Origin of the sequence: Arthrobacter sp. BB-1, from assembly GCF_006151685.1 — a bacterium.
Lineage (GTDB): Bacteria > Actinomycetota > Actinomycetes > Actinomycetales > Micrococcaceae > Arthrobacter.
On sequence record NZ_VDEV01000010.1, the window covers coordinates 57,672 to 153,653 of the forward strand.

Annotated in this window: 91 protein-coding genes and 1 pseudogene (1 of these 92 cut by a window edge); 47 read left to right on the forward strand and 45 right to left on the reverse strand. The window is 66.6% G+C overall.

From position 1 onward, the window contains the following. On the forward strand, positions 1–465 hold the end of the coding sequence (locus tag FHJ30_RS05050; RefSeq protein WP_139028212.1) for an alkene reductase. 606 nt of this gene lie to the left of the window's left edge; 465 of the gene's 1,071 nt are visible here — the last part of the coding sequence; the start codon falls outside the window, past its left edge; its stop codon occupies positions 463–465. Between the two features lie 219 nt (positions 466–684). On the opposite strand, the gene FHJ30_RS05055 is transcribed toward FHJ30_RS05050, so the two are convergent. Then, on the reverse strand, positions 685–981 hold the full coding sequence (locus FHJ30_RS05055) for a hypothetical protein (protein WP_139028213.1): 297 nt from the start codon (positions 979–981) through the stop codon (positions 685–687). A gap of 153 nt (positions 982–1,134) precedes the next feature. Between FHJ30_RS05055 and FHJ30_RS05060 the strand changes: the two genes are divergently transcribed. Then, positions 1,135–3,624 carry a Tex family protein gene (locus FHJ30_RS05060; protein ID WP_139028214.1) on the forward strand — a complete coding sequence of 830 codons (2,490 nt, stop codon included), beginning with the start codon at positions 1,135–1,137 and terminating at the stop codon, positions 3,622–3,624. Between the two features lie 15 nt (positions 3,625–3,639). Here the strand turns inward: FHJ30_RS05060 and FHJ30_RS05065 are convergent, their stop codons facing one another. After that, entirely contained in the window at positions 3,640–4,437 is a 798-nt protein-coding gene (locus FHJ30_RS05065; protein WP_139028215.1) for a ZIP family metal transporter, read from the reverse strand. 102 nt (positions 4,438–4,539) lie between these two features. Between FHJ30_RS05065 and FHJ30_RS05070 the strand changes: the two genes are divergently transcribed. Beyond that, on the forward strand, positions 4,540–4,860 hold the full coding sequence (locus FHJ30_RS05070) for a hypothetical protein (protein WP_139028216.1): 321 nt from the start codon (positions 4,540–4,542) through the stop codon (positions 4,858–4,860). Here FHJ30_RS05070 and FHJ30_RS05075 read toward each other — a convergent pair. From FHJ30_RS05075 to FHJ30_RS05090, 4 genes are all read right to left on the reverse strand, one after another. After that, complete coding sequence (locus FHJ30_RS05075) at positions 4,857–5,561, reverse strand: YqjF family protein (protein ID WP_139028304.1); 705 nt, start codon at positions 5,559–5,561, stop codon at positions 4,857–4,859. The two genes, FHJ30_RS05070 and FHJ30_RS05075, sit on opposite strands and share 4 nt — an antisense overlap. Positions 5,562–5,669: 108 nt before the next feature. After that, entirely contained in the window at positions 5,670–6,065 is a 396-nt protein-coding gene (locus tag FHJ30_RS05080) for a DUF1622 domain-containing protein (RefSeq protein ID WP_139028217.1), read from the reverse strand. Positions 6,066–6,137: 72 nt separating this feature from the next. Further along, positions 6,138–6,998 carry an SDR family oxidoreductase gene (locus FHJ30_RS05085; RefSeq protein WP_139028218.1) on the reverse strand — a complete coding sequence of 287 codons (861 nt, stop codon included), beginning with the start codon at positions 6,996–6,998 and terminating at the stop codon, positions 6,138–6,140. A 3-nt stretch (positions 6,999–7,001) separates the two neighbouring features. Beyond that, the gene (locus FHJ30_RS05090; RefSeq protein ID WP_139028219.1) at positions 7,002–7,916 is read right to left on the reverse strand and encodes an MSMEG_6728 family protein; all 915 of its coding nucleotides are present in this window, start codon (positions 7,914–7,916) and stop codon (positions 7,002–7,004) included. Positions 7,917–8,072: 156 nt separating this feature from the next. On the opposite strand from FHJ30_RS05090, the gene FHJ30_RS05095 reads away from it, so the two are divergent. Beyond that, positions 8,073–8,663: a hypothetical protein gene (locus FHJ30_RS05095; RefSeq protein WP_139028220.1), complete on the forward strand. Its 591-nt coding sequence runs from the start codon at positions 8,073–8,075 to the stop codon at positions 8,661–8,663. Positions 8,664–8,843: 180 nt separating this feature from the next. Here FHJ30_RS05095 and FHJ30_RS05100 read toward each other — a convergent pair whose 3' ends face one another. Both FHJ30_RS05100 and FHJ30_RS05105 read right to left on the reverse strand, forming a co-directional pair. Next, positions 8,844–9,494 (reverse strand): transglycosylase family protein, encoded by a 651-nt coding sequence (locus tag FHJ30_RS05100; protein ID WP_139028221.1) that lies wholly within the window; start codon positions 9,492–9,494, stop codon positions 8,844–8,846. Positions 9,495–9,709: 215 nt separating this feature from the next. Beyond that, on the reverse strand, positions 9,710–12,241 hold the full coding sequence (locus tag FHJ30_RS05105; RefSeq protein WP_139028222.1) for an excinuclease ABC subunit UvrA: 2,532 nt from the start codon (positions 12,239–12,241) through the stop codon (positions 9,710–9,712). A 48-nt stretch (positions 12,242–12,289) separates the two neighbouring features. On the opposite strand from FHJ30_RS05105, the gene FHJ30_RS05110 reads away from it, so the two are divergent. The 3 genes and pseudogenes from FHJ30_RS05110 to FHJ30_RS21615 all read left to right on the forward strand — a co-directional run. Next, positions 12,290–13,354, forward strand: coding sequence for an adenosine deaminase (locus tag FHJ30_RS05110; protein ID WP_171058926.1), 1,065 nt, complete (start codon positions 12,290–12,292; stop codon positions 13,352–13,354). Between the two features lie 254 nt (positions 13,355–13,608). Then, entirely contained in the window at positions 13,609–14,544 is a 936-nt protein-coding gene (locus FHJ30_RS05115; RefSeq protein ID WP_139028223.1) for a glycosidase, read from the forward strand. Positions 14,545–14,781: 237 nt separating this feature from the next. After that, a pseudogene (locus FHJ30_RS21615) lies at positions 14,782–15,087 on the forward strand (acylphosphatase); the annotation flags it as partial. Between the two features lie 12 nt (positions 15,088–15,099). Here the strand turns inward: FHJ30_RS21615 and FHJ30_RS05125 are convergent. The 3 genes from FHJ30_RS05125 to FHJ30_RS05135 all read right to left on the reverse strand — a co-directional run bounded on the left by FHJ30_RS05125 (position 15,100) and on the right by FHJ30_RS05135 (position 21,847). After that, complete coding sequence (locus FHJ30_RS05125) at positions 15,100–18,753, reverse strand: TM0106 family RecB-like putative nuclease (protein WP_139028225.1); 3,654 nt, start codon at positions 18,751–18,753, stop codon at positions 15,100–15,102. A 170-nt stretch (positions 18,754–18,923) separates the two neighbouring features. Then, positions 18,924–20,123 carry a TerC family protein gene (locus tag FHJ30_RS05130; RefSeq protein WP_139028226.1) on the reverse strand — a complete coding sequence of 400 codons (1,200 nt, stop codon included), beginning with the start codon at positions 20,121–20,123 and terminating at the stop codon, positions 18,924–18,926. A gap of 41 nt (positions 20,124–20,164) precedes the next feature. Further along, positions 20,165–21,847, reverse strand: a complete 1,683-nt coding sequence (locus FHJ30_RS05135) for an ATP-dependent DNA helicase RecQ (RefSeq protein WP_139028227.1) — start codon at positions 21,845–21,847, stop codon at positions 20,165–20,167. Positions 21,848–22,080: 233 nt separating this feature from the next. Here FHJ30_RS05135 and FHJ30_RS05140 point away from each other — a divergent pair, with 233 nt between their 5' ends. Next, positions 22,081–24,408, forward strand: a complete 2,328-nt coding sequence (locus FHJ30_RS05140) for an FdhF/YdeP family oxidoreductase (RefSeq protein WP_139028228.1) — start codon at positions 22,081–22,083, stop codon at positions 24,406–24,408. A gap of 12 nt (positions 24,409–24,420) precedes the next feature. On the opposite strand, the gene FHJ30_RS05145 is transcribed toward FHJ30_RS05140, so the two are convergent. Then, positions 24,421–24,750: a DUF6457 domain-containing protein gene (locus tag FHJ30_RS05145; RefSeq protein ID WP_139028229.1), complete on the reverse strand. Its 330-nt coding sequence runs from the start codon at positions 24,748–24,750 to the stop codon at positions 24,421–24,423. 324 nt (positions 24,751–25,074) lie between these two features. Here FHJ30_RS05145 and fdhA point away from each other — a divergent pair, with 324 nt between their 5' ends. The 5 genes from fdhA to FHJ30_RS05170 all read left to right on the forward strand — a co-directional run bounded on the left by fdhA (position 25,075) and on the right by FHJ30_RS05170 (position 29,500). Then, positions 25,075–26,292 carry a formaldehyde dehydrogenase, glutathione-independent gene (gene fdhA / locus FHJ30_RS05150; protein ID WP_139028230.1) on the forward strand — a complete coding sequence of 406 codons (1,218 nt, stop codon included), beginning with the start codon at positions 25,075–25,077 and terminating at the stop codon, positions 26,290–26,292. Positions 26,293–26,398: 106 nt separating this feature from the next. After that, positions 26,399–26,749, forward strand: a complete 351-nt coding sequence (locus FHJ30_RS05155; RefSeq protein WP_139028231.1) for a GNAT family N-acetyltransferase — start codon at positions 26,399–26,401, stop codon at positions 26,747–26,749. Between the two features lie 170 nt (positions 26,750–26,919). After that, positions 26,920–27,855: a serine hydrolase gene (locus FHJ30_RS05160; protein ID WP_139028232.1), complete on the forward strand. Its 936-nt coding sequence runs from the start codon at positions 26,920–26,922 to the stop codon at positions 27,853–27,855. A 45-nt stretch (positions 27,856–27,900) separates the two neighbouring features. Beyond that, positions 27,901–29,262 (forward strand): MFS transporter, encoded by a 1,362-nt coding sequence (locus tag FHJ30_RS05165; protein WP_139028233.1) that lies wholly within the window; start codon positions 27,901–27,903, stop codon positions 29,260–29,262. 31 nt (positions 29,263–29,293) lie between these two features. Beyond that, positions 29,294–29,500, forward strand: a complete 207-nt coding sequence (locus FHJ30_RS05170) for a hypothetical protein (RefSeq protein WP_139028234.1) — start codon at positions 29,294–29,296, stop codon at positions 29,498–29,500. A 237-nt stretch (positions 29,501–29,737) separates the two neighbouring features. Here FHJ30_RS05170 and FHJ30_RS05180 read toward each other — a convergent pair whose 3' ends face one another. The 6 genes from FHJ30_RS05180 to FHJ30_RS05205 are packed head-to-tail and all read right to left on the reverse strand — an operon-like array spanning position 29,738 to position 35,094. Then, a complete protein-coding gene (locus tag FHJ30_RS05180) occupies positions 29,738–30,493 on the reverse strand; it encodes an SDR family NAD(P)-dependent oxidoreductase (RefSeq protein WP_139028235.1) in 756 nt (251 codons plus the stop codon). Positions 30,494–30,520: 27 nt separating this feature from the next. After that, positions 30,521–31,366 carry a fumarylacetoacetate hydrolase family protein gene (locus tag FHJ30_RS05185; RefSeq protein ID WP_139028236.1) on the reverse strand — a complete coding sequence of 282 codons (846 nt, stop codon included), beginning with the start codon at positions 31,364–31,366 and terminating at the stop codon, positions 30,521–30,523. A gap of 42 nt (positions 31,367–31,408) precedes the next feature. Then, positions 31,409–32,380, reverse strand: coding sequence for an aldo/keto reductase (locus tag FHJ30_RS05190; RefSeq protein ID WP_139028237.1), 972 nt, complete (start codon positions 32,378–32,380; stop codon positions 31,409–31,411). A 2-nt stretch (positions 32,381–32,382) separates the two neighbouring features. Continuing rightward, positions 32,383–33,270, reverse strand: coding sequence for an amidohydrolase (locus tag FHJ30_RS05195; protein ID WP_139028238.1), 888 nt, complete (start codon positions 33,268–33,270; stop codon positions 32,383–32,385). Between the two features lie 13 nt (positions 33,271–33,283). After that, a complete protein-coding gene (locus FHJ30_RS05200; protein WP_139028239.1) occupies positions 33,284–33,712 on the reverse strand; it encodes an RbsD/FucU domain-containing protein in 429 nt (142 codons plus the stop codon). After that, positions 33,709–35,094, reverse strand: a complete 1,386-nt coding sequence (locus FHJ30_RS05205) for an L-fuconate dehydratase (RefSeq protein ID WP_139028240.1) — start codon at positions 35,092–35,094, stop codon at positions 33,709–33,711. Before FHJ30_RS05205 ends, FHJ30_RS05200 begins: the two co-directional genes overlap by 4 nt. 183 nt (positions 35,095–35,277) lie before the next feature. Here FHJ30_RS05205 and FHJ30_RS05210 point away from each other — a divergent pair, with 183 nt between their 5' ends. The 5 genes from FHJ30_RS05210 (at position 35,278) to FHJ30_RS05230 (ending at position 40,814) form a co-directional block, all read left to right on the forward strand. Then, positions 35,278–36,057 carry a FadR/GntR family transcriptional regulator gene (locus FHJ30_RS05210; protein ID WP_139028241.1) on the forward strand — a complete coding sequence of 260 codons (780 nt, stop codon included), beginning with the start codon at positions 35,278–35,280 and terminating at the stop codon, positions 36,055–36,057. Positions 36,058–36,277: 220 nt separating this feature from the next. Then, positions 36,278–37,531 carry a sugar ABC transporter substrate-binding protein gene (locus tag FHJ30_RS05215; RefSeq protein ID WP_240793594.1) on the forward strand — a complete coding sequence of 418 codons (1,254 nt, stop codon included), beginning with the start codon at positions 36,278–36,280 and terminating at the stop codon, positions 37,529–37,531. 58 nt (positions 37,532–37,589) lie between these two features. Next, complete coding sequence (locus FHJ30_RS05220) at positions 37,590–38,510, forward strand: carbohydrate ABC transporter permease (protein ID WP_240793595.1); 921 nt, start codon at positions 37,590–37,592, stop codon at positions 38,508–38,510. After that, the gene (locus FHJ30_RS05225) at positions 38,500–39,399 is read left to right on the forward strand and encodes a carbohydrate ABC transporter permease (protein ID WP_139028242.1); all 900 of its coding nucleotides are present in this window, start codon (positions 38,500–38,502) and stop codon (positions 39,397–39,399) included. The genes FHJ30_RS05220 and FHJ30_RS05225 overlap by 11 nt, the downstream gene beginning before the upstream one ends. Before the next feature lie 65 nt (positions 39,400–39,464). Then, positions 39,465–40,814, forward strand: coding sequence for an alpha-L-fucosidase (locus FHJ30_RS05230; protein WP_139028243.1), 1,350 nt, complete (start codon positions 39,465–39,467; stop codon positions 40,812–40,814). Positions 40,815–40,884: 70 nt separating this feature from the next. On the opposite strand, the gene FHJ30_RS05235 is transcribed toward FHJ30_RS05230, so the two are convergent. From FHJ30_RS05235 to FHJ30_RS05295, 13 genes are all read right to left on the reverse strand, one after another. After that, on the reverse strand, positions 40,885–41,637 hold the full coding sequence (locus FHJ30_RS05235; RefSeq protein WP_139028244.1) for a metalloregulator ArsR/SmtB family transcription factor: 753 nt from the start codon (positions 41,635–41,637) through the stop codon (positions 40,885–40,887). A gap of 41 nt (positions 41,638–41,678) precedes the next feature. Further along, positions 41,679–42,914 carry a mechanosensitive ion channel family protein gene (locus tag FHJ30_RS05240; protein ID WP_240793596.1) on the reverse strand — a complete coding sequence of 412 codons (1,236 nt, stop codon included), beginning with the start codon at positions 42,912–42,914 and terminating at the stop codon, positions 41,679–41,681. A gap of 133 nt (positions 42,915–43,047) precedes the next feature. Further along, a complete protein-coding gene (locus tag FHJ30_RS05245) occupies positions 43,048–44,124 on the reverse strand; it encodes a glycerophosphodiester phosphodiesterase family protein (RefSeq protein WP_139028245.1) in 1,077 nt (358 codons plus the stop codon). A gap of 122 nt (positions 44,125–44,246) precedes the next feature. Further along, on the reverse strand, positions 44,247–45,512 hold the full coding sequence (locus tag FHJ30_RS05250) for an MFS transporter (RefSeq protein ID WP_139028246.1): 1,266 nt from the start codon (positions 45,510–45,512) through the stop codon (positions 44,247–44,249). Between the two features lie 172 nt (positions 45,513–45,684). Then, positions 45,685–45,873 (reverse strand): hypothetical protein, encoded by a 189-nt coding sequence (locus FHJ30_RS05255; protein WP_139028247.1) that lies wholly within the window; start codon positions 45,871–45,873, stop codon positions 45,685–45,687. Positions 45,874–45,964: 91 nt separating this feature from the next. Further along, positions 45,965–47,230 (reverse strand): AGE family epimerase/isomerase, encoded by a 1,266-nt coding sequence (locus tag FHJ30_RS05260; protein WP_139028248.1) that lies wholly within the window; start codon positions 47,228–47,230, stop codon positions 45,965–45,967. A 44-nt stretch (positions 47,231–47,274) separates the two neighbouring features. Next, on the reverse strand, positions 47,275–48,018 hold the full coding sequence (locus tag FHJ30_RS05265) for a sulfite exporter TauE/SafE family protein (RefSeq protein WP_139028249.1): 744 nt from the start codon (positions 48,016–48,018) through the stop codon (positions 47,275–47,277). Beyond that, positions 48,019–49,458, reverse strand: coding sequence for an NAD-dependent succinate-semialdehyde dehydrogenase (locus FHJ30_RS05270; protein ID WP_139028250.1), 1,440 nt, complete (start codon positions 49,456–49,458; stop codon positions 48,019–48,021). A 73-nt stretch (positions 49,459–49,531) separates the two neighbouring features. After that, the gene (locus FHJ30_RS05275; protein ID WP_139028251.1) at positions 49,532–50,347 is read right to left on the reverse strand and encodes a carbohydrate ABC transporter permease; all 816 of its coding nucleotides are present in this window, start codon (positions 50,345–50,347) and stop codon (positions 49,532–49,534) included. 4 nt (positions 50,348–50,351) lie between these two features. Continuing rightward, positions 50,352–51,248, reverse strand: coding sequence for a carbohydrate ABC transporter permease (locus tag FHJ30_RS05280; protein ID WP_240793597.1), 897 nt, complete (start codon positions 51,246–51,248; stop codon positions 50,352–50,354). A gap of 62 nt (positions 51,249–51,310) precedes the next feature. Further along, a complete protein-coding gene (locus FHJ30_RS05285; RefSeq protein WP_139028253.1) occupies positions 51,311–52,597 on the reverse strand; it encodes an ABC transporter substrate-binding protein in 1,287 nt (428 codons plus the stop codon). A gap of 90 nt (positions 52,598–52,687) precedes the next feature. Then, positions 52,688–53,572, reverse strand: coding sequence for an aldolase (locus tag FHJ30_RS05290; protein WP_139028254.1), 885 nt, complete (start codon positions 53,570–53,572; stop codon positions 52,688–52,690). Between the two features lie 41 nt (positions 53,573–53,613). After that, the gene (locus FHJ30_RS05295; protein WP_139028255.1) at positions 53,614–54,513 is read right to left on the reverse strand and encodes a carbohydrate kinase family protein; all 900 of its coding nucleotides are present in this window, start codon (positions 54,511–54,513) and stop codon (positions 53,614–53,616) included. Between the two features lie 142 nt (positions 54,514–54,655). Here FHJ30_RS05295 and FHJ30_RS05300 point away from each other — a divergent pair, with 142 nt between their 5' ends. The 3 genes from FHJ30_RS05300 to FHJ30_RS05310 all read left to right on the forward strand — a co-directional run bounded on the left by FHJ30_RS05300 (position 54,656) and on the right by FHJ30_RS05310 (position 57,577). Beyond that, positions 54,656–55,798 carry a Gfo/Idh/MocA family protein gene (locus FHJ30_RS05300; RefSeq protein WP_139028256.1) on the forward strand — a complete coding sequence of 381 codons (1,143 nt, stop codon included), beginning with the start codon at positions 54,656–54,658 and terminating at the stop codon, positions 55,796–55,798. A 70-nt stretch (positions 55,799–55,868) separates the two neighbouring features. Further along, the gene (locus tag FHJ30_RS05305; protein ID WP_139028257.1) at positions 55,869–56,651 is read left to right on the forward strand and encodes a DeoR/GlpR family DNA-binding transcription regulator; all 783 of its coding nucleotides are present in this window, start codon (positions 55,869–55,871) and stop codon (positions 56,649–56,651) included. Then, positions 56,648–57,577: a 2-hydroxyacid dehydrogenase gene (locus tag FHJ30_RS05310; RefSeq protein WP_139028258.1), complete on the forward strand. Its 930-nt coding sequence runs from the start codon at positions 56,648–56,650 to the stop codon at positions 57,575–57,577. Before FHJ30_RS05305 ends, FHJ30_RS05310 begins: the two co-directional genes overlap by 4 nt. 6 nt (positions 57,578–57,583) lie before the next feature. Here FHJ30_RS05310 and FHJ30_RS05315 read toward each other — a convergent pair whose 3' ends face one another. From FHJ30_RS05315 to FHJ30_RS05335, 4 genes are all read right to left on the reverse strand, one after another. Beyond that, positions 57,584–58,453, reverse strand: a complete 870-nt coding sequence (locus FHJ30_RS05315) for a hypothetical protein (protein ID WP_139028259.1) — start codon at positions 58,451–58,453, stop codon at positions 57,584–57,586. A 13-nt stretch (positions 58,454–58,466) separates the two neighbouring features. After that, a complete protein-coding gene (locus FHJ30_RS05320; protein ID WP_171058927.1) occupies positions 58,467–59,069 on the reverse strand; it encodes a hypothetical protein in 603 nt (200 codons plus the stop codon). A 698-nt stretch (positions 59,070–59,767) separates the two neighbouring features. Beyond that, on the reverse strand, positions 59,768–61,027 hold the full coding sequence (locus FHJ30_RS05330; protein WP_139028261.1) for an MFS transporter: 1,260 nt from the start codon (positions 61,025–61,027) through the stop codon (positions 59,768–59,770). Beyond that, complete coding sequence (locus FHJ30_RS05335; protein WP_139028262.1) at positions 61,024–61,482, reverse strand: MarR family winged helix-turn-helix transcriptional regulator; 459 nt, start codon at positions 61,480–61,482, stop codon at positions 61,024–61,026. Before FHJ30_RS05335 ends, FHJ30_RS05330 begins: the two co-directional genes overlap by 4 nt. A gap of 302 nt (positions 61,483–61,784) precedes the next feature. On the opposite strand from FHJ30_RS05335, the gene FHJ30_RS05340 reads away from it, so the two are divergent. After that, positions 61,785–62,801, forward strand: a complete 1,017-nt coding sequence (locus FHJ30_RS05340) for a serine hydrolase (protein ID WP_171058928.1) — start codon at positions 61,785–61,787, stop codon at positions 62,799–62,801. A gap of 24 nt (positions 62,802–62,825) precedes the next feature. Beyond that, the gene (locus tag FHJ30_RS05345) at positions 62,826–63,341 is read left to right on the forward strand and encodes a GNAT family N-acetyltransferase (protein WP_139028264.1); all 516 of its coding nucleotides are present in this window, start codon (positions 62,826–62,828) and stop codon (positions 63,339–63,341) included. Between the two features lie 31 nt (positions 63,342–63,372). Here the strand turns inward: FHJ30_RS05345 and FHJ30_RS05350 are convergent, their stop codons facing one another. Then, positions 63,373–63,768, reverse strand: coding sequence for a DUF1801 domain-containing protein (locus FHJ30_RS05350; protein WP_139028265.1), 396 nt, complete (start codon positions 63,766–63,768; stop codon positions 63,373–63,375). 56 nt (positions 63,769–63,824) lie between these two features. Here FHJ30_RS05350 and FHJ30_RS05355 point away from each other — a divergent pair, with 56 nt between their 5' ends. Beyond that, entirely contained in the window at positions 63,825–64,151 is a 327-nt protein-coding gene (locus tag FHJ30_RS05355) for a hypothetical protein (RefSeq protein ID WP_139028266.1), read from the forward strand. Positions 64,152–64,237: 86 nt separating this feature from the next. After that, positions 64,238–64,582 (forward strand): iron chaperone, encoded by a 345-nt coding sequence (locus FHJ30_RS05360; RefSeq protein ID WP_139028267.1) that lies wholly within the window; start codon positions 64,238–64,240, stop codon positions 64,580–64,582. A 3-nt stretch (positions 64,583–64,585) separates the two neighbouring features. On the opposite strand, the gene FHJ30_RS05365 is transcribed toward FHJ30_RS05360, so the two are convergent. Beyond that, positions 64,586–65,770, reverse strand: a complete 1,185-nt coding sequence (locus FHJ30_RS05365) for a metallophosphoesterase family protein (protein WP_139028268.1) — start codon at positions 65,768–65,770, stop codon at positions 64,586–64,588. 295 nt (positions 65,771–66,065) lie between these two features. On the opposite strand from FHJ30_RS05365, the gene FHJ30_RS05370 reads away from it, so the two are divergent. From FHJ30_RS05370 to FHJ30_RS05400, 7 genes are all read left to right on the forward strand, one after another. Then, positions 66,066–66,962, forward strand: coding sequence for an SDR family oxidoreductase (locus FHJ30_RS05370; protein ID WP_139028269.1), 897 nt, complete (start codon positions 66,066–66,068; stop codon positions 66,960–66,962). A gap of 91 nt (positions 66,963–67,053) precedes the next feature. After that, on the forward strand, positions 67,054–67,578 hold the full coding sequence (locus FHJ30_RS05375) for a mycothiol transferase (RefSeq protein ID WP_139028270.1): 525 nt from the start codon (positions 67,054–67,056) through the stop codon (positions 67,576–67,578). A 218-nt stretch (positions 67,579–67,796) separates the two neighbouring features. Further along, positions 67,797–68,177: a VOC family protein gene (locus tag FHJ30_RS05380; RefSeq protein ID WP_139028271.1), complete on the forward strand. Its 381-nt coding sequence runs from the start codon at positions 67,797–67,799 to the stop codon at positions 68,175–68,177. A 65-nt stretch (positions 68,178–68,242) separates the two neighbouring features. Then, positions 68,243–68,554, forward strand: a complete 312-nt coding sequence (locus tag FHJ30_RS05385; protein ID WP_139028272.1) for an SRPBCC family protein — start codon at positions 68,243–68,245, stop codon at positions 68,552–68,554. 248 nt (positions 68,555–68,802) lie between these two features. Beyond that, positions 68,803–69,945, forward strand: a complete 1,143-nt coding sequence (locus FHJ30_RS05390; protein ID WP_240793598.1) for a DUF1524 domain-containing protein — start codon at positions 68,803–68,805, stop codon at positions 69,943–69,945. Between the two features lie 65 nt (positions 69,946–70,010). Continuing rightward, entirely contained in the window at positions 70,011–70,910 is a 900-nt protein-coding gene (locus FHJ30_RS05395) for an excalibur calcium-binding domain-containing protein (RefSeq protein ID WP_240793599.1), read from the forward strand. 306 nt (positions 70,911–71,216) lie between these two features. Beyond that, on the forward strand, positions 71,217–73,091 hold the full coding sequence (locus tag FHJ30_RS05400; protein ID WP_139028274.1) for an LVIVD repeat-containing protein: 1,875 nt from the start codon (positions 71,217–71,219) through the stop codon (positions 73,089–73,091). Positions 73,092–73,156: 65 nt separating this feature from the next. Here FHJ30_RS05400 and FHJ30_RS05405 read toward each other — a convergent pair whose 3' ends face one another. Next, positions 73,157–73,591 (reverse strand): ester cyclase, encoded by a 435-nt coding sequence (locus FHJ30_RS05405; RefSeq protein ID WP_139028275.1) that lies wholly within the window; start codon positions 73,589–73,591, stop codon positions 73,157–73,159. 131 nt (positions 73,592–73,722) lie between these two features. Next, positions 73,723–74,121 carry a DUF1304 domain-containing protein gene (locus FHJ30_RS05410; RefSeq protein ID WP_139028276.1) on the reverse strand — a complete coding sequence of 133 codons (399 nt, stop codon included), beginning with the start codon at positions 74,119–74,121 and terminating at the stop codon, positions 73,723–73,725. 120 nt (positions 74,122–74,241) lie between these two features. Here FHJ30_RS05410 and FHJ30_RS05415 point away from each other — a divergent pair, with 120 nt between their 5' ends. Together FHJ30_RS05415 and FHJ30_RS05420 are read left to right on the forward strand one after the other, a co-directional pair. Beyond that, entirely contained in the window at positions 74,242–75,291 is a 1,050-nt protein-coding gene (locus FHJ30_RS05415; RefSeq protein WP_139028277.1) for a helix-turn-helix transcriptional regulator, read from the forward strand. Between the two features lie 50 nt (positions 75,292–75,341). Beyond that, on the forward strand, positions 75,342–76,061 hold the full coding sequence (locus tag FHJ30_RS05420) for a hypothetical protein (RefSeq protein WP_139028278.1): 720 nt from the start codon (positions 75,342–75,344) through the stop codon (positions 76,059–76,061). 297 nt (positions 76,062–76,358) lie between these two features. Here the strand turns inward: FHJ30_RS05420 and FHJ30_RS05430 are convergent, their stop codons facing one another. Continuing rightward, complete coding sequence (locus tag FHJ30_RS05430) at positions 76,359–77,090, reverse strand: hypothetical protein (protein ID WP_139028280.1); 732 nt, start codon at positions 77,088–77,090, stop codon at positions 76,359–76,361. A 200-nt stretch (positions 77,091–77,290) separates the two neighbouring features. Between FHJ30_RS05430 and FHJ30_RS05435 the strand changes: the two genes are divergently transcribed. The 3 genes from FHJ30_RS05435 to FHJ30_RS05445 are packed head-to-tail and all read left to right on the forward strand — an operon-like array spanning position 77,291 to position 81,106. After that, entirely contained in the window at positions 77,291–78,253 is a 963-nt protein-coding gene (locus tag FHJ30_RS05435; RefSeq protein ID WP_139028281.1) for an ABC transporter ATP-binding protein, read from the forward strand. After that, a complete protein-coding gene (locus FHJ30_RS05440; protein WP_139028282.1) occupies positions 78,253–79,872 on the forward strand; it encodes an ABC transporter permease in 1,620 nt (539 codons plus the stop codon). Before FHJ30_RS05435 ends, FHJ30_RS05440 begins: the two co-directional genes overlap by 1 nt. Positions 79,873–79,906: 34 nt before the next feature. After that, positions 79,907–81,106, forward strand: coding sequence for a glycosyltransferase (locus FHJ30_RS05445; RefSeq protein ID WP_240793600.1), 1,200 nt, complete (start codon positions 79,907–79,909; stop codon positions 81,104–81,106). 21 nt (positions 81,107–81,127) lie between these two features. On the opposite strand, the gene FHJ30_RS05450 is transcribed toward FHJ30_RS05445, so the two are convergent. After that, entirely contained in the window at positions 81,128–82,414 is a 1,287-nt protein-coding gene (locus tag FHJ30_RS05450; protein WP_139028283.1) for a hemolysin family protein, read from the reverse strand. A gap of 248 nt (positions 82,415–82,662) precedes the next feature. Here FHJ30_RS05450 and FHJ30_RS05455 point away from each other — a divergent pair, with 248 nt between their 5' ends. From FHJ30_RS05455 to FHJ30_RS05485, 8 genes are all read left to right on the forward strand, one after another. Further along, positions 82,663–83,895, forward strand: a complete 1,233-nt coding sequence (locus FHJ30_RS05455; RefSeq protein WP_139028284.1) for a hypothetical protein — start codon at positions 82,663–82,665, stop codon at positions 83,893–83,895. A gap of 84 nt (positions 83,896–83,979) precedes the next feature. After that, positions 83,980–84,315, forward strand: a complete 336-nt coding sequence (locus tag FHJ30_RS05460; RefSeq protein WP_139028285.1) for a cupin domain-containing protein — start codon at positions 83,980–83,982, stop codon at positions 84,313–84,315. Positions 84,316–84,741: 426 nt separating this feature from the next. Continuing rightward, on the forward strand, positions 84,742–85,584 hold the full coding sequence (locus tag FHJ30_RS05465) for a class I SAM-dependent methyltransferase (protein ID WP_139028286.1): 843 nt from the start codon (positions 84,742–84,744) through the stop codon (positions 85,582–85,584). Then, positions 85,581–86,159 (forward strand): heme-binding protein, encoded by a 579-nt coding sequence (locus FHJ30_RS05470; RefSeq protein ID WP_139028287.1) that lies wholly within the window; start codon positions 85,581–85,583, stop codon positions 86,157–86,159. The genes FHJ30_RS05465 and FHJ30_RS05470 overlap by 4 nt, the downstream gene beginning before the upstream one ends. A gap of 138 nt (positions 86,160–86,297) precedes the next feature. Beyond that, positions 86,298–87,167, forward strand: coding sequence for a DUF1295 domain-containing protein (locus FHJ30_RS05475; protein WP_139028288.1), 870 nt, complete (start codon positions 86,298–86,300; stop codon positions 87,165–87,167). 239 nt (positions 87,168–87,406) lie between these two features. Next, the gene (locus tag FHJ30_RS05480; RefSeq protein ID WP_139028289.1) at positions 87,407–88,801 is read left to right on the forward strand and encodes an OFA family MFS transporter; all 1,395 of its coding nucleotides are present in this window, start codon (positions 87,407–87,409) and stop codon (positions 88,799–88,801) included. 1 nt (position 88,802) lies between these two features. Beyond that, the gene (locus FHJ30_RS21305) at positions 88,803–88,946 is read left to right on the forward strand and encodes a hypothetical protein (protein ID WP_171058930.1); all 144 of its coding nucleotides are present in this window, start codon (positions 88,803–88,805) and stop codon (positions 88,944–88,946) included. Between the two features lie 218 nt (positions 88,947–89,164). Further along, positions 89,165–90,010 carry a DUF1524 domain-containing protein gene (locus FHJ30_RS05485; RefSeq protein WP_306669370.1) on the forward strand — a complete coding sequence of 282 codons (846 nt, stop codon included), beginning with the start codon at positions 89,165–89,167 and terminating at the stop codon, positions 90,008–90,010. A 60-nt stretch (positions 90,011–90,070) separates the two neighbouring features. On the opposite strand, the gene FHJ30_RS05490 is transcribed toward FHJ30_RS05485, so the two are convergent. Beyond that, positions 90,071–90,967, reverse strand: a complete 897-nt coding sequence (locus FHJ30_RS05490) for a F510_1955 family glycosylhydrolase (RefSeq protein WP_240793601.1) — start codon at positions 90,965–90,967, stop codon at positions 90,071–90,073. A gap of 143 nt (positions 90,968–91,110) precedes the next feature. Between FHJ30_RS05490 and FHJ30_RS05495 the strand changes: the two genes are divergently transcribed. Next, entirely contained in the window at positions 91,111–91,548 is a 438-nt protein-coding gene (locus FHJ30_RS05495; RefSeq protein WP_139028290.1) for a hypothetical protein, read from the forward strand. A gap of 67 nt (positions 91,549–91,615) precedes the next feature. On the opposite strand, the gene FHJ30_RS05500 is transcribed toward FHJ30_RS05495, so the two are convergent. Further along, entirely contained in the window at positions 91,616–92,083 is a 468-nt protein-coding gene (locus FHJ30_RS05500) for a hypothetical protein (RefSeq protein WP_139028291.1), read from the reverse strand. Between the two features lie 106 nt (positions 92,084–92,189). Here FHJ30_RS05500 and FHJ30_RS05505 point away from each other — a divergent pair, with 106 nt between their 5' ends. Further along, positions 92,190–92,456, forward strand: coding sequence for a hypothetical protein (locus FHJ30_RS05505; protein WP_139028292.1), 267 nt, complete (start codon positions 92,190–92,192; stop codon positions 92,454–92,456). A gap of 5 nt (positions 92,457–92,461) precedes the next feature. Here the strand turns inward: FHJ30_RS05505 and FHJ30_RS05510 are convergent, their stop codons facing one another. Both FHJ30_RS05510 and FHJ30_RS05515 read right to left on the reverse strand, forming a co-directional pair. Next, complete coding sequence (locus FHJ30_RS05510) at positions 92,462–95,134, reverse strand: PEP/pyruvate-binding domain-containing protein (protein ID WP_139028293.1); 2,673 nt, start codon at positions 95,132–95,134, stop codon at positions 92,462–92,464. After that, positions 95,131–95,826 carry a DUF998 domain-containing protein gene (locus FHJ30_RS05515; protein WP_139028294.1) on the reverse strand — a complete coding sequence of 232 codons (696 nt, stop codon included), beginning with the start codon at positions 95,824–95,826 and terminating at the stop codon, positions 95,131–95,133. The genes FHJ30_RS05510 and FHJ30_RS05515 overlap by 4 nt, the downstream gene beginning before the upstream one ends. Between the last annotated feature and the right edge of the window lie 156 nt (positions 95,827–95,982).

A 95,982-nucleotide genomic window follows, 5' to 3' on the forward strand; every position in this document is an offset into this window, starting at 1 on the left:
TTCGTCATCGAAACCGTGAACGCAGTGGTGGCCGCCATTGGCGCCAACCGCGTCGGCATCCGCATCTCCCCGGAGCACAACGTGCAGGGAATCGCTGAAACTGATGCCGCCGACGTCCGTGCGACGTACGAGGTGCTCGTGGACAGCATCGCCCCGCTCAACCTTGCATACCTGAGCATCCTGCACCACGAGCCGGCAGGGGAACTGGTCCAGGATCTCCGTGCCCGCTTCGGCGGAACCTTCCTGGTGAACACCGGATTCGGCGTGGTCACCACCCGTGATGAGGCCGCGTCCCTGGTGGCGGACGGCCATGCCGACGCTGTGGTGGTGGGCCGTCCTGCCATTGCCAACCCGGACCTTGCCCGCCGCTGGAAGGAAAGCCTCCCGCTGAACGAGCCGGACCCGTCTACGTTCTACGCCGCCGGCGCGGAGGGTTACACGGACTACCCCGCCTACCAGAACTAGGACGGGGTTTAACGACGACGGCGGCACCCGGCTCTGGGTGCCGCCGTCGCTGGCTGCGCGGTGTGCTGTCCCGGCAGCTGGCGCCAGGGGCCATCCGACGACCTCCGGCTCACACTGTTAATCTGGCCCGCCGGACTCCTCAGGGATGCCGGCGGTGATCAGATGCTACTCCAGCGAATGGACTTTCGCTAGGGCCGATTTCCCGGCAAGCGCGTGCCGTTAAAGCACGGCCTCCCGGCCGGTTCCTTCCTTCATCACCAGCTTGCCGTCCTCGATCCAAACCAGCACGCTTTTAGGCTTGCCGCTCACCTTCGTGATCGCCTTCAGCCCCCGATTGGTCACCTCCACGCCCACCTGCGCTCCCTTTGCAGGCAGCTCCACGGACACCTCGTTTGCAATGCCCAGGAGCGGGTTGGTGGACACCCCTAGGTCCCGCCGCGCCTGTTTGCCGTTGACCGTCACAGTGATGTTGGCTTCGTCGAACCCCTCCTGAAAAACGATAAGCAGTTCCCGCATGGTGGCCTCTTCCTCGAGCGTTGGGCGCCTGTGACGGCATTTCCACTACAGCACTTTGCGGGCGGGAGCGGAATACCTCTGCCCGGGGGGTGCCGGTGGCCGGCTGCCGCACGGGCAGTGGAGCCGGGCAAGCCGGTAGGGCAAGATGTTCTGGTGACTCAACTGCCGCAAGCCCCGTCCGCCCCGTCCCAGTCCATGACACCGGACGATGCCATCTACTCGCAGATAGCCGCAGAGCTCGGCGTCAAGGCCTGGCAGGTGAAGGCAGCTGTTGAACTGCTCGACGGCGGATCCACCGTGCCGTTCATCGCCCGGTACCGCAAGGAGGCCACCGGGACGCTGGACGACACCCAGCTCCGCGAACTCGACGAACGGCTCCGTTACCTCCGCGAGCTTGCCGACCGCCGTCGTTCGGTGCTCGACGCGATCGAAGCGCAGGGCCAGTTGACTCCTGAGCTGGCCAAGGCCATCCTCGCCGCGGACACGAAATCCCGGCTCGAGGACATCTACCTGCCGTTCAAGTCCAAGCGGCGGACCAAGGCGCAGATCGCGCGGGAAGCCGGCCTTGAGCCCCTTGCCGATGCCCTGCTGAAGCGGCCTGACCTTGACCCGGAACGCGAGGCCGCCAAGTACCTCAACGCGGAGCATGCCATCGCCGACGCCGCTGCGGCGCTGGCCGGGGCACGCGCCATCCTGGTTGAGCGGGTAGCGCAGGACCCCGACCTGGCCGCCACCCTGCGTGAGCGGCTGTGGACGCAGGGCCGCATGGTGTCGCGCGTAAAGAAGGGGAAGGAAAGCGACGGGCAGAAATTCGCGGACTACTTCAAGTTCGCCCAGGCGCCCGCCGGGATGCCTTCCCACCGCGTCCTGGCATTGCTGCGCGGCGAGAAGGACGGCGTCCTCGAGCTGGACCTTGCCGAGGCAGATCCAGCGGATGACGACGCTTTGGCGGCCGCGCGCTCGCGGTACGAATCGGCAGTGGCCAGGTGCCTCGGGGTCGCCGACCGCGGCCGTCCCGCCGACGCGTGGCTGGTCCAGACCGCGCAGGTGGCCTGGCGGTCCCGCCTGCTGTCGCGGCTGACTGCGGATCTCCGCGGCAAGATGTTCGCTGCCGCGGAGGACGAGGCCGTCCGGGTGTTCGCGGCCAACCTGCGCGACGTACTGCTGGCCGCCCCGGCCGGGAACCGGGCCACCCTCGGGCTGGACCCGGGGCTCCGCACCGGCGTCAAAGTGGCCGTGGTGGACGGCACCGGCAAGGTGGTGGCCACCGACACCGTCTACCCGCATGCACCCGCCCGGAAGTGGGACGAAGCACTGGCAACCCTGGTGCGGCTGGCGCGGCAGCACGCCGTCGAACTTATCGCCATTGGAAACGGCACGGCGTCGCGGGAGACGGACAAACTCGCGGCCGAGCTGATCAAGCTGCTGCCGGAGGTGGACCGGAAGCCGCAGAAGCTGGTGGTGTCCGAAGCCGGTGCGTCCGTCTATTCTGCGTCGGCCCTTGCTGCCGCTGAGCTGCCCGGGATGGACGTCTCCCTCCGCGGTGCGGTGTCCATTGCCCGCCGTCTCCAGGACCCGCTTGCGGAGCTGGTGAAAATCGATCCGAAGTCCATCGGCGTGGGCCAGTACCAGCATGACGTGACGGCCTCGAAGCTGGACCGCAGCCTGGACGCCGTGGTGGAGGACTGCGTGAACGCCGTGGGCGTGGACGTGAACACGGCCTCGCCCGCACTGCTCAGCCGCGTGGCCGGCGTCGGACCCCTGCTGAGCGAAAACATTGTGGCCTACCGGAACGAGCACGGCCCCTTCGCCAAGCGCACCGACCTGAAAAAGGTGCCGCGGCTGGGCGCCAAGGCCTTTGAGCAGTGCGCAGGCTTCCTCCGGATCACCGGGGGAGCGGAGCCGCTGGACGCCTCCAGTGTGCACCCGGAATCCTATGTGGTGGCCCGGAAGATCCTGGTTGCTGCCGGTTCCGCGCCGGCCTCCTCCCTGGACCCGCGCGACTTCGTGGACGATACGTTCGGCCTGCCCACAGTGCAGGACATTCTCTCCGAGCTGGACAAGCCGGGACGGGACCCGCGCCCTGCGTTTGCGGCCGCGACATTCTCGGAGGGAATCGAGAAGATCTCCGACCTCAGGCCCGGGATGGTGCTGGAGGGAACGGTGACGAACGTCGCTGCCTTCGGCGCCTTTGTTGACGTTGGCGTCCACCAGGACGGCCTGGTCCACGTCTCGGCGATGGCGAACCGCTTTGTTTCCGATCCCCGCGAAGTGGTGAAGTCCGGCCAGGTGGTCCGCGTGAAGGTGCTGGAGGCGGATCCTGAGCGGAAGAGGATTTCCCTGACGTTGAGGCTCGACGACGAACCCTCCGTTGGCGGGGCCGGTTCCGGCAGGCCGGGGGCCGGCAGGTCCGGGGGAGGTCAGTCCGGCTCGCCAAAGGCCGGCCCGCAGAAGCCCGGTTCGCAGAAGTCCGGCTCCCAGAAGGCAGGCGCCCAGAAGCCTGGCGCCCAGCAGCCCGGCGCCCGGCCGGAGCCGAAGCGCTCGGGAGCGCAGCCCGCCGTCGGCCGTGCTTCTTCGCCGAAGCCCGCCCCCGTCAACACAGCCATGGCCGAGGCCCTGCGGAAAGCTGGCCTTGGCAAGTAGTCCTGTTGCGGTTGTTCAGGCCAGCGACAGCACGAACGCAAGGACAAACCCGGCCGCGGTGCTCAGCGCGACGGCCGGTCCGCCGTGCTCATAGGCTTCCGGCATTAGGGTGTCTGCGAGGGACGCGATCACCGCGCCTGCAGCGAATGCGAGCGGTACGGAGATGGCCTCGGGGTCGGTGCCGGACAGCGGCCCAGCCCCGACGACGACGGCGATGACCAGCAGGACGGCACAGGCAACCCACAATCCGATGATGCTGCCGGTGGACCGCCCCCGGCTCCGCATGGAGGCTGAACCAACCAGCGCTTCGGGGAAGTTGGAGACAAAGATTGCTGCCAGCAAAGCCAGACCTCCTGTTCCCTCGCCCAAGGAGATTCCCAAGGCAACGTTTTCCGGGACGCCGTCCAGAGTGACCGCGGCCAGCAAGGCCAAACCGGCGGCTCCGCTCGTGGATGCCTTAGTGGCACGTTTGTCGCTCGCCGCGGCATCGGTGTCCAGCTTCGCACTTCCCTGGAACTCATCCGCGGCCTTGGCATGCTTCTGGTCTCCCGCCTGTGCCCAGCGGTCCAGTACAGCGCTCAAAACCGTGAAGACCACTGCACCCAGCAGCAGCCCGATCGCCGCGCGTACTATGCCCCCGCGTTGGTAAGCGTCCTCGAAGAGTTCAAAAGCCAAAGCCGTGATGAGCGAACCGGCGGCGAAAGCCAGGAGCATGGCCAGAAGCCGTTTGGGAAGTTCGAACCGGACACCGATGAATGCACCCAGTACCAGGGCGCTGGATGCTATGGCGCCAAACCACAGCGACATCATCATCCGGCAAGTATAGGAGCCTGCTGGTTGACGTGGGAATACGTGCTTTGGCTCCGCAGCGCGGGCCGACTTTCGGCAGTGCGGTGTTTCTGCAAAGGTGGGCTTATGACCTATTTCCTGGAGTACACGATTCCTGCCGCGACCGGCGATGCCGAGTTTGAGTTCCCCTACGATGAGATCAACACCGGCACCACCATTCCGCTCTCCGAGACCAACGCGGAGGTGGTGCACACCCCGGAACTTCCGGCCAGGACAGGGATCGTCGGGGCAACCGTGCCGGAGGCAAAGCTTGAAGCGGAGCAGCTCATAACCCACAGCCGTGCCTCCGAAGCTTCCCTTTACTTTGACCCGTCCAACTCCCTGCAGGCTGGCGTGGGCACGCTTGTGGCCACGTTCAGCGAAGGCCGGGGCTGGCAGGACGCCTAAGCCACCGGCGGTTGGCCGAGGCTACCTACCAGCCTCGGCCGCCCGAACTGGGTCCGCACCCCTGGTGAAAACAGGACCGATTCGGGCGGACCGCCCACGCTGATCCCCGCAGACCCAATCAGTTCGTCCTGTAGATGGTCCAGCCTGGCAGAGTACAGCGGCCATGGTTGATGGGTGTTGGGAATGTAGATGCTCCGTCCCCGGAATGCGCCGTGCATGCCAAACCTCGCCGTGAGGAAGACCGATAACGGGTCCTCGACGGCGGGCCCGGACTGGGGTACCACGGCAAAGCTGCTCCGGGCTCCTTGCCTGAAACGCCTGACGGAATAGCCGAGCGTTTCATTGCCCGGCGCCGGCCAGGGCTGGGAAGAGCGGATTCGCGACCACACGTAGGGGATGCCGGCCGCCCGCGCCGCCAGGACCACCGGCAGCCGGTCAGCGTCCAGGCTCAGGAAGACCACGCCCCGGGTGCCGTCGGGTTCCCTCGAATAGAGGCGCACGTTGACCTCATTGAAGCTGCCCAAGTACGGGATCCCGGGACCGCGTCCGACTCCGGCGTTCCTCATCCGGAAAGCGATAAGACCAACCCACGTACTGCCGTCGAAGAGGTCCGGCTGCACTCCGGGCGGCATGAAACGGGCAGCCTCGTTTTCAGGGATGCGCCAGTGCAGGAATATGGCGTCTCTCCACTGCTGGTCCATGATGCAGGGCGGCGGCAGTTCGGGCGGGGAGGGCCAGAGGTCCGCGGCGTTCGAGCGGTGATCCACGTGCGAAGCCTACCGGAGGCCACTGGACGGGACTCTGCCTTTCTAGCTTGCGGGGGCCCCGGCAGGATCGGCGGACTCCCGGGACTCTTTCTGCCACGGCCAGCGGCCGGTGATTTCCAGCTCCAGCGAGAAACTGAGGAATGTCCGGATCAGCACAATGACGGCCAGGACCCCGACGCTTTCGAAGGTCGGGGTGACAGCGACGGTGCGGATGATGTCGGCGGCCACCAGCAGCTCGAGGCCCAGAAGGATGGACCTGCCCAGCAGCTGCCGGTAGGAACGGTACAAGGTCAGCTTCTCCGCGCCGGCGGGCAGTTTGCGGGGCTGGTGGCCGCGCAACGCGAGGGGGATGGAAACAAGCGCCCCGATCACCATCACGGCCACCCCGGCAAAGTCGACAAACTCGCCAACCGTTTCAATGATGTGCCGAAAATCCATGGTCCACGCCTTCCTCTTCGTCCTGGGCCCAAGCAGCCAGCCTAAGCGCAGACGGCGGTGCGCGGCCCCAGGCTAGGGGTGGCGTACCCCGTTGCCGGCGAGGATGTCCCGGTAGCCCTCACGGAACGAGGGAAACGCGAATTCAAATCCCGTGCTGCGCAGCAGTTTGTTCCGGCAGCGCTTATTGCCGCCCCGTGCGGGCCCGGCATCGCCCACTGGCGGCTCCGCCAGCCCCAGCTCCGCGGCCAGGAAGCGCAGCACTGTGCCCAGATCGGCGGGGTCGTTGTCCACGCCCACGTAAACGGGGGCCGGTTCGTGAGGCATGGTGGCCAGGTGCACGATGGCGGCAGCAGCGTCGTCGCGGTGGATGCGGTTGGTGTACCTGGCATCGTCCGGTACCACCGCGGTACCGCCGCGGACCTGGTCGATCAGGCGCGTGCGGCCGGGTCCGTAGATGCCGCCCAGCCGGAGGGACGTGGCAGTGGTTGCCGTTCCGCTGAACCTGGATTCCAGCAGCTGCTCCGCCTCCAGCAGGATGCGCCCCGAGAATCCAGCGGGGCGGGGAGGCGTGCTTTCATCCACCCAGCCGCCGCCGGCATCGCCGTACACCGCCGTCGAGGAAACGAAAAGCACCCGCTGGGGCCTCACGCCGTCGCGCTCCAAGGCGTCCAGCACATGGCTGAGGCCGCCAACATAGGCGGACCGGTAGGCCTCTTCCGTCGGCGAGTCGGCAGCCACGGCAATGACGACGGCGGTGGTGTCCGCCGGGACGCGCGGCAGGTCGGGTGCGCCCAGGTCCGCCGCTGCACCTTCGATCGCGGCCGGCAGTTTGGCGGGGGAACGCCGCCAGCCCACCACGTGGTGGCCAAGGGCATGGAACCGCAGCCCGGCCTCGGTCCCCAGGTCACCGCAGCCGGCTAACAGGATGGTCATGGGTTACGGCGCCTCCACCGGGAAGAACACCCTGGGGTCCTGGAGCAGGGCGGGGTAGGCAAAAGCGGAGCGGTCGATGATCTCGGTGACGGTGAAGTTCCTGCCGAACCTGCCGTCCTCCAGCGTGATGGGCCGGCCCACCACCTGTCCCACCGCGAACTTGTGGCCGTGCTCGAACGGAACGGCCAACGGCGTTTTGCCCGGCAGTGTGGAGAATGCTTCCTCCTGCGCCAGGCGCTTGCGGGTTGGTTTCTTGACCAGCTGCTTGGGCGGTGCCTTCCGGGACTGCCGGGAAGGGCGGCGGGACCCGTCGTCGAGGAAGACAGGGGAGTAGCCGTCGTCGCCAGGAGCCGCCTCCGCAGCGGAGCTCCGGTTCACCGGCGGAAGCGCCACGGTGGTCAATGTCTGGGGATCGACGTCGTGGTGCGGGGAACGGAGGATCCACAGAATGTCGCCTTCCGGCTCCTGCGGGAGGAACTCATGCCTGGGCTCCGGCCAGATGTAGTCCATTTCGGGGATCGCATCCGTGAATACCGGGCTGTAGAACTTCGGCTCCTTGCGCACCAGCTTGGAGCGGTGGCTGAGGTGGAAATCTGCATCCCCAAGCCAAGGCGGAAGCGGAATCTTCGCCGCATAGTCCGGGTGGGCGGCTTGTGGTGCAAACTCGGTGATGTTCGCCCGGGTGTTGTCCGGGTGGCCGCGCTTGGTCCATTCGTCCACCATTGCCAGGCCGTACATGGTCAGGGCCGGCACATAGCCCATCCACATCCGGATCGCCGGGTGGGTCTGCCAGCCGTATCCCGGCAGCACCAGGGAACGGAGTGCCTGCAGCGCCTCGACGCGCTGCTTGCCCAGCCTGGCGGTGTCCAGGGCGGCGGCGCTCTGCTGGAAATCGGGGTACGGGAGGAAGGTTTGCATCCCTTCAGTCTGACGGCACCTGGCGGATGTGCCAATTGCAGTGCCCCGGACCACACACGCAGGCCGGTGGTGTTCACATCGTGGACGCATGCATACGCCGGGGGCCTCCACGCACTAAGATCACCGCAACCACCCCAGCCTTTTGGAAGCCCTCTCATGACATCAACTGTTGAAAAAACCACCGGAAACACCCCAGCCTCCATGCCCCGCTACGGGCAGATGCTCAGCCCGGAAGCAAAGGGCATCCTGGTCCTTGACGAGTTCACCATCGATCCTGCTGCAGCGCGCAAAGAGCAGCACCGCTTCCGCGACGGCGTGGCTGCAGTCGCCCGGACGATGCGCCGGATCGCCGCTCTCCGCATTGTGATCGCGATCGTAGCCATCGGAAACCTGCCGCTGTTCCTGCTCTCCAGCGGCTGGTGGATCTACGCCGTATCGCTCACCCTCGTGGTGGCCGTGCACGCGGCTGTTTCGTGGCTGAACCGCCACGAGCCGCGGCTGAAGCAGCGCTCGGCCCTGGAGTTGCACATGCACCGGGAACGCAGCGTCAACTACCGCAAGGTGCGCGACGCCGTGAAGTACATGATCGACACCCCCGCACGCATGAACGAGCACCTGTACCTGGAACTGCTCGCCGCGAAGCGCGTCGCCCTCAACCTGGCCCATGGCACCGTCGCCCTGCTGGACACCAGCGATGACAAGGCGTGGAAGGTACGGATCGTGCGGGAAATTCCCGCCGCCGGCTGACCGCCCGGCAGTCCCTTCAAGGATTAAGGAACGACGCCGGCACGCCCCTTTTGGGGGCGTGCCGGCGTCGTTTTTGGTCAACGGAATTTGTCTATCGCCGACCTGTCTGTGGTGCCCTTCGGCTGCCGCCTCGCGGTGGCTGGCCCGGCGGCGACAACAGCCGCCAGGCCTGCGCAATCACTATGCGGGGAGCTGGATGACCTGTCCCTCGAATACGAGGTTGGGATCGGCGATGGTGTCCAGGTTGGCATCGGCAAGGTGCTGCCAGCCGCCCTGGACGCCAAGCTTCTCGGCCACAATGCTCAGGGTGTCCCCTGCCTGCAGCGTGTAGGTTTCGCCGCTCAGGGCCACTGCGGTCACGTGCTTGGCTGCCGGCGCCTGGGCAACCGGCGCGCTTTGCGCGGCCTGGACGGGAGCGGCCTGGACAGGCGCCGCCTGCCCGGGAGCGCTCTGGACGGGCGCCGCCTGGACTGCGCCGGTTGCGCCGCCGCTGAGGCCCAGCTGCGCAGCGCAGGACGGCCAGGCACCCCAGCCCTGCGAGGCCTGGACCTGCTCCGCCACGGCGATCTGCTGCTCGCGGCTGGCATCGGCCGCTGAACCCGTGCCCCCATAGGCGGCCCAGGTGGTGGGGCTGAACTGCAGGCCGCCGGAGTAGCCGTTTCCGGTGTTGATGGCCCAGTTGCCGCCGCTCTCACACTGCGCCAGGGCATCCCAGGTGGAGGTGCTGGTGGTGGCATTAGCCGCCGTGGCTGAGAGTGCCAGGCCTGCCGCGGAGATGGCGGCTACAGTGGCTCCGCGGCGCGCGGCAGTACGGAATTTGGTGTTTTTCATGATGGTGATGCTCCTGAAGGCCACCTGCGCTGGTTCCGTCCCCGGAGATCATCGCGCCACTGCCCGCCCCTGACGAATAGAGGTCAATTTCGGTGGCTGCCTGCTGGGCAGTTGTGGTGGAGGCAGCACCGGGCATTCCTGGCCCGCCGGCAGCGGGCATGCTTTTCACGCTAGGACATCACCGGGGCGTTATCAAATCGAAATTTTTCTGGGTGTTAGCTGGTGGTTGCCTGACCGAGCGCAGCGGCCAGGTAGGGAGCGGTGCGGCTGCGGGTGGAGCGGGCGACGGCGGCAGGCGTCCCGGCCGCCATGATCTGCCCGCCCTTGTCCCCTCCTGACGGCCCGAGGTCGATGACCCAGTCGGCTCCGGCAACCACGGCCATGTCGTGCTCAACCACCACCACCGAATTTCCGGCGTCCACCAGGCCGTGGAGCTGGGCCATCAGGAGTTGCACGTCGGCGGGGTGCAGTCCGGTGGTCGGCTCATCCAGGAGGTAGACGCTGTGGCCGCGCTGTGCCCGTTGCAGCTCAGTAGCCAGTTTGATGCGCTGCGCCTCGCCGCCGGAGAGTTCGGTGGCCGGCTGCCCCAGCCGCAAGTAGCCAAGACCCACGTCCTTCAGGCTTGTGAGGCTCCGCGCCGCAGCGGGGATGCCGGCCAGGAATTCGGAGGCGGCGTCCACCGTCAGCGCCAGGACCTCGGCCACATTCAGGCCCCGGTACAGCACCTCAAGCGTTTCCGGGTTGTACCGGGAGCCCGCGCACTCAGGGCACGGGCCGTAGCTGCCGGGAAGGAAGAGGAGTTCGACGGCCACAAATCCCTCTCCCTGGCACGTTTCACAGCGCCCGCCAGCCACGTTGAAGGAGAACCTTCCGGCACCGAAGCCGCGGTCCCTGGCGTGGTCCGTTGCGGCGAACTCCTTTCGGACGGCGTCGAAAAGCCCGGTGTAGGTGGCCAGGTTGGACCGCGGGGTCCGGCCGATGGGCTTCTGGTCCACGGTGACCAGCCGGTCGATGCCGTGGTTGCCCATGACGCTTCCCAGCTCCAGTGGTTCCGCAGGTTCGTCCTGCTCCACCGGGGTTTTGAGACCGGCGGCCACCACCTCGCCCAGGACTTTGCCCACCAGAGTGGACTTGCCGGAGCCGGAAACACCTGTGACTGCCGTGAGCACGCCCAACGGGAACTCTGCGTCCAGTCCCCGCAGGTTGTGCCGGCGGATGTCCGTCAGTTCCAGCCACTCCTTCGGCTCCCTGGCCCGGCTGGTACCGGCACCGCCCGCGGGGACGTGCCCGCCGTCGTCGAACAGGAAAGGCCTGGTGACTGACGCCTCAATCCCGGCGAGGCCGCCGACGGGTCCGCTGTACAGCACTTCGCCGCCGCCCTCGCCGGCGCGCGGGCCCACGTCCACCAACCAGTCGGCCCTGCGCACCACGTCCATGTTGTGTTCCACCACAAATACGGAGTTGCCGGACGATTTCAGCTGCTCCAGCACCTCCAGCAGCGGCTCTGCGTCGGCGGGATGAAGCCCCGCGGAGGGCTCATCAAGCACGTAGATCACGCCGAACAGGCCGGACCGCAGCTGCGTGGCGATCCTGAGCCGCTGCATCTCGCCCGGCGACAGGGTGGGGGTGGCGCGGCCGAGCGCCAGGTAGCCGAGTCCGAGGTCCAGCAGGACAGTGATCCGCTGGAGCAGGTCCCGGGTGATGGCCACCGCTACCTCGTTGGACTCCCCGGAAAGCTGCCTCCGGGAGGCCGTGCCGGCGTCGTCCAATCCAGCGGTGGGACGGACGGCCTCCGCGAGCTCCACCATGGGAAGCCGGTTGAGTTCGGCGATGGTCCTGCCCCCGAAGGTCACAGCCAGGGCCTCCGGCACCAGCCCCGTCCCCGAACAGCGCGGGCACGGCCCGGACTCCATGTAGGCCAGCACTCGCTCGCGCATTGAGGCACTCTGCGAATCGGCCAGCGTGTGGAGGACATAGCTCCTGGCGCTCCAGAACCGCCCCTTGTACGGTTTGGCCACGCGGTCACGCTGCGGAGTCACCTCCACCACCGGCTGCTCCTCCGTGAACAGGATCCAGTCGCGGTGTTTCCTGGGCAGCTTGCGCCAGGGGACGTCGACGTCGTAGCCCAGGTGGGTGAGGATGTCCCGGAGGTTCTTACCCTGCCAGGCGCCGGGCCAGGCCGCGATGGCGCCGTCGCGGATGCTGAGGGACGGGTCCGGGACCAGGGAGGATTCGCTGACGGTGTGCGCAATGCCCAGCCCATGGCATTCCCGGCAGGCGCCGGCAGCCGTATTGGGGGAGAAGGCGTCTGAATCCAGCTGGGTGGAGCCTGCCGGGTATGTTCCGGCTCTTGAGAACAGCATGCGCAACGAGTTAGAGAGCGTGGTGACAGTGCCTACGGTTGACCTGCTGCTGGGCGCGCCGCGGCGCTGTTGAAGCGCGACGGCGGGTGGCAGCCCGCTGATCAGTTCCACCTTCGGATTGTGCCCCTGCTGGATGAGGCGGCGCGCGTACGGGGCCACGGATTCGAAGTACCGCCGCTGCGCCTCGGCATAGATGGTGCCGAACGCCAGTGAGGACTTGCCGGAGCCGGAGACGCCGGTGAACGCCACGATTGCGTCGCGCGGCACATCCACATCCACGTTTCTTAGGTTGTTTTCGCGGGCCCCCCGGACCCGGACGAAACCGTCGGCGGAAGCGGCAGGAGCCGGGTACTGCAGGTCATCAGCGTGCTGGGCGTTCTGCATTGGTCCGACTCTAGTGTCGATTCGGGCCCCGGGCATTATCCTGACCCGATGGATAACTTTGCGGGCGGCACCGCCGTGCCTGAAACAGAACCGGACGCAGCTGGCCTGGAGGTTCCGGCCCGGATCCTTCCGGTGGCCGAGCTGCACCTTCACATCGAGGGGACCCTCCAGCCCGAACTGATCTTTGAGCTGGCCGGGCGGAACGGCATCGCCCTCCCGTATTCAGGCCTGGACGAGCTCCGGGAAAAGTACGAATTCACCGACCTGCAGTCATTCCTGGATCTGTACTACGCGAACATGGCCGTCCTGCAGACCGAACAGGACTTCGCCGACATGACCCGGGCCTACCTTGAGCGCGCGGCCGCTGCCGGGGTCCGGCACGCCGAGATCATGATGGACCCGCAAGCCCACCTCTCCCGCGGGATTTCCCTGCAGGCCTGCGTCAACGGGGTTGCGTCCGTCCTGGCGACATCGCAGGAGGAGTTTGGGATTTCCACCCTGCTGATCGCCGCCTTCCTGCGGGATCTTTCCGAGGAGTCCGCCCTTGAGGTGCTGGACGGCCTGCTGGCCATGAACGCACCCATCGCCGCCGTCGGCCTGGACTCCGCCGAGGTGGGCAATCCGCCGTCGAAGTTCGAGCGGCTCTATGACAAGGCGCGCGAGGCAGGCCTGCGGCTGACGGCGCACGCGGGCGAGGAGGGACCGCCGTCGTACATCATCGAGGCCCTGGACATCCTGGGCGTGGAGCGCATCGACCACGGCATCCGCTGCATGGAGGATCCGGATCTGGTGGAGCGCCTGGTGGATGCGCGGATCCCGCTTACCGTCTGCCCGCTGTCCAACGTCCGGCTGCGGGCCGTGGACACCCTCGCGGACCATCCGTTGCCGGCCATGCTCGCGGCGGGGCTGAACGTGTCCGTCAACTCGGACGATCCTGCATATTTTGGCGGCTATGTGGACGACAACTTCGCCCAGTTGGCGGCGGTGTTCGAGCTCTCGGATTTCGACAAGGCGCGGCTTGCAGCGAACTCGATCCATTCGTCCTTCGCCTCCGAGGAACGGAAGGCGGAACTGCTGGAGGAGCTGAACAGCGGGGAAGTGGCGGGTCCTTAACGTGTCCCAGCCAACAGCAGCTGATTAATCCCGCTAATATGGAGGCCGCAGGCGTGTCTGGGAAGTGCAATGTCGCACCCATGTCAGCGCTCAAGGGTTGTGCAGTCAGCCCGTTTCCCGAGACCTCAGCCTCACTTGTTGGGACGTCCGCTTAATAGTCGGTCACGACACGCAGTGTTAACCATTTCAAGTCGCGCGATTTAACCGGCAGTTGGCAAGATGCCTAAGACCGATCGCTTTTATAAAGGGGAATCATGGCCAAGTCCACCGCAGAAAACACCTTCCTTCGCCTCAAGACCGTGCTGGATGTCCTGACCGAAGGCGTGTGGTCAGGCGATGCACTGAACGCGGGGCAGGTCCTCGCGGAGGCTACGGCACGCGTGCCGTTCAACGAGCACGAAGCCGAACTGCTCAGCGGCGGGATTCCCCGCGGGCACAAGACGCTCACCTCAGCTACGGCGAAGCTGGTCAAGGCCGGCTGGCTGGTCAAGGGCCGCTCCGGCTGGACCATCACTGACGAAGGCATGCGCGCCACGGTTGCCTTCCCGGACGCCGTTTCCTTCGCCACCGCGCTCGACGCCGGCACTCCGGTGCCTGCCGACGTCCAGGTGCCCACCGCTCCCGAGGGCTTTGTCCGCAGGACCACGGCGGTCCCCGAGGCGGCAGCGCCTGCAGCCGCGGCCGCCGCAGCTGGCGAAACCAAGAAGCCCGCCAAGAAGACCCCCGCGAAGAAGGCCGCTGCCGCCGTGGGCAAGGCAGCCAAGGTGCTCGAGGACGCCGTCGAGCCCGTTGTGAAGGCAGTGCGCAAGGGCAAGGCCCCTGCCAAGGCCACGGACACCGCTGCTCCCGCGGCAGCCGGGCTGTTCGAGGACGCGGATGTCGAGACCCACCCGCAGCCCGAAGCTGTGGCTGTTGCGGGCGACTTCAACACCATCCTGGGCGCTCCGGAGAACTGGGCTCCGCAGTACGACGAAGCGCAGATGGAGTTCGACTTCCTGGACCAGCTCTGGAAGAAGAGTGCGGAACTGCCGGCCGGTTTCTACACCTTCAAGATCGCCCTCAACCGGTCCTGGGACGAGAACTACGGTGCGTTCGGCGCCTTCGACGGCCCCAACCACGAGCTGCACCACGCCGGCGGTCCGGTCACCATCCGGTACAACCACAGCACCCGCGATATCACCATCAACTAACGGGTCGCCCTCCCGCCCAACTAGGTAGCGCCAAGTGTCGTTCTGAACGCTCAAAACGACACTTACTGCTACCTAGTTGGGCGGGGACGGCGCTGACGGAGGGGAGGCACGTTGGCCAGGCACGCAGGTCCGTCATCCGGGGCGCCCGATCCTTCCCGCGGCGCGGCTTCTCCTGGCGGGGCGGCTTCTCCTGGCGGGGCGGCTTCTCCTGGTGGTGCGGCTTCTCCTGGTGGTGCGGCTTCTCCCGGCGCAACGGGTCCATCTGACGCGGAAGCGGTGCGGTTGACCGCCCGGGTCTTTGGCGTGGTGCAGGGCGTGGGGTTCCGCTACTGGACCAAGGGCAAAGCGGAGGAGCTTGGCCTGACCGGCGAGGTGGAGAACCTCGCTGACGGCTCGGTCGCCTTGGTTGCCGAGGGGCCTCAGTGGAAGATCAACGAGCTCCGGACCTGGCTGAACTCAGAGCGCACCCCGGGGCGGGTGGAGCGCGTGGAGGACTCCATTTCCGCCGCTGAGGGCAACTTCCGCGGCTTCCGGGCGCGCTGACCTGTTCCCGGCTTACTCCCGCGGGCTGAGGCCGATAAAGGCACCCAGCTCTTCCAGTGCTGCGGGCTTGTGCGGCATGTAACTGGTGAGCTCGGGGGAGCGGATAATCACTGCCCTCCATTGCCCGCGTGATACGGCCACATTGATCCGGTTCCTGTTGAGCAGGAATTCTGCTCCCCGCGGTGCCTCGGCCACGGCTGAGCAGGCCATGGACACGAGAACAACGGGTGCTTCCTGGCCCTGGAACTTGTCCACGGTTCCCACCCGGACGTCCGGCAGCCCGGCTTCTTCCAGGGATTTCCGGATGAGGTGGACCTGGGCGTTGTAGGCGGCCACCACCAGCAGGTCTTGCTGGTCCAGCGGCCGTGCCTCGCTCTCAGCCCCCGGCTTCCATTTCAGGCCAAGGTGCCGCCGTGCCTGCCGGACCACCTCCGCCGCCTCTTCCTGGGACGCCGTGGTGTTGCCGGTGTGCTCCACAAAAACAGTTTCGACGCCGGGCGGCAGCTCCTCCAGCTTCCGTTGCGATGCCGCTGGGGCGGACTGCAGCTTTCCTTCGTAGCTGAGTGTGGAGACTGCGCGGCACAGGTCCGGATGCATGCGCCAGGTGTCGGCAAGGAAGTAGCCGAGTGCGGCGGGCAGGGTGGCGTGACCGGCGGCCAGCCATCCCAGCGCCGACTCGTCCACGGGTTCCGGGTGCGCACCCTGGGTCACCTGCGGAAGCTGCTGCGGATCGCCGAGCAGGAGCAGCCGCTTGGCTGCCCGGGAAACAGCCAGGGTGTTGGCCAGCGAGAACTGGCCGGCTTCATCGATCACCAGCAGATCCAGGGAACCGGCGGAGACTTCCTTCCCGGTCATGGTCCACGCCGTGCCGCCCACCAGGCAGCCGCCGGAGGCCGCGAGCAGCCGGGCGACGTCGCCTTCCCCGCACGACTTCCAGGGAACGTCGTGCGGGGATGCCAGCTTCTTGGCCACCACCGCGGGGTTGACGCCGCCGGTGGCGATGGCGCAGCAGAGCAGGTTCTCCACCACGTTGTGCGACTGGCCCACCACGCCGATCTTCCAGCCCTCCTTCACCAGCCGGCCGATGACGTGGGCACCGACATAGGTCTTTCCCGTGCCCGGCGGGCCCTGCACGGCGAGGTAGGAATGGTCGAGGTCCCGGAGTGAGGCAGTGATGGCGGTGGCGTAGTCCGCGGCGCCCTCGGTGTCATGGGGTACGTCCACCGGCCCTTCCAGGGTGCGGAAGCGCGGCGCCCGCTTGCGCAGGATGTCCAGCCCGGATTGGGCGGGCATGGACGGCAGGGACGCTCCCACGGCAGCGGCGATCTCGGCGATTGCAGCCTCGATGCTCGCGGTGGCCAGCGGCTGGTCCTCTGTCAGTGCCACAGGCAGGTGCGGGTAGGCGGCAACCTTCCCCGACTCGCGCTCAGCGATGGTGATGATGGTGTGTTCCGGGTTGTCAGGGGCCGGGGCAAGCTCGCTGATCCTGGTCCCAAAGGAGTAGGCCCGTGCGCCGGGGGCGGCATCCGGGGCGGCCATGCCGTCCGGCGGCGGTGCATCGTAGAGCCGGCACCAGGTGGAGTCCGCGCGGAAATCGGATCCCTCGGTCATGGTGCCCCGGAGTCGGAGTACCCGGGTGCGCATACGTTCACGGGGTTTGGCCAGGGCCCAGTCGGAGGTGACCTCGGCGGAGGACACCACGAACACGTTCCGTTGGTCAGCCCAGTTCTCGAGCGGAGCTTCCACCCGGTCGAAGTGCTGCCACCAGAACTGCTTGCGCTCCCGGCGGTGGTATCCGGTGGCGGCCGCCACCATCGCGATGGCGCGTTCGTCGTCGGTCCAGGGGCGGTTGTCCGGGAGGCTGGCCAGGTACTCCCGCAGCCTGGCCTCCGCTGGAGTTTCCTCGGGGGCTGCCCGCTGTTCCGGCGCCGGCTGGCCTCCGGTTTCACCCTGGCGCACCGGGGATGCCGCGGGCGCAGCGGCCTGCCCGCCGGGTGTTTCCTGGGCGTCCGCGGCGGCGGCCTGGGCACCGACCTCCAGCAGCCAGTCCCGGAGCCGCAGCGTGGACAGGCAGTCGTACTGGTTGTAGTCCGAAATGGAGGCCAGGACCTTGTCCGCCTCGTCCAGACGGCCCGAATCCCGGGCCGCGCAGTAGGCGGCGTAGGCCACCACGGAGGCCCCGGCGTCTTTCACGTCCCCCGAGCGCAGGTTGCCGCCCATGTAGAGCGGTTCGAGTTTCTTGATGGAGTAGGAGGGCTCGGAAATGCGCAGCGAATGCCGGACGGTGGCGTAAAGGTCCACCAGCAGGCCTTCCCGGAGCCAGCTGTCCACTGTCTCTTCCCCGGCCTGGTGCGCCAGGGAAAGGTTGCGGAGCGCCGTCTTTTCATAGGCCGCGTAGTGGTACACGTGCATGTCCGGATGGCGTGCCCGGCGTTCCTCCACATACGCGAGGAAATCCAGGAAGGCGCGGCGCTCCCCGGACCGGGAGTGCGCCCAGAACGGACGGAACACAGGCTCCCCGTGATGGTCCGGAGCGGGTGCCTCGACCACGCCGAACAGGTACTCGATGCCCCAGGCTCCGGTTGCAGGATCTTGCCAGAGGGGGTCTCCCTCGAAGTCGAAGAAGATGTCCCCGGGGCTGGGTGGCGGGAGTGCGCCGATGGTGTTCCCGGGCAGGACAATGAACGAGACGGTGTGTGGCTGGCCGTCCTTGGTGAACGTCCGGGAGCCCGCGGCAGCGTCCAGCCCCAGCTGCATGCGCGCCTGCGAGCGGAGCCGTGCGACGGAATTCCGGGCGTCTCCGGCAGGCATGGCGGCTAGTTCCTCGATGGTGGTGATGCCGGCGGCGTGCAGTTTCTTCCGCTGCACCACGGACATCCCCGCCACCATCAGCAGGTCCCGGTGCAGCTGCACCTGCTCGGCGCAGTAATCACACCGGCCGCAGTGGACAATCCCTGGCTGCTGCCACTGGACCGGGCCGTCTGCTTCCCGGTGCTGCCCTGTCAGCTGGCGGAAGCGCCGCCGTCGTTCCCGGAACACCGGCAACAGGTCCGGAAGGGAATGGCTGCTGCGGAGCCAGTCCTCACCTATGCGCGTGCCCAGCACCAGGGTGACCACCGGCGAGGGCTTGAGGCCCATCCCCAGCAGCTGGTCCCCGTAAGCCGCAAGCTGCAGCAGGGCGCCGACTTTCGCGTGCCGGGCAAGCTTCGTGTCCCAGACCTCGTACCGGCCGGGAGTTCCGGTGCCTGCGGCCTCGTTGACCAGGAAATCCGCGTAGCCCAGGAACTCACCGTCAAAGAAGGTGGCCTGGAAGACCACGTCCGCCCCGGACCGCAGGGCGAGCTCCGTTTCGGCATGCTTGGCCTGCAGTTCCCCGCGCACGTTCTGGCCGCGGTCAAGGGAGTACACGCCGGCACCCCTGCTGGCATCCCATTCGCCGTACTTGGCAACCAGGCTGGCCAGGACGGTCTGCTCGTGCCGGTCGCCCAGCCTGCCGGCGCGGACCTGCATCTCGTCTGCAGGGAACACCGCCTTCGGGGAACGGCCCAGCTTTTCGTCGAGGATCCGGAGCGTGCGGTATTCACACTCGCTGGCAGCCACAAGGTCACTGGCGGAAAAGACCAGGTCCGGCGGCGCGCCAGCGGCAGCAGCTTCGAGCAAGAACACGGGGCCTCCCCATCGACAGCCGGGCCGTCAATCGCCGGGCCGGAGGAGGATTTCCCTGGCCCTGAACCAAAGCTAGCAAGAGGCACCGACAAACAGCCGGGCCCCAAATGTAGGTAGCGCCAAGTGTCGTTCTGAGCCCCCAAAACGACACTTGGCGCTACCCAGTTGGGTCAGCCCTCCGCGGCCGCCCGCACCTGGGCTTTGTCATGCTCGGCGTGCGCGGAGCGCAGCAGGTCCATGAACTCGGTTTCGTTCCGGATGAGCCGCTTGTACTTCTCCGGCAGCTTGCGGATCTGGTCCTCCTCGCGGCACATCGCGGCGAAAATCTTGTCCCGCTCGTTCATGTCCGTCTCGTAGTTGAGGTCCAGGTACTCAACAGCATGCCGCCGGGCCCCGGAAACGGCGTTCTTGGCCTTGCCCTTGGGGCTGAAGATGGACGCCAGGACCGTGACCACCAGGACGCCCAGGATCACGCTCAGGGACACCCCCGTGCTGACCTCCACCACGTTCACGTGCTCGCCGTCGTTGATGAACGGCAGGGTGTTCTCATGCAGCGCGTGCAGGATGAGCTTCACGCCGATGAACCCCAGGATGACGGCCAGGCCGTAGGAGAGGAAGATCAGTCGGTCCAGCAGGCCGTCGATCAGGAAGAACAGCTGCCGCAGGCCCATCAGGGAGAACGCCGTGGCCGTGAACACGATGAACACGTTCTGGGTCAGGCCGAAGATCGCCGGGATGGAGTCCAGCGCAAACAGGATGTCCGTGCCGCCGATCGCCACCATCACCAGGAGCATCGGGGTGAGGACGCGCTTGCCGTCCTGCATGGTGAAGAGCTTGTCGCCGTCGTAGTGTTCCGACGCCGGCAGGAACTTCTTGGCGAGCCGGACCACCAGGCCCTCGGTGTCGTCGTCGTGGCTGTCCGGCTTGAGGAGGTTGCCGGCGGTTATGAGCAGGATCAGCCCGAAGATGTAGAACACCCACGCGAAGCTGTTGATCAGGGCCGCACCCAGGAAAATGAACGCGGTACGGGCGATCAGCGAAAAGACGATGCCGAACAGCAGCACCTTCTGCTGGTCCGCGCGGGGCACCCGGAAGCTCGCCATGATGATGAGGAAGACGAAGAGGTTGTCCACGGACAGTGCCTTCTCCGTGATGTATCCGGCAAAGTATTCGGTGCCCATGGTGGGCCCGCCGAACAGCAGCACGCCGAGCCCAAACAGCAGTGCGATCCCCACATACAGGGCAGACCACACAGCCGCTTCCTTAAGCGAGGGCGTGTGCGCCTTGCGGACGTGGAAAAAGAAATCGAAGACCAGCAGGCCCACGATCCCAATGACGGTCAGCGTCCAGACATAAGAAGGTACTTCCACGCGGCGGGCCTTTCGTTGGAGTCTCTTCCCAGCCTACCCACCTATGCCGGCTTGAGGAGTTCGTGTTCCACCACAGCGGTCCGCGAGAGGGTCTTGTAGCCCTCCTGTTCAAACAGCACGGTCATCACGTCATCCTCGTGCCGCATCACCAGCCCCGGCCCCCACTCCTTGTGGACCACGGCGGACTGGAGCGGGAACCGTTCCTCCGCCTGGCCGCCGGAAGCCGTGCCGCCGTCGTCGTCGTCCCTTGAGTGGAGCGCCGGCCCCTTCGCGGCAGCGTCCGCGCACGCGTCGCAGTTTCCGCACGGTTCAGGCAGGTCCTCGCCGAAGTAGCCCAGCAGGAACTGCCGCCGGCAGCCGTCCGTCTCGGCGTAGCCGCGCATCATGGTGAGCCTGGACTGGTCCACGCGCTGCCGGGCCTCGGCGAGTTCGACGGCGTCCTCCACCAGCGCGGACGGCTTCGCCTTCGAAACCAGACGGACACCGCGCCTGCCGGAGGTGACGGCGCCGGTCTCCTCCAGCTGGTTCACCAGGGAGGTGATGCGCCGGGCGGGAAAGCCGGTGAGCTCCGCCAGGGACGATTTCGGCGCCGGCGCTCCCGCGGCCTTCAGCACCTTCAAAACGGCCAGGAGCGATTCAGGATCGGGGGAGTGCGTTGCGAAGAACTTCCGCAGGCCCAGATCCTCCGACCGGTAGTGCAGCACGGCCGAAGCCGGCTCGCCGTCACGCCCGGCCCGGCCGATCTCCTGGTAGTAGGAATCCAGCGACTCGGGAATGTCCGCGTGGACCACGAAGCGCACATTGGGCTTGTCGATTCCCATGCCGAACGCGGTGGTGGCCACCACGACGTCGAGCTGGTCGTCCAGGAACTGCTCGTGGATGCGCTCGCGGTCCCCGGCGGAGCGGCCGGCGTGGTAAGCCTCCGCGCGCAGCCCAGCCTTGGCCAGCTTGGCGGCGTACTTTTCGGTGTCCTTCCGGGTGGCGGCGTAGAGGAGCCCTTGCCCGTCCCGGGCCATCGCCGCCACCTGTTCCACCACGGCCTGGCGCTTACCCTTGTCCTCATGGTGGCGGACCACGTCCAGGTTGATGTTGGGCCGGTCGAAGCCGTGCACCAGGACCAGCGGGTCCTTCATGCCCAGCCGCTGCACGATCTCGTCCCGGACCGGGGGCGAGGCCGTGGCGGTCAGGGCCGCAACGGGAGGATTGCCCAGCCGTTCGCGGACGTTTCCCAGGCTGAGGTAGTCGGGGCGGAAATCATGGCCCCAGGAGGAGACGCAGTGGGCCTCGTCCACCACGAACAGGGAAATGCCCAGGGCGGCGATGCGGTCCACCGTCTTCTGCTTGGCCAGCTGCTCCGGGGCGAGGAACAGGAACGTTGCCTCGCCGGTTTCCACGGCCTGCCAGGCGGACTCCACCTCCGCGTCGCTGCGGGAGGAGTTGACGGCGACGGCGGCACCCGCCCCCAAGTCCGAGGCCAGTCCGTCGAGCTGGTCCTCCTGCAGGGCGATGAGCGGGGAAACCACGACGGCGGGGCGCCCGGTCTTGTTGTGGAGGAACTGTGCCGCGACCTGGTAGATCGCAGATTTTCCATAGCCGGTGGGCATCACCGCCAGGACGTCCCGGCCGCCGGCGAGCGCGGCCATGCCGGCCAGCTGGCCGTCCCGCAGCTCGGGGAGGGAAAAGGAGGACGCCGCGAGGGCGGCGAGGGCAAGGTCGTCGGACATCAAAGGCGCTCCGCAGAGTGGTTCCCGCGGCCGCTTGCTTCAGCCGAGGTGACCAGCCTATCGCGGCCGGGACCCGGCGTCGTCCGTTGCCCGCGGCGGCCGCCCGCTCAGCGAGCGGTCGGGGAGCCGTTTTCCTTGACTTCCCGGTTTCCCTGAACAAGTGTGGAAAGTGCCCGGACCTCCCGAACATCCGGAGGGTTGCCGGTACCGGCTGAACGCGAGGAGAACCAGCAGTGACGCGCAAAAACCCCGAAGTCGAAGAGGCTGACGAGTCCGAGATCGAAGTCAGCGGCCATCCGAAGACCTGGGCCGCCGGCGTGCCTGGCGTCTACCATTCCATGCAGCCGGCGCTCAAGCACATGGGCCTGGACCGGTCGCGGAAGACCCTGCTGGCGCTGAACCAGAAGGACGGGTTCGACTGCATGAGCTGCGCCTGGCCTGACCCGGGGCACCGCAAGACGTTCGAATTCTGCGAGAACGGTGCCAAGGCAGTGACCTGGGAGGCCACGCCGGTGGTCATAGGGTCCGAGTTCTGGGCCGAACACCCGGTCAGCGAGCTGCGGGAGCGGTCCGAGTACTGGCTTGGCATGCAGGGGCGCCTGACGGAACCCGTGTACAAGCCCGCCGGCGAGGACCACTACCGGCCCGTGGGCTGGGACGAAGCCTTCGGGATCATCGCGGACAAGCTGAAGTCCCTGCCCAGCCCGGACCAGGCAGCCTTCTACACCAGCGGCCGGACCTCCAACGAGGCCGCCTTCCTGTACCAGCTGTTCATCCGCGGCTACGGCACCAACAACCTGCCGGACTGCTCCAATATGTGCCACGAGTCCTCCGGCTGGGCTATGGGCCAGACCATCGGCGTCGGCAAGGCCACGGTCTCCTACGACGACTTTGCCAAGGCCGACCTGATCATCATCATGGGACAGAACCCGGGCACCAACCACCCCCGCATGCTCACCGCCCTCGAAGAGGCAAAGGAGGCCGGCGCCCGGATCGTGGCGATCAACCCGCTGCCTGAGGCCGGGTTGATGCGCTACAAGAACCCGCAAAAGGTGAAGGGGATCATCGGCCACGGCACGGATCTGGCGGACCAGTTCCTGCAGGTGCGGATCGGCGGCGACATGGCGCTGCTGCAGGCCGTGTCCAAGCGCGTCCTGGATGCCGAGGCCGCCCATCCGGGGACGGTGCTGGACCACCAGTTCCTTGAGGAACACTGCGAGGGGCTTGAGGAGCTCCGGGCGCACCTTGCGGAACTGGACGAGGCCGCAGTCCTAGAGGCCACGGGCCTGCGGACCGAGGAAATCGACGAGCTCGCCGCCCGTTACCTCGCCGCGGAGACGGTGATCATCACCTGGGCCATGGGCATCACGCAGCACAAGAAGGCCGTGGCCACCATCAAGGAGATCATCAACCTCCTGCTGCTGCGCGGCAACATCGGCAAGCCCGGCGCCGGAGCTTCGCCCATCCGCGGGCACAGCAATGTCCAGGGCGACCGGACCATGGGCATCTGGGAACAGATGCCGCCGGCCTTCCTGGACGCCCTGGGCAAGGAATTCAGCTTCGAACCGCCGCGGACGCATGGCGCGGACGCGGTGGAGACCATCCGGCAGATGCGCGACGGCGGGATCAAGGTTTTTATCGCCATGGGCGGCAACTTCGTGGGCGCCATGTCCGACACCAGGGCTGCCGAGGCTGCTATGGAAGGCACCGAGCTGTCCGTGCAGATCTCCACCAAGCTCAACCACTCCCACGCGGTCACAGGCACTGAGGCGTTGATCCTGCCCACGCTCGGACGGACCGAGATCGACCGGCAGGAGTCCGGCCCGCAGTTCGTGTCCGTGGAGGACACTGTCTGCGCCGTCCACGCCTCCCACGGCACGGTTGAACCCGTGGCTCCCGGCCTGCTCTCGGAGGTGGCCATCGTCTGCCAGCTGGCGGAGCGGGTGCTGGGGGACCGGATCGCAGCGGACTGGGCGGGCTTCCAGAAGGACTACGACCTGATCCGCGAGCATATCTCCCACGTGGTGGTGGGCTGCGAGGACTACAACCGGAAGATCAGGCAGGAGGGCGGCTTTGTCCTGCCGAACGGTCCGCGCGACTCCCGCACGTTCCACACGCCCACTGGCAAGGCAATTCTGACCGTTAACGAGCTCGAGCATGTGGAGCGCCCGGCGGGCACCCTGATCCTGCAGAGCATGCGCTCGCACGACCAGTTCAACACGACCATCTACGGCCACAACGACCGCTACCGCGGCATCAAGAAGGGCCGCGAGGTGGTGTTCGTGAATCCGGCGGACCTGGCCGAACTGGGGATAGAAGACGGGCAGCACGTGGACGTGCGGGGTGTCTACGAGGACAACGCGGAGCGGGTCCTACGCAACTACCGGGTGGTGTCCTACCCCTCGGCCCGCGGATGCGCTGCCGCCTACTATCCGGAAGCCAACGTGCTGGTGCCGCTGGAAAGTGTGGCGGAGGGCAGCCAGACGCCCGTCTCCAAGGCCGTGATCGTCAGGCTTGAGCCCGTGGCCGCATTCCGTGAGGAGCCCACGGCCGCGGGATAAGAAGCGGCGCGGCTATTGCGCGGTGTCCGCCCAGCCCTTGCTGGCGGGCCCGCCGTCGTGCCCGTCCTCGCACAGCTGGAAGGCCGTGTCCGCGGCTTTGGCCACCGCGGCAGCTGCGTTATCGCGGTTGCCGGCGCTGCCGGTCCCGGCTTCCAGCCCTGCCGCGTAACCCACCATGAAGGTGGTCACCGGGGCGGCGGCGTGGATGACAGAGTCGGCCGATTTCCGGGCCAGGTCCAGGAGCAGCTCGTGGTCCACCTTCAGGTCCAGGATCTGCAGTGCCTGGGCGAGCCGGTTGCTCCACTGGTCCAGAATCTGGATTTCGTCCTCGTTGGCCGGCATGTCCACTCCTTGGTTTCGCTCGGTGTTGGGTCGCTGGAACGTTCTCCGTGCCGAGACTACAAGGGTTCGGCGCGGAAGTCACCGGGTGTCCGGAACCCCTAATTCCGGTGAGTGGAGATATTAGGAGCCGAACCTCTGGATATGCGGCCATGCCGTGCTTAGACTGGGCGGACCCCCGTCCATTTGGACCCTTTCCGACCCGATATCCCCTGATGTTGAGGCGCCAGGAATGTCGGCCACCGGACGGTGCCCCTGCCCGGGGGAGCATCAACGACCCAAAATCACGGCCGCCCCACCGGGCAGGCCTGACTTCAGGAGAGATAGATGACAGGGAACAAAGCCGTTGCCTACAAAGAGCCGGGCAAGGTTGAACTGATTGACATTGACTACCCCAGTTTTGAACTCAAGGACGGGCCGGGCGTCAACCCAGCGAATGTGGGCCGTCCGGTCAATCACGGAGTGATCCTCAAGACCGTGGCCACCAACATCTGCGGCTCGGACCAGCACATGGTCCGCGGACGCACCACCGCCCCGCCCAACCTGGTGCTGGGGCATGAGATCACCGGTGAAGTGGTGGAGGTGGGCCGCGATGTGGAGTTTATTAAAGTCGGCGATCTCTGTTCGGTGCCGTTCAACATCGCCTGCGGCCGCTGCCGGAACTGCAAGGAGCGCAAGACCGGCATCTGCCTGAACGTGAACCCGGACCGCCCGGGCAGCGCTTATGGGTACGTGGACATGGGCGGCTGGGTGGGCGGCCAGGCGAACTACGTACTGGCGCCGTATGCCGACTGGAACCTGCTGAAGTTCCCGGACAAGGACCAGGCCATGGAGAAGATCATGGACCTGGCCATGCTCTCGGACATCTTCCCCACCGGGTTCCACGGCGCCGTCAGCGCCGGAGTGGGCGTTGGCTCCACGGTCTACGTGGCCGGAGCCGGTCCTGTTGGCCTCGCAGCGGCGACCAGCGCGCATTTGCTGGGTGCCGCCGTCGTGATTGTTGGAGACCTCAACGAGGACAGGCTGGCACGGGCGCGCAGCTTTGGCTGCGAGACGGTGGACCTCACCAAGGGAGGCCCGGCGGAGCAGATCGAACAGATCCTCGGGGTGCCCGAAGTGGACTGCGGCGTGGATGCAGTGGGCTTCGAGGCGCGGGGGCACGGGCACGGAAAGGACGCAGAGGAAGCGCCCGCCACCGTGCTGAACTCGTTGATGGAGATCACCGCAGCCGGCGGTGCGCTGGGCATTCCGGGACTGTACGTGACCGGTGATCCGGGCGGCATCGACGAGGCCGCCAAGAAGGGCGCGCTGAGCCTGAGCCTGGGCACCGGTTGGGCCAAGTCCCTGAGCTTCACCACCGGCCAGTGCCCGGTAATGAAGTACAACCGTCAGCTGATGATGGCCATCCTGAACGACAAGGTGAACATCGCCAAGAACGTGAACGCAAAGGCGATCACGCTTGAGGAAGCGCCGCAGGGCTACGCGGAGTTCGACGCGGGTGCAGCAACCAAGTATGTCCTCAACCCGAACGGCTACCTGAGCTGACCCCGGACTGGCGGACGGTGGGGTCACGGCAAGGGATGGGTGCGGGAACAAGCGTCCTTCGGCTGAGGTTAAGCTGAAGTGCACACCGCACAGAAGGAGATCCCCCTTGAGTGACATCACCGTCCGCCACAACCCCGGCCGCGGGCGCTTCGAAATCCTCGACGCCGGCAACGTGATCGGCAAGGCCGTGTACAAGGACTACGACGGCGGCGCCTCGCCGCAGCGGATTTTCTACCATACGGTGATCAACGAGGAGTACGGCGGCCAAGGGCTGGCGGGCCAGCTCGCCACCGCAGCCCTGGATGAGACGGTCAGCGCCGGCGTGGGAATCGTCCCGGTGTGCCCCTACATCAAGAAATTCCTCACCAAGCATCCTGAATACGCGGATCACACGGTGCGCGTTGCTCCCGCACACCTGGAGTTCCTGGACGCCGCGCTGGCTGCCCGCACCCGCTGACAAACACCGCACCTGCGCGGTGCAAGTCCACACAGGACTGTCCGGCCGGGACATGGCGCGCCTGCGTGCTTTCAGGGGGCTCCCAACCTTCAATGGTCTAATCAACATCGCATCGCGTGCACTGGGGCCGCATGATGCAGGCCCGGTTGTTGAAGCAGACAGGAGCCCCTATGCCGGTGGACAAGAAGAAGCCTTCCTCCGGGCCGGGCCCCCGTAGGGACCCCCGTCCGGCCCGTCGCGCGGGACGGCGCAGGCTTGCGGTGCTGTTTTGTGCCGTGGCACTGGTGATAGCTGCCACCTTCGTCCTGGCCGTCCAGCGCTCGGTTCCGCCTGAAGGGACTGCGGCCGAACCGATCCCCGTCGCCGCGCCCGCGGACCCTGTTGCCACGGCCCCGGATTCCCTGCAGGACCGCATCGATTCCCTGCTCGCGGACAAGGCCGGCTACCGGATCGGGCTGGCGTTGGCGGACGTGTCCGGTGATGCGGCGCTGACGTTTGGAGACCAGGCAGCCTTCAACGCGGCCAGCACTGCGAAGATCCTCACGGCAGCGGCCTACTACAGCCTGGTGGAAAAGGGGGAGGCGCGCCTCGACGACCCCCTGGGCGACTATGACGCGGCGTTCCAGCTTCAAGCGATGGTGAACCAGAGCAACAACGATTCCTGGCTTCTCCTGATGGATGCCGTGGGCTATCCCCAGCTGATCGCCTACGCCTCCTCCATCGGGGTCACTTATGATCCCGAGGAAAACCTCCTGACTCCTGCCGACATGGCCCGTGTCCTCAAACAGCTCTACGCCGGGGACCTGCTGAATGCGGAGAACACCGCGGAACTGCTCAGCTTCATGCAGGACACGAACAACGAGGACCTGATCCCTGCGGGCTCCCAGGCCGGGATCGAGGTGTTCCACAAGTACGGGGAGCTCGACGGGCACCTTCACGACGCCGCCATCCTGGATTACCGAGGCTCATCCTTTGCCCTGGTGATCTACACCGAGAACGCGGAGGGGATGGAAGCCTCAGGGCAGGCCGACACCATCCGCGAACTTACCGGACTGGTTGAGGAAGCGCTGTTCCCGCCGGTGCAGCCCGGGAACCGGGCCGGATAGTTCATCAACTCGCGCAGCCTGCGCCGCGTGCGCGAGACTGTTTCCGTGAGCAACAAACCCCGGACTGCCCTGGCCGTCGCCGGCCTCAGCCTGGGCACGGCGCTGAACCCCCTGAACTCCTCGATGATCGCCGTTGCCCTGGTGGTGCTCCGCGCGGACTTCGGGCTGGACGTCGCCGCCGTCACCTGGGTGGTCACCTCCTTTTACCTCGCGTCTGCCGCAGGCCAGCCCGTGATGGGCAGGCTGGCCGACAGGTTCGGGCCGCGGCGCATGTTCATGCTTGGCATGGCTTTGGTCGCGGTGACATGTGCGCTGGCTCCGTTTGCCCCGAACTTCGCCCTGCTCTGCCTGGCCCGTGCGGTGATGGCGCTCGGAACGGCCACCGCCTATCCCAGCGCAGTGGTGATGGTGGGGGCCATCGCGCACCGGGCAAATGTGGAGCCGGCGCGTCCGCTGGGCAGGCTCCAGATGGCGAACACCTCCGCCGCTGCGGTAGGCCCGGTGATCGGAGGCCTGCTGGTCAGCCTCGTGGGCTGGGAGGCCCTGTTCCTGGTCAACGTCCCGCTGGCGCTGGCCGCGCTGCTGGTCGTCCGGCAGGCGGCACCCAGGGACGAGGCCCGGGAGCGCGGCAGCCTCGCCCAGTTGCTGCGTGACTCGGACATTCCCGGGATTCTCGGGTTCGTGGCCGCCCTGCTGCTGGTGATGATGGCCGCACTGAACGTCCTTCCCGCCTACCGCTGGTGGATGCTGGCCGCCGGAACGGTGCTCGCCGGTCTTTTCGCCTGGCGCGAGCTGCGCTTCAACCGCCCTTTCCTGGACCTGAGGCTGCTGGGGCGCAACAAGCCCCTGATGCTCATCTACCTGGCTTTTGCGGTGTTCAGCAGCGTCTATTACTTTGTCTTTTTCGGCCTTCCCCAGCTCCTGCAGGAAGCCGGCGGCTACGATCCCGGCGTCGTGGGGCTCCTGATGCTGCCGCTCGCGGGCATGTCCGTCCTGGCTACGCCTTGGGCCGTCAGGGCGATGGGAAAGTTCGGTGTGCGGCGGGTGCTGATTGCCGGCGTCGTCCTCCTTACCGTGGCGGCCGCCCTGATGTGGCTGCTGACCGGCACGCTGGTGATCCCGCTGGTGGTGGTGCTGACCGCACTGATGGGCATCCCCTACGGAACGGTGGGCATCGCCACCAACCAGGGCATGTTCGTTTCCATCCGGCCGCAGGAGCGCGGCGTTGCGGCTGGCATCTACCAGACCTGCCGGTACGTCGGCGCCATCACCGCCACCGTGATGATCGGCGTTTTCGCGGGCGGCGGCGTGGACCAGGGAAGCTGGGCCCGGATGGTCCTCGCGATGCTGGTCCTGTGCGCGGTGACGTTCGGCGTGAGCCTGCTGTGGCGGCAGCGGGCGGACTGAGAGTCCGGACCGCCGGGCTTATCGTGGAGATATGGCTTCTCCAAAGGCACAGCTGTACTTGGACATCACGGCGAAAGGCCTGTGCATCCTGGGTGCCGCGCTGATGATCTTCACCCGCGGCGCATGGTTCTACGTGGGCGTGGCCACCGTGGTCCTGGGCGTGCTGTTCATCGGTGCCTCCCTGGTGGCCACCCGCAACCTGCGCGGCCGCAGATGGGACGGCACGCGCCGGATGTGACCAGGCGCAAGCGCCTTCCCTCCCTGCCAGTCCCGCCGGATCCGCAATGCGTTGTCCGGCTGGAGCCAGCCTTCCGTCTTCAGCGGGAAGGCGCTGGCGCTGAAGAGTACGACGCCGGCGGGCGGCTTTACGAGTTCGGTCCCCATGGCAACGGTCACCAGGAAGTGGGGACTGCGCTCGCAGAGCAGGAGGTTCCCTTCCTCCACGCGGCATGTGCCGCCGTCGCTGGCAACAAGCCTAGGAAGTGGCGGGGCGTGGCCGGAGGCGAAGTGCTTGCATGCCGCCGTCCACAGCGAGATCGACGCCGGTAGTGGAACCCGCCAAGGGACTGGCGAGGTAGACGATCGCGGCAGCGATTTCCTCCGGCGTGACCAGCCGCCCGTGGGGTTGGCGCGCCTCCAGCGCCGCACGTTCCGCTGCAGGGTCCGGCGCCGTGGACAGGAGCCGGCCGATCCAGGGGGTGTCCGCGGTTCCAGGGTTAACGCAGTTGACCCTGATGCCTTCGGGCAGATGGTCCGCGGCCATGCTCAATGTCAGCGACAGCACCGCGCCTTTGGTGGCACTGTAGAGGGCACGCTGGGGGAGTCCAGCCGTCGCGGCCACCGAACAGGTATTGACGATGGCAGCATGGCTGGACTCCCGCAGGTAGGGGAGGGCAGCCCGTGAAACACGGACCATCCCCACGACGTTGATGTCGAAGACCCGGTGCCATTCGTCGTCGTCGTTCGATTCAATGGTGCCCTGCGCGCCCACACCGGCGTTGTTGGCCACGACGTCGATGCCGCCCATCTTTTCCGCTGCCTCCCTGACGGCGCGGCGGACGGACCCGTCGTCGGAGACATCGCAGTGAATGGCGATGCCGGGGCCAGCCTGCTCCGGTTGCAGGTCCAGTACTGTTACAGCGGCACCGCGCTCCTTGAGCAGAGCGGCGGTGGCGGCGCCAATACCGGACGCCCCTCCGGTGACGATTGCCCTAAGTCCCTCAAACTCCATTGCTTGTTCCTTTCGTGTCCCTGGCGGCTAGCCCTGGAAGAATTCCTGCCGCTGGCGGCCCAGCCCGGCGACTTCGATCTCGACGACGTCTCCCGCTTTGAGGTAGGGGAACCGGCCGGACAGCGCAACGCCCTCCGGGGTGCCCGTGCAGATGAGGTCGCCGGGCTCGAGGACCAGGAATTGGCTGAGGTCGTAGATGATTTGTTCCACTCCGAAAATGAGGTCCCGCGTGGAGGAGTCCTGGCGGCTTTCGCCGTTAACCCAACTGCGCAGCGCAAGGTCGTCGGGATCCACTTCGTCGGGCGTCACCAGGTAGGGGCCGGTGGGGCAAAAGCCGGCGCAGCTCTTGCCCTTGGACCACTGGCCGCCCGACACCTCGAGCTGGAAGGTTCGCTCGGACAGGTCATTGACGGTGACGTAGCCGGCAATATGCTCCCGTGCCTGCCGTGGAGACTCCAGGTAGGACGCGCGGCGGCCGACGACCACGCCCAGCTCGACTTCCCAGTCGGTCTTGGTGGACCCGCGGGGAATGGCCACTGCATCGTAAGGCCCTGCCACGGTGTTCGGAGCCTTGTGGAAAATGATGGGCACCGTCGGGGGTGCGGACCCTGATTCGGCGGCATGCGCTGCGTAGTTCATGCCCACGCAGATGACCGAGGAGGGGCGTGCGATGGGTGCCCCGATCCGGACGCCGTCAACGTTGAGCTCAGCCAGCTCCCCGGCGGCGAGGGCAGCGGCGGTCCGCCCCGGTCCGTCCGTTTCCCAGAAGTCGGCGTCAATATCCTTCGCCACCGGTTCCAGCGAATAGTACTTTTTTTCGTGCAGCAGGGCGGGGACTTCCTTGCCGGGAGCACCCATGCGCGCTAATTGCATTGTTCTTCTTTCCTCGTTGCAGGGACGGCGTACTGCCGGTGGTCAGGTGACCAGGCCGCGGGCATGGAGTTCATCCCAGAGGGACTCGGGGACAGACTGGGCAGCCAGGTCGAGGTTCTGCTTCACCTGGTCCGGCGTCCGCATGCCCAGGACCACGCCTGCCACGGCGGGATGGCGGTAGGGGAACTGGAGGGCGGCGGCCGGGAGGCTGGTTCCGTGTGATTCGCAGATGTCAGCCAGCAGGTTAGCCCTTTCCAGGAGTTCCGGCGGGGCCGGGGCGTAGTTGTAGGTGGCATCGGGCGCGGGCCGCTCCTTGGAGAGCAGGCCTGAGTTGAAGACGCCAACATCCACCACGCCCACCTGGCGTTCAAGGCAGGCCGGTAGCAGGTCTGCTGCCGCGCCCTGTTCGAGCAGCGTGTACCGGCCGGCGAGCATCACCACGTCAATGTCGGTCTCGGTGACGAACCGGTGGAGCATGCCGGCCTGGTTCATGCCCGCACCCCAGGCGCGGATGACGCCCTCGTCCCGGAGGGCGGACAGCGCCGGTGCCGCACCTTCCACCGCCTCGGTCCAGTAGTCGTCAGGGTCGTGGATGTAGACGATGTCAATGCGGTCTGTCCCAAGCCGCTGCAGGCTTTCCTCGATGGAACGCAGCACCCCGTCCCGGGAGTAGTCCCGGACCCGGCAAAGGTTATCGGGGACATCAAAGCCCTCGGTGTCTTTGCCTTGCGGTGACGGATTCGGCCGCAGCAGGCGTCCGATCTTGGTGCTGAGCACGTAGCTGCCGCGGTCCTGGCCGGCCAGCGCCGCCCCTAAGCGGCGTTCCGAGAGGCCGAGCCCGTAGTGCGGTGCGGTGTCGAAGTAGCGGATGCCGCCTTCCCAGGCAGCGGCGACGGCGTCGACCGCCTCCTGTTCCGGCACCTGACGGTACAGGTTGCCGATGGGTGCTGCGCCGAAGCCGAGCACCGGCAGGGAAATTCCGGTGCCGGGGATGGTGCGCGTTTCTGCCTGCATTCTCATTCCTTCTCCTGTTTCCTGGCTTCTGTAGTTGCCCCGCCCGTGCTCTCTGCCAGCCGGTACACTCCGGCCGCGGTCCCGGACGAGACGCTCGCGCGTTCGCTTGCGGTCGCACCTGCCAACGCTGTTTCCGCCGTCGTGATCCACTCCTTGTAGGTGGCAGGTCCAGTCAGTGAGACGGGCCAGTCGCTGCCAAGCATGCAGCGGTCTGCACCGAAAAGGTGCAGCGTTTCCTTGATGTACGGCAGGGCTTGTGGCCCGGGCGGTCGGTTCCGGTCGGATTCGGCGCCGGCTCCGGAGATCTTGACGACGACGTTGGACCGGCGGGCAAGTTCGCGCATCCCGGTGCTCCACTCCGTGAGGGCACCGCTGGCGATAGGTGGCTTTCCCATGTGGTCCAGCACGATCTGGAGCCCCGGCGCGGCGTCGGCGAAGGCGGCTAAAGTGGCGAGCTGCCCGGAGCGGATGCAGGCGTCAAAAACAAGGCCCGCGTCCGCCACGCACCGCGCGCCGGCAAGCATGTCCGGATGCAGCACGAAGGATTCGTCCCGGCCCTGCAGGAGCTGCCGAACTCCTCGGACCAAAGGGCGCTGCAGCAGGTGGCCAAGGTCCTCCGCCACGCGGTCCCCGCTGCTGACCGGGGCAAAGGCCACGATTGCGCCCAGGGAAGGCCAGGTGCTGCCCAGGCTGGCTACCCAGTCCACTTCCTTCAGCCCCTGGTTGTCCCGGCAGTCCGCCTGCACAAATACGGTTGCCAGTGTGTCAGCTGGCGTGTGCGGAAGATCCTGCGGGAGGAAGGGCCGGTTCAAATCGGGATTGTTGGCCAGCCAGCCGTAGTCAAGGACTCCCGGGTCCCAGACATGGACGTGCGAATCGATGATCTTCATGCGGGTGCCTCCACTACGCCGTACCCTCGGGCCGGACACCGATTGTCAGCAGCAGGTTGGCGTAGTGCCGGGTATCGCCGCTGGCGATGACCACCGCTACGTTCGGTGAACGCGCCGCATCATAGAAGTCGAAACGCTGGTACGAGGTGAAGGGAACAGCGCTGCCCAGGGCCTGCCCGTATCCCTTGACCGCCTCCGTCCAGCTCCCGTCGGGTGGCGTCATCACGGCTGCTGCCTCCATGGGGACTGCGTCGATCAGGACCTCTAGGATCTGGTCGATGGTCAGCAGGCCCGGCCGCAGGTTCAGGGCAATTCGCCGGGCTGATGCCGGCGCCCCTGTGTTGTGGGGGTAGTTGGCATCTGCAACAAGGATCTGCGAACCGTGACCGGACTCGGCAAGGGCAGCCAGCAGGCCCGGATGGGTCAGTGTGTAGTTGATCATGCCCCAGCCCTAGCCCGGCCGGCCGCGAATGCAACACCGCGCTCTGCGCTGCCTGCCCGCCATGCCTGTTCCGCACGTCCTGCGTCCGTTCCGGTCCAGTAGTTGCCCCAGGGAAAGGCATAGTCCTGCAGCGTCTGTACTTTGAGCTCGGCCGAATAGCCGGGATTCGCCGGCATGATGTAGGCGCCGTCCCGGATGATGCACGGATCAACAAAATGTTCATGGAGGTGGTCCACGAATTCCGTGACGCGTCCTGTAAGGTCGCCGGAGATGGCGATAAAGTCAAAGATCGAGAGGTGCTGGACCAGTTCGCACAGGCCCACGCCGCCGGCGTGCGGGCAAACCGGGATGCCGAACTTGGCGGCCATCAGCTGGACGGCAAGCACTTCGTTCACGCTGGCGAGCCGGCAGGCGTCCAGCTGGCAGTAGTCCACCGCCCCCGCCTGGAAGAGTTGCTTGAAGAGCACGCGGTTCATGCCATGCTCCCCGGTGGCCACTCCGATCGGCTGGACGGCCCTGCGGATTTCTGCGTGGCCCAGGACATCGTCGGGGCTGGTAGGTTCCTCTATCCAGAGCGGATTGAATTCCGCCAGCTGTTTGACCCAGTCGATGGCCTGGGGAACGTCCCACACCTGGTTCGCGTCGATCATGAGGTTGCCCTGTGGCCCGATCACCTCGCGTGCGATTCTGAGGCGTCGGATGTCGTCCTCCAGTGATGCGCCGACTTTCAGCTTGATGTGCCGGTAGCCCTGGTCCACGGCCTCCTGGCAAAGCCGCCGGAGCTTCTCGTCGGAGTAGCCTAGCCAGCCGGCGGATGTTGTGTAGCACGGGTAGCCGCTTTCGGTCAGCTGCTGCATGCGTCCGCGGCGGCTGGGAGCCAGCCGGGCCAGGATTTCCAGGGCCTCCTCCCGGGAAAGTGCATCCGAAAGGTAAGTGAGGTCCGCCGCATCGACGATATCCTCGGCCGGCATGTCCACCAGGAGGCGCCACAGCGGTTTTCCTGCCCGCCGCGCGGCCAGGTCCCATACCGCGTTCATGACGGCTCCCAGGGCTAGGTGTTCCACGCCTTTGTCCGGCCCGAGCCAGCGGAGCTGTGAATCCTGTTTCAGGCCGCGGTAGGTCTCTCCGAGGCCTCCGCAGACTGCATCAATATCCCGTCCCAGGAGCGGGCGGGCCCGCAGTTCCATGGCCGCAGCGCAGACTTCGTTGCCTCGTCCAATGGTGAAGGTGAATCCGCAGCCGTAAACGGCAGGATCATCTGTGGTGAGGACTATGTAAGCGGCGGAGTAGTCAGCGTCGTGGTTCATGGCGTCCGAGCCGTCCGCAGTCAGTGAAGTGGGAAAACGCACGTCGAACACGTCATATCCGGTGATGTGTGGCAAGGTGAGCCCTCCAGGTTCAGGCTATGAAGATGATGGTGCAGCAACGTTGGCAGCATCATCTGATGTATTTGGAAGTATTTGATGAGAATATAGGACTTTGATGCTTTTTCCAAGCAATACATCTGATGAAAAAGGAAGTGGGGCCAAGTCCCCGCTGAAAGTGCACCCAGAAAGGCGGCTGCCATGGCTAGTGGCACACCCAACGGCTCAATGTCCCAGACGGACGTAGTAATTTCCGGCGTCAAGCGGATGCTGTCCTCCCGCCGGCTCAGGCCTGGCGACAGGCTGCCCATCGAAAAGGATCTGGCTGCGGAACTGCAGGTCTCCCGCGGCTCACTTCGGGAAGGTGTCCGGGCACTGTCCACCATGGGCATTCTGGAAACCCGGCAGGGGGCGGGCACTTTCGTGACCCGGCTTGAGCCCGCCGCGCTACTTTCGGCGATGGAGTTCTGGGTGGGGCTGCAGGATGGCGAGCGGGCCAACCAGGTGCACACTGTCCGGCGGGCCCTGGAGACCGAGGCTGCGGCGGCGGCAGCCATCCGGATCGGCGAGGAGCAACTGGACGCGGCTGACCGCATCCTCGAGCGGGCTTATGCCGCAATCCATGCCGCCACAATCGACCATGCCGCTGCCATGCAGTGCGACGTCGAGTTCCACCGGCTGATTGCCGAGGCTTCAGCCAACCACGTGCTGTCCGCGCTGATCGAGACCGTGTCCACCAACACCATCCGTGGGCGCATGTGGCGATCCATCCATGACAATGAAGGATTGCTCGCCACGCACCGTGAGCACCTTGGCATCCTGGAGGCCCTGCGGCGGCATGATGTGGACCGGGCCAGGACGCGGATGGCAAACCACCTGTACGCCGTGGAGGACTACGTGACTGCCATTCCGGAGTCCGGGCTTGAAGAACGCGCGGAGGAGGCGCTGGAGGTCAAGTCCGACGGCAAGGTTATTCGATAACCAGCTATTCGTCTGATCTTGTTTTACGAAATGGGTTGAAGGCGCGGGCATTTGCAGCGGGAATCCGCCAAGGAGCACAGAAAGATCAGATGATTCCTTGACTTCCGCTGCAGGTGCAGGTCATTCTGTTGGTTATACAAAGGTTGCGGGAATCACATCAGCCAGGCTACGAAGACGTTGCCGGGCAGCCTTTGTCCCCAGCTACGAAAGGACATACACCGTGTTTAACAAACGCGTTACCGGCCGTCTTCTCGGTGCGGCAGCGGTGGCCGCGATTGCAGCCTCTGCGCTCACCGCCTGTGGTTCTTCAAGCGCCGGATCGTCGGGTGAGAGCAAGGAAGCCTCCTCGATGTACACCTGGATCACCAACGAAAACGACCGCGCGCAGTGGCAGGCGTTCATTGACGCTGCCAAGGAGAAGGATCCTGATTTCAACCTGACCCTTGAGGGCCCGAGCTTCAATGACTATTGGACCAAGGTCAAGACCCGGCTGTCGAGTTCCGGCGCCCCGTGCATCATCACCACGCAGGCAGCCCGGGCCCAGGAGCTCAAGGACCTGACCGTGCCTTTGGACGACCTGGCCAAGAGCAACAACATTGACGTGTCCATGTACAACAAGGCGATGATCGACGGCCTGACGGTAGACGGCACCCTCCGGGGCATCCCCTACGACGCGGAGCCCGTGGTCCTTTATTACAACAAGGACCTCCTGGCCGCGGCAGGGGTCAAGGAACCAACCCTCAGTTACACCACCAGCCAGTTCGTGGCAGACCTGAAGGCGCTGACCAAGGACGGAGTGATGGGCCTTGCCGTTCCGCCCGGTTTCGGCTCCGGACCGGGCCTGCCGATTGCGTTCGCAAACGGCAATGAGCCGGTCAAGGACGGACAGCTGGACCTGACCAATGAAGGCCTGGTTAAGGATCAGCAGTTCGCTTTCGACCTTGCCGCCAAGGAGAAGGTGGCCAACGCTCCGCAGGCATCTGACGGTACTGACGTCCCGGAGCAGCAGTTCATGAGCGGCAAGGCGGCCATGATCATTGATGGACCCTGGATGTACGACACGCTCACTACCAAGACCCAGGGCAAGGTGGGCATCGCCGTGGTTCCTTCCACGTCCGGCGAAAGCATCGGCATGATCCAAGGTTCCGCGTTTGCCATTGCCGCATCATGCAAAGACAAGGAAGCAGCGTTCCAGAACATCATGAAGATCACCACGCCTGAGGTGGTGGGCGCCGTAGGTGCAGCCCGCGGAACGGTGCCCTCTGTAGAATCGGCGGTCAAGGACTGGGCCGGCAACAAGCCGGAAGCTGATGTCGCGGTGGTGGAAGCGCTGCTGGAGAGCGGCCGCCCGCTGGTCACCACGCCCAGCTGGAACCAGGTGGAAACAACCTTCACGCAGTACTCCGGCGAGGGTTTCCGAGGCAGCAAGTCCGCAGAGGAACTTCTCTCCACAATCATGAACTCCGCTAAGTAAATTTCCCCGGGGGCGGGCTCCCGCCGGGAGTCCGCCCCCTTCACGGAAAAGGTCAATGATGACTGCTCTACCGACGCTAGCCGTCAAAAACGGAAGGAAACCCGCCGGCATTCCCGGGCATGGCAGGCTGGCCGCAGCCTACCTCGCTCCCGGAATGCTCGGGTTCCTGATCTTTATCGTGCTGCCGCTTGTGGCCTCCCTGGTGATCAGCCTGTTCGACTGGCCACTCTTCGGCACGCCTCAATTCGTGGGGCTGGACAACTACACCCGTATGCTCACGGGTGACCCGGTCTTTTGGACGGTCCTGGGCAACACTTTGTTCTTTGCTGTCAGCTACACCGTACTTAACCTCGTCCTGGCGCTGGCACTCTCCACCTGGCTGCACCAGCTCGGCAGCTGGGGACCCTTCTTCCGGGTACTGTTCTTCATCCCGGTAGTGACGCCCATGGTGGCAAACGCACTGGTGTGGCGCCTGATGCTGACCGATGACGGCGTGGTGAACAGCTTCCTCGCCAACTTCGGCATCGACGGTCCGTCCTGGCTCAGTGACAGCCAGCTGGCCATGGGATCGCTGATCGCCATGTCCGTCTGGCAGGGCATCGGCTACAACATCATCGTCCTGGGCGCGGGGCTGAACGGCATTTCGCCAAACCTGCTGGAGGCGGCCCGCATCGACGGGGCAGGTGCGTGGCAGCGGTTCTTCCGGGTCGTGCTGCCCATGCTCTCGCCATCGCTCTTTTTCTGCACGGTTATGACCATAATCGGGTCATTCAAGGTGTTTACCCAGCCCTACCTGCTAACGCTGGGCGGACCGGGCGAATCCACCAATACGATCGTGCTCTACCTGTACCGCAATGGTTTTTCCTTCGACAAGCTCGGATACGCCTCGGCGCTCGCCTGGGCGCTGTTCGTGATCGTCATGCTCATTACGGCCCTGCAGTTCTCGCAGCAGAAGAGGCTGGTCAACTATGACAACTGAAACGCTGGCCAAGCCGGCCACCGACAAGCCCGCCATCCATCGGCGACACAGCGCAGGCATGCGAAGGAAGAGGCACCCTGGCCACTACATCAGCCGTGTCGGCGTCATCCTCGTGGGGCTGGTCTTCTTCTTCCCGTTCCTCTGGATGCTTGCCACGTCCCTCAAGCCCACCTCGGAAATCTTTTCCACCGGGGCGAGCTTCATGGCTTCAAAGGTGGAATGGTCCAACTATGCCACCGCCTGGACGGCCATCCCCTTTGGCCGGGTCATCATCAACAGCTTCCTGGTGGCTGTTGCCGGCGCCGCCCTGACCACCGTGGTGTCACTGCTTTCCGCGTACGCCTTCGCCAGGATGCAGTTCAAGCACCGGGACAAGCTGTTCCTTGTTTTCCTCGGAACACTTGTGCTGCCCCAGGAGGTCCTGGTCATCCCGCTGTACATCATGATGAACAAGCTGGAACTGGTGAATTCACTGACTGCCCTAGTCGTCCCCTTTGCGTTTGGGGCCTTCGGGGCATTCCTGATCCGCCAGTTCCTGCTTTCCCTGCCGGTGGAATTTGAGGAAGCGGCCCGGATTGACGGGGCTGGCTCCATCCGGATCCTGTGGAGCGTCATCCTGCCACTCGTCCGCGCGCCACTTGCAGTGGTGGCAGTCTTCAGCTTCATCGATTACTGGAGCAGCTTCCTGTGGCCCTTGATCGTGATCAATGACGTTTCGCAGGCGACCATCCCGCTGGGCCTGTCCATGTTTTCAGGTGAGCGGGGGACTGACTGGGGGCCCCTCATGGCCGCAGCAACACTGGCAGTGCTTCCCAGCCTGCTCGTTGTCATCCTCCTGCAGCGCCAGCTTGTCAAAGGCGTGAGCATGGGCGGTTTCGGCGGACGCTGACCAGTCCGGCCCACCAACCCTCCTACGGTTTTCTAAGACTTTTCTATTCAAGAATGGAGTTCAGAATGACCAACGAAAAGGCCAGCCCTGAAGAATGGCAGCAGCTGTCCCGCCCCACACCGGAGTGGTTCCAGAACTCTCCGTTCGGCATCTTCATCCACTGGGGGGCCTATTCAGTCCCCGCCTGGGCCGAACCCATCGGAGCCCTCGGCACCATCGACGATGACCGGGAGTGGTTCACCCACAACCCGTACGCGGAGTGGTACTACAACACCATCCGCATCGACGGCAGCCCTGCCCAGCAGCACCACAAGGAGACCTACGGCGGCGGGGACTACGACGACTTCCTTGACCAGTGGAAAGCCGAACAGTTCGATCCCGCGGACTGGATGGAGCTGTTCAAGTTTGCGGGCGCTGACTACGTGGTCCCCACCACCAAGCACCACGACGGCATCACCCTCTGGGATGCTCCCGGAACGGGGGAGCGGAACACCGTCCGGCGCGGTCCGCGAAAGGACCTGATCGGCGAGATCGCCCGGGCCGTCGAGGACACGGGCCTGAAGCTGGGCCTCTACTACTCAGGCGGGCTGGACTGGCATGTTCGTCCCTTCCCACCGCATATCACCAGCGGAAGCGTCCATGACACCGCCCGGCCCAAGGACGCGGGCTACGCCGAGTACGCGTACAACCACGTGGTGGACCTGGTGGACAAATACCGGCCCCACGTCCTGTGGAACGACATCGAATGGCCCGACGCCGGCAAGCACTTTGGCGGGTATGGGCTCGGCAGGCTGTTCCAGCACTTCTACTCCGCCAACCCGGAGGGCGTCGTCAACGACCGTTGGGGCGCCACCCACAAGGACTACGCCACCAGCGAGTACGAGCACTTCTCCCAGTCCGAGTCGGAGTCGCAGTGGGAAAACTGCCGCGGCGTGGGATTCTCCTTCGGGTACAACCAGGTGGAAGGCCCGGAGCAGTCGCTCACCGGACAGCAGCTGGCCCGGCACCTCACGGACATCGTCTCCCGCGGCGGGCACTTCCTGCTGAACGTGGGGCCGAAGGCGGACGGAACCATCCCCGAAATCCAGCGCCAGGCGCTGACCGACCTGGGGCGCTGGATGGCAAACGCCAAACAGTACCTGGTGGGCGCACAGCCGCTGGACAACACTCCGGCAGCAAGCAAGGACGGTCCCTGGATTCGCTGGGTGGACCGGGGGACGGAAGTTGTCGCTTTTGTCGACTCCGAAGGCGAGGGGGCTGAGGCCATTCTCGAACTGGCGCCAGACCGGTTCGTACTGGCGGAGGCTTCACTGGAAGGACCCGGGGGATCTGCGGATTTCGCCGGCCAGGCGCTCAAGGTGACGCTCACCGCGGATAGGCTCGGACCGGTCATCGTCCGCGTTCCGCGGGCATAGCCCAGGACGGCAAAAGAACCTCCAGCGACGGCGGCGCACCCTGCAAAGGGGAGGGCCGCCGTCGTGCGTCCTAGCCGTACATCAGCGAGCCCGGCGTAGTGAGCTTCTCGCCGGTCTCCAGCCAGGTCTTCAGGCCTGAGAGGATCATGGGCCAACCGCCGTAGAGCTGCTCGTTGGCTCCTTCCCGGAGGTCGCTGTGGGTGACGGTCAGGCGGCAGGAATCACCCACGGGTTCGATCTCCCAGGTCACCTTCGAGGTTCCCTCGGCCTTGACGTCCTCACCCCACAGTGCGCGCATGGTCTGGACGAGCCGCCGCGGCGGGTCCACTTCCAGGTTCTCGCCCTCACCAAGCGGTCCGTCAGCCTTGGCATTGTTCATCACGAAGCGTCCGCCCGGCGTCCAGTCCGACTCGATGGTGTTCCCGAACTGGTACTTGCTGCGGATCTCACTGTCCGTAATGGCTTCCCAGAGCCGTTCCGGCGTGGTCTTGATGTAGATTTCGAAGATTTTCTCCATGGGACTTTCCAATCTGGATTTGAGGTCGCTGAGGCCAGCGGCCCATGGTTCTGCATATTTGCTCACCCAGCGGTCGTGGACGAGCCGGATGGGCACCGAGTTCAGGAAATGCAGCTTTTCACGCCCCCGGCGGCGGGCCACCACCAGTCCGGCTTCCTCCAGGATCCGGAGATGTTTCGCGATCCCGAACCGGCTCATCTCGAACCGGCTTTCGAGGGCGCCGAGGGTCTGTCCGTCCTCGCGGAACAGCTCGTCGAGCAGGTCCCTGCGGGTGGGGTCGGCGAGTGCCCTGAACACTGCGTCCATGGTAGAAATGATAGGTGACCATATGGTCACCTATCAAGGGTCTAGTTGCGGGAAGCCAGCGTATGGTCCCGGTCCTGGAACACCTCGTCGCCGGGCCCGCTGAACGCCCGGGAGCGCTGCACCGCCTCCATCGAGCCCGTAAACAGCTGCGACTCCTGGGGGTCGGCCGACGCCCGCGAGCCGTCGCGGCCGGCCGTACCCAGCCCCCGCAGCGGTTGATGGCGGCGGGAGGAGGTGCCGCCGTCGGACGCTGCCTCGGTCCAGCGCTGCTGGGGGAGAGCCTCGGGATGGCCCTGCTGCAGGAAGGTCACCATTGCCTCGCGGATGAGGCACCGCAGGTCGAACAAGGCCGCGCTGTCCGCGGCGCTCACCAGGATCCGGACCCGGACAAATCCGCCGGTGGCGTCGGTGATCTGCAGGATGCCCACGCGCTGGTCCCACAGCTCCGTCCCGGCCAGGACCGTGCGCAGCTCCGCGCGCATGTCCTCCACGGGCGCGCGCCAGTCGAGGTCGAACTCCACCGTGCCCATCACCTCGGACTGCCGGCGGGTCCAGTTCTCGAATGGCGTGGTGGTGAAGTACGTGGAGGGAAGGATGAGGCGGCGGTCGTCCCAGATGTGCACCACCACGTAGGTGAGCGTGATCTCCTCGATCCGGCCCCATTCCTTCTGAACCACCACCACGTCATCCACGCGGATGGCGTCCGTGAAGGCCAGCTGCATCCCGGCGAAGACGTTAACCAGGGAGGTCTGCGCGGCGAGTCCGGCCACGATCGAGATCACGCCGGCGGAGGCCAGCAGCCCGGCGCCGAGGGCCTGGATGGCCGGGAAGGTGAGCATCACCGAGCCGGCGGCGAGCACCACCACCAGCGCAACGCCGATCCGGCGGGCCAGGATCATCTGGGTGCGGAGCCGCCGGGCACGCCGGTTGTCCGCGACGTCCACGCTGTACCGGCCCAGCACCACAGCTTCGATGATCAGCAGCACCGCCACGGCCAGCCAGGCCAGGGAACCGATGAGGGCAATCAGCAGCAGATGGTCGACGCCGCCGTGCCAGCTTTCGCCGGCGGCCGTGAGTCCCAGCGCGGCCCGGACGCCGATCAGGCACAGTGCCAGGCGCAGCGGCTGGCGGGCAATCCGGGACGTGGCCTGCAGCTCGGGGCGCTTGCGGTTGAGGCGCAGGACGAGCTTGCGCAGCAGCCAGGACAGGACCAGGCCTGCGGCCACTGCCAGGGTGACGGCAATAAAGGGCATGGCGGGATTGAGTAGGTCTTGCATCCTTTAACCTCTACCAATGTTCGCGTCCGGGGCAGAAATCCGCCGCCAGCCCCGGGCGTGGTGCACAGCACGACGGCGGCTGCCGGACTCCTGCGCGGAAGTGCGGCAGCCGCCGTCGGCCATTATCCGGAAATTAGCCCTGCAGCGAGTAGGCCTTGGGCAGCTTCAGGCCGCGTTCCTCCATGACGGTGCGCAGGCGGGTGGGGTAGTCGGTGATGATGCCGTCCACGCCCAGGTCCATGAGGCGCTCCATGTCCGCGGTGGTGTTCACGGTCCACGGGATGACGGGCAGGCCCAGCTCGTGGGCTTCGGCGATCATCTGAGGGGTGACGGAGCGGAACGTGGGGGAGATGACGTCATACCCCTGGGCCGCTGCGGCCTTGGCGAGCGAGCCACCGTAGTTGTCGATGTCGACGCCGCCCAGGTTGGGGCTGGCACCGGGCTGGCCCACGCCCATCCAGGTGTCGCCGCTGGAGAGGGCCACCAGAGTCAGTTCGGGCGCGATGTCCTTGGTGAGGTTCAGGGAGGACCAGTCGAAAGACTGCAGAGTGGTGCGGTCTGCCATGCCGGAAGCCTGGATCTCGGCCACCACGGCTCGGGTGAGGGATTCCATCCCGGCGCCGCCGACCTGGCTTGCCTCCACCTTGGTCTCCACGTTGAAGCGGACCTTCTCGGCGCCTGCGTCGCGGACCAGCTGGTACACGTCCTTGAGCTCGGCGATCCGGTTGCCCTCGATCACGTCCTGCTCCGGGTAGCCGGCAAGCTGCGCGTAGCCGCAGTTGAGCGTCTTGACCTGGGCCAGCGACAGCTCGGCCACGCGGTCGCCCACGTAGGGGAATTCGGGGTCGCCGGCGGCGGCGGGTGCGGTGTCGATGCACTTGGCGGCCTGGATGGTGTCATCGTGCCAGACGATCACCTTTCCGTCCTGGGTCAGGTGGGTGTCCAGTTCCAGGGTGGTCACGCCGAGCGCCAGGGAGTTCGTGAACGCTGCGAGGGACTCCTCGGTCCATTCGCCGCGGCCGCCGCGGTGGGACTGCAGGTCGAAGGAGCCGTTGCGCTCGTTCACCTTCAGGGCTGAGGTGGCGGTTCCGGCAGCGTTCGACGACGGCATGCCGGCATCGGTGTCCGGGGCGGCGACGGCGGGACCCGCCGAGGCGCACGCGGCGGCGATGAGGGCGGCGGCTGCCGCGGACGTCAGGACTTTGCGCATGTGATGGTTCCTCCTGGATGACGGGGCCGGCGGTTCCGCCGGTGACCCGTCAACGCTAGGAGGGGCAGGTTGCGCGCTGGGTGCAGGGAGTTGGAGGGGAGGTTAACAGGGAAAGCTTGGCCCTAGGCAGGGTCCTCCACCTTTTCCGGCACGGGCAGCTCCGCCTGCCGCCCCACCGGCCGCGGTTCCAGCCACACCCGTTCCCGCGGTCCGGGCGGGTATGCGTGCTTCTTCCCGGCAAGCGTGATGATCCACGCTGCCACCACCGGCAGCGCCGCGGCCACGGGCACCAGCAGCGGGCCGCCCACCACCAGCGCCGCGGAACCGTAAAGGGCGCCCACGGTAATGCCCAGCTGGATGGTCAGCACCGTCAGTCCGTTCGCGGCTTCCTGGAACTCGCCTCCTGCCCGCAGGATGGCGGACTGGTTGTAGATGCCGATTGCGCCGAGCCCCGCACCCCAGACCGTCATCAGGACCAGGGCCACGGCGAAGTTGCCCGCGGCGAGGGGGAGGAAGAACATGGAAAGGGCGATCGCCGTCGTCGTCATCAGCAGTGAACGCCGGGGCTTGGAGTCCACGGTGAGGCCCGCGATCCAGATGCCCAGCAGCCCGGAGCCGCCCAGGACGGTGAGTGAGAGGCTGATGGCGTAGTCCGGGAAACCGGCCTCGCGGATGAACGGCGCGATATAGGTGAACAGCGCGAAGTGGGCCAGGACCAGCAGCGGCCAGGCGACGGCCACCGACTTCACCCCGGGCTGGGCGATGGCCTTGCGCAGTGAGGGGCGGACGGCGTCGGAAATGCGCTGCACCCGCGGCAGCAGGAAGAACGCCAGCACCGTCAGGACCAGCCCAAACCCCGCCAGCACCAGGAACGCCGAACGCCAGCCGAGGAACCCGCCCAACGCCGTGCCCACGGGTGCGCCGATGGCCAGGCCCAGGCTGTTGCCGCTGAAGACAATGGCCAGGGCTTTGCCCACCTTGTCCGCCGGAACCACCCTGGTGACGAACGGGGCCATGGTGGTCCAGAGCAGGCCGTGCGCCAGGCCGCCCACCAGCCGGGCGATCATGGCGGCGGTGAAGTCCGGCGCGAGTCCCACCATGGCGTTGCTGGCGGCGAACGTCAGGACGAGCCCCACCAGCAGCGCGTGCCGGGGAATCTTCCCCAGGAGCCGGGCGGCCGGGACCACCGTCACCACAATGACGGCGGCATAGGCCGCGGCCAGGTAGCCGGCCACCGGCTCGGACACGTTCAGGGCCGTGCTGATCTGAGGCAGCAGCCCGGACGGCAGGAGCTCGGTGGTGATGGCCGTGAAGGCGATGGTGGCCAGGACCACCATCGCGGCATACGGGAAGCGGGCAGGTTCCGGCGCGGGAATGGCGGAAGACATGGGGGAAGGATCCATTCAAGGGGGCGGGGTGGAACGCGGCTCGCTGGCCGGACAATTCCTCCCTTAAATTTACAGGATCGAAGGGTCTGTCATAGATGTGACACGTCGTCCCGCCCCTCCCTCCCGGCGACTCCCTCCCCGGCGACTCCCGCTGCCGGCAGTGCGGGGCCGGTTATCGCTTACCGAAGTCGGTGTCGGTGTAGGAGCCCGGCCGAACGGACGCGCCGCCCCGGCAGGTGCAGGTGCCCTGCACGTCGATCCGCACCGCCACAGGCGCGCCGGCGTCGAGGCGCAGGTTCAGGGGTTCGGCGTCGTTGGCGGCGATGCGCAGGACTGTTTCTTCGGAGGTGATGGCAGGCATGGCTGTCCTTTCGTGAGGGGTTTGGGCGGGAGTTCGGCCGACGGCGTGGGGCAGGCAGCGCGGGTGGGGAATTTGATGCGGTATCAGCGGGTCACAGGCTCGTGCCTTGCGTGGTGCCGAGAAGGCGTGCGTCGAGCAGGCCCGCAGCGACGGCTGGCGCCAGGCCGGGGGCCAGCGGAAGGCGCGGCACCACCAGGCAGTGCCATAGGTGGTAGATGTCCGCCTTGCCGGACCACACGGTGGAGGTGACATTGCCGTTTTCGTCGAGTTCCTGCTTCCAGGATCCGTGCTCGTAGTCGATGAACCAGTCACGGGCGTGGTCCCAGATCCGCTCATACCAGTCCGCGTACTTCTTTTCGCCGGTGGCAATGTAGAGGGCTGCTGCGCCCCCGATTGCCTCGGCGGGAACCCAGCGGATTCGGGTGGTCACAACCGGCTTCCCTTCCCAGTCCACCGTGTAGACAAATCCCGGATGGCCGTCCGGCTCCCACGCATCGCGGATGGCGGCGTCGAACAGTCCCCGCGCGTCTTCCAGCAGCCAGGCAGGAACGTCCAGTCCGCGGGCCTCCAGCCCTGCGCGGAGGTGGAGGAGCAGGCGGGCCCACTCAACCCAGTGGCCGGGGGTCCCGCCGTAGGCACGGAACTGGCTGGCCCGGTCATCGGTGTTGTACTCCGGCATGGGGTTCCACTCCGGGTCGAAGTGCTCGAACACCCGGTAGTTGTTGTTGCGGGCGAAGTTGTGGATGAGCACCTCGGCGATGTGGAGGGCGCGTTCCAGCCAGCGGTTCTCCCCGGTCACGTCGGCGACGATGAGGTACGCCTCGACCGAGTGCATGCTGGCGTTCCCGCCTCGGTATGCCTCGGTTTCCGTGAACTCCCGGTTCCATGAGTCGAAGCACATGTTGGCCTCGTGGTCCCAGAATTTTGTGTCGGCGATCCACAGCGCCTCGTCCAGCAGTTCGCGCGCTCCGGGGCGCCCCGCGGCCACGGCACTGGCGGCTGCGAGGAGCACGAACGAGTGCTGGTAGCCGGACTTGGTGTAGTTTACCGGGCCGTTTTCGTTGACTTCGGCGTACCAGCCGCCGAACTCCTTATCGTGGAGGACCCCGTTGAGTGCCCCGATGCCGTGGTCCACCAGGAGCGCGGCACCCGGCCGTCCCATCAAAGCCGCAACGGAAAAACTGTGGACCATCCGGGCGGTAATCCAGAGATGGGTGGGCTTGTCGGCGAACACCTTGCCGTAGTTGTCGAGCCAGCCGAATCCGGTAGGGACCTTGGCTGCCGCGGCGAAGTTGACCAGCCGGTCGGTTTCCGCCTCGAGCCAACGGGCATGTGCGGCACTGTTCAGCCACGTCATTTTGTTTCCTCTCTCTGTTACAAGCGCAAGCGAAGTTGTTGGGGTTACCCGGCGGCGTCGATGACGCCGCGGATGATGGTGGCGGCCGACCCCAGGTAGGCCAGGATGATCAGCAGTATCTGGGCGGCGCGGGCGGGAACGTACTTCGAGGCGACGTCGCCCAGCACCAGCCCGCCCAGGCAGGCCACGCCCACGGCCAGCCACATTCCCCACGGAAGCGCGGGAAATGTGGCGGGCGCGGTCAAGGCTTTGGAGATCAGCGAGAACGCCCCGATGGTGAAAAAGTAGGGCTGCATGGTGGCCGCGAAGGACTTGTGCTGCCACCGGGTGGCGATGGAGTACATGCTGACCGCCGGGCCACCCACTCCGGCCGCCGTGTTCATGAACCCGCTCAGGCCGCCGGCCGTGAAGAGATAGCGCCGGCGAGGTGGAAGGGTGGCGGACTTGAGGACCAGCAGGACCGTCAGCCCGACGGCGAGGATCACCCCGATGCCGATCTCCAGGACCGCCGCCGGGATGAGGCGGATCAGGAACGCCGCGGGGATGATGCCAAGCAGGGCCGACGCCGAGAGCAGCAGGTACCGCTTCCAGTCGATGTCCCGGACCACCCGGAAGATGATGGCCCCCGCCGTCACGGCGCCGCACACGTTCACCAGCACCACGCCTTCCACCGGGCCCAGGAGCAGGACCAGGAAGGGGGCGGCCACCAGGGCGAAGCCCATTCCGGTGATGCGCTGCATCCCGGCTCCCATCACCACGGCGCCCAGCACAAGCCCGGTGGTCAGCACCTAGGGCCTCCAGGCCACGTACTGGACCTCCTCGAACTCTTCGAGGCCCAGGCTTGATCCCTCCCGGCCCAGCCCTGACTGCTTGGCGCCGCCCATGGGCGCGAAGGCCACGGAGGGCAGTGGATCGTTGACGCCCACGATGCCGGCCTCGAGCTGCTCGGGAATGTCCCAGCCACGCTTCGGGCTGCTGCTCCACACGTAGGCGGCAAGGCCCATCTCCGTGGCGTTGGCTTTCCGGATGGCTTCCTCCTCCGAGGAGAAGGTCACGACGCCGGCCGCAGGGCCGAAGACCTCCTCCGTCACCAGGGGTGCGTCATCGGGGACGTCCGCCAGCAGGGTGGGTGCCAGGAAGGAGCCCTGGCCGGGGACGTCGGTGCGCTGGGTGACGCGGCGGGCGCCCCGGTCAAGCGCGTCGTCGATCAGGGCCTGGACCGCTGACACCCGTTCCGCGTCGATGACGGGACCGAGGTCCGGAACCGGTGCCCCGCCGTCGGGAACGCCGTGCCCGATGCTTAGCGCGTCGAAGCGCGCGCCCAGCCTCTGCGCGAACTCCTCCGCGATGCTGTCCTGGACCAGGAAGCGGTTGGCTGCCACGCAGGACTGTCCGGCGTTGCGGAGCCGGCCGAGGACGGCGCCCTCCACGGCGGCATCCAGGTCCGCGTCCTCGAAGACGATGAAGGGCGCGTTGCCGCCCAGCTCCAGCAGCGGCCGGACCACCCGTTCGGAAGCGGAGGCCATGATCTGCCGGCCAACGCCCGTGGAGCCGGTGAAGCTGACGGCCCTGACCGCCGGGTGGGACATCAGGGCTGCGGTGATTTCCCGGGAGGGACCATGGACCAGGTTCACCACGCCGGCGGGGAACCCGGCATCGTGCAGGACCTCGAACAGTCCGGTGGCAGCAAGCGGGGCCTTCTCGGACACCCGGCCCACCACGGTGCAGCCGGCGGCCAGCATCGCGGCGAGCTTCCGGGCCTGGATGGAAACCGGGAAGTTCCAGGGCGTGAGGCTGAGGGCCACGCCGATGGGCTTGCGCGTGCTGATGTGGCGGCGGCCGTGGAGTTCGGGCGGGCTGACGGTGCCCGTGGCGCGGCGCGCTTCCTCCGCGAACCAGCGGAAGTACTCGGCCGAGAAGTCCACTTCCCCCTGTGCTTCGGGGAGCCGTTTGCCTGCCTCGAGCGCCAGGGTGTGGGCGAGCTCCTCGCGGCGTTCTGCCAGGAGGTCGGCGGCGTTGCGGAGCAAATCGGCCCGGTTGCGGACCGTGCTGCGCGACCAGGAACCGAAGGCCTGTGCCGCGGCGTCGGCGGCCTTGGTGGCATCGTCGCCGGTGCCCCAGGCCACCTCGCCCACGGTGCTGCCGTTGCCGGGATCAGTCACGTCCTTGGCGGTTCCGGCGGCGTGCCAGGTGCCGTTGACAAGGTGGCGGGCTGATTTGAGGTTCATGAAGGGTGCCTTTCGTTGGGCTGGGAGGGGGTGGGCACGGCCGGGCGGGGGAGGGCCGCCGTCGTGATCATCCTCATCCCTTGCTGGCGCCTGCGGTGATGCCGGCCACGAAGTAGCGCTGCAGGAAGACGTAGGCAACCACCACGGGCAGGGAGGCCATGATGACGCCGGCGAAGAGCAGCGGGTAGTCGGTCTGGAACTCGCCCTGGAAGCTGAGCAGTGCCAGCGGCAGGGTGCGGTTGCCGGGAGACTGGATGAACAACAGCGGGTACAGCAGTTCGTTCCAGTGGATGACGAAGAGGAAGATGGCGGCCGCGGCGATGGACGGCGCGGACAGCGGCAGGGCGATGGAAACGTAGGTCCGCCAGGGCCCCGTCCCGTCAATCGAGGACGCCTCGTAGAGTTCCTTGGGCAGGGTCCGCATGAACCCGCCCAGGATGAACACGGCGATGGGCAGCGTGGACACGAGGTTCGCCACCACCAGGCCGGCCAGGCTGTCCAGCAGCCCCAGCCGTCCGAAGAGGACATACAGCGGCACCATGTTGGCCTGCGCCGGGATGGCCATGCCCAGCACCAGGAAGCCGAAGATGGCCCAGGACAAGAAGCCACGGAGCCGGGACACGGCGTAACCGGCAAGGCTGGCCAGGAACAGGGTGAGCGGCACCGAGATGGCGGTGACAATCACGCTGTTCATGAAGGACGAGCCAAGGTCCTGGCCGCCGATTACCTCGGCGTAGTTGGCGGGGGAAAGGGACTGCGGCAGGCTGAACGGCCCGGCAAACAGTTCCTGCGTGGACTTGAAGCTGCCGAACCCCACCACGGTCAGCGGAACGATGATGATGACCGCGTAGATCGCGAGGATTCCGCGGCGGGTTATTGACGCGAGCATGCTGTCATTCCCCCTTCGGGGTGAGGCGGAGCAGCCGGCGCTGCAGCCAGGTGACCAGGGCGATCATCGCCATGAAGATGATCGACTGGGCGGCGGCGTAGCCGAACTCCGAGTTGGCAAAGGTGCTGTAGATGCGGGTGGAGAGGATGTCCAGGGACTGCTTGGGCGGGTTGCCCGCGATGCCCAGGATCAGGTCGAAGGCCTTGAACGACTGCACCGTGGTGTACGCCACCACAATGGACGTTGCCGGCGCGACGAACGGCCAGGTGATGGACTTGAACTGCTGCCACCTGTTGGCGCCGTCCATCTCCGCTGCCTCGTACAGTTCCCTGGGGATGGCCTGCAGGCCGGCGATGTACACCACCATCATCTGTCCGGCGTGGAACCACACCTGCGTCACGGCCACCCAGTACAGGGCCTGGGCGTTGTTTCCGAGATACGAGCCCTGGAGGGCATCCAGGCCGAAGGTGTCCAGGACGGTGTTCGCCAGTCCGAAGTTGGGATCGTAGATGAACTTCCAGATGAAGGCCACGGACACCGAGGACAGGATGGTGGGGAAGAAGAACAGGGCCCGGAGCAGGACGCTGCCCCGGGAGTTCTTGGTCAGCAGCAGCGCCAGGATCAGCGAGAACAGCGTCTGCGCGATAACCACCAGCAGCACGAACTTCAGGTTGTTGGTCAGGGCGTTGGTGAAGAGCGAGTCGCTGGTGAAGGCCCGGATGAAGTTGTCCAGGCCAACGTAGTTGAACGCCGCCGAGAACCCGTTCCAGTCCGTCACGGCGTACTGGAATGCCTGCAGGGTGGGCATCACCAGGAAGAAGGCGATGACGGCAACCGCGGGGAGCGGGAAGAGGTACAGTGCCGGATTCACCCGGGTGGGCGAGCGGCGGCGCTTTTTCACGGAGTCAGTTTCCGTCCGGCTGTCCGGCGCCTTCCGCGTGGGCGCCGTCCCCGGATGGATGCTCATAGCCGTTCGTCAACAATCTTCTGGGCGGCCTCTGCTGCCTGCTCCGGGCTGGTGCCGGAGATGACGGCGGTGGCGCTGGCTTCCACGGCGTTGCGGACGTCCAGGTTCATGAACTGGAACCGTGCCGCGAGGGCCGTCTTCTTATCCAGCCACGGGCTCAACCGCTTGAGATCCGGGTTGGTGTAGTCCACGTCCTTTACGGCCACGTGCTGCGCTGTCTGGTTGGCGTAGTAGGCGGCGTTCTCCGGCTCGGAGAGGAAGTCGATCCACGCGGCTGCGGCGGCCTGGTTCTTGCTGGCGGAGTTAACGCCCAGGATGAACGTGGCGTTGTAGACACCCTCGTACTTTCCGTTGCCGTCCGAGGTGTTCGGGAACACCAGCTCGATGGGGAACTGGGCGCCCAGGCCCCGCACTGCGGCGATGTGGTACGAACCGGTGGCCAGCATGGCCGCCTTCCCCTGCGAGAACAGGTTCTGCGCAGGTTCCACGGCCGTGCCGGTGGCGTTGGGCTGCAGGTACGGGACCAGGTCCTTGTACTGGTTGAGCATCTTGATGAACCAGTCGTCGGTGACCTTCAGCTTGCCCTGTTCAATCTGGGCGCACATGTCGTCCACGGGCGCGTTGTTGGAGATCATGCAGTTGAACAGCTGCCCGCCGTTGCCAACGTCGCCGCCGGGCCAGGAGAGGGGGATTACTCCCGAGGAGGCGAGCTTTTCGCACATGGCCAGGAAGGAGTCCCAGTCCTTGGGTGCAAGCTCGGCGCCGGCCTTGTCGAAGAGGTCCACGTTGGCCATGGGCATGGGGAACACCACCTGGTACGGCAGGCCCAGCTGGCTCTCCCCGGACTTGCCGGCCGAGAGCAGGCCGTCCTGGTAGTTGCCAACAGCCTTGCTGTCCTTGAGTTCGGTGTAGATGCCGGCGTCGGTGAAGTTCTTGAACTGGGCGCCGCGGAAGGTGGCAAACGCGTCGCCGATGGAGCCGCCGCGCAGTTTCTGCAGGGCCTGGGCGTTGTAGTCGTTGGACGTGGAAATGTCCTGGGCAACCTCCACGCCGCTGTGCATCGCGGCGAAGCGCTTGATCAGTTCATCGAACACCGCCTTGTCCTCGCCGCGCCAGTGGGCAAAGGACACCTTCCCGGTGACGGCTCCGCTGGAGGGTGCAGCAGGGCCGGTGGCGCCGCCGGGCGCGGTGGAACCGCCGGGGCCGGCACATGCTGCCGCGGTGGCTCCGAAGCCCAGGGCGCCCAGGATTGCGATGGCCTGCCTGCGTGAAATCTGACTCACAATAATCTCCTCGTTGAGTGTTTGCTATGCCTTGGTTTTGACTGCGGAAAGGGGATGCCACGGTCACGGCGGTGTGGCTCCCAGGAATGCTTATGCGTTGGTCCGTTGGGCGGAGACGACGTCGTCCACAACGGCGCAGAGGCGCTGCAGCCGCCGGACGGCGTCAGAGGACAGGGATTCGACGACGTCGGGCGTACCGATGCAGGAGGCCCAGACGGCGCGGCCGGAGAGGAAGCCGCTGGCGCCTTCCAGGCAGGCCCACCGCACGGCATCCGGGAAAACGTCCTCGGGGACGCCGGAGGAGAGGACAACCCAGGGCCCGTCAATGGCGTTGGTGAGCTCGGCGCAGGCCGCGCGGACCTCCGCTTCCGGCGCCTGGCCGTGGAAGGGGACTTCGGCCTTGTAGAGGTCGGCACCGAGGCTGCCGAGTTCCTTGGCGGCTGCCAGGATACCGGCGTTCCAGTCAAAGTCGCCGCCGGCCAGGGGCTTGCGGGAGACGGGTTCGATGATGCTGATCAGCCCGGCGGACCGGCAGCTTTCCACGAATTCGCGGACCATCTCCACCCGGCCTTCGGCTGGCTCGTCCGGGCGGTACAGGACCAGGAGCTTCAGGGCCTTCACGCCCAGTGCCTTGTATTTGTGCGGGTCCACCAGGCGGTCGATGGTCACCTCACCCACCAGTTCGCCGTGTGCCGGTTCGAAGTGGTCGGCCGAAGCGATGAGCCCGCAGTTCGAGTCCACCACGCCGGCTTCGATGGCCTGGTCCAGGGCGAACTGCCGGTCGATGAGGATGCCGGAGGCGTACGGGGTAAGGATCCGGGCGGCCTCAAGCTTGAAGTTGCGCAGGTCCTGGTCCGTGACGGGCTGGTCCGTGTGCTCGGCGAACATGTTGCGCATGGCTTCGCGCTGGTCCACGGCGAGCATCGCGAAGGCGCCGGAGGGGCGCTGGAGGGGTGAGAGATCGGTGGGGCTCATGGGCTGCTTCTTTCAGCTGGGCGGTTTGGTGTGCAGGTTCGTTAGGTAAGGGCAGGCGTGATGGCCTGGTGCGGGATAGCGGAGCGGCCGTCCAGGCCTTCGCAGGAGGCGGAGGCGGTACGGCCGGCGAAGGCGGCGGCTTCCACGAGGGGGAGGCCGGCTGCGACGGCGGCGAGGATGGCGCCGTGGTACACGTCGCCGGCGCCGAGGGTGGAGACGATGGTGGCGGGTGTTGCCGGGACGTGCACGGCATCGGCGGTGCCGTCCTTGACCCAGGCACCGTCGGAGCCGGCGGTGGCGACGACGGCGGAGGCGCCGTCGTCGACTGCTTTCTGCAGCAGCGCCGCGGGGGAGAGGTCCCCGCCGTACTCTGCGCGGAGCCGCTCGATGGTGGGCACGTAGAGGGCGATTCCCCGGGGGGTGAAGGCGGGGATGGGATTGCCGGCGTCCACGCTGATGTTCATCGTGCGGGGGTTGAAGTCCGGGAGGGACGCGACGGCGTTCCAGCCCAGATGGTCCACATGGACCCAGGCTGCAGATTCCACCAGCTCATGGAAGCGGCTGCCGGCGGGAAAGCTGACCGGCGGGACAGGGCGGGTGACAATGGCCCGGCTTTCCGATGCCTTGCTGACCACGATCACGCTGGCGCCGGTTTTGACGCCGGCGTCCCGGACCACCGCGGACGTATCCACGCCCTCGGCCTGCAGGCCGCTGATGATGCGGTCGCCTTCCTCGTCGGTGCCCAGGACACCTGCGAAGGCGGTGCTGGCTCCTGCCCGCGCTGCTGCCACGGCCGCCGTGGCTGCAGGGCCGCCGCCCGCCGTCGCGAAGTCCGAAGCGACGGTGCGGCTGTCCGCGGCGGGGTAATCCTCCACCAGAGCGATGGAGTCAAGCGTGGCGCATCCTACGAAGAGCAGGGTTCCGGTTGACGGTTGGGGCACGTTCCACCTCGTTGTAGTTCCGGCTGGTACTGAAGAAATATACACACGCTATGTTGGAATAACAACACTTTCGGTATAGTTCTGTTTGGGATGCAACGCCACGGTCCCCCCAAATACTCAACGTAGAGAAACGGAGCAGCACATGTCATTGCCTTCTGCGGAAACCGTCCGGACTATCCGATACGGCCTCATCGGGGCAGGCCACATGGCCCGCGAACACGTCCGGAACCTCGCCCTGATCCCCGGCAGCCGGATCACCGCAGTGTCCGATCCCACGCCGTCATCCCTTGAGGAGACCGCAGCGGAGATCGGCTACGAAGTGCAGGCTTTCCCTTCCCACCAGGAGCTGCTGGCCGCCGGCCTGGTGGACGCACTGGTGATCGCCAGCCCCAACGACACGCACCTGGGCATCCTGAAGGACATTTTCGCCAGCGGCGCCAACCTCCCTGTGCTGGTGGAGAAGCCGGTGTGCACCACCGCAGAGCAGGCGGATGAACTCGAGGCGCTGGCGGCGGACTACCCGGCACCTGTGTGGGTTGCCATGGAATACCGCTACATGCCGCCGGTCCAGGAAGTCATCCAGGCTGCGCACAACGGCAAGCTCGGGAACGTCTACATGCTGTCCATCGTGGAACACCGGTTCCCGTTCCTCCACAAGGTGGACTCCTGGAACCGCTTTGCGGAGCGGACCGGCGGAACCCTGGTGGAGAAGTGCTGCCACTTCTTCGACCTGATGCGGCTGATCCTGCAGGACGAGCCGGTCCGCGTCTACGCCAGCGGCGGGCACGACGTGAACCACATGGACGAGGTCTACAACGGCCGGGTGTCGGACATGATCGACAACGCCTACGTGATCGTGGACTTCAAGGGCGGCCGCCGCGCCATGCTGGAGCTGTCCATGTTCGCGGAAGGGTCCAAGTTCCAGGAGCGGATTTCCATTGTGGGTGACGCCGCCAAGATCGAGACGCTGATCCCGGTGGCAGCCAACCACTGGATCCCCGGGGACGAGGCCGAGGCCACCGTGGAATTCAGTCCGCGCTCGCCGCTGGGCCCGGAGAAGCACGAGGTTCCGGTGGATGAGGCAGTGCTTGCCGCGGGCGCCCACCACGGTTCCACTTACTACGAGCACCTTGGCTTCCGGAAGGCCATCCTGGGCGAGGGGCCGGTGGAAGTGACGGTTGCGGACGGTTTGCAGTCGGTGCGGATGGGCCTCGCGGCCGAGCGTTCCATCGTTGAAGGACGCCCCGTGGAGCTTACGAATACCGGTGCCGGGGTACGTCACTAGGTAAGTTGGTGTTGGAATTGCAACACTGCGCCGGGCTGGGGTGCGGCGGGTGGGGCAGAAAGAAGGGGATATGAGCACCGCACGTGAAGAGGCGCCGCTGACGCCACGCCAGCGCACCATCCTGGACGAGCTGGGCCGGCGCGGGTTCATTTCCACCACCGATCTGGCGGAAACCTTCGCCGTCTCGGACATGACAGTGCGCCGGGACACCAGGGTGCTGTCCAAGCTGGGGCTGGTCCGGGTGGTCCATGGCGGGGTCAGCGCCGTTCAGGGGCACGGGCAGAATGCGGACTTCGCGGCCCGTGTCCGGGAGGATGCGGACGGCAAGCTGAGGGTGGCCCGGGCCTGTGTGTCCATGGTGGGCGAGCGGGATGCCATCATCCTGGACGCCGGCACCACCACGTACCAGATCGCGCAGGAACTGCCCTCCACCTTTACGGGCACCATCATCACCCATTCGGCTCCGGCCATCCAGCGCTGCCTGCAGCTGACCTCGGCGCGGACCATCTGCCTTGGCGGTGAACTGCTGCTGGACAGCCAGGCGTTCAACGGTCCCATGACGGTCAGCGCTGCGGCCGGACTGCGCGCCAAGACCGCGTTCATTGGCGTGAGCGGAATCCATGACGAGGCGTTTTACATTGAGCGCGACGTTGAACGCGCTACTAAGATCGCACTCATGAACTCTGCGGAACAGGTGGTAGTGGTGGCAACACACCAGAAGATGCTGCGGTACGCGCTGGCCCGGCTGGCGGCCTTCGACGCTGCTGACGTATTGGTCACGGACGCGCCCCCGCCGCGGGAAATCCAATCGGCCCTGCGTGCGGCGGACGTCAAGCTTGTGGTGGCGGCATGACCGTGCCGTTGCGGGTTTCGCTGCCCGACCAGAAACTGGTGGATGCACTCGAGCCGGCTGCCGGCGTCGAATTCTTTGTGTGGGACTTTTCCGGTCCTGCCCCCGCCGGCCGGCTGGACATCGTGGTGCCGCCGTACATGCGCGGGCCTGAGGTGCTGGCGGCGCTGGAGTCCGTGGAGATCGGCCTCGTCCAGAGCCAGTCCATCGGGTACGACGGCGTGGCGGATGTCCTGCCTGCCGGTTGCGTTTTCGCCAACGCGGCAGGGGTGCATGAAACGTCGACGGCGGAACTCGCCCTGGGAATGATGATCGCCAGCCAGCGCGGCATGGCTGACTTCGCCAGGAACCAAGCCACCGGGACCTGGGACAACAGCCAGCGGCCAAGCCTCGCTGACCGCCGGGTGCTGCTGGTGGGCTACGGGGGAGTGGGCAAGGCCATCGAGGCCCGGCTCCTTCCCTTCGAAACGCAGGTGACCCGGATGGCGAGCCGCGAACGGGAGGACGCGGGCGGGAAAATCTTCGGAATTGACTCGCTGTATGAGCAGCTGCCCCTGCACGAGATCGTGGTGGTCAGCGTGCCACTCAGCGAGCAGACGAAGCAGCTGGTGGACGCAAAGTTCCTGGCCGCGATGCCTGACGGGGCGCTGCTGGTGAACGTGGCCCGCGGGCCGGTGGCGGACACGGATGCGCTGCTGGCGGAGACGTCGTCGGGCCGTCTGCGCGCCGCGCTGGACGTGACGGACCCCGAGCCGCTTCCCGCGGACCATCCGCTGTGGACCTCGCCCGGGGTCCTGATTACCCCGCACGTTGGCGGGGCAAGCTCGGCGATGTTCCCGCGGATGGTCCGGCTGGTGAAGCAGCAGATCGGGCTGATGCTCGAGGGTCAAGAGCCGGTCAACGTGGTGCTGGGCGGCGCTTCGCACTAGGGCACTCTATCTCCGGAATTCGATGCGGACGGAGTTGTCGTCCGGGAGGACGATGACCGTCCCGTCCCGCGGCGTCCAGCCGTCGTGCAGGAAGAAGAAGCGTCCGCCGCTCAGCACCAGCAGGCGGAGCCCGTCGTACCGGTAGAGCGGGGCGTCCCCGTTGCCCACCTTCACTTCAGTGACAGCGCCGGAGCCGATGCCCAGCGGCTTGGGCGAGTACACCTCCGCCCGGGGCATGAACTGGACACCCCGTTCGTAGTCCACTGCCAGCCGCCGGCCCAGCGCCTGGGCATAGTCGGCGGTGCCCCAGAACAGCAGCAGCGTCACGATGCTCAGGATCAGCGTGGTTTCCACCGCCCGCTGTTCGGCGCTGAGGGATGGCAGCTTGCCGTCCCGGCCCAGGCGGCGTAGGTGGACGCACCAGGTAGCCGCCAGTACGCCCAAGGCCATCAAGTACGGCGAGAAGAGTGCCGTCCGGGTGCGGTCCACCACTGCCAGCACCAGGCTGACGCCGACCACAAGCCCACTGACCAGTGCACCGACTCCGGCGGCCCGGAGGATGACAGCGCGGCCCCGGCCCTCCTCGATCCGTCGGCGCAGCAAGCGGTCCAGCGCCAGCCAGGCAACGTTGGCAGCAAGGATGCAGACCAGCGGCAGGAAGAGGGCGTTGATGCTGATGAGCAGGTAGTCCTGCACCGTGTACCCGAAGAGGCTGACATTGAGGCCCATGTAAGCCGCCTGCGCGTCGGCGCGTGCCCAGCCGAAGTAGAACAGCAGCGCCGTGGCAACCGTGACCGGCGGGCCAATGGCGGAAATGACTCCGACGGCGCGGGACCACGAGGAACGCCCGTCCCCGCCAGCCTCCGCCTCCGTCACGGTACGGCGCCGGTCATGGTGCGGCGCCCGGCGCCTGCGGGCACGTACCCTGGTCCGCGGCGTACTCGAAGGAAGCGGACCCTTGCACTTGCCAGTCTGAATCGGCAATGCTGACATCGGCCGTAGTGGATTGCACTTCATCCAGTGGCGGTGCCAGGAAGTAGAACTCAAACGGGAAGTTGGTGTCCGTGAAGCTCTGGCGCTGGCTGACCAGTGCCGTGGTGGAGCCAACGTTAACCGAACGGACAGTACCGGCGGGGAGGCCGGTCACGTTCCCGTCCAGGATGATCACATCTCCGACGCAGACCTGGAAGGGCTGGCTGTCGCCCGCGTCGTCCTGCACGGCTTTGAGTTCCGGCACGCAGGCGGTTCCGGGCCTGGGGGCAAGTTCCACGATTGCGTTCGGCTTTTGAATCCGGACGGCGGCGATATTGCTGAGGATCTGCTGTGCGGCTTCAGACCAGCAGTCAGGCGGGGATATCGACAGGGCAGAAATGCCCGCATCCCAGGCAGCCTGGTCACCCTTCAAGCCCAGGCAGAGGGCCCTCGCTGCTTCTTCCACGGTATTGAAGGGCTGGTCGAAGCCAGGAATCGACGCGCAGTTCAAGTCCTTCAAGCGCACGTACCAAATTGGATCTCCCCGTCCTACCGGTCCTATCGGCAGCCAGTCGAGCACCACGGTCTCGGGTGCGGGCGGCTGGGCAGGGGCGGGCGGTCCGGGTGGCTGCGCGGGCGATTGGCCTGGGGCCGGTGGGGCAGGCGGCTGGTTGGGGGCGGGCGGTCCGGGTGGCTGCGCCGGACCAGGCCCTTGCGGCTGGCGTGGCGCGGGCAGCGGCTGTGGGGCGGGTGCCGGGTCCGGGCCTTGCGGCCGGCTCCGCCCGCTGTCAGAGCCGCTTCCGGAACCGGAGCCTGTACCCTCTGCGTCTGAACCGGCAGAGCCGCGGGATCCGTCCGATCCTTGGCTGGCCTCGGCGGCCGCTTCTTCGGCCGGGCGGTCCGACGGCGATGCGTCCTGCCCGCTCCGGCCAGACGCGGCGGGGCTGCTGGCAGGAGGGTCACTGCGGTCGTCCGTCGCCATGCAGGCAGAGAGAAGCAGCGACAGGATCAGCGCCCAGACAAGGGCGATCGGGTGGCGGCGGCTGTAGGAGTGCATCTCGCACCATCACTATCTCTGTTTGCCGAACTTCCAGCCTTGGCTTGGGTGCGGGGGATCTCCGCCGGGGAGAGCCCTACTTCCGCAGGGTAGGTGCATACACGGGCATTAAACACGCCCGGCGTTACTGCGCCGTTACTGCCGGGCTTTATTCCCATATTTCACAGGGCGGGCTGGCGCTTCCTGCGGAAGACAGTCCGCAGATGGTCGCGGAAACCCAGGCTGCTCCTCCTGCTGACCACGACCACGCCGGAGACAGCGGCCAGCAGCACGATGGCACCGCCGGAGGCCACGGCCCAGCGGGCACCGAACTCCGATCCGATCCAGCCCATCAGCGGCGCACCCACGGCGGTGCCGCCCTGGAGGACCGCCAGGTACAACGCCAGCACGCGCCCGCGGAATTGCGGCTCCACGGAGAGCTGGATGCTGGTGTTGCAGCTGTTCAGGAACGTGATGGACGCCAGTCCGATCGGGACCAGGACGGCAGCGTACAGCCAGAACGACGGCGACACGCTCCCCAGGAGGGTAAAGGCACCGAGTCCCAGCGCACCGCCCAGCAGGAACCGCAGCCGCGGCCCGGCCCTGCGTGCCGCAAGCAGGGCCCCGGCCAGGGTGCCCACCGCCATGATCGAACCAAGAAGCCCGAACTCGCCCGGGCCGGCGCCGAACTCAGTGGTGGCCATCAGCGCGTTGATGATGGGAAAGTTCATTCCGAACGCCCCCAGGATGCCCACCAGTACCATGATCAGCACCAGGTCCGGACGGTTGCGCACATAGCGGACACCTTCCGCCACCTGGTGTTTGCTCCGTGTTGGCCGTGCCGCGGGGGTGAGCTCAGAGGTCCGGATCCGGAAGAGGGAGATGATGACGGCGGCGAAGCTGGCGGCGTTCAGAAGGAAGACCGGTCCCGTGCCCACCCAAGCGATCAGTACTCCGGCGATGGCAGGGCCGGTGAGCCGGGCCGTGTTGAAGGACGCGGAGTTCAGCGCAACGGCGTTGGAGATGTTGTCCTGGCCCACGAGTTCGGACACAAAGGCCTGGCGGGACGGTGCATCGATGGCGCTGGCTATCCCAAGGCAGAGCGCGGCCACATAGGCGTGCCAGAGTTGTGCGGTGCCGGTGACCACCAGGAGCCCGAGCGCCAGCCCGGTCGCACCCATGGCCACCTGCGTCCACAGCAGGATCACCCGTTTCCGGTAGCGGTCCGCCAGCACTCCGCCGTACGGCCCGAGCAGCAGCATGGGCAGGAACTGCAGGCCGGTGGTGATGCCGACTGCGGCGCCGGAGTAGTTGGTGAGGACGGTCAGGACCAGCCAGTCCTGGGCCACCCGCTGCATCCAGGTGCCGATGTTGGACACCAGCGCGCCGCTGGCCCAGATCCGGTAGTTGCGGTTTTCCAGCGCGCGGAACATGGCGCTCATCTGCCGCTCATCTCCTGCATGATGCGTGCCGCCCGGCTTAGGACCAGCCGGTCTTCCTCGCTCAGCCCCGCCACTCTCTGGGCAAGCCATGCGGTCCGCTGGTTCCGGGCCTCTTCAAGGACGACCCGGCCGGCGTCGGTGATGTTGATGTGGACCTGGCGGCCGTCGTCGGGGTTTGCCGCCCTGGAGACGAAGCCCATCTCGGCGAGGGCGTTGACGATCCGGGTCATGGACGGGGCCTGAACGTGCTCGCTTTTGGCCAGTTCGCGGAGGGTACTGGGTCCGCTGCCGTTGAGCAACGCCAGGACCGTGTACTGCCCCGGCGTAATGGCATCGCCGGTTGCCTCGACCCGGAGCCGCCGCGAGGTGCGCATCACGGCGGTACGGAGGTCGATGGCAAGGGTGTCGGGGGCGATTTGTTCGGCTGTGGTGCTCTCGTTCTTGGTGGTGGTCACGCTCGCGTTGCGCCTCCTGAAAATGCTTAGCAGTGCTAATTAGTCCTGCTAATAAGTATGCTGCGGTGGGTGGCGCACCGCAAGGCTGTGGGTGGTTGACGTCGGTCACCACGGCGAGGAGCATCTAACCTGCAGGTTTGGCCTGGGGGTTCAGGTTGGTGGCAGGCATGAAGCGGATAGAACGTTTTTCTTGGTGCATCACGGCGCTTGGCGCTGCAGTCCTCCTGGGTGTCGGTGGCTGTTCCGCCGCTCCCGAGCCGCCGCCCGCGCCCGCGTCCCGTCTGAGCCAGCTGAAAAGCGATGTGGAGCAATACCTTCAGGACCGGCTTGCCACCGGCGCCTCCGCCGTCCTGGTTCAAGCCCGTGCCGGCGGGGAAACCTGGTCCGAGGCACATGGGGTGAAGGACCAGGAAACCAGGCAACCGGCGGAGCCAGGCGGCGCATTCCACATTGCCAGCGTCACCAAGCCGATGGTGGCGGCGGCAGTGCTGACGCTGGTGGAAGAGGAACGGCTGCAGCTTGACGGGCTGGTGGATGATTACCTTCCCGGGTTCCAGGAGGTGATGAAGCCGCCGCAGCCGGTCTCAGTGCGGATGCTGCTGAACCATACTTCCGGCATGCCGGAGTTCGAAGGGCCGTTGAGCCGTTCAGGTCCCTTGAAGCAGGTTTTTGCTGCCCCCATCACCGGTGAGCAAAGGCTGGCGCTGGCGGGCACGGAGCAGTGGGAAAAACCTCCAGGTTCCGGGTTTGAATACTCCAGCTCGAACTATGTGGTGCTGGGTCTGATCATCGAACGGCTGACCGGGCGGAGCCTGTCAGAAGTGCTGAGGAGCCACGTTACGGAACCGCTGGGAATGGATGACACCGTGCTGGCCGGTTCCGCCGCCGCGCCTTCCGGCATGGTCCACGGGTATGCGGTGGTCGACGGCGAAACGATGGACGGTGCCAACGCGGGCTTCCATGCCGGCTCGGCATCCGGCGGCATGATCTCCACCGTCCACGACGTGAACACGTTCTTCTCGGCCCTCATGCAGGGCAGGCTGGTGAACCCCGCGTCGGTGGAAGAGATGCGCGGCTCCGATGCTGAGCCTTTTGGGCTCGGGCTCTTCAAGTGGCAGGACAGCTGTACGGGCGACTTTTACTATGGCCATCTTGGCGGGACGCCGGGCTATGAATCGCTCGCGATGACCAGCGCCGACGGCACCCGGCAGCTTGCCCTGGGGGTGGCGTACACCGCGGAGCCCCTGGTTCCCGGGAAAACACGGGACAGCACCGCGTTTGAGGACATGGCCACCAAGGCCTTGGACAGCACCTGCTGACGGCACGCCTGGTTAGGCTGTGGCATGGACTATGTTCTTCGCCGGGCCACTCCGGAAGATGCCGAAGCTGTGGTGCTGATGCACACGCTCGCCCACGAGGAGTGCTACCCGCACCTGCTGTCCCCGGCCTTTTTCGCCGCCCGCCGGAAGGCAATCCCGGAACGGGTGGACCGTCGTCGTACATACCTGGACGTCGCTGACCCGCGGATCATCGCCGTGGACGCCAACAACGAGGTTGTGGGACTCGCCGACGCCGGCCCCGGCCGCGACGAGGACAGCCCAGTACCCCTGGAGCTGTACTCGATCTACGTCCTCGGCCGCGCGCAAGGCACGGGGCTGGGGACGGCCCTGCTGCGTGCCGCGGTCGGGGAGTCCCCGGCGTACCTATGGGTGCTGGAGGACAATGTGCGGGCACAGGCCTTCTACCGCCGGCATGGCTTCCTGCCTGACGGCAAGCGCGGCCTGCTTCCACCCGACTGGGAGGAAGTGCCCGAAATCCAGATGGTCCGGCCTGCCCAGGCCGCCGCACGGCCGGCATGACCGCCACGCAAGCTCTTGATGCGGAAGCGGCCTACTGGGTCCCCTTGATCTTCCGCCAGCCACCCGCGCGGTTGGTTTCGATGATGGCCCGGAACATCTCCACCAGGGCCTCCTCATTGATGGGGTCGCCCTCATAGTAGGAAATCATCCTGCCCGTCTTGTTGCCGTGGCCGCCCGTGATGATGTTGTGCGGGTCCGGGGCCAGGCCGCCGTCGTACAGGAACACATTGACATGGTCCTTCGCGGCGAGCAGCGCGCAGATGTTGCCCTGCAGCACGAAGTACGGCTGGACTGTGCGCTTGATGGTCTCCTCCACGGCAGGATCGGCAGCATGGGCCAGGTCCCGCACCTTCAGGCAGATCTGCTGCTGCCAAGGCGGGAGTGCGCCGATGTAGTGGTCAACGCGGGGATCCTTCTGGTAGGTCATCCTTGAACTCCTGACGGGTCTGTTACTGGCCGGGCAACGCTCCTATCGTTGGAGCCATGGCTGATACTTTTGCGTCCCTGGTGGAAACATTCAAGAACATCGGCGTCTCCAGGGCCTACGGTTCCCCAATCCAGCTGGGCGGGGAAGAGGTCATTCCCGTCGCACTGGTGTCCTTCGGGTTCGGTGGCGGCTGGGAAGCCGGGCAGGAGGGTGCGTCCGGCGGCGGGGGAGGCGGGATGGTGCTGCCGCTCGGCGTCTACCGGAACGTGGGCGGGCAGGTGGCGTTCCGGCCCAACACCGTAGTGGCGCTGGTGTGCCTGGTGCCCCTGGTCAGCGCGGCGGGTGCCGCCGTCCGGAAGGCGATCCGCGCCGCTAAGTCCTGAGGCGTGCTGCCGCCCCTTCCGGAAGGTACGACGGCGACGCCCGCCGGGCGCCGTCGTCGTGCGTGCTGCGGGTCTACACTGGCCGCATGGGTGACGTTGACGATTCCCTTGCCGCCATGGGTGAACCGGAGCGCGGCTGCCTGCAGCGCGTCATCGCGACGGCACGGCGCGTGGTCCCGGAGGCCGAGCAGGGCCGCAGCTACGGGATGCCCGCGCTGAAGGTGGACGGCAAGCCGCTCATCGGAGTGGTGGCGGCTGCCAAGCACCTGTCCATCTTTCCGTTCTCGCCCGAGGTGGTGGACGCCGTCGCGCCCAAGCTGGCGGGCTTCTCGTTGTCCAAGGGGACTGTCCGGTTCACGCCGGACCATCCCGTCCCCGAGGAAGTGGTGGAGGAGATGGTCCGGCTGCGGCTTGCGGAGATCCGGAGGTAGCGCCTAGAGCTGCGCGGGATCCAGGGGCAGGGGAGTGATCGGCTGGTCGTTCGCGGTCAGGTCGATGCCCAGGTCCTTGGCGAACACCAGGCGGGTCTCCTTGTAGATCCCCGCGTGGTTCTCATCCAGCTCGAAGACGCGTGCGCCGCGGAGCCGGTTCCTGTCGGCGCCCGGCAGCCCGTAGGCGCCGAAGCCCGTCCCGGGCGCGTAGCCGAGCTCCACGCCGTAGTAGTTGCCCACGTAGGTGTTGACATGGTCGTGGCCCACAAAGTAGCCGCGGACGTCCCCGCGTTCCAGGAAGGCGTTGAACAGCCCTGAGTTGAAGGGGCCGGGGCACTCGTCCTCGTTCCGTTCGCCCACAATGCCGTGCTTTGCCACCGCACGCTGGTGGTCCGCGTCCGTCCGCGAATCGATGCTGGCGAACCACATGCTGCGGTGCTCGTGCAGGGCGATGTGCCCCCACATCAGGGACGGGATCTTCTTGCCGTACTTCTGCTCGGTGGCGATGGAGAGATTGCGGTACCAGGTGACCTGGTCCATGCGTACCCAGTCCCAGTCCGGGTAGCCCTCGAAGTCCTGCCCGTTGATGGTGTCCGGGGCGTAGCGGCCGGTGTCGATGAGCCAGAGGCCGAAGGCGGGGTCCTTGGATTTTGAGGACTGCACCAGCAGCAGCGAGTTGGATGTGCCGGTGAGGCCGTCGGTCGAGTCGCCGTTGACGTTGAACGCGTAGCTCTGCAGGAACTGCAGCATCTTGGCCTCGGTCATGCCGGTCCGGGCCACCGAGTCCTCATCGTGGTTGCCGAACGTCACGGCCCACGGGATCTGCCGTGTTTCCATCGGCCGGACCACGTGGTTCAGGGCCTGCTTGACCTCCAGCTCGGTGTCGCAGCCGCCGTTGATCACGTCCCCGTTGATCACCACGAAGTCCGGCTTCTCGGCATCAAGGGTGCGGTCCATGAGCTCGATGGTGCGGCGGTCGGTCTGCTCGTCGTCCTGCGTGTCGTTGAACTGGATTACCTTGAACCGGCCGTCCGGGCGGAACGCGATCGTGGGCTTGGGGGCCTTCGTTCCCGGCACCGCGGTGGCTCCGGTTCCGGCCGCCACCGTCATGCCGAGAGCGCCCAGGGTTCCTGCTGCCGCCAGGGCCGCCCGCCTGCTGAAGTTGGGCTGGTTGATTTTGATGGTCATCGCTGCCTCTCTGCAATTTTGCGGCCGGGTTCCGGCCGTTCGTCACTGTGAGGGTAGGAAGCCCGGGCATCGGGGCGCCTAACGCATGGTGAACGGCACATGGTGGTGGAGGAAACCGGCGCACGGAAGGCAGGCTCCGCCCCTCGCCGGGCAACCCGCCGCACGATATATTCGAGGAGGAATCCCGATCTCAGCTAGAAGACCTTGCCCCGGACTGGCCGGGCTTTGCTTGGTTTACGCATTTCCCAAACATCGCTCTTCCCGGCCAGCCCACGCTGCACCAAGGAGCGTCCCCATGACTAACGCCAAGCCTGTCCTCGTCGTTGGCGGCACGGGCCACCTCGGCGGCAAGGTGGTTGATGAACTGCTGGCCAGGAGCAAAAGTGTCCGCGCCCTGGTCCGCCCCGGATCGGACGCGGGCAAGCTCAAGGCCAAAGGTGCCGAAATTGCCCGCGGCGATATGCTCGACTTTGACTCCCTCATCGCAGCAATGACAGGGGTGGATGCAGTCATCACCACGGCGGCCGGATATACCCGCCGCGACAAACGTGCCCTGGAAATCGACACGGTCGGAAACACCAACCTCGCCATCGCTGCGAGCCGGACCGAGGTCCGGCGTTTCGTCCTTACCAGCATCCTCACATCGGACCAGACGCCAAACGTCCCGCACTTCTGGCACAAGAAGCAGGCGGAGGACAGGCTGGAGCAACTGGGCGTCCCGTTTGTCTCTCTCCGCCCCGGAGCTTTTTTTGACCAGGTCACCCAGTTTGGCGGTGACCCGTTCGAAAAGAAGCGACTCACCTGGTTGGGTACCGCGACCGTCCCCCTGACTTTCGTCCTCACCTCCGACCTCGCCGGTTACCTCGGGGAGGCCGTCGACGCGGACGTCGCCGACGGTGAACGCATCGACATCGGGTGGGACCGGCCAGTCAGCATGCAGGACGTCGCGGGCATCGTTTCGACCATTGCCGGAGAACCGGTCCGTGTGCGCTCAGTGCCGTCACTGCTTATCAACGCCGCGGGCAAAGTGTTGGGGCCCTTCGTTCCGCTGGTCAAGGACATGACGTCCATGCTGGCTTGGTTCGAGACGGGCAAATACGTCGCGGACACGTCGCGCCAGGCTGAAGTGTTCGGACCCGCCCCGACGCCGGAGGATGCGATCGGCCGGTTCGCCAGGAGCCTGGGGCACTAGGACAGCCGGTTCAGCACCGCTGCGCGGCGTGCAGGGGGTCAAAAAAGTACAGGGTGTATCGTGGCTGCTCATCGTCGTCAGGGAGGGACCTGTGAAGACCAACGAACTGCTGCTGGACGCCTTCGGCCGGATCCGCGAGAACGTGGAGTCCACCCTTGAAGGGCTCGACGGCGGGGCGCTGGCCTGGCGGCCCGGCGGCACCGGAAACTCGATTGCCTGGCTGATCTGGCACCTGGGCCGCGTGGAGGATGCGCAGGTGGCCGACGTCGCCGGCGGCGAACAGGTTTGGAAGGCCCAGGACTTCGTGGGCCGCTTCGGGCTTCCGCTGAACCCCCGCGACACCGGCTACGGCCACTCCACCGAACAGGTGGACGCCGTGCAGGCCGGGCCGGAGTTGCTGCTGGAGTACTACGACGCCGTCCACCGGCGGACCGTGGAATTCCTGCAGGGCGTCGCGGACCGGGACCTGGACCGCGTCGTGGATACCCGGTGGGATCCGCCCGTCACACTCGGAGTGCGGCTGGTGAGCACCCTCGCGGACTGCCTCCAGCACGTGGGGCAGGCCGCCTACGCCAAGGGCCTTAAGCCTGCGCCGGGACACTCCAAGACGCGGTAGCAATCCCCTATTTCCGTGGGCACAATTCGGTTCCATAATGGCCACATAGGCTTCGGGGACCCTCGCGCCAATGACGGCTGGCGGGGCGTTCGAGAGTCCTGGGTGGCTGCGCAGGGCAGGCGGAACCGGCGGCCACGCGGCCCGGACACGGACGTTCCGGGCGGCACCAAGGGGGAGAGCAGCGCCATCAAAGCGAAACACTGCCTAAAGGAATCATCATGCTCAAGGATTTAGCAGCTATGGCCGTCCTTCCTGCAAAGGACATCGCGAGGGCGAAGGAGTTCTACAGCGACAAACTCGGGCTCGAACCGGCGGAGTCGATCGAGAATGACAGCCTGGTGTACCGCTGTGGCAACGGAACGTCCTTCCTGCTGTATCAGACAGAAAATGCGGGGACGGCCAAGAACACCCAGATTGGCTGGGAGACGGACAACCTCGAACGCGAGATGGAGGATCTGAAAGCCCGTGGCGTCAAATTCGAAGACTACGACTTCCCTGGCCTGAAGACGGAGAACGGAATCGCGACCGACTCGTGGGGGAAGGCCGCTTGGTTCCTGGACAGCGAGGGAAACATCCTCAACCTTTCCCAGCGCGCATAACCACGGGTATAAGCCCGCGCCCGCACGGTGCCCGCGCGGGTTTTGCCCAACAGGAGGTGGACTGCATGGGCACCCTGGAATGCTCGGTGTCGATTAGGGCCACGCCTGTGGACGTCTGGAAGACCTATGTTGACCCGTCCCGGCTGCCGGAGTGGCAGACGGGCTCGCCTGTCATCCCGGAAGTCCATGGCAAAGGGGACCAGCCGGGGTCCACATACTCGTCAGACCGTGGTCCGGGCACTGCCCGGACCACGGTGCTTGCCGCCGTTCCGCCGCGCCGGATCGTCACCAGGACCGTTGCGCGCAAGGAGCTCGCCAACCTGAAGGCCCTCATTGAGCGGGAGGTCCAGGAGCCCCCGGATCAGCCGGTGCCCTGATAACAGGGTGGCCATACGCCGCAGCGATTGTTAAGCGCCGAATCCTCCGTGCGACAAGAACCATCAAGCCTTGATCAAAGTTGGCGCAGGTTCTCCCCAGTTTCGGCCGCCTCTGTGGCCCGGGGAATTACGTTTTTGCCATACCAGTTTTGGCTTAGCAAAGGGCCCGGCTTAGTGCCGGGCCTTTTTACGTGGGGGAAAAAATGTCGGATTTCGGGGGCTTCAGCAGGCCAGCACCATTAACTCCGGTGCGAAAACAACAGCGCAGGCGGCGCGCTTCCATCCTCGCCGCAGCAGGGGTCAGCGCGCTTCTGGTTTTTCCGGCCCTCGCCGGCTGCGGGAGCCCTGCCGGCCTGAAGGCTGCCTCATCGGAAGCCACCACGTCGCCCACCGCCACGGCGGTGAGCGCAACTGCCAAAGCCGCGCCTTCGCCGTCGTCCGCTCCCGCGGGCCAGGAAACGGGCGCACCGCTGGATCCCGAGACCCCGGGCACGCTGGCGCAGGCCGCGGCGGTGGCGGCCCCGAAGACACAGCCTGCTTTCGCTACCAAAGCGATCGACCTTCTGGCCACCCTTCCCATCAAGGGCCGGGCGCCCAAGACGGGCTACGACCGGGCGCTCTTCGGGCAGGCATGGCTGGATGTGGACCGCAATGGCTGTGACACCCGCAATGACATGCTCAAGCGGGACCTCACGCGCATCAGCGACACCAACAGTGTGCCCTGCAAGGTACAGTCGGGGACGCTGGCGGACCCCTACACGGGCACCACCATCAGCTTCCTGCGGGGGAGCGGGACCAGCAGCAAGGTGCAGATCGACCATGTTGTTGCCCTCAGCGACGCGTGGCAGAAGGGCGCCCAGCAGCTCACCACTGAACAGCGGACCGCTTTTGCCAATGATCCGCTGAACCTTCAGTCCACGGACGGCCCCACCAACATGAAAAAGGGCGACGGCGACGCCGCCACCTGGCTGCCGCCGAACAAGGGCTTCCGCTGCGAGTACGTTGCCCGGCAGATTTCCGTGAAGGCGACGTACAGCCTGTGGGTCACCCAGGCGGAGCACGACGCGATGGCCAGGATCCTGGCCGACTGTTCGGGCCAGCTGGCGCCCACGAACCAGGAGGCACCTGTCGCCCCAGCGCCGGCTCCCGCGCCGGCCGCCGAACCCGCACCGGTGGTGGCGGCGCCGGCCCCGGTTGCTCCTGCTCCCGTTGCGCCAGCGCCTGCCCCGGCTGTGGTGCCGGCGCCAGCTCCTGTTGCGCCTGCACCTGCGGCCGCCTACTACGCCAACTGTGCCGCGGCCCGGGCCGCCGGTGCCGCGCCGCTCTTTGCCGGGCAGGCAGGCTACCGGGCCGGGCTGGACCGCGATTCCGACGGCGTTGCCTGCGAGTAGCCGCCCGAAATCCCGGGGCCCAGCGCCCCGTCAGCATCACCATCACGAATATTCCTAGGGGAAAAATGACAAACTATCCGAACCACCCGTATGCGCCTGCCCGTCCGCAGCAAAGATGGAAGGCGACCGTGCTCTTCTGGATCGTGGCGGCGCTGCTGCTGCTGGTGCTGATTCCGTTTGCCATTGCAGGTGGGTTTGGGATGGTGCTCTTCATTCTTGGCCTGGTCGCCCTGCTCACCGGACTCTATGTATTCCTGTTCAAGCGCCGGTCCTGGGTGGGGCTGCCGCATCGTAAGTCGGGCGGGCTCGTGGCAATTGCCGGATTCGTTGCCCTGATCTTGGGTGCTGGGGTGGTTGGTGCTACCGCAGCCCCGCGAGCGGACACTGACAAAGCAGCCCAGGTGAGTCCTGTTCAACAGTCGGCGACGGCTACGCCAACTCCTACCCCAACGGCAACTAATCCCGCAAATTCGACCTGCACGACCGCTGCCGGGACTCGTCAGTACAACAACCAGACATTCATCTGCACTGCGGGAAGCGACCAGCGCCTGGTGTGGATGAGCGAGGCCGATTCGAAGCGGGTGCTGGCCGAGAAGGCTGCAGCAGAAAAGCTGGCTGCAGAGAAAGCCGCTGCGGAAACGGCCGCAGCAGAGAAAGCTGCCACTGAACAGGCTGCTGCCGAGAAAGCCGCGGCCGATAAGGCGGCAGCGGACCAGGCCGCCGCGCAACTGGCCGCCGAACAGGCTGCAGCACAGAAGGCGGCGGAGGCAGCAGCTGCGCAGGCTGCACAGCAGGCCGCAAAGCCCGCTCCCGCTCCGGCACCTGCTGCGCCGGCGCCGTCGTCGGTCTACTACGCCAACTGCGCGGCCGCCAAGGCAGCAGGAGCGGCACCCCTCTATAGGGGCCAGCCGGGCTACCGCACCGGGATGGACGGCGACAACGACGGCGTGGCCTGCGAACGGTAGTCCCTGTTGAGCCAACGAATGCCGTGGATACCTTCCCGTTCGAAGGTATCCACGGCTTTCGTTTGTCAGCGTGTCCGTTGACAGGCCTCTAGCAGCCTTGACGACAGGAGTCTCTAACAAGCGTTTTTGGTCTTATAAATGATGAACCTGAAAGAAACCTGAATATTCCCTAGACATTGGAATAATTCCAGGCTTAGGCTGGGCGCCATTGGGGGGCCAAAGAAAAAATTCAGCTGGAGGCAAAGCATGCCACAACGCAGTAGATCGGTTGTTTTTGCAGCACTAAGTACCCTGGCACTATCCGCAATGGGACTCTCGGGCGCCACCGCCCACCCGGACGGCCAGCACGGCATGGACGAGGGGCATCTCACCGGGACCGGGGAGTTCGGGAAGATTAATCTGGTGGATACTGTCCGCCTGACAAACACCCCTGACCTGATCGCAGATGTGAGTGTCTCGCCGGACGGAAACACCGCCTTCCTTGCCAACTGGGGCGAGCCTGACTGTGCCGGACCGGAAACGGGGGGACAGACCAGCCCGGATGCCGGCGTCTACATCGTGGACATCACGGGCGTGGACCAGGGCTCGGCCGGAGCGGAACCCAAACAGGTGGGATTCATCCCCTCACACCAGGACTCGCGCCCGGGCGAGGGCCTGCAGGTAGTCAACATCAGCACCGCAAGCTTCACCGGTGAAGTCCTTGTGGTGAACAACGAGGCGTGCGGGAAGAACGGCAAGGGCGGCGTATCCCTCTTCGACGTCACGGACCCGCTCAACCCGAAGAAGCTGTCCGAGAACTTCGGCGACCGCGCCCCGGGCAGCCGGGATTCCAACGAAATCCACAGCGTCTTCGCCTGGGACGCAGGTGACAAGGCCTACGTGGTGATGACCGACAACGAGGAGGCCACCGACGTGGACATCCTCGACATCACCAACCCGCACCGTCCCCGGCTGGTCGCGGAGTATGACCTGAATACGTTCAACGTAGACCAGCCGGAGCTGGGGCTTACCGATTCTTTCCTTCATGACATGGTGGTCAAGGAAATCAACGGCCATTTCATAATGCTGCTTTCCTACTGGGACGGCGGCTACGTGCTCCTGAATGTCGATGATCCTGCCAATGCGGTGTTCCTCGGGGACTCGGAGTTCGCAGCTGTGGACCCCCAGCTGCTTGAATCCCTGGGAGTGTCCCTCACCCCCGAGGGCAACGGGCACCAGGCGGAGTTCACGGCGGACAACCGGTTCATCATCAGCACGGATGAGGACTTCGCCCCGTACCGCACTGACGATTTCAAGATCACCAGCGGGGCCCACCAGGGCACCTACCCCTCGGTGATGGTTTCCGGCGGCCAGGCGCCCGCCATCCTGGAGGACCTGACCCTGAACGGCCCTGTGGTGTACGGCGGCTATGCGTGCCCCGACTCCGCAGCTGTCCCCACCCCGGAGAGCATTCCGGGGTACGTGGAATCGCTGACTCCCGGGGAGGAAACCACCCTGGTGCTGCAACGGGGGCCGGTCGGTGACCCCAGTGCCCCGGAAGGGGCGTGTTTCCCGGGGGAGAAGGCGCACGCGGCAGCCCTTGCCGGCTGGGACGCGGTGCTCTTCGTCAACCACCACACGGGTGAGGCTGCTCCGGGTGAGCCATTCTGTGGTTCAGGCGGGTTCGAGGACGAGATCGTTGCGGTCTGCACCACCCACGCTGCATTCCACCGGCTGTTCGACCTGGCACCGCTGGATGCGCCGTGGACCTACCCCGAGAACCTTGCCATCGGCACAGTGGGAGCGGACATTGAAGTGGGGTCGGTCTTCGACGGCTGGGGCTACGTCCACCTCCTGGACGCGGCCACCCTGCAGGAGCTGGACACGTTCGCCATCCCTGAAGCGCACGATCCTGCCCACGCGCTCACTTCCGGGGACCTCAGCGTTCACGAGGTGGCCGTTGACCCGCAGGATCCTTCGCTGGCCTACCTCTCGTACTACTCCGGTGGCCTTCGGGCGGTCCAGATCCAGTGCACGGACCCTGCCGACAACACCACCTGCGAACTGGTGGAAGTCGGCGGCTACCTGGATCCGGCAGGAAACGACTTCTGGGGAGTGGAAACCTTTGTTGGCGAGGACGGCGTGACCTACGTCCTGGGCAGCGACAGGGATAGCGGCCTGTGGATCTTCACGGATCCGTAGACCGGTAGGCAGGTAACAATCGCGGAGGGGGCGTCTGGGCGCCCCCTCCGTCATTTAAGGACAGATCAGTGCGATGACAACTCGCGCATCAGTCCGAGCTGTGCCAGGAACTCCACCTGGTCGAAGTAGAAGTGGTGGGAAGTGATCTCCCCGTCCTCAACCGTGGCGACGTCGCAGCTGTGGACCCTGAGTTCCTTGCCAGTGGGCTGAAGGGTTTCGCCGGACGGCATGCGCAATGGACCGGTGTTGGTTCCGATGACGATGCCTTCATCGATGGCCACGTTGCCGGCCTCGTATCGTCCCGTCTGGTCGTACCGCACATCGGGCATGGCTTCCCAGAATTCCATCAGGTATCCGGTGATGGCGTCGCGCCCGCGGAGCTCTCCCTTATCGGGGGTGTGGGCCACGGCGTCGGTGGCGTAGCTGCGTGCCAGTGCCTCTTTGTCTTTTGTTTCCATGGCCTTGTTCAGGCGATCCATGACTTCACGTGCCTGTCCCATTGTGGACCTCCAATTTTTGGGCGGCCTCACGGAAGCGGAGGCCGCTTCGTGGGTTTGGCTTCGGCTGCTTGCTGGAGCCAATTTAATTGCACGTCGGCGGCAAGTGGGCTGTCAATGAGCTGGGCTACCCTTCAGAACGGCAGCGCAACCAGGGCTATCAGCGCCGGCACCGTGGCGCCGACGGTGCCGGGGATGCTGTCACCCTTTCTTGGATAGTGGCCCTGCATGTCCGCCAGGAACATGGCCGGAGCGGTCAGCACCATGTTCGCGCAGCAGTAGATCACCAGGGTGTAGCCCACCACCACGTAGCCGGTGTTCACGGCCACCACCCCGGCGAGGACTCCCAGGCCGATCACCAGGTTGCGGAACCCGGTGGGGATGGCCCACATCATCACGGCCGGAACGTTCTGCGGCGGGGTGCTCAGGAACTTTTGTGCCCCCGGCCGGTGCATCAGGAAGCTTTCCAGCGGGAACACCGCGATGTAGATGACCGCGGCGAATACCGCGAAGACCTGGGATACGGCGTTCATAAAGGAAAAGTACGACGCCGGGACCAGCGGCCGCGATCCCCTCGCCGAGGGTTGCGCGGTGCTGGAGGAACCCCCACTTTAGGGGATTGCGCCGGCACCTGGCGGGCGGATACTGGAGCTATGTGGGAGGAGCGCGCTGAGCGTGCCCGGCGGGAAATCGCCGCCCTGGCCGTCAACGGAATGAGCCTGGCGGACCTCTACGCGTCGGCGCTCGCCGTCGTGCAGCGCACGGTGCCGTTCGAGCAGGGCTGCTGGGCCGGCGTCGACCCCGACTCCCTGGCGATGACGTCCGTGACCAACTGGAAGCCGTGGCCGGTGGGCGAGCGGGAGTACGGGGAGTATTCGGCGCGGTTCGCCGAGTGCGAATACACGGGCACCGAACCCAACAACTTCGCCGAGTTGCTGCGCCGCCCGCGGCCCATCGCCCGGATGTCCGACGCCCCGCACCGCGAGGTGGTCCGCAGCGTCAGGATCAACGACCTGCTCAAGCCCCAGGGCCTGGAACACGAACTGCGGGCCGCCTTCCGGGTGGACGAGGCGTGCTGGGGAGTCGGCAGCATTTTCAGGGATGGCGGGCAGGACTTCACCGACAGAGAGGTGGACTTCCTGGGCGCCGTGACCGCCACTCTTGCGGCGGCCACCAGGATCGCTGTCCGCGCCGCGCACCCGCCGGGGCCCGCCGCCGTCGGGCCCGTCATTGTCCTGGCCGGGCTGCACGGCGAGCTGCGCGCGGCCACCTCCGCCGCCGCGGCCTGGCTGGCCGAGGTGGAGGACGCAGCGCCCGGCCGCTTCACCATGACGCTGCACTCGGTGGTGGCGCAGGCCCACGCCTCGAGGTCCGGGACGGCCCGGGCCAGGATGCGCGACGCCGGGAACAGTTGGGTGGTGCTGCAGGCCAGCCGGCTGATCACCGGGGACGACCCCCAGCAGATGGTGGTCACCATGGAACCTGCCACCACCCACGATGTCGCCACCCTGCTGCTCGCGGCCTACGGGGTCACGGCGCGCGAGCGCGAGGTCTGCCTGGAGGCGCTGTCCGGAAGCCCGACGGCCGTCATCGCCCGGCACCTGTTTATCTCGCCTCATACGGTGCATGACCACTTGAAGGCGCTGTACGAGAAGGTGGGCGTGGGCAGCCGCGGAGAACTGGTGGCCAGGCTTGTGGCATAGAAGGCGGGCAGATGGCGCCTGAGTACACTGGTTGCTGTTAGGGGGAGACCATGCGCACAGGATCTCGACGGGACACGACGTTTCTGCCGCGCTGGGCCCGGACTGCGGTGGCCACCTACTTGTTGGTGACGGTGCTGGCCGTTGGTGCTGCCGCGCTCACCCGTGCCGTGGGCATGGAACCAGGGCTCCACCAGGCGCTCATGCTCGCAGTGATCGTTCTGACGCTGCCGGTTTCGGCGGCCTACTTCGTCATCGGCCTCTTTGATTCCGGGTCCACCGGACAGGGCGGGTTCCGGCTGGGTGCGCTGGGCTTTGTGGAGCTCATCCGCTACCTGGGCTACCTCGGTTTTGCGGCAGTCAACGCAGCTGCATTTCGGTGGCTGGTCCTGGGTCTCCGGAACGGCAGGTCACCGACTCCTTCAGCCCATGCCCGCGGGCCGTCCCGGGAGGTGGTGCTGCCTGCCCACGGGGTCAATTCCAAGATCCGCAACCTCCTGTGGGTGGTGCCCGCGGCGGTCCTGCTGAGCTTGCCGCAGTGGTTCGTGGCAAGCTTTGCCTGGTGCGGAGTCAGCGGCTGCAGCGGCGGCGGCTTCGGAGTGGCGCGCGGCGGCGAGTGGATTGCCGCGAGCCTGAGCGCAGTCAACGGACTTATCCTCGCTGTGGCCGTTTTCGTAGTCCCCTGGCTTTACCCAACGGGCAGGCGGGTCCTTGTGGCGCTGATCGCCGGGACGCTGTTCGCGCTCTTGGGCGCTGCCGTGACCCACGGATAGTCGCCCGGGGGATCGAAGGAAGTTTCCTGTGGATGCACCGCCCGCAAGCGCGTAGAATTTAGCCGGCTCGGGTGGCTCCGGCCCGGTTCCCACCGAGCCTTTCGAGATGGATTTCATCATGCTGACGTCACTGCTTTGCAAGCTGAATCTGGGGCATCACTGGTTGCTTGAAGAGGAACCGAAGGGGACCTTCCGCCGGCGGTGTACGCGGTGCGGGAAATACGATCGGGATACCCAAACGTGGTCCGGGCACCTGGAGTCAGGGGACCGCCCACCCCAGCATGACAGCAGGAAATACTACTGACGAGGGGCAGCCGGAAGGTGCCGGGCGGGGTCGAACCGGTCGAAGGATGACGCGCCGATCAGGAAAATGCCGCGCTGCGGGATGAAGAAATCGCCCAGGCGGGCCTGGACGCGCAGGGGGTGCGGGGCGCCAAGGTCTTCCCCCTCCAGTGACGCGGTACTCCTGGAGACAAACCACATCCGGCCCGGGTTGGCGCGGAATCCCTGCCGGTTGGGAACGGCGCCCGTCAGTCCCAGCCGTCCCGCCCGCAGGACGGGGCCTGAGGCGGCGCCCATGACCTTGAGGACTGACGTGTTCTCCAGGACGGGGCCCGGCAGGGAGGTCAGGGCCGCCGTCATGGCCCGGGTAACTGGAGTGGACCCCAGTTCCACGTCCCATGCCAGGCCCACATCCCCGCCGACGCGCACGCTGAGGGCGGCGTCGCCCGTCCAGGCGACCTCGATGGGCCACTCAACCGCCGATTCGAGGGCGGCGCCGAAGTAGCGGGCGCAGGAGACCTGGGGCGGGGCGTCGGCGTAGATGGTCCACGAACCGGACGGCCGGCGCAGCCAGACTGACCTGTAGCCGGGCCCAACGCTGGTGACGGGGAAACGGCGCATGGCCAGCACGTGGCCTGAACTGAAGGGCAGTCCCATCACGCCGTACCCGGAAAACCGCTCGTCACCGCCCTGGCCAAGAGTGGCGTTCTGTTCGACGTCGGAGGCCTGCGCCCGGATGCTCTTCATAGCCTCATGCCTCCGCCTCGAATGGTGGCGCCAGTCTACGCCCGGAAGCGGGAACCGGGCGGTCTTCCTCGGCGGTCAGGACGCTTGTATGCTGTGGAACGGAGAGCCGGGAAGCCTGGTCGGCCCGTAGGCAATGCCTGCGGAACGCCCCCGGCGCCGCCTCGGGCGTTCGCGTGACGGACCCGAGGAGCAGACCGCTCATGAAAACAACACAACCTGCCATCGAAACCCGCGGCCTTGCGAAGGACTTTGGCAGGACAAAGGCACTGGACGGCCTCAAGCTGAGCGTGGCAGCGGGCGAGGTCCACGGTTTCCTCGGCCCGAACGGCGCAGGCAAATCCACCACGCTGCGGATCCTGCTGGGGCTTATCCGTCCCACGGCGGGCACAGTCCGTGTCTTCGGGCTCGATCCATGGGCCGATCCGGTGGCGGTGCACCGGGACGTTGCCTACGTTCCGGGCGACGTGAGCCTGTGGCCGAACCTCTCGGGCGGCGAGGTCATAGACCTGCTCACCGGTCTACGGGGCGGGGCCGACGAAAGCCTGCGCCGGGACCTGATCGAGGAATTCGAGTTCGACCCGCGGAAGAAGGCCCGGACCTACTCGAGGGGCAACCGGCAGAAGGTTGCCCTGATTGCGGCCTTTGCCCGTCCGGCGCGGTTGTATCTGCTGGACGAGCCGAGCGCCGGCCTGGACCCGGTGATGGATGCGGTGTTTCGCCGCCAGATCGCGCGGGTAACAGGGGATGGTGCCACGGTTTTGCTGTCCAGCCATATCCTCAGTGAGGTGGAGCAGCTGTGTGACCGGTTGACCATCATCCGGTCCGGGGTGGCCGTGGAAACGGGTACCCTGGGTGAACTCCGGCACCTGCAGCGCACGCACTTCCGCGTCATGGGACTGTCCGACGGCGCGCGGCTGGCGGCGGTGCCGGGCGCCCACGGGGTGAGGATCGCCGGCGGTACAGCGGAATTCGACGCCGATCCCGCGTACCTGGGTGCCGTGTTGGCGGCCATTGCGGAACCGGGGGTCAGCGGCCTCTCGGTGGCCCCGCCATCATTGGAGTCCCTGTTCCTCCGCCACTACAGCGAAGGCGGCAGCGGGGGAAACAGCACCGGCAGGGGCGGCAGCCAGTCCAGCAGTAACAGCAGCAGCGAGGTGCGGTGATGCGCGGCGTGCTGCGACTGGCCCTGTTCCAGGCCAGGCGGGACAGGGTTGCGTTGCCAGTCTGGATCCTGGGCATCTCGCTGCTTGGCCTTGCCACCTCGGCTGCCGTGGCGACGCAGTTCGGCGACGAGCCATCGCAGGCGGCCATCCTCGCCGTGGCGGCATCAAATCCAGCGTTCCTGTTCCTCCGCGGCCTGCCAGACGGTACCGGCACCGGTGCGGTGGTTTTCTTCTCGGCATACGCCTTCACCGCCGTCCTGGCCGGCCTGATGAGCACATTCCTGGTGGTGCGCCACACCCGCTCCGACGAGGAGCTCGGACGGGCTGAACTCCTGGGTTCCGTCCCGGCACCGCGGGCAGCGTCCCTGGCGGCAACGCTCCTCCTGGGCGCCGCCGCGAACCTGGTGCTGGCCGTGTTCGTTGCCGGCGGATTCATTGCTGCCGGAATTCCTGGTGACGGCGCCCTGGGGGCCGGGGCCGCCGTCGGAGCAGTCGGCGCCTTTTTCGTGGGCCTCGCCGCCGTTGCCGCCCAGGTGCTGCCCTCGGGCAGGAGCGCGAACGGGGCCGCGGCAGGCCTCGTGGGCGGGGCGTACCTGCTTCGGGGTGTGGGTGACGCACTGGGAACGCCGGCCGCGGACCTGCTCCATGTGGCAAGTGCCTGGCCGTCGCTCCTGTCGCCCATCGGCTGGGGCCAGCGCTCGCGGCCGTTCACGAGCCCGGATCCGTCCGCATTGTTGGTGCCGCTCGCTGCCGCGGTGGCCCTGGGAGCCGTTTCCTTGGTGATCCGGCGACGGCGGGACGTGGGCGCCAGCGTGCTGCCCCAGCGCAACGGCAGGGAGCGTGCCGGGGTGGGAGGCACATCGTTCGTGGGCCTGGCATGGCGGCTGCAGCGTTCCACGCTGGCCGGCTGGTGCGTTGGGGCGGCGGTACTGGGTGCGGTCGCAGGGGCCCTTGGCCCCCTGGTCTCCGAGGCTGTGTCCGGCGTGGCTCCCATCAGGGAGCTCATTGACCGGCTTGTCCCCGGCGGCCAGGCTGGGCTCATCGACGTGTTCGTAACTGCCCTGCTCGGCATTGCGGGAGTGTTTGCTGCGGCTGCAGGCATTCAGGCGGTGCTCAGGATGCGGGCAGAAGAGGCGGAGGGCAGGGCCGAACTACTGCTTGCCACGCCGGCATCCCGGACCCGCTGGCTCGGCGCGAACGTGTTCATCGCTGCTGTCTCCGCCGTCGGCGTCTCCGCCACGGCAGGCGCCGTTGCCGCCGTCGGCCTTGGCATCTCCAGTACGGCCGGCGGTCCGGCCTGGTCCCTGGTTCCTTCGGCCCTGGCCCACGTTCCCGCAGCGCTCGTGTTCCTGGCAACTGCCGCGGCGGCCGTCGCGCTGGCACCCCGGCTCAGCATCCTCCTGGCATGGGGGATGCTCGTGGCCGGCCTGGTGCTGGGCGAGTTCGGAGAGCTGTTTGGCCTGCCGGTGTGGCTGCAGGACGCGAGTCCGTTCCGGCACTCCTCTGCCATGCCGGTGGAGCCCTTCGACCAGGCCGGGGCGCTGGGCCTGGCCGCCGTTGCCGCGCTGGGGACAGCAGTGGCGGCGTTCTCCCTCCGACGCAGGGACCTCACCTCATGAAACCGGGACTACGCCAGAGGAACAGAAGCACCACATGAAGATCATGCTGCTCACGGCCGGGACACGCGGTGACGTGGAACCCTTCCTTGCCCTCGCCCGTGCCGGCGGTGCGAAGGGACACCAGATCCGGACCGCCATCCCGGACAACTCCGGCGCTGACACCACAGGCCTGGACACAGTCAGCCTGAGGATGGACTTCGCCCGGCTCATCAGTGACCAAGGCGTTTCGCCTGTGGCCGCGGCCAAAGCCTTCCGCGCCGTGATCCGACCGGCAGTCGGCCGGCTTCTGTCCGCTGCCGTGGACCACATCGTTGCCTTCGGCCCTGACGTGGTGGTCTACCACCCGAAGGTCCTCAGTGCACCGGTGGCGGCGCAAAGGCTGGGCGTCCCGTCGGTGCTGGTGGAAACCATTCCCTCGCTGACCGCCACACGTGAGTTCCCTGCCCCGTTCATCACAAGGGCGAGCCTGGGCCCGCTGAACCGGGCCAGCTACCGCCTGGCGAACGCGGCGACGCTGATGTTCAGGCGCGAGATGGCCCAGGCGGTGGAAGGCCTTCCGGCCGGTTCCGCGCCGGCGCCGGTCCGCCGCGCCACCATGATCCCGGTCAGCCCCGAACTGCTGCCCCGGCCTGCAGACTGGCCAGCCACGGTCCACCTCACCGGCCACTGGGCCGGTAATTCCGGACTGGCTCCAGTTGATCCGGAAATGTCGGACTTCATCAACGGCGGCAGCTTTGTTTATGCGGGGTTTGGCTCCATGAAAGCGGGCGACCCGAGGGCACGCGGCCTGGCAATCGTCGAAGCCGCCCGCAGGAACGGCCTGAAGGCACTGGTGGCCGGAGGCTGGGGAGGCATCGAGCTTCCGCCCGCGCTCCGGGCCGGCGATGTCCTGGCCCGGGAGTCGGTAGACCACCAGCTGGTGCTGCCACTGGCCGCTGCAGCGATCCACCATGGCGGGGCGGGTACAGTGCACGCCGCGGTGCGGGCGGGCATTCCCTCCGTGGTGGTGCCGTTCATCGCGGACCAACCATTCTGGGGACACCTCCTGCACCGCCGGGACCTCGGCCCCGAACCGATCCCGTACTGGAAAGTCACTGCCGACCGCCTGACTGATGCCTTGGCCCAGACGGCAAAATACCGGGACCGGGCGGCACAGGCAGGGGAGCGCGTCCGGCAGGAGGACGGAACCGCCGTAGCGCTAGATGTCCTGGAAGCCTTGCAGCCTAACAGGTGACTGGACCGCGCCTAGGCCGGCCTACCCGCCGGCGGGGGTGACGCGGATGCGGGCAATGCGGAGCCGGTCCATGGCCGTCACCGTCAGCACGTGGCCGGCCACCTCCACTTGGTCGCCCACGCGGGGGAGGCGGCCCAGCCGGTCGATGACGAACCCCGCCACCGTCTCATAGTGCCCTTCCGGCAGTTCAATGCCGGCGGCCGATCCGAACTCCTGCAGGATCAGCCCGCCGTCCACATCCAGCGCCCCGTTGCTCCTGGTGACGCGGTCCTCGGGTTCGGTTCCGGTGTCGTACTCGTCGTAGATCTCACCCACCAGCTCCTCCACCAAGTCCTCCAGGGTGACGATGCCGTCCGTGCCGCCGTATTCGTCCACCACCAGCGCAATGTGCTGGCCCAGCCTGCGCATCCGGGACAGCGAGGGCAGCACTTTGTTGGTGCCGGGCAACGGAAGGATCTCCCGCGCGATGTCCCGCACCAGCCCGTCGTCATACGTCCCCTCCCGGGGCATAAGGTCACGGACGTGGATGAAGCCCAGGACGTCGTCGGGCGTCTTGTCGATGACCGGATACCGTGAAAACGGGCCGTCCCTGACCATGCTGCGGACGGCCGCGATGGTCAGGTTGCCGTCGATGAAGGTCACCTCCGTGCGCGGCCGCATGACTTCCTGCAGCGACCGGTCCCCGGCGCCGAAGACGTCGCTGAGGATGCTCCGGCTGTGTTCCTCCAGCTCCTCGCTCTCGGCCACCATGTCCCACAGTTCCTCGGAGCTGACGCTCTCCTGCCTGGCGTGCGGGTCGCCGCCGAAGAGCCGCACCACGGCGTCCGTGGAGACGGACAGGAGCCAGACGGCGGGCCGCATGATCTGGGAGAGGACGCCCAGCGGCGGGGCCAGGACCTTGGTGAAGCCGACGGCGCTCTGCATGGCCAGGCGTTTGGGCACCAGCTCGCCGAGCACCAGGGACAGGTAGGCCACCAGCAGCGTCATGCCGATGAAGGAGGCGGGCTGGGCCGCGGCGCCGAAGCCGATGCCTTCGAGGAGGGGCTCGACGTCGGGCGCGATGGTGGAGGCGCCGTAGGCGGCAGAGAAGAAGCCGGACAGGGTGACGCCGATCTGGACTGTGGACAGGAAGCGGTTGGGGTTGCCGGCCAGGGCAGCGATCCGGGCACCACGCTTTCCCGACTTTTCCATCCGGCGCACCTGGCTTTCGCGGAGGGACACCAGCGCCATTTCCGTCCCCGCGAACACCCCGCCCAGCAGCACAAAGAAGAGGACCAGCAGGAAATTGAGCAGGGTATCCACGTCCATGTTCCGACACTATCGAATGGGGCGGCGGGGAGGGGCGGACTGTGCCAAGGGCAGCTCCTGTAGGATCGAAACACCGCCGGAGGGGCGGCCACAGTTTTTGGGGGAAACACGTGAGATCCAAGCCGTTCCGCCGTGCTCTCGGCACGTTCATCGCTGCCGACGACGGCGGGGGTGCTGCTGGCGGATGCGTTCGCCTGGCTCGTGCAGCCCGTCCGGGCCGTGGTCCTGCGCGTGGCCAGGGCCAAGAGGTGACGCGGCGCCGTTCCGCCGCACGGACCCTTCTTGCAGGACTGCCCGCTGTAGCCGCGCTCCTGCTGGCTCCCGCCGCCGTCGTTCCTTCGTTTGCCGATGATGCCGCCGTGATTGAGGTGACCGGCCAGCCGCTTGGAGTGGCCGCGGGCGCGGACGGGGTGGTGTATGTCAGTGACTACAACTGGGTGGGCGGCGTCAGCGTCTTCCAGCCGGGGGAGCCGCAGGCTTCCCGCCAGATCAAGGTGGGCCACTTTTCAACGTCTGTTGCGGTGACTCCGGATGGGACGCTGTACGTAGTCCAGACGACAGACGCCATGCAAACCGAGATCGGCGTGGTGGCGCCCGGGGCCGGCGAAGTTTCCAAGACCATTCCGCTCACCCAGGGCACGCACTGGCTGACGGTAGCGCCGGACGGCTTGCTGTATGTGGCCAGCCCTTCCGAAGGCACGGTGTCCGTGGTTTTGCCCGGCGAGGCCCGGGTTGAGCGCGTGATCGAGGCCGGAAACTATCCGGTGGAAGCTGCCGTAACGGCTGACGGCACTGTCTACGCCACCAACCAGCACGCGGGCACCGTCACTGTTGTTCCGAAGGGTGCTGCTGCCCCCTCGCACACCATCGCGGTGGGGAGGACGTCAGGTCCGCACGGGATTGCGGCGGGTCCCGACGGAACCGTTTACGTGGCAAACGTGCTGTCCAACGACGTGGCCGTGATCGAGCCCGGCGGCACCGCGGTGGCCCGGAAGATCAGGGTGGGCCGCGAGCCGCAGGAAGTGGTGGCCGCGCCGGACGGGACCCTTTATGTGACCAACAGCGCGGACAACACCGTATCGGTGATCCCGCCCGGGGCCGATGCCGTGGCGGAGACGGTGCCCACCGGGGATGACCCCGGACGCCTGGCGGTCCGGGCCGACGGTTCCGTGGTGGTGGTCAACAGGGGCGGCAGGTCCCTTACCGTGTTCGACGGCGGCTTGACCGGTCCCGCGGGCACGGCACCTGCGCCTGGGGCGAAGGCAGCGGATCCCGGGCCCGGCGCCGAGCCAGGGGAGGTTGCTTCCGGAGGCCTTTCCGCTGGATCGCTTCCTGCGCTTCCTGTGGTTGCCGCAGGGGCCGCCGCCCTGCTGCTTGCAGGCGCGGCCGCACTCGTCGCCCTGCTGCGGAGGCGCCGGAAGGCTGTGAGGGAGGACCCTGCGCCGGCCTGGCTGTTCGACCAGACCCCCACCGGCTCATGACTCTTCACTATTCATGACCCTGAACTATTCATGACTCTTGGCTGAGGCCTCCGCATCGCGGGTAACCGCGGGTACCGTGTCCTCATGCAGAAGATATCGATCGATGCCCTGGCCCGTCAGCAGCTCGCAGCGGCCGTGGCTGCCCCCAGCGGGCGGGCGGCGGACACGGCGTTCGGCGGCCACGAGAAGAAACTCCGCCAGACCGTCATGGCCTTCCGCGCCGGCACCCAGCTCAGCGAACACCAGAACCCCGGCGAGGCCACCGTTTACGTCATCAAGGGCTCGGTGTGGCTCAAGTCCGGCGGGGAGGCCTGGCAGGGCAAGGCCGGGGACCTGCTCATTGTTCCGGACGGGCTGCACAGCCTGGAAGCGGACGAGGACTCGGCCGTGCTGTTCACGGTGGTCAAGACCGACCGGTAGCGCCAGGACTTCCCCGGGCCCTAAGGGGCTGATGGACGATGTTCGGTTGCAAGGGCCGCGAGGTCGCGGATCAGCTGCCGCACCTCATGCTCCCGGCCACTGGAAGGCGGAGTTTGTACTGCCCGGGGCCCTGCCAAGGGCTTCCTGGGTGGAGCGGGAACAGGAGTCGCCGCTGGCCCGGCCAAGGTGCGTGGTTCCTCTGCCCTGGGCGGAATGCCTGTGCTCATACGCCTCCCCTGACGCGATTGGTTCTGCTGCTAGGGACACTCTAGGAACCCGGGCGGCCATCCGGAAGCGCGTTCGCCGGTCGTCCGAACTTATTGTGTCGATCTTGAGCTTTGTTCCATGGCGGCGTATCTGCCCCGTCATGACTCACGACGGGTTCGGACCTTACGGCGGCAGGGGGCGGCGTTATAACGTGATGGCGTGATCGTCCCCGATATTTCCCAGAACGCCGTGGCGGTCGCGGACCACTACGACGAGCTCGATCCGATCTATCGCCGGGTGTGGGGCGAGCATGTCCATCACGGCCTGTGGGAAACAGGTCGCGAGACGCCCGCCGAAGCCGTTGACGCCCTCGTCCATACGGTCGGAGAACGGCTGCGCCTTAGGCCCGGCGAGTCGTGCGTCGACATTGGCTGCGGCTATGGCTCCACCGCGCGGCAGCTCGCGGGGACGCACAGGGTCCGCGTTACCGGCTTCACGATTTCCGCTGGGCAGGCCCGCTACGCTGCCGAGCACCCCGAACCCGACGTGGACATCCAACTCCGCGACTGGCTCTCCAACGGGCTCGCCGATTCCTCAGCCAATGCCGCATGGGCCATCGAGTCGAGTGAGCACATGGTGGACAAGCCCAGGTTCTTCGCCGAGGCGAATCGCGTGTTGTCGCCCGGCGGCCGCTTCGTCATCTGTGCCTGGCTCGCCGAGACCGGTGCCAGCGGTTGGAAGGTTCGCCATCTGCTCGAGCCGATCTGCCGCGAAGGGCGCCTGCCCTCGATGGGCACGCGCGAGGAGTATGAGGCGATGGCAACGGCTGCGGGCTTTACGGTCACGGGGTATGAGGATGCCAGCCGCAGCGTCGCACGCACATGGACGATCTGCGCCTTTCGACTTGTGAAGGCCTTGCTCGTCGATCCCGAGGCCCGCCGCCTCGCCTTAGGCGCACGTAATCGCAGTGCGTTTCTGGGCATCCCCCGCCTGATCCTGGCCTACCGCACCGGTGCAATGCGCTACGGAATCATCAGTTTGTCGAAGCCGGAGGAGCCATGACAGAACAGCAGCCGTACCAGCTCGTCACCCGCTACCCGCACTTCGAGCTGCGACGCTATCCGGAGCACGCGGTGGCGGAAGTGCAGGTCACCGCCACCTTCGACCGCGCCGGCAACGCTGCCTTCCGCCACTTGTTCAACTACATCAGTGGCAGCAACACCGCGCAGCAGAAGCTGGCCATGACGGCCCCTGTCCTCCAGGAACCGGGACCCTCACAGAAGCTGGCCATGACCGCCCCCGTGCTCCAGAGCGGCCCGCTGCCGGGGAGCGACGCACCCGCTGACTTCGTGGTCGCCTTTGTGCTTCCGGCAGGCGTGACGGCCGAAACGGCCCCCGTCCCGTCGAATCCCGACGTCAGGATCAGGTCGATGCCAGGATCGCTAACTGGGGTTGTCCGGTTCTCGGGCAGCGGCACGGCGGCAGCCTTTGCCCGGCGCAATGACGGGCTGCAGGCGGCACTCAAGCTTGCGGGGCTGACCCCTGTGGGACCGCCCAGGTTCGCCCGCTTCGACCCACCGTTCAAGCCGTGGTTCCTGCGCCACAACGAGGTGCTCCAGGACGTGGCCGAGAGCTGACACAGGCGATGACAACGGCGGCACCCTCCCGCCGCCGTCGCACGCGTGAACAAACGTACCGCAGATATTGCTAGGCTCTCTAGTAATTAGAGAAACTTGCTATCGAGCAGGTCGGAGCGCCGGGAAGGAAACTTTGGCATGGAGGGCAAAACCCGCAAGGCTCTCGTCAGCCTCCCCATCGTCGTGGTGGTGGGAGCGCTGACCGCCGTCGCCGGAAGCCAGGGCGGGTCCACGCTGGCCGGGGTGCCGGTGTTCGCGCTGGGCGTCGCGGCCGCGTTCGTGATCCAGTGGCTGGTGTTCATTCCCTCGTACCGGGCGCAGACGGAGAAGTTCTACGACCTCACCGGAGCTTTGACCTACATCTCCATCACCGTGCTGCTGGTTCTCCTCAGCCCGGGAGTAGATGCCCGGGGCCTGCTGCTGGCGGCCATGGTGGTGGCGTGGGCGGTGCGCCTGGGCACCTTCCTGTTCCGCCGCGTGACCACGCACGGCAAGGACGACCGCTTCGATGACATCAAGCGCGACTCCATCCGCTTCCTGAACGCATGGACCATCCAGGGCCTGTGGGTGGTGCTCACTGCGGCGCTGGCTTGGGTGGCCATCACCTCGGACCGGAAGGTGGGGCTGGACGGGTTCTTCTGGGCGGGCCTCCTGGTCTGGGCCGCGGGCTTCGGCATTGAGATCGTGGCGGACAGCCAGAAGCGCGCGTTCAAGGCGGACCCGGCCAACAGGGGCCGGTTCATCTCCACCGGGCTGTGGTCCAGGTCCCGCCACCCCAACTACTTCGGCGAGATCACCCTCTGGGTGGGCGTGGCCATCATTGCGCTGCCGGTGCTGCAGGGCTGGCAGTGGGCCGCCCTGGTCTCCCCGGTCTTCGTGGCGCTGCTGCTCATCAAGGGCAGCGGCGTGCCGCTCCTGGAGGCCAAGGCGGACGAAAAGTGGGGCGGCCAGCCGGATTACGAAGCGTACAAGCAGAACACGCCCGTGCTCATTCCCAGGGTCCGGTAGCCGCGGGCAAGCAGGAACGGGACGGCGGCACTCCACCAGGATTTCGCCGCTCACCGCGGATTCCCCACCGCTCGGCGCAAGATTCGTACGCTTGCTGATGATTTGCCCCATGATTGCCGGAGGCAAAGGCGCAGGTGGAGCCTTTCGCCTCTGGATCGAACAGAGACCGACGTTGTCGGACAAGCAAACGTCGAACAAGCGTCGAACAAGCAAGCGTCGAACAAGCAAAGGGAAAATCTATGGGCTGGCTGGACCGAGAACGAACTGTTGCCCCGCCGGGATTCAACCGCTGGCTGGTGCCGCCCGCGGCGCTCGCCGTTCACCTCTGCATCGGGCAGGCCTACGCCACGAGCGTCTACAAAACGGCCCTGGTCAAGCATTTTGGTGCCAGCCTGACCGAGATCGGCGTGATCTTCTCCATCGCCATCGTGATGCTGGGACTGTCCGCCGCGGTCATGGGTACCTGGGTGGACAGGAACGGCCCGCGCAAGGCGATGTTCACCTCGGCCATGTTCTGGGCCGGCGGCTTCCTGGTCGGCTCGCTCGGCATCTTCAGCCACCAGCTGTGGCTGGTCTACCTCGGCTACGGCGTGATCGGCGGCATCGGCCTGGGCATCGGCTACATCTCGCCCGTGTCCACCCTGATCAAGTGGTTCCCGGACCGGCCCGGCCTCGCCACCGGCATGGCCATCATGGGCTTCGGCGGCGGCGCGCTGATCGCCAGCCCCGTCTCCACGGCGCTGCTCAAGATGTACGATCCCAACTCCGGCGCCAAGGACTGGGTGGCCAGCGGCGATGCGGTAGGGAAGCTCTTCCTGACCCTCGCCGTCGTCTACCTCGCGTACATGCTTTTCGGCGCCCTCACCATCAAGGTCCCGGCCGCAGGCTGGAAGCCGACCGGGTTCGACCCCGCCAAGGTCAAAGCCGCCAAGCTGGTCACCACGGAGAACGTCTCGGCCCGGAACGCCGTGAAGACGCGCCAGTTCTGGCTTCTCTGGATCGCGCTGTTCTGCAACGTCACCGCGGGCATCGGCATCCTGGAGCAGGCCGCCCCCATGATCCAGGACTTCTTCCGCCAGTCCGACGGCGTCTCCCTGGTGAGTGCCGCCGTCGCCGCCGGCTTCGTGGGGCTGCTGTCCATCGGCAACATGGCCGGGCGCTTCGCCTGGTCCGCCACCTCCGACGTCACGGGCCGCAAGCGCATCTACATGGTGTACCTCGGTGTGGGTGCCGTCCTGTACACGGTGCTGGCGCTGGCCGGGTCCAGCACCACGTTCCTCTACGTGGCGCTCGCGTTCGTCATCATTTCCTTCTACGGCGGCGGCTTCGCCACCGTTCCGGCCTACCTGCGGGACCTCTTCGGGACCTACCAGGTGGGGGCCATCCACGGCCGGCTGCTGACCGCCTGGTCCGCCGCCGGGGTGGCCGGTCCGCTGATCGTCAACGCGTTCCTGGACGCACAGGGTAAGCCCGGCCAGCTCGACGCAGCCTCCTACCAGCCGGCCCTGCTGACCATGGTGGCGCTGCTGGTGGTCGGCTTCCTGGCCAATCTGATGGTCAAGCCGGTGGACGCACGATTCCACGAACCCCGCCCCGAGCGCGGACGGGCACACGAACCTGCCATGGAGGCCTGAGATGAGCACTGCACACACCCCCGGCGCGCAGGCGCCCGCCAAAGCATCCCTCGGCAAGCTCGCCATCGCCTGGGCGCTGGTGGGCGTGCCGCTGGCCTACGGGATCTACCAGACCTTAACCCGGGTAGCCGCGCTGTTCGGATGAGCGCAAGCGCCAGCCCTGCCCGCGCCGGACGCGGCGCAGGGTTGGCGCAGGAGTGCTCAAGAATTTCCCCAGTTCCACCAAAACGGCCCGTTCCAGTACGCGGCGGGCAATAGGCTCTTCCCTGGCACAAACGCGGCCACGACGCCTTGGCGCCTGAACCTACCATGCACACAAACCCGGGGAACTGCATGTCCGTCTACACGTCCTTGCCTGAAACGATGCCTAAGCGCAGCACCCGCTGGACGGCCGCCGTCGTACTGGCTGCTGTCCTGGCCCTGCTCGCCGGGGGTGCCCCGGCCGCTGCCGACACGCTTGGCAGCTCCACAACACCGGCGGCCGAGCCTGCCGCAGTTGAAGCGGCCGACCTGCTGGCCACCCTCCCCGTGAAGGGCCGCGCGCCCAAGAAGGGGTATGAGCGGGCGCTGTTCGGCCCCACCTGGGCGGACGTGGACCAGAACGGGTGCGACACCCGGAACGACATCCTCCGGCGCGACCTTACTGACATCACCTACACCAGCAGCGTGCCCTGCACGGTCAAGACGGGCATCCTCGCTGACCCGTATACGGGCACCACCATTAGCTTCATCCGCGGCACAACCACCAGCAGCGCCGTGCAGATCGACCATGTGGTGGCACTCAGCGACGCGTGGCAGAAGGGTGCCCAGCAGCTGACCACCGAGCAGCGGACGGCGTTCGCCAATGATCCGCTGAACCTGCAGGCAACGGACGGCCCCACCAACCAGCAAAAGGGCGACGGCGACGCCGCCACCTGGCTGCCGCCGAGCAAGGGCTTCCGGTGCGAGTACGTCGCCCGGCAGGTTTCCGTGAAGGCGCGGTACAGCCTGTGGGTGACGCAGGCCGAGCACGACGCGATCGCGGTCATCCTGGCCGGGTGCCCGGGCCAGCTTGCCCCTTCGGCGGTCGAGCCTTCCGCTCCTGCCGCCGTCTACTACGCCAACTGCGCGGAGGCGGTAGCTGCCGGTGCGGCGCCCCTGCATGCCGGTTCCGCCGGGTACCGTTCAGGCCTGGACGGGGACGGAGACGGGGTGGCCTGCGAGGGGTAGCTGCTGCCCGGACGCTGTCCGGCACCGGCGATTTCCCGGTGGGTGCCGGCGCCTGTCGGTTCAGTCGGCAGCCGCCGGCCTGAAGGTCATGCCGCCGTCGGTGGACACCACAACACCGCCGGCTGCGGCTGCCCAGATCCACGGGCTGCCGTCGGCGCCGTTGGTGGCGGCGACGGCGGAAACTTTTCCGTCAATCCGGCCCTTCCTGGCCCATGTTGCGCCGGCGTCTGACGAGTAGTGGACCGTGCCATCAGGTACCACCCCAACAGCTTCCTCGGGGTCCGCGAACGCCGCAAATTGGATCACTGGGCCGGTGCCCAGGGGTTTCCACGTTTGGCCGCCGTCCGTGGAACGCTGGATCCCGTCTTGGGTGGTTGCAAGGACTGTGGTGCCGGAAGGGTGGGAGGCCAGGGCGGCGGGGGCGAAACTTACGGCAGCGGTGTTCCAGGTCTTGCCATCGGGACTGGTCCTCAGCGTTCCGTCGAACGCCACGATCCCTGCCTGCGTGACGGCCAGGGTATGGAAGTCGGACTGGCCCTGCCTGGAGAGCGGTTCCCAGGTTTTCCCGCCGTCGTCAGACTTGATCAGACCCAGTGGGTTGGGCAGGGGGGAGCCTGGGCCAGGGTGCCCGGAGGCGTAGAAGACGCCGTCGGCGGGGCCCGCGGTGAAGCCCATCAGGTCATTGGTCTCGCCGATTTTGGTGGCAGGGGTGCTGGTCGCGTCGAAGAGGCCGTCGTGGGTGGCCAGGAGTATCTGGCCGCTTTGGCTGCTGACGGCGAGCCCGTGGACGTGGGAGCCCGGCACCGGGCCCTGGGTGGTTGACGATGCGCCCGGCTGGGCCGGACCGGTGGCGGGCGCACAGGCAGCCAGGGCGAAAAGGACGGCCGTGGTGCCAGCCAATAGGGCGTGGCCCCTGGCGGGCCGCGGCGCGGGGGCAGGTGCCGCTGCAGTCATCATGGTGCTCCCTTGCGTTGCGGGCGTTATCCAAAGGCCGGCGAGGCCTTCTGGTTCAAGGCTAGGGAACTTCGCCCTTGCTGTGAAAACCGGGTGGGTAAAGACTGGGGGCAAGAGAGCAGGAGAATACGGCGGAAGGCGGTGCTGTGGCAGCTGACCATTCCTCCCACCATCCGCCCGTGGCCACCGGCCGCGGGCGCTCGGTTCCGGCAGGGCCTGCTCTGAGAGGCAGGCTGCACGCGCTGTGGCACGCCCTGATGGGGGCGGTGGGCCTGGTCATGGGGCTGTTGCCCCACGTCCTGCACCACATCGGGCTGCTGGCCGGGACGGCGCTGGTCGCGGGGTCGGGCGGTACCGCACTGTTCGGGGTACTGGGCTTCGTGGCCTCCATTCCCATGCTGGTCCGGCTCCACCGGCGCTTCGGCAGTTGGGTTGCGCCGGCGCTGGGACTCTTGGTGTTTGCCGCCATGTTCTCCCTGTCCGCGTTCGTCATCGGCCCGGCAGTCAGTGGAACCGCGGAGGACGTAAGCCCGGGCCCGCTACCCACGGTGGACCATACTGACCACCCAGGCGACGGCCACTGACAACCCATGTTCTGGTGGAAAGCGGGTAGGGTGCCCTTCCCGCCATTGGCGGATCGACGGGCTGGTCTTAGGAGTGTGCCGGACCGCCGAATGACGGGCGCCGGCCGGACCGGTAGGCCGATTCGATAACGGCTTCGAGTTCGTCCAGCACCGTGTTGTTTCCCGGGAGAACCACGTGGGCCAGAAATTCGGACTCAAGGGTGGCGATGCCTGCCGCCACAGCACCCAGTTTTGCGTCGATGGCCAGTGCCAGGGCATGCCACGACTTGCGGTTGGCCCGTTCGAGGACTTTTGCGTTTGCCTCGTGAAGCGGGCCGTCGGCCACGTCCCCGCGGATGGTCAGGGCGCCCTCGGACTGCAACAACGGAAGGACAATCCGGAATTGCCGCCCGCCGCCCTTGAAGGCGACGGCGCTCTGGTCACCGCGTTGGGTGAAAAGGATGTCCGTTGCCCCATAATCTCCGAGCGACCGGCTGATGTGTTTCCGGGACGCCTCGCTGGTAAACGAATCGCCCCGGGTATATGGACCCGTCATTCTTCAACTATGCGCCTCCCAGCCTCCCTTTCCTGCATGACAGGTATCTGAGCGGAGCGAATCTGCGCCAGACTGGAGGTCGCACCCCTTACGAAAGCAGATTCCCGTGATTACTCTCCAGCAGGACGCAGACGGCTTCATCCGGATGAACAGGCACTACCCCAACAGCGTCCGGATCAGGATCGCCTTCACCGACGGCAGCACCGGGGAGTTCTCCGGCCTTACCCTCAACAACGCCTACGATGCTGCCCTCGCGGAGTTCCGCGCGAAGAACAACCTGGACGCGCGGGGGTTCTCCAGGACGCCGGCGGGCCGAACGAACTCCGGCAACAAGGTTGATTTCGTTCCGGTGCATCCGGGCATGGGGGAGTAACCAGCTCAATCCTGGGGGACCCTGGACGCGGCATGATTCTCGATTGTGACGGTCCCGGCGTCCCCGTCCACGCTGACCTGCTGCCCGCTGCTGAGCCGCTGCGTGGCAACCCCGGTTCCCAGGACGGCCGGGATGCCGTACTCGCGGGCCACGATGGAGCTGTGGCTGAGCGGGCCGCCGACGTCCGTCACCACGCCGGACGCCATCGCAAACAGGGACGTCCAGGCAGGCGTGGTGATGCGGGCAACCAGCACCTCGCCGGGCTGCATCTGGCCGAAATCCTGGGGGCCCCGCAGGACCCGGGCTGGTGCGGTCACCTTGCCGGAGCTCGCCCCGGCGCCCTTGATCACGTCCCCGGGCTGGTGCTGTGAGCCTGCCGGCATCATGGAGCCGAATGCCTTGTCCATCCAGCGGCGCTCCGGCAGCATCTGCGGGGCGGCGGCCTTCGCCTGGCCCCGCCACAGCATCCTGCGCTCCTCCACGGCAGCGGCGCGGACGGGCCTGCCGGCCCCGGCAATTGCGGCGCCGCCGCGGGACTCCCTATCGGCAAGCCCGAAGTCGACGGCGCTCCCCAGCTCCTGGAACCGTAGCCAGAACACGTCCTCCGGCGCGGCGAGGACACCCGAGTCCACCAGCCGCCGCCCGAGCTCCAGCAGGATCCGCCGCAGCAGCGGCCATGCAAGCCCGACGTCCGCCAGGGCGTCCTCGCGGATCGGCGCGGTCTCCTGCGCCCACCCCAGCAGCCGCCGGAACACGGCCCGGCGGCGCGGCCCCAGCCGGCTGGCCATCTGTTCAGTGAGGGACTCCCGTCGCTCGGTCAGCAGCCGCTGCCGTTCATGCGGGTCTGTGCCCTGCCCGCGCAGGTAAAACTTAACGGTCTCCAGCTGGGCGGAGGGATCGTCAGCGGGCACCGGGCTTGCGAAGTCCAGGTTGTAGACGGCGTGGCCAAAGCGGTCCAGGTGCTCCCTGAATGTGAAGCGCCACTCCTGCCACAGGACGTCGTCCACCCTTGCGGGCGCGGAACTGGTGCGCTGGCACTCGGCGAGTTCCGCCGTCGGCCGTTCCAGCAAAGCCGCTGCCAGGGCGGGATCGCTGCGCGCCCAGCCGGCGAGGTCATACAGCGACTTCTCCGCCCGGATGGGTTCGCTGTCGAATCCCAGGAGGAAGGTCTGGGCGGGCGGATCGCCGTGGCGCCGGAGCACCTTGTCATAGAAAGCCCGGAAGGAGATTTCGCTCATGGTGGCGAGCGGAATGATGGACTGCACGGCGGTGTAATACACGGTGCCGGCGTCCAGGAGGGCCTGCGCCCCCGCCAGCAGTTCCTCCCCGGAGAGCTCCGCCGGCGCCTTCACGGACCAGTCCTTGATCACCCGCTCGTAGCGCGGATGCGAATATTCGCGCCAACCCGCGATGCCCATGTGCCCCTTGCCGCGGGCCAGCGCACCGAGTGCCGTGAACAGCCTGCCCGTCAGCCGCCACATCCCCGAGGTCCGGTAGTAGTAATAGGCGTAGCCGTTGATGGTGGGGAAGTGGAGATCCTCCTCGCGGAGGACGTTCTTGCCCGTCGCTTCCGCCATCAGCGCCCGCAGCGAGCGCGACACAGAACCGTCAATCATGTCGGCAAAGAGCGGGGAAAGCGGGTCCGGCAGCTGTTCCACGATGCTCGCGCGGAAATAGAGGCCCTTCGGATAGGGAAGTGGCCAGGTCTCCGGGGTGTCAGCCGCGGGTTCGGGCAACGCCGTGATGGGCCGGGACTGCAGCAGGAAGAACTTGCCGCCGGCCCGGGCCCACTCGATGTCCTGCGGTGCGCCGAAGTGGTCCGCGATCCGCTTGCCGTAGCCGGCCAGTTCGGCCGCTGCCTGGTCGTCCAGGACGGGCGCACGACGGCGGGCTGCCGCCACCGGCTCCTCCCGGGTTCCGTTCTCCGCGGCGACGGTCATGACGTCCTTGTCGGCTGTCTGCCGCGACACCACGGCGCCCGTTCCGGCCTCGACCACGATGTCATCCGTGGTGACCGTCCCGCTGACCACGGCCTCGCCCAGCCCCCACGCGGCGCTGATGACCGCCTGGTCCCGACGCCCGTTCGCGGGGTTGGCGGTGAACATCACCCCCGCGGCCTCGGCCTCCACCATCTGCTGGATCACGACGGCGAGGCGCACCTCCTGCGGCGGCACGCCTTCGCGGGCGCGGTACTTCATGGCGCGCGCCGTCCAGAGGGAGGCCCAGCAGTCGATCACGGCCTTAGCCAGTGCCTCCTCGCCGCGGACGTTCAGGTAGCTTTCCTGCTGCCCGGCGAAACTGGCCGATTCCAGGTCCTCGGCGGTAGCGGAGGAACGGACCGAAACGGCTGTGTCCCCGCCGCCCAGGCGCATGTAGGCGGCGTTGAGTTCGGCAGCGATTCCGGCCGGCATGACGCCGTTCCGGAACAGGTCACGGATCCGCTCCGAGGCGGCCTCGTAGTCCTGCGGCGGCGCGTTTGCTGGAAGCGAGGCATGTTCCTGGATCCGCGTGGCGAGGTTGTTCTCGCTGACGAACTCCGAGTACGCGGCGGTGGTCAGGACAAACCCAGGCGGGACTGGCAGCCCGGCCTGGATGAGGCCGCCGAGGCCCACCGCCTTGCCGCCGGCCACGGCCACATCCCCGCGTCCCACAGCTGACAGATCGCTGACGTACGTCATGGCCTGGGCTCCTTGCTGCCCGGCGCCGGCACCTCTGAAGGCCGTTTCCACAGTACGACGGCGAGGACTGCCACCCACAGCAGGAACGCCCCGATGCTGATTCTTTCGCCGATACCCAGCACCAGGTTCGGTCCCGGGGCGGCCATTAACGCCACCATGCCCATCACCGCGGACGCGGCCAGCGAGGCGATCGAGTATATCCGCATCCCGCCGCGGAACCCCACCGCCACAAAGCACATCGCGGCGACCATCAGGGCGAGCTGGACGTTGGTGACGAGGATGTGCATCGGTATGGAGGTATCGTCGCCCACCCGCAACGGGTAGAGGGCTCCCATGATGTTCCACAGCCCGTACGCGGTGAGCAGCCCGGCGCCGATCCGCAGGGCCCGGTTGCCGGACACGGACAGCCAGGCGCCCACGCCGAAGGCGGTGAACAGCACCGTGTAGAGCCACGTGAACGGGGCAAGGACGTCGCGGCCGGGGGAGCCGACGGCGAACAGTTCGCTCACCATCTGTTCTGTGCGGCGGTAACCCTCCCAGCGGGACGCTGCCACGAAGTCAGTGAAGACCACGTAGAGCAGTGACGACGCCGGCCCGGCAAGCAGGAGGCCTTTGCGCAGCGCGTCACGGCGTGCGCCTTCAAAAGGGACGGCCCGCCTGCGCTGGGGGAGCCGTCGTCGTGCAATGGACATTGTTGGAAAATCCTCAGAGCCCGCGGCCCGGCAGAGGTTCGGTGCGGGGCCCGCGGGCGCCTGCCCCGGCACCTACCTGTTTCAGGGTGCGGCCGCGCAGGGGGAACCGGTAGGGCCGAACGGCCTTGGCCGCACGCCATTAGGTAACCCGGCATA

Excerpts from the sequence above, each read along its gene's own strand:
- FHJ30_RS05055 (WP_139028213.1), bottom strand. The coding sequence starts at position 981 with ATGCGGGAACTGCTTATCGTTTTTCAGGAGGGGTTCGACGAAGCCAAC.
- FHJ30_RS05065 (WP_139028215.1), bottom strand. The coding sequence starts at position 4,437 with ATGATGATGTCGCTGTGGTTTGGCGCCATAGCATCCAGCGCCCTGGTA.
- FHJ30_RS05070 (WP_139028216.1), top strand. The coding sequence starts at position 4,540 with ATGACCTATTTCCTGGAGTACACGATTCCTGCCGCGACCGGCGATGCC.
- FHJ30_RS05075 (WP_139028304.1), bottom strand. The coding sequence starts at position 5,561 with ATGGACCAGCAGTGGAGAGACGCCATATTCCTGCACTGGCGCATCCCT.
- FHJ30_RS05080 (WP_139028217.1), bottom strand. The coding sequence starts at position 6,065 with ATGGATTTTCGGCACATCATTGAAACGGTTGGCGAGTTTGTCGACTTT.
- FHJ30_RS05085 (WP_139028218.1), bottom strand. The coding sequence starts at position 6,998 with ATGACCATCCTGTTAGCCGGCTGCGGTGACCTGGGGACCGAGGCCGGG.
- FHJ30_RS05090 (WP_139028219.1), bottom strand. The coding sequence starts at position 7,916 with ATGCAAACCTTCCTCCCGTACCCCGATTTCCAGCAGAGCGCCGCCGCC.
- FHJ30_RS05095 (WP_139028220.1), top strand. The coding sequence starts at position 8,073 with ATGACATCAACTGTTGAAAAAACCACCGGAAACACCCCAGCCTCCATG.
- FHJ30_RS05100 (WP_139028221.1), bottom strand. The coding sequence starts at position 9,494 with ATGAAAAACACCAAATTCCGTACTGCCGCGCGCCGCGGAGCCACTGTA.
- FHJ30_RS05105 (WP_139028222.1), bottom strand. The coding sequence starts at position 12,241 with ATGCAGAACGCCCAGCACGCTGATGACCTGCAGTACCCGGCTCCTGCC.
- FHJ30_RS05110 (WP_171058926.1), top strand. The coding sequence starts at position 12,290 with ATGGATAACTTTGCGGGCGGCACCGCCGTGCCTGAAACAGAACCGGAC.
- FHJ30_RS05115 (WP_139028223.1), top strand. The coding sequence starts at position 13,609 with ATGGCCAAGTCCACCGCAGAAAACACCTTCCTTCGCCTCAAGACCGTG.
- FHJ30_RS05135 (WP_139028227.1), bottom strand. The coding sequence starts at position 21,847 with ATGTCCGACGACCTTGCCCTCGCCGCCCTCGCGGCGTCCTCCTTTTCC.
- FHJ30_RS05145 (WP_139028229.1), bottom strand. The coding sequence starts at position 24,750 with ATGCCGGCCAACGAGGACGAAATCCAGATTCTGGACCAGTGGAGCAAC.
- fdhA (WP_139028230.1), top strand. The coding sequence starts at position 25,075 with ATGACAGGGAACAAAGCCGTTGCCTACAAAGAGCCGGGCAAGGTTGAA.
- FHJ30_RS05160 (WP_139028232.1), top strand. The coding sequence starts at position 26,920 with ATGCCGGTGGACAAGAAGAAGCCTTCCTCCGGGCCGGGCCCCCGTAGG.
- FHJ30_RS05170 (WP_139028234.1), top strand. The coding sequence starts at position 29,294 with ATGGCTTCTCCAAAGGCACAGCTGTACTTGGACATCACGGCGAAAGGC.
- FHJ30_RS05180 (WP_139028235.1), bottom strand. The coding sequence starts at position 30,493 with ATGGAGTTTGAGGGACTTAGGGCAATCGTCACCGGAGGGGCGTCCGGT.
- FHJ30_RS05185 (WP_139028236.1), bottom strand. The coding sequence starts at position 31,366 with ATGCAATTAGCGCGCATGGGTGCTCCCGGCAAGGAAGTCCCCGCCCTG.
- FHJ30_RS05190 (WP_139028237.1), bottom strand. The coding sequence starts at position 32,380 with ATGCAGGCAGAAACGCGCACCATCCCCGGCACCGGAATTTCCCTGCCG.
- FHJ30_RS05195 (WP_139028238.1), bottom strand. The coding sequence starts at position 33,270 with ATGAAGATCATCGATTCGCACGTCCATGTCTGGGACCCGGGAGTCCTT.
- FHJ30_RS05200 (WP_139028239.1), bottom strand. The coding sequence starts at position 33,712 with ATGATCAACTACACACTGACCCATCCGGGCCTGCTGGCTGCCCTTGCC.
- FHJ30_RS05210 (WP_139028241.1), top strand. The coding sequence starts at position 35,278 with ATGGCTAGTGGCACACCCAACGGCTCAATGTCCCAGACGGACGTAGTA.
- FHJ30_RS05220 (WP_240793595.1), top strand. The coding sequence starts at position 37,590 with ATGACTGCTCTACCGACGCTAGCCGTCAAAAACGGAAGGAAACCCGCC.
- FHJ30_RS05225 (WP_139028242.1), top strand. The coding sequence starts at position 38,500 with ATGACAACTGAAACGCTGGCCAAGCCGGCCACCGACAAGCCCGCCATC.
- FHJ30_RS05230 (WP_139028243.1), top strand. The coding sequence starts at position 39,465 with ATGACCAACGAAAAGGCCAGCCCTGAAGAATGGCAGCAGCTGTCCCGC.
- FHJ30_RS05235 (WP_139028244.1), bottom strand. The coding sequence starts at position 41,637 with ATGGACGCAGTGTTCAGGGCACTCGCCGACCCCACCCGCAGGGACCTG.
- FHJ30_RS05240 (WP_240793596.1), bottom strand. The coding sequence starts at position 42,914 with ATGCAAGACCTACTCAATCCCGCCATGCCCTTTATTGCCGTCACCCTG.
- FHJ30_RS05245 (WP_139028245.1), bottom strand. The coding sequence starts at position 44,124 with ATGCGCAAAGTCCTGACGTCCGCGGCAGCCGCCGCCCTCATCGCCGCC.
- FHJ30_RS05250 (WP_139028246.1), bottom strand. The coding sequence starts at position 45,512 with ATGTCTTCCGCCATTCCCGCGCCGGAACCTGCCCGCTTCCCGTATGCC.
- FHJ30_RS05255 (WP_139028247.1), bottom strand. The coding sequence starts at position 45,873 with ATGCCTGCCATCACCTCCGAAGAAACAGTCCTGCGCATCGCCGCCAAC.
- FHJ30_RS05260 (WP_139028248.1), bottom strand. The coding sequence starts at position 47,230 with ATGACGTGGCTGAACAGTGCCGCACATGCCCGTTGGCTCGAGGCGGAA.
- FHJ30_RS05270 (WP_139028250.1), bottom strand. The coding sequence starts at position 49,458 with ATGAACCTCAAATCAGCCCGCCACCTTGTCAACGGCACCTGGCACGCC.
- FHJ30_RS05275 (WP_139028251.1), bottom strand. The coding sequence starts at position 50,347 with ATGCTCGCGTCAATAACCCGCCGCGGAATCCTCGCGATCTACGCGGTC.
- FHJ30_RS05290 (WP_139028254.1), bottom strand. The coding sequence starts at position 53,572 with ATGAGCCCCACCGATCTCTCACCCCTCCAGCGCCCCTCCGGCGCCTTC.
- FHJ30_RS05300 (WP_139028256.1), top strand. The coding sequence starts at position 54,656 with ATGTCATTGCCTTCTGCGGAAACCGTCCGGACTATCCGATACGGCCTC.
- FHJ30_RS05305 (WP_139028257.1), top strand. The coding sequence starts at position 55,869 with ATGAGCACCGCACGTGAAGAGGCGCCGCTGACGCCACGCCAGCGCACC.
- FHJ30_RS05310 (WP_139028258.1), top strand. The coding sequence starts at position 56,648 with ATGACCGTGCCGTTGCGGGTTTCGCTGCCCGACCAGAAACTGGTGGAT.
- FHJ30_RS05330 (WP_139028261.1), bottom strand. The coding sequence starts at position 61,027 with ATGAGCGCCATGTTCCGCGCGCTGGAAAACCGCAACTACCGGATCTGG.
- FHJ30_RS05345 (WP_139028264.1), top strand. The coding sequence starts at position 62,826 with ATGGACTATGTTCTTCGCCGGGCCACTCCGGAAGATGCCGAAGCTGTG.
- FHJ30_RS05350 (WP_139028265.1), bottom strand. The coding sequence starts at position 63,768 with ATGACCTACCAGAAGGATCCCCGCGTTGACCACTACATCGGCGCACTC.
- FHJ30_RS05355 (WP_139028266.1), top strand. The coding sequence starts at position 63,825 with ATGGCTGATACTTTTGCGTCCCTGGTGGAAACATTCAAGAACATCGGC.
- FHJ30_RS05360 (WP_139028267.1), top strand. The coding sequence starts at position 64,238 with ATGGGTGACGTTGACGATTCCCTTGCCGCCATGGGTGAACCGGAGCGC.
- FHJ30_RS05365 (WP_139028268.1), bottom strand. The coding sequence starts at position 65,770 with ATGACCATCAAAATCAACCAGCCCAACTTCAGCAGGCGGGCGGCCCTG.
- FHJ30_RS05370 (WP_139028269.1), top strand. The coding sequence starts at position 66,066 with ATGACTAACGCCAAGCCTGTCCTCGTCGTTGGCGGCACGGGCCACCTC.
- FHJ30_RS05380 (WP_139028271.1), top strand. The coding sequence starts at position 67,797 with ATGCTCAAGGATTTAGCAGCTATGGCCGTCCTTCCTGCAAAGGACATC.
- FHJ30_RS05385 (WP_139028272.1), top strand. The coding sequence starts at position 68,243 with ATGGGCACCCTGGAATGCTCGGTGTCGATTAGGGCCACGCCTGTGGAC.
- FHJ30_RS05395 (WP_240793599.1), top strand. The coding sequence starts at position 70,011 with ATGACAAACTATCCGAACCACCCGTATGCGCCTGCCCGTCCGCAGCAA.
- FHJ30_RS05400 (WP_139028274.1), top strand. The coding sequence starts at position 71,217 with ATGGGACTCTCGGGCGCCACCGCCCACCCGGACGGCCAGCACGGCATG.
- FHJ30_RS05405 (WP_139028275.1), bottom strand. The coding sequence starts at position 73,591 with ATGGGACAGGCACGTGAAGTCATGGATCGCCTGAACAAGGCCATGGAA.
- FHJ30_RS05410 (WP_139028276.1), bottom strand. The coding sequence starts at position 74,121 with ATGAACGCCGTATCCCAGGTCTTCGCGGTATTCGCCGCGGTCATCTAC.
- FHJ30_RS05415 (WP_139028277.1), top strand. The coding sequence starts at position 74,242 with ATGTGGGAGGAGCGCGCTGAGCGTGCCCGGCGGGAAATCGCCGCCCTG.
- FHJ30_RS05420 (WP_139028278.1), top strand. The coding sequence starts at position 75,342 with ATGCGCACAGGATCTCGACGGGACACGACGTTTCTGCCGCGCTGGGCC.
- FHJ30_RS05430 (WP_139028280.1), bottom strand. The coding sequence starts at position 77,090 with ATGAAGAGCATCCGGGCGCAGGCCTCCGACGTCGAACAGAACGCCACT.
- FHJ30_RS05435 (WP_139028281.1), top strand. The coding sequence starts at position 77,291 with ATGAAAACAACACAACCTGCCATCGAAACCCGCGGCCTTGCGAAGGAC.
- FHJ30_RS05440 (WP_139028282.1), top strand. The coding sequence starts at position 78,253 with ATGCGCGGCGTGCTGCGACTGGCCCTGTTCCAGGCCAGGCGGGACAGG.
- FHJ30_RS05445 (WP_240793600.1), top strand. The coding sequence starts at position 79,907 with ATGAAGATCATGCTGCTCACGGCCGGGACACGCGGTGACGTGGAACCC.
- FHJ30_RS05450 (WP_139028283.1), bottom strand. The coding sequence starts at position 82,414 with ATGGACGTGGATACCCTGCTCAATTTCCTGCTGGTCCTCTTCTTTGTG.
- FHJ30_RS05460 (WP_139028285.1), top strand. The coding sequence starts at position 83,980 with ATGCAGAAGATATCGATCGATGCCCTGGCCCGTCAGCAGCTCGCAGCG.
- FHJ30_RS05470 (WP_139028287.1), top strand. The coding sequence starts at position 85,581 with ATGACAGAACAGCAGCCGTACCAGCTCGTCACCCGCTACCCGCACTTC.
- FHJ30_RS05475 (WP_139028288.1), top strand. The coding sequence starts at position 86,298 with ATGGAGGGCAAAACCCGCAAGGCTCTCGTCAGCCTCCCCATCGTCGTG.
- FHJ30_RS05480 (WP_139028289.1), top strand. The coding sequence starts at position 87,407 with ATGGGCTGGCTGGACCGAGAACGAACTGTTGCCCCGCCGGGATTCAAC.
- FHJ30_RS21305 (WP_171058930.1), top strand. The coding sequence starts at position 88,803 with ATGAGCACTGCACACACCCCCGGCGCGCAGGCGCCCGCCAAAGCATCC.
- FHJ30_RS05485 (WP_306669370.1), top strand. The coding sequence starts at position 89,165 with ATGCCTAAGCGCAGCACCCGCTGGACGGCCGCCGTCGTACTGGCTGCT.
- FHJ30_RS05490 (WP_240793601.1), bottom strand. The coding sequence starts at position 90,967 with ATGATGACTGCAGCGGCACCTGCCCCCGCGCCGCGGCCCGCCAGGGGC.
- FHJ30_RS05500 (WP_139028291.1), bottom strand. The coding sequence starts at position 92,083 with ATGACGGGTCCATATACCCGGGGCGATTCGTTTACCAGCGAGGCGTCC.
- FHJ30_RS05510 (WP_139028293.1), bottom strand. The coding sequence starts at position 95,134 with ATGACGTACGTCAGCGATCTGTCAGCTGTGGGACGCGGGGATGTGGCC.
- FHJ30_RS05515 (WP_139028294.1), bottom strand. The coding sequence starts at position 95,826 with ATGTCCATTGCACGACGACGGCTCCCCCAGCGCAGGCGGGCCGTCCCT.